This is a genomic window from Ensifer sp. CCNWLY38 (assembly GCF_037120565.1).
GTDB classification, from domain to species: Bacteria; Pseudomonadota; Alphaproteobacteria; order Rhizobiales; family Rhizobiaceae; genus Ensifer; species Ensifer adhaerens_H.
The window spans coordinates 227,088-342,430 of record NZ_JBBBBO010000006.1; the positions used below are offsets into that span (position 1 = coordinate 227,088).

The 115,343-nt window shown below is 62.8% G+C and carries 98 protein-coding genes (1 of these 98 only partly in view); 57 read left to right on the forward strand and 41 right to left on the reverse strand.

The window, feature by feature from the left end:
* The first annotated feature begins 113 nt into the window (after positions 1–113).
* From V7S54_RS15215 to V7S54_RS15255, 9 genes are all read left to right on the forward strand, one after another.
* A complete protein-coding gene (locus tag V7S54_RS15215; RefSeq protein ID WP_336408491.1) occupies positions 114–881 on the forward strand; it encodes a DUF899 family protein in 768 nt (255 codons plus the stop codon).
* 111 nt (positions 882–992) lie between these two features.
* On the forward strand, positions 993–2,696 hold the full coding sequence (locus V7S54_RS15220) for an amidohydrolase (protein WP_336408490.1): 1,704 nt from the start codon (positions 993–995) through the stop codon (positions 2,694–2,696).
* A gap of 483 nt (positions 2,697–3,179) precedes the next feature.
* Positions 3,180–4,280 carry an ABC transporter ATP-binding protein gene (locus V7S54_RS15225; RefSeq protein WP_336408489.1) on the forward strand — a complete coding sequence of 367 codons (1,101 nt, stop codon included), beginning with the start codon at positions 3,180–3,182 and terminating at the stop codon, positions 4,278–4,280.
* Positions 4,281–4,285: 5 nt separating this feature from the next.
* Positions 4,286–5,206: an ABC transporter permease gene (locus tag V7S54_RS15230; RefSeq protein ID WP_336408488.1), complete on the forward strand. Its 921-nt coding sequence runs from the start codon at positions 4,286–4,288 to the stop codon at positions 5,204–5,206.
* Complete coding sequence (locus V7S54_RS15235) at positions 5,199–5,999, forward strand: ABC transporter permease (RefSeq protein ID WP_336408487.1); 801 nt, start codon at positions 5,199–5,201, stop codon at positions 5,997–5,999. The genes V7S54_RS15230 and V7S54_RS15235 overlap by 8 nt, the downstream gene beginning before the upstream one ends.
* Positions 6,000–6,018: 19 nt before the next feature.
* The gene (locus tag V7S54_RS15240; RefSeq protein ID WP_336408486.1) at positions 6,019–7,053 is read left to right on the forward strand and encodes an extracellular solute-binding protein; all 1,035 of its coding nucleotides are present in this window, start codon (positions 6,019–6,021) and stop codon (positions 7,051–7,053) included.
* A 138-nt stretch (positions 7,054–7,191) separates the two neighbouring features.
* The gene (locus tag V7S54_RS15245; RefSeq protein ID WP_336408485.1) at positions 7,192–8,364 is read left to right on the forward strand and encodes a serine hydrolase domain-containing protein; all 1,173 of its coding nucleotides are present in this window, start codon (positions 7,192–7,194) and stop codon (positions 8,362–8,364) included.
* A gap of 107 nt (positions 8,365–8,471) precedes the next feature.
* Positions 8,472–9,188, forward strand: coding sequence for a GntR family transcriptional regulator (locus V7S54_RS15250; protein ID WP_065373820.1), 717 nt, complete (start codon positions 8,472–8,474; stop codon positions 9,186–9,188).
* Positions 9,189–9,288: 100 nt separating this feature from the next.
* Positions 9,289–10,227: a LysR family transcriptional regulator gene (locus V7S54_RS15255; protein ID WP_336408484.1), complete on the forward strand. Its 939-nt coding sequence runs from the start codon at positions 9,289–9,291 to the stop codon at positions 10,225–10,227.
* 104 nt (positions 10,228–10,331) lie between these two features.
* Here V7S54_RS15255 and V7S54_RS15260 read toward each other — a convergent pair whose 3' ends face one another.
* On the reverse strand, positions 10,332–11,726 hold the full coding sequence (locus V7S54_RS15260; RefSeq protein ID WP_336408483.1) for an NAD(P)/FAD-dependent oxidoreductase: 1,395 nt from the start codon (positions 11,724–11,726) through the stop codon (positions 10,332–10,334).
* Between the two features lie 14 nt (positions 11,727–11,740).
* Positions 11,741–12,118 carry a cupin domain-containing protein gene (locus V7S54_RS15265; protein ID WP_057255390.1) on the reverse strand — a complete coding sequence of 126 codons (378 nt, stop codon included), beginning with the start codon at positions 12,116–12,118 and terminating at the stop codon, positions 11,741–11,743.
* A gap of 385 nt (positions 12,119–12,503) precedes the next feature.
* On the opposite strand from V7S54_RS15265, the gene V7S54_RS15270 reads away from it, so the two are divergent.
* On the forward strand, positions 12,504–13,388 hold the full coding sequence (locus tag V7S54_RS15270; RefSeq protein ID WP_336408482.1) for a helix-turn-helix transcriptional regulator: 885 nt from the start codon (positions 12,504–12,506) through the stop codon (positions 13,386–13,388).
* 57 nt (positions 13,389–13,445) lie between these two features.
* Here the strand turns inward: V7S54_RS15270 and V7S54_RS15275 are convergent, their stop codons facing one another.
* From V7S54_RS15275 to V7S54_RS15290, 4 genes are read right to left on the reverse strand one after another with little or no spacing between them, the layout of a single operon-like run.
* A complete protein-coding gene (locus tag V7S54_RS15275) occupies positions 13,446–14,243 on the reverse strand; it encodes an ABC transporter permease (RefSeq protein ID WP_058323072.1) in 798 nt (265 codons plus the stop codon).
* A 10-nt stretch (positions 14,244–14,253) separates the two neighbouring features.
* Positions 14,254–15,156 (reverse strand): ABC transporter permease subunit, encoded by a 903-nt coding sequence (locus tag V7S54_RS15280; RefSeq protein ID WP_336408481.1) that lies wholly within the window; start codon positions 15,154–15,156, stop codon positions 14,254–14,256.
* Between the two features lie 9 nt (positions 15,157–15,165).
* Entirely contained in the window at positions 15,166–16,233 is a 1,068-nt protein-coding gene (locus V7S54_RS15285) for an ABC transporter ATP-binding protein (RefSeq protein WP_336408480.1), read from the reverse strand.
* 29 nt (positions 16,234–16,262) lie between these two features.
* The gene (locus V7S54_RS15290; RefSeq protein ID WP_336408479.1) at positions 16,263–17,369 is read right to left on the reverse strand and encodes a polyamine ABC transporter substrate-binding protein; all 1,107 of its coding nucleotides are present in this window, start codon (positions 17,367–17,369) and stop codon (positions 16,263–16,265) included.
* 241 nt (positions 17,370–17,610) lie between these two features.
* Here V7S54_RS15290 and speB point away from each other — a divergent pair, with 241 nt between their 5' ends.
* Positions 17,611–18,564: an agmatinase gene (gene speB / locus V7S54_RS15295; protein WP_065373812.1), complete on the forward strand. Its 954-nt coding sequence runs from the start codon at positions 17,611–17,613 to the stop codon at positions 18,562–18,564.
* 76 nt (positions 18,565–18,640) lie between these two features.
* Here the strand turns inward: speB and V7S54_RS15300 are convergent, their stop codons facing one another.
* Complete coding sequence (locus tag V7S54_RS15300; protein WP_065373811.1) at positions 18,641–19,609, reverse strand: DUF808 domain-containing protein; 969 nt, start codon at positions 19,607–19,609, stop codon at positions 18,641–18,643.
* Positions 19,610–19,851: 242 nt separating this feature from the next.
* Between V7S54_RS15300 and V7S54_RS15305 the strand changes: the two genes are divergently transcribed.
* The 3 genes from V7S54_RS15305 to V7S54_RS15315 all read left to right on the forward strand — a co-directional run bounded on the left by V7S54_RS15305 (position 19,852) and on the right by V7S54_RS15315 (position 24,954).
* Entirely contained in the window at positions 19,852–20,460 is a 609-nt protein-coding gene (locus tag V7S54_RS15305; RefSeq protein ID WP_065373810.1) for a TetR family transcriptional regulator, read from the forward strand.
* 158 nt (positions 20,461–20,618) lie between these two features.
* Positions 20,619–21,764, forward strand: a complete 1,146-nt coding sequence (locus V7S54_RS15310) for an efflux RND transporter periplasmic adaptor subunit (RefSeq protein ID WP_065373809.1) — start codon at positions 20,619–20,621, stop codon at positions 21,762–21,764.
* A gap of 28 nt (positions 21,765–21,792) precedes the next feature.
* The gene (locus tag V7S54_RS15315; RefSeq protein ID WP_065373808.1) at positions 21,793–24,954 is read left to right on the forward strand and encodes an efflux RND transporter permease subunit; all 3,162 of its coding nucleotides are present in this window, start codon (positions 21,793–21,795) and stop codon (positions 24,952–24,954) included.
* Between the two features lie 45 nt (positions 24,955–24,999).
* Here V7S54_RS15315 and V7S54_RS15320 read toward each other — a convergent pair whose 3' ends face one another.
* Positions 25,000–25,797 carry a C1 family peptidase gene (locus tag V7S54_RS15320; RefSeq protein ID WP_065373807.1) on the reverse strand — a complete coding sequence of 266 codons (798 nt, stop codon included), beginning with the start codon at positions 25,795–25,797 and terminating at the stop codon, positions 25,000–25,002.
* Between the two features lie 704 nt (positions 25,798–26,501).
* Here V7S54_RS15320 and V7S54_RS15325 point away from each other — a divergent pair.
* The 18 genes from V7S54_RS15325 to V7S54_RS15410 all read left to right on the forward strand — a co-directional run bounded on the left by V7S54_RS15325 (position 26,502) and on the right by V7S54_RS15410 (position 47,330).
* Entirely contained in the window at positions 26,502–28,115 is a 1,614-nt protein-coding gene (locus V7S54_RS15325; RefSeq protein WP_141679364.1) for an ABC transporter substrate-binding protein, read from the forward strand.
* 19 nt (positions 28,116–28,134) lie between these two features.
* The gene (locus V7S54_RS15330; RefSeq protein WP_065373805.1) at positions 28,135–29,118 is read left to right on the forward strand and encodes an ABC transporter permease; all 984 of its coding nucleotides are present in this window, start codon (positions 28,135–28,137) and stop codon (positions 29,116–29,118) included.
* Positions 29,115–30,017 carry an ABC transporter permease gene (locus V7S54_RS15335; protein ID WP_065373804.1) on the forward strand — a complete coding sequence of 301 codons (903 nt, stop codon included), beginning with the start codon at positions 29,115–29,117 and terminating at the stop codon, positions 30,015–30,017. The genes V7S54_RS15330 and V7S54_RS15335 overlap by 4 nt, the downstream gene beginning before the upstream one ends.
* Positions 30,014–30,829, forward strand: a complete 816-nt coding sequence (locus V7S54_RS15340) for an ABC transporter ATP-binding protein (protein ID WP_065373803.1) — start codon at positions 30,014–30,016, stop codon at positions 30,827–30,829. The genes V7S54_RS15335 and V7S54_RS15340 overlap by 4 nt, the downstream gene beginning before the upstream one ends.
* Positions 30,826–31,767 (forward strand): ABC transporter ATP-binding protein, encoded by a 942-nt coding sequence (locus tag V7S54_RS15345; RefSeq protein ID WP_065373802.1) that lies wholly within the window; start codon positions 30,826–30,828, stop codon positions 31,765–31,767. Before V7S54_RS15340 ends, V7S54_RS15345 begins: the two co-directional genes overlap by 4 nt.
* 82 nt (positions 31,768–31,849) lie before the next feature.
* Positions 31,850–33,874 (forward strand): beta-N-acetylhexosaminidase, encoded by a 2,025-nt coding sequence (locus V7S54_RS15350; RefSeq protein WP_065373801.1) that lies wholly within the window; start codon positions 31,850–31,852, stop codon positions 33,872–33,874.
* A gap of 265 nt (positions 33,875–34,139) precedes the next feature.
* Positions 34,140–35,018, forward strand: a complete 879-nt coding sequence (locus tag V7S54_RS15355) for a LysR substrate-binding domain-containing protein (RefSeq protein ID WP_141679355.1) — start codon at positions 34,140–34,142, stop codon at positions 35,016–35,018.
* Positions 35,019–35,212: 194 nt separating this feature from the next.
* Positions 35,213–36,637, forward strand: a complete 1,425-nt coding sequence (gene aldA, locus V7S54_RS15360; RefSeq protein WP_065373799.1) for an aldehyde dehydrogenase — start codon at positions 35,213–35,215, stop codon at positions 36,635–36,637.
* A 109-nt stretch (positions 36,638–36,746) separates the two neighbouring features.
* Positions 36,747–38,024, forward strand: a complete 1,278-nt coding sequence (locus V7S54_RS15365; RefSeq protein ID WP_210183793.1) for an MFS transporter — start codon at positions 36,747–36,749, stop codon at positions 38,022–38,024.
* 5 nt (positions 38,025–38,029) lie between these two features.
* Positions 38,030–39,247 (forward strand): mandelate racemase/muconate lactonizing enzyme family protein, encoded by a 1,218-nt coding sequence (locus V7S54_RS15370; protein ID WP_065373797.1) that lies wholly within the window; start codon positions 38,030–38,032, stop codon positions 39,245–39,247.
* A 23-nt stretch (positions 39,248–39,270) separates the two neighbouring features.
* Complete coding sequence (locus V7S54_RS15375; RefSeq protein WP_065373796.1) at positions 39,271–40,884, forward strand: GMC family oxidoreductase; 1,614 nt, start codon at positions 39,271–39,273, stop codon at positions 40,882–40,884.
* A gap of 259 nt (positions 40,885–41,143) precedes the next feature.
* Positions 41,144–42,886: a gamma-glutamyltransferase gene (gene ggt, locus V7S54_RS15380; protein ID WP_065373795.1), complete on the forward strand. Its 1,743-nt coding sequence runs from the start codon at positions 41,144–41,146 to the stop codon at positions 42,884–42,886.
* Positions 42,887–43,195: 309 nt separating this feature from the next.
* Entirely contained in the window at positions 43,196–43,552 is a 357-nt protein-coding gene (locus tag V7S54_RS15385) for an SPW repeat protein (protein WP_065373794.1), read from the forward strand.
* A gap of 400 nt (positions 43,553–43,952) precedes the next feature.
* Positions 43,953–44,660 carry a hypothetical protein gene (locus V7S54_RS15390; RefSeq protein ID WP_065373793.1) on the forward strand — a complete coding sequence of 236 codons (708 nt, stop codon included), beginning with the start codon at positions 43,953–43,955 and terminating at the stop codon, positions 44,658–44,660.
* 423 nt (positions 44,661–45,083) lie between these two features.
* Complete coding sequence (gene queC / locus V7S54_RS15395; RefSeq protein WP_065373792.1) at positions 45,084–45,794, forward strand: 7-cyano-7-deazaguanine synthase QueC; 711 nt, start codon at positions 45,084–45,086, stop codon at positions 45,792–45,794.
* Entirely contained in the window at positions 45,794–46,150 is a 357-nt protein-coding gene (gene queD / locus V7S54_RS15400) for a 6-carboxytetrahydropterin synthase QueD (protein WP_065373791.1), read from the forward strand. The genes queC and queD overlap by 1 nt, the downstream gene beginning before the upstream one ends.
* Complete coding sequence (gene queE, locus V7S54_RS15405) at positions 46,147–46,884, forward strand: 7-carboxy-7-deazaguanine synthase QueE (RefSeq protein WP_065373790.1); 738 nt, start codon at positions 46,147–46,149, stop codon at positions 46,882–46,884. The genes queD and queE overlap by 4 nt, the downstream gene beginning before the upstream one ends.
* A 95-nt stretch (positions 46,885–46,979) precedes the next feature.
* Positions 46,980–47,330, forward strand: a complete 351-nt coding sequence (locus tag V7S54_RS15410; RefSeq protein WP_065373789.1) for a DUF488 domain-containing protein — start codon at positions 46,980–46,982, stop codon at positions 47,328–47,330.
* A gap of 332 nt (positions 47,331–47,662) precedes the next feature.
* Here V7S54_RS15410 and V7S54_RS15415 read toward each other — a convergent pair whose 3' ends face one another.
* A complete protein-coding gene (locus V7S54_RS15415) occupies positions 47,663–47,932 on the reverse strand; it encodes a hypothetical protein (protein WP_141679354.1) in 270 nt (89 codons plus the stop codon).
* A gap of 349 nt (positions 47,933–48,281) precedes the next feature.
* On the opposite strand from V7S54_RS15415, the gene V7S54_RS15420 reads away from it, so the two are divergent.
* On the forward strand, positions 48,282–48,464 hold the full coding sequence (locus V7S54_RS15420) for an SDR family NAD(P)-dependent oxidoreductase (RefSeq protein WP_065373788.1): 183 nt from the start codon (positions 48,282–48,284) through the stop codon (positions 48,462–48,464).
* Between the two features lie 152 nt (positions 48,465–48,616).
* Positions 48,617–49,480: an alpha/beta fold hydrolase gene (locus V7S54_RS15425; protein ID WP_065373787.1), complete on the forward strand. Its 864-nt coding sequence runs from the start codon at positions 48,617–48,619 to the stop codon at positions 49,478–49,480.
* A 160-nt stretch (positions 49,481–49,640) separates the two neighbouring features.
* On the opposite strand, the gene V7S54_RS15430 is transcribed toward V7S54_RS15425, so the two are convergent.
* The 7 genes from V7S54_RS15430 to V7S54_RS15460 form a co-directional block, all read right to left on the reverse strand.
* On the reverse strand, positions 49,641–50,708 hold the full coding sequence (locus V7S54_RS15430) for an ABC transporter ATP-binding protein (protein ID WP_065373786.1): 1,068 nt from the start codon (positions 50,706–50,708) through the stop codon (positions 49,641–49,643).
* Positions 50,705–52,969, reverse strand: a complete 2,265-nt coding sequence (locus V7S54_RS15435) for a glycoside hydrolase family 2 protein (RefSeq protein WP_065374001.1) — start codon at positions 52,967–52,969, stop codon at positions 50,705–50,707. The genes V7S54_RS15430 and V7S54_RS15435 overlap by 4 nt, the downstream gene beginning before the upstream one ends.
* 8 nt (positions 52,970–52,977) lie before the next feature.
* Entirely contained in the window at positions 52,978–53,799 is an 822-nt protein-coding gene (locus V7S54_RS15440) for a carbohydrate ABC transporter permease (protein WP_065373785.1), read from the reverse strand.
* Positions 53,796–54,695 carry a carbohydrate ABC transporter permease gene (locus V7S54_RS15445; protein WP_065373784.1) on the reverse strand — a complete coding sequence of 300 codons (900 nt, stop codon included), beginning with the start codon at positions 54,693–54,695 and terminating at the stop codon, positions 53,796–53,798. The genes V7S54_RS15440 and V7S54_RS15445 overlap by 4 nt, the downstream gene beginning before the upstream one ends.
* A gap of 182 nt (positions 54,696–54,877) precedes the next feature.
* On the reverse strand, positions 54,878–56,146 hold the full coding sequence (locus tag V7S54_RS15450) for an ABC transporter substrate-binding protein (RefSeq protein WP_065373783.1): 1,269 nt from the start codon (positions 56,144–56,146) through the stop codon (positions 54,878–54,880).
* 126 nt (positions 56,147–56,272) lie between these two features.
* Positions 56,273–57,301: a LacI family DNA-binding transcriptional regulator gene (locus V7S54_RS15455; RefSeq protein WP_065373782.1), complete on the reverse strand. Its 1,029-nt coding sequence runs from the start codon at positions 57,299–57,301 to the stop codon at positions 56,273–56,275.
* A 136-nt stretch (positions 57,302–57,437) separates the two neighbouring features.
* Positions 57,438–58,325, reverse strand: coding sequence for a LysR family transcriptional regulator (locus V7S54_RS15460; RefSeq protein ID WP_065373781.1), 888 nt, complete (start codon positions 58,323–58,325; stop codon positions 57,438–57,440).
* A gap of 91 nt (positions 58,326–58,416) precedes the next feature.
* Between V7S54_RS15460 and V7S54_RS15465 the strand changes: the two genes are divergently transcribed.
* The 7 genes from V7S54_RS15465 to V7S54_RS15495 all read left to right on the forward strand — a co-directional run bounded on the left by V7S54_RS15465 (position 58,417) and on the right by V7S54_RS15495 (position 66,545).
* Complete coding sequence (locus V7S54_RS15465; RefSeq protein ID WP_065373780.1) at positions 58,417–59,316, forward strand: EamA family transporter; 900 nt, start codon at positions 58,417–58,419, stop codon at positions 59,314–59,316.
* A 215-nt stretch (positions 59,317–59,531) separates the two neighbouring features.
* Complete coding sequence (gene ytfQ, locus V7S54_RS15470; RefSeq protein WP_065373779.1) at positions 59,532–60,494, forward strand: galactofuranose ABC transporter, galactofuranose-binding protein YtfQ; 963 nt, start codon at positions 59,532–59,534, stop codon at positions 60,492–60,494.
* 134 nt (positions 60,495–60,628) lie between these two features.
* Positions 60,629–62,143 carry a galactofuranose ABC transporter, ATP-binding protein YtfR gene (gene ytfR, locus V7S54_RS15475; RefSeq protein WP_065373778.1) on the forward strand — a complete coding sequence of 505 codons (1,515 nt, stop codon included), beginning with the start codon at positions 60,629–60,631 and terminating at the stop codon, positions 62,141–62,143.
* Positions 62,140–63,165 (forward strand): ABC transporter permease, encoded by a 1,026-nt coding sequence (locus V7S54_RS15480; RefSeq protein WP_065373777.1) that lies wholly within the window; start codon positions 62,140–62,142, stop codon positions 63,163–63,165. The genes ytfR and V7S54_RS15480 overlap by 4 nt, the downstream gene beginning before the upstream one ends.
* On the forward strand, positions 63,162–64,130 hold the full coding sequence (gene yjfF, locus V7S54_RS15485; RefSeq protein ID WP_065373776.1) for a galactofuranose ABC transporter, permease protein YjfF: 969 nt from the start codon (positions 63,162–63,164) through the stop codon (positions 64,128–64,130). Before V7S54_RS15480 ends, yjfF begins: the two co-directional genes overlap by 4 nt.
* A gap of 18 nt (positions 64,131–64,148) precedes the next feature.
* Complete coding sequence (locus V7S54_RS15490; protein ID WP_065373775.1) at positions 64,149–64,877, forward strand: FadR/GntR family transcriptional regulator; 729 nt, start codon at positions 64,149–64,151, stop codon at positions 64,875–64,877.
* Positions 64,878–65,027: 150 nt separating this feature from the next.
* Complete coding sequence (locus tag V7S54_RS15495) at positions 65,028–66,545, forward strand: FAD-dependent monooxygenase (protein WP_065374000.1); 1,518 nt, start codon at positions 65,028–65,030, stop codon at positions 66,543–66,545.
* A gap of 145 nt (positions 66,546–66,690) precedes the next feature.
* Here V7S54_RS15495 and V7S54_RS15500 read toward each other — a convergent pair whose 3' ends face one another.
* The 3 genes from V7S54_RS15500 to katG all read right to left on the reverse strand — a co-directional run bounded on the left by V7S54_RS15500 (position 66,691) and on the right by katG (position 73,650).
* Positions 66,691–69,900 (reverse strand): efflux RND transporter permease subunit, encoded by a 3,210-nt coding sequence (locus V7S54_RS15500; protein WP_336408478.1) that lies wholly within the window; start codon positions 69,898–69,900, stop codon positions 66,691–66,693.
* 3 nt (positions 69,901–69,903) lie between these two features.
* Entirely contained in the window at positions 69,904–71,016 is a 1,113-nt protein-coding gene (locus V7S54_RS15505; protein ID WP_065373773.1) for an efflux RND transporter periplasmic adaptor subunit, read from the reverse strand.
* A 426-nt stretch (positions 71,017–71,442) separates the two neighbouring features.
* A complete protein-coding gene (katG, locus tag V7S54_RS15510) occupies positions 71,443–73,650 on the reverse strand; it encodes a catalase/peroxidase HPI (RefSeq protein ID WP_065373772.1) in 2,208 nt (735 codons plus the stop codon).
* 439 nt (positions 73,651–74,089) lie between these two features.
* On the opposite strand from katG, the gene V7S54_RS15515 reads away from it, so the two are divergent.
* The 11 genes from V7S54_RS15515 (at position 74,090) to V7S54_RS15565 (ending at position 86,206) form a co-directional block, all read left to right on the forward strand.
* Positions 74,090–76,288 carry a hypothetical protein gene (locus tag V7S54_RS15515; RefSeq protein ID WP_065373771.1) on the forward strand — a complete coding sequence of 733 codons (2,199 nt, stop codon included), beginning with the start codon at positions 74,090–74,092 and terminating at the stop codon, positions 76,286–76,288.
* 408 nt (positions 76,289–76,696) lie between these two features.
* The gene (locus V7S54_RS15520) at positions 76,697–77,587 is read left to right on the forward strand and encodes a helix-turn-helix domain-containing protein (RefSeq protein ID WP_065373770.1); all 891 of its coding nucleotides are present in this window, start codon (positions 76,697–76,699) and stop codon (positions 77,585–77,587) included.
* Positions 77,588–77,722: 135 nt separating this feature from the next.
* On the forward strand, positions 77,723–78,673 hold the full coding sequence (locus V7S54_RS15525; protein ID WP_065373769.1) for a helix-turn-helix domain-containing protein: 951 nt from the start codon (positions 77,723–77,725) through the stop codon (positions 78,671–78,673).
* Between the two features lie 190 nt (positions 78,674–78,863).
* The gene (locus V7S54_RS15530; protein WP_065373768.1) at positions 78,864–79,772 is read left to right on the forward strand and encodes a helix-turn-helix domain-containing protein; all 909 of its coding nucleotides are present in this window, start codon (positions 78,864–78,866) and stop codon (positions 79,770–79,772) included.
* 174 nt (positions 79,773–79,946) lie between these two features.
* Positions 79,947–80,597: a hydrolase gene (locus tag V7S54_RS15535; RefSeq protein ID WP_065373767.1), complete on the forward strand. Its 651-nt coding sequence runs from the start codon at positions 79,947–79,949 to the stop codon at positions 80,595–80,597.
* An 84-nt stretch (positions 80,598–80,681) separates the two neighbouring features.
* Positions 80,682–80,975, forward strand: a complete 294-nt coding sequence (locus V7S54_RS15540) for a XapX domain-containing protein (RefSeq protein WP_065373766.1) — start codon at positions 80,682–80,684, stop codon at positions 80,973–80,975.
* The gene (locus V7S54_RS15545) at positions 80,975–82,948 is read left to right on the forward strand and encodes an amidohydrolase (protein ID WP_336408630.1); all 1,974 of its coding nucleotides are present in this window, start codon (positions 80,975–80,977) and stop codon (positions 82,946–82,948) included. Before V7S54_RS15540 ends, V7S54_RS15545 begins: the two co-directional genes overlap by 1 nt.
* 22 nt (positions 82,949–82,970) lie before the next feature.
* Positions 82,971–83,207, forward strand: a complete 237-nt coding sequence (locus V7S54_RS15550; RefSeq protein ID WP_336408477.1) for a hypothetical protein — start codon at positions 82,971–82,973, stop codon at positions 83,205–83,207.
* A gap of 28 nt (positions 83,208–83,235) precedes the next feature.
* The gene (locus tag V7S54_RS15555; protein ID WP_336408476.1) at positions 83,236–83,694 is read left to right on the forward strand and encodes a DoxX family protein; all 459 of its coding nucleotides are present in this window, start codon (positions 83,236–83,238) and stop codon (positions 83,692–83,694) included.
* Positions 83,691–85,289, forward strand: a complete 1,599-nt coding sequence (locus V7S54_RS15560) for an MFS transporter (RefSeq protein ID WP_336408475.1) — start codon at positions 83,691–83,693, stop codon at positions 85,287–85,289. Before V7S54_RS15555 ends, V7S54_RS15560 begins: the two co-directional genes overlap by 4 nt.
* A gap of 86 nt (positions 85,290–85,375) precedes the next feature.
* Positions 85,376–86,206 (forward strand): alpha/beta fold hydrolase, encoded by an 831-nt coding sequence (locus V7S54_RS15565; RefSeq protein WP_336408474.1) that lies wholly within the window; start codon positions 85,376–85,378, stop codon positions 86,204–86,206.
* 96 nt (positions 86,207–86,302) lie between these two features.
* On the opposite strand, the gene V7S54_RS15570 is transcribed toward V7S54_RS15565, so the two are convergent.
* Positions 86,303–87,196: a LysR family transcriptional regulator gene (locus V7S54_RS15570; RefSeq protein ID WP_336408473.1), complete on the reverse strand. Its 894-nt coding sequence runs from the start codon at positions 87,194–87,196 to the stop codon at positions 86,303–86,305.
* A 103-nt stretch (positions 87,197–87,299) separates the two neighbouring features.
* Between V7S54_RS15570 and V7S54_RS15575 the strand changes: the two genes are divergently transcribed.
* Complete coding sequence (locus V7S54_RS15575; protein WP_336408472.1) at positions 87,300–88,493, forward strand: MFS transporter; 1,194 nt, start codon at positions 87,300–87,302, stop codon at positions 88,491–88,493.
* Positions 88,494–88,502: 9 nt separating this feature from the next.
* Here the strand turns inward: V7S54_RS15575 and V7S54_RS15580 are convergent, their stop codons facing one another.
* Positions 88,503–89,147, reverse strand: coding sequence for a Vgb family protein (locus tag V7S54_RS15580; protein WP_065376609.1), 645 nt, complete (start codon positions 89,145–89,147; stop codon positions 88,503–88,505).
* A gap of 10 nt (positions 89,148–89,157) precedes the next feature.
* On the reverse strand, positions 89,158–90,378 hold the full coding sequence (locus tag V7S54_RS15585) for a helix-turn-helix domain-containing protein (protein WP_336408471.1): 1,221 nt from the start codon (positions 90,376–90,378) through the stop codon (positions 89,158–89,160).
* A gap of 327 nt (positions 90,379–90,705) precedes the next feature.
* Between V7S54_RS15585 and V7S54_RS15590 the strand changes: the two genes are divergently transcribed.
* On the forward strand, positions 90,706–91,920 hold the full coding sequence (locus tag V7S54_RS15590; RefSeq protein WP_065376611.1) for an MFS transporter: 1,215 nt from the start codon (positions 90,706–90,708) through the stop codon (positions 91,918–91,920).
* A gap of 89 nt (positions 91,921–92,009) precedes the next feature.
* On the opposite strand, the gene V7S54_RS15595 is transcribed toward V7S54_RS15590, so the two are convergent.
* The 11 genes from V7S54_RS15595 to V7S54_RS15645 form a co-directional block, all read right to left on the reverse strand.
* On the reverse strand, positions 92,010–93,314 hold the full coding sequence (locus tag V7S54_RS15595) for a CynX/NimT family MFS transporter (RefSeq protein ID WP_336408470.1): 1,305 nt from the start codon (positions 93,312–93,314) through the stop codon (positions 92,010–92,012).
* Positions 93,311–93,988: a FadR/GntR family transcriptional regulator gene (locus tag V7S54_RS15600; RefSeq protein WP_057255451.1), complete on the reverse strand. Its 678-nt coding sequence runs from the start codon at positions 93,986–93,988 to the stop codon at positions 93,311–93,313. The genes V7S54_RS15595 and V7S54_RS15600 overlap by 4 nt, the downstream gene beginning before the upstream one ends.
* A gap of 318 nt (positions 93,989–94,306) precedes the next feature.
* Positions 94,307–94,648: a slr1659 superfamily regulator gene (locus V7S54_RS15605; RefSeq protein ID WP_057255452.1), complete on the reverse strand. Its 342-nt coding sequence runs from the start codon at positions 94,646–94,648 to the stop codon at positions 94,307–94,309.
* 13 nt (positions 94,649–94,661) lie between these two features.
* Positions 94,662–95,222: a slr1658 superfamily regulator gene (locus V7S54_RS15610; protein WP_058323164.1), complete on the reverse strand. Its 561-nt coding sequence runs from the start codon at positions 95,220–95,222 to the stop codon at positions 94,662–94,664.
* Between the two features lie 4 nt (positions 95,223–95,226).
* A complete protein-coding gene (locus V7S54_RS15615; RefSeq protein WP_065376613.1) occupies positions 95,227–97,587 on the reverse strand; it encodes a SpoIIE family protein phosphatase in 2,361 nt (786 codons plus the stop codon).
* On the reverse strand, positions 97,584–98,762 hold the full coding sequence (locus V7S54_RS15620; protein WP_065376614.1) for a class I SAM-dependent methyltransferase: 1,179 nt from the start codon (positions 98,760–98,762) through the stop codon (positions 97,584–97,586). The genes V7S54_RS15615 and V7S54_RS15620 overlap by 4 nt, the downstream gene beginning before the upstream one ends.
* A complete protein-coding gene (locus tag V7S54_RS15625) occupies positions 98,759–99,277 on the reverse strand; it encodes a hypothetical protein (RefSeq protein ID WP_058323161.1) in 519 nt (172 codons plus the stop codon). The genes V7S54_RS15620 and V7S54_RS15625 overlap by 4 nt, the downstream gene beginning before the upstream one ends.
* A 242-nt stretch (positions 99,278–99,519) precedes the next feature.
* Complete coding sequence (locus V7S54_RS15630) at positions 99,520–101,196, reverse strand: putative bifunctional diguanylate cyclase/phosphodiesterase (protein WP_065376615.1); 1,677 nt, start codon at positions 101,194–101,196, stop codon at positions 99,520–99,522.
* Positions 101,197–101,757: 561 nt separating this feature from the next.
* Positions 101,758–103,554, reverse strand: coding sequence for an adenine deaminase (gene ade / locus V7S54_RS15635; protein WP_065376616.1), 1,797 nt, complete (start codon positions 103,552–103,554; stop codon positions 101,758–101,760).
* Positions 103,555–103,623: 69 nt separating this feature from the next.
* Positions 103,624–105,024 (reverse strand): NCS2 family permease, encoded by a 1,401-nt coding sequence (locus V7S54_RS15640; protein WP_065376681.1) that lies wholly within the window; start codon positions 105,022–105,024, stop codon positions 103,624–103,626.
* A 60-nt stretch (positions 105,025–105,084) separates the two neighbouring features.
* A complete protein-coding gene (locus V7S54_RS15645) occupies positions 105,085–106,884 on the reverse strand; it encodes an adenine deaminase (RefSeq protein ID WP_065376617.1) in 1,800 nt (599 codons plus the stop codon).
* A gap of 111 nt (positions 106,885–106,995) precedes the next feature.
* Between V7S54_RS15645 and V7S54_RS15650 the strand changes: the two genes are divergently transcribed.
* Positions 106,996–107,937 (forward strand): LysR family transcriptional regulator, encoded by a 942-nt coding sequence (locus tag V7S54_RS15650; RefSeq protein ID WP_065376618.1) that lies wholly within the window; start codon positions 106,996–106,998, stop codon positions 107,935–107,937.
* A 24-nt stretch (positions 107,938–107,961) separates the two neighbouring features.
* Here V7S54_RS15650 and V7S54_RS15655 read toward each other — a convergent pair whose 3' ends face one another.
* The 7 genes from V7S54_RS15655 to V7S54_RS15685 all read right to left on the reverse strand — a co-directional run bounded on the left by V7S54_RS15655 (position 107,962) and on the right by V7S54_RS15685 (position 113,392).
* Positions 107,962–108,924 (reverse strand): pyridoxal-phosphate dependent enzyme, encoded by a 963-nt coding sequence (locus V7S54_RS15655; RefSeq protein WP_065376619.1) that lies wholly within the window; start codon positions 108,922–108,924, stop codon positions 107,962–107,964.
* The gene (locus tag V7S54_RS15660; RefSeq protein ID WP_065376620.1) at positions 108,921–109,898 is read right to left on the reverse strand and encodes an ornithine cyclodeaminase family protein; all 978 of its coding nucleotides are present in this window, start codon (positions 109,896–109,898) and stop codon (positions 108,921–108,923) included. The genes V7S54_RS15655 and V7S54_RS15660 overlap by 4 nt, the downstream gene beginning before the upstream one ends.
* Positions 109,895–110,506: a helix-turn-helix transcriptional regulator gene (locus tag V7S54_RS15665; protein ID WP_083203806.1), complete on the reverse strand. Its 612-nt coding sequence runs from the start codon at positions 110,504–110,506 to the stop codon at positions 109,895–109,897. The genes V7S54_RS15660 and V7S54_RS15665 overlap by 4 nt, the downstream gene beginning before the upstream one ends.
* Before the next feature lie 196 nt (positions 110,507–110,702).
* Positions 110,703–111,218: a DoxX family protein gene (locus V7S54_RS15670; protein ID WP_065376622.1), complete on the reverse strand. Its 516-nt coding sequence runs from the start codon at positions 111,216–111,218 to the stop codon at positions 110,703–110,705.
* Between the two features lie 4 nt (positions 111,219–111,222).
* Positions 111,223–112,008 (reverse strand): HvfC/BufC N-terminal domain-containing protein, encoded by a 786-nt coding sequence (locus V7S54_RS15675; RefSeq protein WP_065376623.1) that lies wholly within the window; start codon positions 112,006–112,008, stop codon positions 111,223–111,225.
* A gap of 4 nt (positions 112,009–112,012) precedes the next feature.
* A complete protein-coding gene (gene bufB / locus V7S54_RS15680) occupies positions 112,013–112,939 on the reverse strand; it encodes an MNIO family bufferin maturase (RefSeq protein ID WP_336408469.1) in 927 nt (308 codons plus the stop codon).
* 129 nt (positions 112,940–113,068) lie between these two features.
* Entirely contained in the window at positions 113,069–113,392 is a 324-nt protein-coding gene (locus V7S54_RS15685; protein WP_065376682.1) for a BufA1 family periplasmic bufferin-type metallophore, read from the reverse strand.
* A 225-nt stretch (positions 113,393–113,617) separates the two neighbouring features.
* Between V7S54_RS15685 and V7S54_RS15690 the strand changes: the two genes are divergently transcribed.
* The gene (locus tag V7S54_RS15690; RefSeq protein WP_065376625.1) at positions 113,618–114,154 is read left to right on the forward strand and encodes a sigma-70 family RNA polymerase sigma factor; all 537 of its coding nucleotides are present in this window, start codon (positions 113,618–113,620) and stop codon (positions 114,152–114,154) included.
* Between the two features lies 1 nt (position 114,155).
* Positions 114,156–114,794, forward strand: coding sequence for an NrsF family protein (locus V7S54_RS15695; RefSeq protein WP_065376626.1), 639 nt, complete (start codon positions 114,156–114,158; stop codon positions 114,792–114,794).
* Positions 114,795–115,057: 263 nt separating this feature from the next.
* Here V7S54_RS15695 and V7S54_RS15700 read toward each other — a convergent pair whose 3' ends face one another.
* Positions 115,058–115,343, reverse strand: partial view of a DeoR/GlpR family DNA-binding transcription regulator gene (locus tag V7S54_RS15700; protein ID WP_336408468.1) — the 3' end only. 506 nt of this gene lie beyond the right edge of the window; the window shows 286 of its 792 coding nt (coding positions 507–792); the start codon falls outside the window, past its right edge; it ends in the stop codon at positions 115,058–115,060.

Consider the following 115,343-nt stretch of genomic DNA (forward strand, 5'->3'; position numbering starts at 1 on the left):
CGATCGTGCCTCTTCGCAAGGTGCGCTCGCAGTGGCTGCCTCGCCTCAGGTGCGACCCGGCGCGCAACGGACTGTGCTATGATGCCCCGACATCCGCTTTGATGGAGGTATCCATGGGCGTGACCTTTCCGAACGAAAGCCACAGCTACCGCGATGCGCGCAATAGGCTGTTGCAGCGGGAGGCAGCGCTCAGGCGCGAAATGGAGAGCGTCGCCGCCGAAATCCGTGCGCTCCCGCCGGGCGGGCATGTCCTCGAAGATTATGAGTTCGACCATATTGATGAGACGGGCGCTCCGGCCAAGGTGCGGCTTTCCGCGCTGTTTCGACCCGGCACCGACACCCTGATCCTCTATCACTACATGTTTCCGCGCCACCGCTCCGATAGGCGCGCCGGACCGCGAAGCGGCCCGATGGCAGGTTGTGCTCTGGAAGACGGGCCGTGTCCCTCCTGTACCGCCCTGCTCGACAATTGGGAGGGCGCCGTGCGGCATGTCGAAGGCTTCGGCGTCAACATCGCCGCTGTCGCCAAGGCGCCGATCGAAAGGGTTTCGGCTTTCGCCGCCGATCGCGGCTGGCGGGATTTGAAGCTGCTTTCGGCCGCCAACAACAGCTTCAAGCGCGACTATCACGGCGAGGACGAGGATGGGCAGCAGGTGCCGATCCTGACCGTATTCCACAAGGATGACGACGGGCTGATCAGTCTGAGTTGGGCTTCGGAACTGTTGTTCGAGCCAGCCGATCCCGGGCAGGATCCGCGACATCTCGGCACCGTCGAGCCGATGTGGACCCTGCTCGACCTGACACCAGGCGGGCGGCCCGACGTCAACGAACAATTCGATGCCGAAACCTATCGGGCCGAGATGGGCGAACGGCAAACCTAGCCCGAGGGAGTATATCGCTGCCTTCCCGACTTGCAGCATCATCCATTCAACGCCGGTGTCGCGCGGCTCGCCGGGGGGGGTGGAGGGATGCAGTCGCGGGAGGAGAATTTCATGACATTGGCAGCAGTAACCCGGGCGCTGAGCGCGACATCGATCCTGGCGATCATGGTTTGCGCAGCGCAGCCGGTTTGGGCGGCGCCGGATCTGATCGTGCTGAATGGCGACGTGCGCACGGTCGATCAGAAGACGCCGAAGGCTCAGGCCTTCGCGGTCGAGAACGGCAAGTTCACCGCGATCGGCAGCAATGACGAGATCAAGGGGCTGGCCGACGCCGAAACAAAGGTGATTGACGCCGGCGGCAAGACCGTCACCCCGGGCTTCATCGACGGCCATACGCATCTCACATCCGGTATGGACATGGTGACCGGTGTGGATCTCTCCTACATTCCGGACAAGAAGACCTGGCTCGAAAAGATCAAGGAAGCCGATGCGCGCCTGCCCAAGGGCGTCTGGCTGATGGGCGGCGGTTGGGATTATACGCTCGGCGAAGGCAAGCTGCCGACCAAGGAGGATCTCGATGCCGTGGTGCCGGATCGCGTCGTCATCCTGCGCGACATTGATTTCCACTCCTACTGGGTCAATTCCAAGGCGCTCGAAGTGGGCGGCGTGACCGCGACGTCCAAGGTCGAGGAGGGCGGCGAGGTCGTACTCAACGACAAGGGCGAGCCGAGCGGCATTCTGCTTGAAAGCGCCGGCAATCTCGTCGAGAAACACCGGCCGGCGGTCGCCGATGCGGAACGGCGCGGGGCCCTGCTGCAGACGATGAAATTCGCCAACAGCCTCGGCATTACCGGCGTCAACGACATGTCCGATCTCGCTGCCGTGCACGACTACGCGGCGATCCTTGCCGAAAAGAAGATGCCGCTTCGCGTCTGGTACGGCTTCTTCGAGGGCGACCCGAAGAAAATCGCCGCCGCCGTGAAGGATCGCGACGAGGTCGACAAGGTCGCCGCAGATTCCGGCGAGCAGGAGAAGAAGGGGCCGATGCTCAAGCTCGGTTACACCAAGTCGGTGATCGACGGCGTGCTCTCGACGCGTACCGCCTACATGCATGAGGACTATTCCGACCAGCACGGCTGGAAAGGCAAGCCGTTCGAGACCATGGAGCAACTGGCGGCCGCCATCAAGGCTTCCAACGAAAACGGCTTCCCGACGGCGGTGCATGCGATCGGCGACGGTGGCGTCAGCCTGGTTCTGGATGCGTTTGCCGAAGCGTCGGTTCCGCGACCGCAGCCGAACCGCATCGAACACATTGAGGTCGTCGAGACCAAGGACATCCAGCGCTTCAAGGACCTTGGCGTCGTTGCCTCGATGCAGCCGAACCATGCGACCGGCACGATCGGCAAATACATCACCGAGCGCATCGGCACAGACCGCGAGCCGCGGGCCTATGTCTGGCATTCGATGCTCGATGCCGGCGTGCCGCTGGTGTTCGGTTCCGACTGGCCGACCTCGCCCTTGAGCCCTCTGACCCAGATCAACGACGCCGTCTTCCGCGAAAGCCCGTTCGGGCTCGGCGACGGACCGTGGCATCCCGAGCAGGCGGTCAGCTTCGATCAGGCGCTGCACGGTCTCACCCAGGCGGGCGCCGACATGACGCCCTGGGGCGCTCAGATCGGCTCGATCAGTGTCGGCAAGTGGGCGGATTTCGTGGTGATCGACGGAACGCTGCCGGACCCGCTCGATCGCTCCATCCGGGAGCGCAAGGTCGAGGCGACCTATCTCGCCGGAAGCGAGGTCTATCGCCAGCCGTAACTCTGGAGCGGAAGGACCCATTGCTATTGTCGCTCGCCTACGGGCACCGGCAACTTCCTGTCTTCCGGTAATCTAGATCACTATCGGCCCGTGCCTGTGGCGCCGGCCGATTTGGCATGAACCGTTGCCGGTTCATGCTGTGTCTTGAGGGAAACGGCCTTCCTTCCGTCGAAGGTCACCTCATTCTTTGTACCCGACAACAGGGTTTCTCAAAAACGAGTTTTCGGGGCCTTTCGGTGTCGCTCTTGAATGTTCCCAAACAATCGCGAAGTCCAGAGTTGGTAAACTATCTAATTGATTTTAAATCATAAAATGTTTCTCGTTTGCGTCTATTCCGGCCATAAAACAAAAATCAGCACTCTCAAATATAATTCCTATTGCGTGATCTGAGATCACATTATAGGCTCCCAAAAAATGTCGAAGGAGGGAGCGGCTGCGGCATCGCCATGCTGCGGCGAGTGCTCGACTTCGTCGGGAGGAAACATGAAAAACACAACGATATCCGATGACTGCGCGGTCGATATCCGCGCCGTGCGCAAAGCCTACGGGGCGGGGGAGAGCGCCTTCGTCGCGCTCGACAACGCAACCGTCTCGGTTCGGGAAAACGAGTTCTTCACGCTTCTCGGTCCATCCGGCTGCGGCAAGACGACGTTGCTGCGCATGATTGCCGGTTTCGACTATCCGACGAGCGGCGAAATCCTGCTCAATGGTTCGGATATCACCAGCCTGCCGCCATTCCAGCGGCCGGTAAACACCGTCTTCCAGAACTATGCGCTGTTTCCGCATATGACGGTGGCCGAGAACGTGGCTTTCGGCCTGGAAGCGCTCGGCAAGCCCCGCACCGAGGTCAAGGCGCGGGTGGCGGAAATGCTGCGGCTCGTGCAACTGGAGCATCTGGCCGGGCGCCGCACAAATCAGATGTCGGGCGGCCAGCAGCAGCGTGTCGCGCTGGCAAGGGCGCTGGCGCCGCAGCCGAAGGTGCTGCTGCTCGACGAGCCGCTATCGGCGCTGGACTACAAGCTGCGCAAGGAGATGCAGTCCGAGTTGAAGCGGTTGCAGTACGAGACCGGCATCACCTTCATCTTTGTCACCCACGACCAGGAGGAGGCGCTGACCATGTCCGATCGCATCGCGGTGATGTCGGCCGGTCGCATCCTGCAGATCGGTACCCCGCGCGAGATCTACAACAGGCCGGCGGATCGCTTCGTCGCAAGCTTCATCGGCGAGACGAACTTCCTCACCGGAGCGCTTCACGGTGTCGCCAACGGTAAGGCAAAGGTTACGTTGAAATCCGGCCAATCGGTCGTCGTCAACGCTGCGTCGGACGCGCCGGCATCCGGCGACGTGACCTTCATCGTCCGGCCCGAGCACGCCAGCGTCGTCGAGGGGGCGGGCGATCTTGCGGGCATAGTCGAGAAGGTCGTTTATTTCGGCACCGATACGCATCTGCATCTGCGCCTGAGTGGTGGAGAAGCCTTTACGGTGCGGCAACAGAACGGTTCCGTTTCAGGCAGCGCTGTCGAGGCGGGCCAAGCGGTGGCCGTGGCGATTGCCGAGGGTGCCGCACAGGTCGTGAGGGCTTGAGACCCATGACCAGTGCTCACGATCTCACGACGAAACTGGAAGCCAATGACGCGCGCAGACGCTGGCTACTTGCCTCGCCGGCATTGCTGACGATCTTTCTCGCGGCCATCGGCCCGCTGTTCATCGTGTTCGCCTATTCGTTCCTTGCGCCGGGCGATTACGGCGATGTCAAATGGCAGTTCTCACCCGACGCCTGGACCGGCGTGTTCTTCGAGCGCGACATCTTCGATGACACCTTGTCGCTCGCGACCGCCCATATCGATATTTTCTGGCGCTCGGCGAAGCTCGCCTTGATCACGACGGTGGCAACGCTCGTCTTCGGCTTTCCGACCGCCTATTTCATGGCGACGCGCAACGAGCGAAGCCGCGATCTCTGGCAGTTCCTGATCACCATTCCGTTCTGGACCAACCTTCTGATCCGGACGCTCGCGATCCTGCAGATCATCCGCAATGAAGGCATCCTGAACACGGCTCTGATCAAGCTCGGCCTGATCCAGGAACCCATCCAGATCCTCTTCACCGACGCGGCGATCCTGATCGGCATGGTCTATGTCTACCTGCCGCTGATGGTGCTGCCGATCTATGCCAGCCTCGAGCGGCTCGATTTCCGCCTGGTTGAAGCGGGCTACGATCTCTACGCCACACGCTGGCGCGTGCTGCGCAAGATCGTCCTGCCGCTCGCCAAGCCAGGCATCATCGCCGGCTCGATCCTTGTCTTCATTCCGGCGATCGGCGCCTTCGTTTCGCCGAGCGTTCTCGGCGGCGGCAAGAACATGATGTTCTCCAACCTGATCGAACTGCAGTTCGGCCAGGGGCGGAACTGGCCGCTCGGCTCGGCGCTTTCGATTACCGTCATGATCATCGTGATGGCGGCGCTGCTCGTCTACGTGCGCAACAACTCGGCGAAGGATGAACGCCATGCGTAAGGGCTTTTCCGTCCGCTATCAGCCCGGCTTCACGGCCATTGCAATCGCCTGCTTTGCGCTGCTCTACCTGCCGGTCGTCACCTTGGTGGTCTACGCCTTCAACAGCGCGCCTGCGGTGGCGGCCTGGGGTGGCTTTTCGCTGCACTGGTTTGAGGTCGCCCTGACGAACGGCGACGTCATCGACGCGTCGGTCCGCTCCTTCCAGATCGCGACTGTCGCGGCGACTTTGGCCACCGTCTTCGCCACCATGGCGGCGCTGGCGACGACGCGGACGCGGCGCTACCGGGGTCAGACCTTCATCTATGCCTTCATCAACCAGCCTCTGATGGTTCCGGAAATCGTCACGGCGGTTGCCTTGCTCATCATCGTCGCGCAGCTGAAGGCCGTCACCGGCTATTCCGGGCTCGGCTACCTGATCGCGGCACATACGGCGTTCTGCATTCCCTTTGCCTATCTGCCGATCCGTGCCCGGCTCGAGAACATGGATCTGAGCCTCGAGCGGGCGGCGGCCGATCTCTACGCCAAGCCGCTCTACACGTTCCGCCGCGTGACGCTGCCCCTGCTCTGGCCGGGCATCCTCGGCGCCTTCATGCTCGCCTTCGTGCTCTCGCTCGACGACGTCGTCATCACCGAGTTCGTGAAGTCCGGCGGCCAGGACACGCTGCCCACCTACATGCTCGGTCAGATCCGCCGCGGCATCACGCCTGAAATGAATGCGATTTCGACGGCCTTCCTGCTGCTGTCGGTCGTCATCGTCACGCTGTTTTTTGTCGTCAGCCGAAAACGCACCTGATCAAAATGGGAGGAACCAAATGATACGTGCAGACCGCATGACCCTTCTGCTTGCCGCACTCTTCGCCTCGACGGGCATCGCACATGCCGAAGGCGAACTGAACATCTACAACTGGGGCAACTACACCAGCCCGGAGATGATCAAGAAGTTCGAGCAGGCGTTCGACGTCAAGGTCACCGTCACCGACTATGACTCGAGCGACACCGCCCTTGCGAAAGCGAGACAGGGCGGCTCCGGCTACGACGTGGTCGTCGTCAACCAGGTCTATGTGCCGATCTGGGTGAAGGAAGGGCTCTTGATGGAGCTCGACCCGGGCCAGATGGAGAACTTCAAGAACGTTGCCCCCGAATGGGTGAATGCCGACTTCGACCCCGGCCGTAAATATACGGTTCCGTGGGCCGTCGGCACCACCGGCGTCGTCGTCAATGGTGACGCCTACAAGGGCGATGCCGATAGCTGGAGCATCGTCTTCAATCCGCCGGAGGAACTGAAGGGCAAGGTCAATGTCGTGCCGGAGCTGAACGACGTGATGGCTGCCGCCATCCAGTATGTCGGCGGCGAACAGTGCACGGCCGACAAGGCGGTGCTGAAAAAGGTCCGCGACCTGCTTGTCAATGCCAAGGCGGACTGGATCGCCATGGAATACAACACCATCGAGAAAATGGCGGCCGGCGACTTCAAGGCCACGCTTGCCTGGAACGGCGCCGGCTTCCGCGCGCGGATGAAGAACCCTGCGATCGGCTTCCACTACCCCAAGGAAGGTTACGGTGTCTGGAGTGACAACGCGGCGGTGCTGAAGGACGCCAAGAACGTCGACAACGCCAAGCTGTTCATCAACTTCGTGATGGACCCTGAGAACGCCGCGATGAACTCGGCCTTCCATGGCTATGCCAACGGCATCGCGGGATCCGAAAAATTCATGCCCGACACCATGAAGAACGCGCCGGAAATCGTCATCCCGGCGGAGAGCCGGGAAGGTGGGCAATTGCAGCGGCTCTGCTCGCCGGAGGCGCAGGATCTCTACAAGCGAATCTGGACCGACCTTCGCAAGTAGGCGCGCGTCAGCCTCTGATTTCAGCACCGGCGGCCCTGTCGCCGGTGCTCCTCGCCAGCGCCGCCATCGCCCCGCCTGACGGTTCGTCAGGTGCAGGTGCCGTGCGCTGCGTCGATCCATTCAAGAAAGGACATATCCATGACCGGCAAGACCGCGTTCAGCGAAAGATACGGCTTCCGCCGTGACCAGGTAACGCTCGCCAATTGGCGCACGGCGCCCTTCAGCCGTTGGGCGTTCCACAACGTCGGTGAGCTGGTGCCGAGCGCGCCGGTCGTGGCTACCACGGCCGCTCCCGCGGAAGAGCTGCGTGATCTGTCGTGGCTGCTTTCGGAGACGGTGTCGCTGCCAAGTGGCGAGAAGCGGATCGGCGACTTTCTTGACGGCTCCTATGCGGACGCACTGACGATCATGAAGGGCGGCAAGTTCATCGGCGACTGGGTGGCGCCGACCCTGAATTTCGGCGAGAAACACATCGCCTTCTCCGTCAGCAAGTCGATGGTCGCGATCGTCGCCGGCATCCTTGAGGACGAGGGCCTGCTGGACCCGAACGCACCCGTTATCGACTACCTTCCGGAGATCGCGGGCTCGGCCTATGGGGATGCCACCGTCCGGCATGTGCTGGACATGACGGTCAGCCTCGATATCGAGGAAGCCTATCTCGATCCGGAAAGCGCTTTCGGCCGCTACCGGCGCGCCATGCTCTGGAACCCCGGCGGCGGCGGCGAGGGCCTGTTCGAATTCCTCTGCACGCTGAAGCGGCTGCCGACACCGCATGGCGAGATTTTCCGCTACCGGTCGCCGAACACCGACCTGCTCGGCATCCTGCTCGAGCGCGTGTCCGGCAGACGGATCGCCGACTTGATGCGGGACAAGCTTTGGGCACCGCTCGGCACCACCGGCGAGATCGCGATCACGGTCGACCGCGAAGGAACCAGCCGAGCGTCCGCAGGCATATCCCTGACGCCGCGGGATCTTGCGCGCGTTGGCGAGATGATGCGCAACGGCGGTATGGCGAACGGCAGGCGGATCGTCTCGGAAGGCTGGGTCGAGGACACGCTCGCCAACGGCAGTCACGAGGCGTGGCAACGCAGCGATTTTGCGCCGCTGTTCCCGAAGGGGCGCTACCGCAACAAATGGTATCAGACCGGCGAGGGCAGCTTCTGCGGCATCGGCATCCATGGCCAATGGCTCTTCGTTGACCCCAAAAACGAACTGGTCGTTGTCAGAATGTCGTGCCAGCCGGATCCGGTGATGGAGGCGTTCGACTACGACAACATCGCGTTCATGAAGGCTTTGGGAAAGCTGCTCTGACGCGCATCGAGCATCCGGAAGGTCTTGCGCTGATGTCGCGGAATCTCCTACCAAGATGAACTCTCTCTTTTAGCGCTGCGCTCCCAATGCAGCCCCAGGTTTCGAGCATGGCGACAAAGAAGACACCAAAAATCACCAGCATCGAAACACCGGTTCCGATGTATGAGCAGGTCTATCAGCAGATCGTGCAGGCGCTGATGGCCGGGCATTTCGAGCCGGGCCAGAAGCTCACCTATCGCAAGGTTGCCGAGCAGTTCGGAACGAGTCCGATGCCGGTGCGCACTGCCTTTCAGCGGCTGCAGGCATTGAAGGGCCTCGAACTTCTGCCGAACGGCAGCGTCGAGGTGCCGCTTTTGACGGTCAAATCCTTCGTCAGCCTGACGGAAGCGCGTATCGCGATCGAAGGCACGGCAACGGAACTCGCGGCAAGCCGCCTCAACGGCAACAACCTGCGCACCGTGCGTCACCACTGCAACCAGCGCACCGCAGCGGCGAAGGCGGGTGACATCGACCGCTATCTGCAGGCGAACTTCGATTTCAAGTTTTCGATCTACCGCCATTGCGGCAACGAGCACCTGATCTACATCATCGAGATGCTCTGGCTTCAGGCGGGACCGTTCCTGCGCAAGCTCGTCGAGGGAACGCCGTTTACCGCGACCGAAGTGCTGGACGTCGATTTTCACGACAAGATCGTAGCGGCCCTCGAGGCGAAAGATCCGCAGCGGGCACGCGAGGCCGTTGCCCATGATATCCGCGATGCCGCAGACTACATGCTCAAATACGCGAAGTTCCTCTCGGACGAGGACGTACGGCCGGCCACATAAACGGACTGGGTTTCGTTCACTCCTGCCCTAGCTTAGTGCATGAAAATGCATAATAATCGCGCTTCACTTGGATCTTTATCAAGGTAAGGGCGGACCTTGCATGGCTTTGGACTCGTTGGATGTGAGGCTGCTGCGCATCTACGTCACGATCGTGGAGGCGGGCGGCTTTGCGGCCGCGCAGGGAGAGCTCAATCTCTCGCTCTCGACGATTTCCAACCATATCTCCGCGCTCGAGAGCCGGCTCGGCCTAACGCTCTGCCAGCGCGGCCGGTCCGGCTTTCGTCTCACGGAGGAGGGGCGCGCCGTCTACGAGGAAGCCAAGCGCCTCTTCGGCTCGATCGACCAGTTCGATGTGCGGATGAAGGGATTGCAGCACCAGTTGAATGGTACGCTTTCCGTCGGCCTCATCGACAACACGCTGTCCGATCCGTCTTCCCGTCTCAACCGCGTCTTTGCCCGGATGACCGACGAGGCGCCGGAGGTGGCGCTTTCGATCGTCACGCGACCGCCGCATGAGCTGTTGCGCGACGTGATAACAGGAGAGCTCCACATCGCGATCGCCAGTTTTCCGCGCACGACGTTGGGGCTGGAATATGTCGATCTCTATGAGGAGACCCAGCGTTTCTATTGCGGCGCCGAGCATCCGCTGTTTACCCGCGATGACAGCGAGATCGAGATCGACGACATTCGCTCCTACAATCTGATCGGCCGTTCCTATTGGAACGCCCGCGACCTCAAGATCTTCTCGATTGCCAATCCGCGTGCGACGGTCAGCGACATGGAGGCCGAGGCGCGGCTGATCCTCTCCGGTCGCTATCCCGGCTACCTGCCGGACCATTTCGCCAGCCGTTATGTGAGCGAAGGATTGCTGCGACCGATCCGCCCGGATCTCTTCAGCTACAAGGCGCCGTTCCAGGCGGCCTTCGACAAGACGCGTGCAAAGTCGGGTCTGATCCCGTTTTTCGTGAAGCTGCTCGTGAGCGAATTTGGCGTCTCGCAGGTCGGGAAAAGCGCGTCGCGTTTGCGCGCTGGTCGATAAACCCTTCATCCTGACCGGCCCAGTGCCAGCTCGCGAAAACAAGGGCAGGGCCGGTATCTCGGCTCTGCCTTTGTCAAACGATAGGTGCCTTTTGGCGAGAGGCGTCAGCTAAGCGGGAAACCCATCGCCGAAACCATTTTCAGCCAGGGCTTGCGCCAGCCGCCGGACTTGTCCGCGGTATCGAGCGCATACATGGTGACCTGTGCGCCGAGCCAGCGGAACGGTTCCGGCGGGATGGCGTTCGGCAGGCTTGTGGCGAAGTCCAATCGGCTCTCCGGTGTCTTCGAACCGTCGAGAATATCGAGCGCGATGCGCGCGCCGAAGCGGGAGGCGGAGACGCCGAAGCCGGAATAGCCGCCAGCATAGACGACCTTCTCGCCGTAATAGCGCTGGAAATGCACCGCCATGCGGGTACTGAGATCGATCGGCCCGCTCCAGGCATGGGTGAAGCGCAGGCCTTCGAGCTGCGGAAAGGTGTCGAAGAAGGCGGCGGCCAAAGGCTCGTAGGTTTCGAGTTCCTTGTCGACCGAAGGGAAGGGGTTGCCGGCAAAGGCGTAAGCCAGACGACCACCGAAGATGATCCGGTTGTCCTTGGTGAGCCGCATGTAGTTCATTTGCGTGCGGGTGTCGTAAACACCCTGACGGTGGCTCCAGCCGATCGACGCCATGCGCTCTGCCGACAAGGGCTCCGTCGCCAGAACCCGGTCGCGCACGGCTACGACCCGGTGCTTGATTTTTTTGTGGCCCGAGGCAAAGGCATTGGTGGCGAGAAGAACCTTGGCCGCAGTGACGCTTCCTGAGGGCGTCGTGGCCTTCATCCGGTCGCCGAGATCTTCAAGACCGGTCAGCTCGGTGTTCTCGAAGATCTCAACGCCGAGGGTGAGCGCAACCCGCTTCAGCCCGAAGGCAAGCAGCGCCGGATGCACCGTGCCGCAGATGTGCTTCGACCAGACACCGGCCTTGTAGCGTGGCGAATTGATTTCGCTGCGGACGGCGCTCTGGTCGAGGAAGACGGCCTGGTGGCCATATTTGAGATGGAGTTCGTGCTCTTCGTGCAGCGCTTCGATATGGGCATCGTCGACGGCTACCGTCAGCTCGCCGCCCCATTCGGCGTGACAGTTGACGGCATGTTCCTCGAGGGTCTGCAGGAAGCCGTGCATGTTTTCCTGGCCAAGCCGCTCGAGCGCGGCGATATCCTTGGGGAAGATGCGGACGGCGTTCGAAAGTCCGTGCATGACCGACGTCGAGACGACGCCGCCCGGCCGGCCCGAAGCGCCGTTGGCGACCGAACCCTTTTCGATCAGCACGACGTCGATTTCGGGCTGGCGTTGTTTCGCCTGGATGGCACCCCACAACCCGGTAAAGCCGCCGCCGACGACGAGCAGGTCAGCCTTCAGATGGCGCGTCAGTCGCTCTCGCGGCTCGGGCGCGTCCGGCCGGTCGAGCCAGAAGGGCGTCATCGTCACATCTGCAAGGGCTTTGCTTCTTACCTTGGTCATGGGGACGCCTCACATCACTTCGCGGCTGGTGCGGTGTAGAGGACGTAGACCTTGCGCATCGTCTCGAGCACTTCGAAACGCACCTCGACGCCGGCAGGCAGGACATAGCTTTCGCCGGCCTCGAAGGTCTCGATGGAACCGTCCGGGTTGGTGATTGCGACTTTGCCCGAGAGGATGACGCTATATTCGCTGCCATCGGGGTAGGAGAGCATTTCCGCGTAGGGCGTCGACTGCCAGGTGCCGATCACAACAGCCTTGTCGGGGCTTTCGAAATGAACATCGCCGAGCTCATCCGCAAAACCGGACAGGATCGCCTCCGGCGGGACGACGCTGCATTTCTCAAGCTCGCGCAGGCCGACACCGTTGCGCCCGAGTTTGATGACCTTCGACATGTTCACTCCAGTTCAGAAAGACGAGCGGCAAGTACATCGGCCGCCCCTTAGAGGTTTCGTTGCTTCCAATTCCCGCGGAACGATGTGGTGTCCGAGATCAATGTCCGTCTCGACGGTCGTGTGCCGCTTTGCTCGCCGCCGATCTACTGTGCGACTTGCCCCGTTTTTCTAGGCGCCGGAGACACTGTCCGGAATACGCCAAAGGGCTAGGTTTTGAGGATGAGCGCCGGATCCCGGTGTGCCGCCAGCCCTTGCTGCGTCGAGTTTTCCTTGCCTATGCCGTTGTTTTGGCTGGCCAAATAATAGTTTTGGAAATCCCGTAGTGAAAATCCGTTACTTGCGACGAACTAAACCTTCGCCTAATCTGCGCCTGGAGGAGAACAACATGAACAACGATACGATCGTCAAAGTCTGCGCGGCGACGCAGCGGGTGCCCGGTGTGGGTGATCTGGCGCTATCTCTGATGGAGGGGGTCGGCCGTTCGGATTTCCAGGATCGTCTGGCGCAGTCGCTCAAGCGACACATCGCAATCGATGCCGGTCTGATGCTCCTGTATCGGCGAAACGCAGCGCCGAAGATCCTGTTCAACGACTGGCGTACGGACAAGGGCTTGTCCGATATTCGAGCCTACCTGCAGGGCCCATACCGTCTCGACCCGTTCTATCGGCTGGCGCTCGACAATGGCGACGATGGCCTCTATCGCCTGAGGCAGATCGATCCGTCCTTCGACCGGTCGCAGTATTATCGCGACTATTATCGGCATTCGGGCCTGCACGACGAATTCAACGTCTTCATCGGTATCGATGCCGACACCAAGATCGCGATCTCGCTGGCGCGACGCCACTCCCACGCGGCCTTCAGCGGAGAAGACCAGGATTTCCTGCAGAGCGCGGCGCCGCTGCTCAGCATGGCCGTGCTCCGGCATTATCGCGACCTCAGGCCCGAAAGTCTCGGCGATGAAGGCTCGCCCCTCCAGAGCGCATTGGCGCAGGCAATCCGGAACTTTGGCCGCAGTCTGCTCACCGATCGCGAATGCCAGGTCGCGCAGATGATCCTGCGCGGATATTCGGTCAAGGGGGCCGCTGAAAAGCTCGGCATCTCACCGGCGACCGTCAAGCTGCACCGCCGCAACCTCTACGCCAAGCTCGACATCTCCTCGCAGACCGCCCTCTTCTCGCTGTTCATCGACGCCGTATCGTCGGCGAGCAATGCCTTCGAGGATCCGCTGGCCACATACCTGTCGCCGGGCGGCGCGCTTCTGCCAAACTGATTTCCTTCTTTACGGCCCAATTCCAGGAAAGCCGGTTCACACTTTCCTGGAATTGCTTCAAGCCGCGGCGCCCACCCGTTGTTCCGAGCGCCGCGAGACCAGTTGAGCGGCTACCAGTCCCAAAACCACGATGCCGAGGATGATCGTCGAGATCGCATTGATTTCGGGCGTCACGCCGAACTTGATCTGCGAATAGATCTTCATCGGCAGGGTCGAGGCGCCCGGTCCCGTGGTGAAGCTCGAAATGACCAGATCGTCCAGCGACAGGGTGAAGGACAAGAGCCAGGCGGAAACGATCGCCGGGATCATGTTGGGTAAGGCGACGCTGACGAAAGCCTTGGCCGGCGGGCAGCCGAGATCGCGCGCCGCCTCCTCAAGCGCGGGATCGAGCTCGACCAGCCGCGATTGCAGCACGACGGTCGCAAAGCAGAGCGTGAAGGTCGTGTGCGCCAGGGTGATGGTGAGCGGCCCGCGATCGATGCCGAGCGTCACGAACATCAGGAGCATCGACACGGCCATTACCACTTCCGGCATGACCATGGGCGCAAGCAGCATGCCGTTGAACAGTGCCCGGCCGCGGAAACGACGCAGCCGCACCATCACAACGGCCGCGAGCGTCCCGAGAATGGTTGCTGCCGTTGCCGAGACCGCAGCGACCAGAAAGCTGACCTTCGCACCCTCGATGATCGAGGGGTTGTTGAGAACGGTTGCATACCATTGGGTCGAGAAGCCGCCCCAGACCGTCACGAGCTTCGAGCCGTTGAAGCTGTAGATGACGAGAACGACGATCGGCAGATAGAGGAAGGCGAGGCCGAACAGGATCGACAGCCGATTGAACCAGCTTGGTTTCGTCATGGCTCGCTCCTTAGGTTCGTTCGCGCGACTGGCGCGATTGGAAATAGACGATCGGTACGACCAGCAGCGCGAGCAGCACGATCGTTACGGCGGCGGCCATCGGCCAGTCGCGGTTGTTGAAGAATTCGAGCCAGATGGCGCGGCCGATCATCTGGGTATCGGCTCCACCCAGCAGATCCGGGATCACGAATTCGCCGACGACCGGGATGAAGACCAGCGCGCAGCCGGCCAAGACACCGGGCAAGCTCAAGGGGAAGGTGACCCGCCAGAAGGCAGAGATGCGGGAGCAGCCGAGGTCGCGCGCCGCCTCGATCAGGGTGCGATCGGCGCTGCTCAAGGTCGAGTAGATCGGCAGGACCATGAAGGGCAAGTAGGTGTAGATGATGCCGATATAGATCGCCGTCTCTGTGTTGAGGATGCGCAGCGGTTCGCTGATCAGGCCGATCTTCAAAAACATCGCGTTCAGTAGGCCGTCGTTCCTGAGGATGCTCATCCAGGAATAGACGCGGATCAGCATAGAGCTCCAGAAGGGGACGATGACCAGAAAGACCAAGAGGGAGCGCGAGGACGGCGAGCAGGAGGCGATGCCGTAGGCGAGCGGATAGGCGATGAAGAGCATGGCGGCGGTCGAAATCGCCGCGATCTTGAGGCTCGTCAGATAGGCCAGCAGATAGGTGTCGTCAGTCAGGACGTAGAGGAAGTTCTCGAAATTCAGCCGGAGATTGAGGATCGATCCGTCCCAGGCCGTCAGCGGCTCGAAGGGCGGCATGCCGAGCCGTACGGTCGAGAGGCTGATGCCGGCAACCAGTGCGAAGGGCGCCAGGAAGAGCACCAGAAGCCAGGCATAGGGGATGGCGATCAGAAGACGCTTGCCCCAGTTCGTCTTTGCGGACGGTGTCGCTGCCGTGAGCATGGGAACCTCCTATTCGGCCAGGAGCCGGCTTGCCTGCGGCGACCAGCTCGCAAACACCCGATCGCCGACGCTGAGGTCGCTTTCGGTGCCGAGATTGACCCGACGCGCATCGAGCGTCGCTCCCGATTTCAGCCGCACGCGGTAGTGCCGCTCGACGCCGGTATAGGTGAGCTGCTCCACGGTGCCTTCGAGGCCGCTGCCTGAAGTCGTCAACTCCACTCGCTCGGGCCGGACCGAGACCCAGAACGGCCGGTCGAGCGCCACCCGGTCGGTGAATGCGGCGCGGACGCAACCGCCGGCCTCATGGCTGTCGATCTGCAGCTCGCTGCCGCTGCGATCCGCTCGACTACCGGCAAACACGTTTGTTTCGCCAAGGAACTTGGCGACATAGCGGGACTGCGGCGTTTCGTAGACTTCCGAAGGCGAGCCGACCTGCAGCACCTGCCCCTGCTTCATGATGGCGATGCGGGTGGAGACGGTCATCGCCTCGTGCTGATCGTGGGTGACGATGATGAAGGTGAGGCCGAGTTCCCTCTGCAGGCGAACGAGTTCGAGCTGCGTTTCGGTGCGCAGGTTCTTGTCGAGCGCGCCGAGCGGCTCGTCGAGCAACAGAACCTTCGGCCGTTTTACCAGCGCCCGGGCGAGCGCCACGCGCTGGCGCTGGCCACCGGAAAGCTGCGCCGGCTTGCGATCAAGCAGCGCCGTCAGCTGCAGCTTCTCCGCCACCTCGTCGATGCGCTTCCTGATTTCGCTCTTGGCAAGGCCGTCCTGCTGCAATCCGAAGGCGATGTTCTTGCCGACCGTCAGGTGCGGAAACAGCGCATAGGACTGGAACATCATGTTGGTCGGCCGCCGGTGCGCCGGAACATCGGTGACATCGGCCCCTTCCAGCCTGATGGTGCCGGATGTCGGCGTCTCGAAGCCGGCGATCATCCGGAGCAGCGTCGACTTTCCGCAGCCGGAGGGCCCGAGGAGCGAGAAGAACTCGCCTCTCTCGATGCCGAGGTTGATATTGTTGACGGCCGTGACGACGCCATAGGACTTCGCCAGGTTCTCGATCGAAATATAGGATTGCACGGGGTTTGGTCCTGCTGTTGACGGATCGCCTATTGGCCGGCCCTGAATGCCGACCAGACGCGGGTGCGCTCGCGCGTCTGGCGCGGTGGCAGCGACTTGTCGACGAAGAGCTTCGAACGGACCTCGGCAGGAGGATAGATGTTCGGGTTGTCGCGGATACCGGCGTCGACCTCGGCGGTCGCTGCGGCATTGGCGTTGGCGTAAAAGACGTGGTTGCTGATTGCGGCCACGGTCTTCGGCTCGAGGATGTAGTCGATGAAAGCGAGCGCCTGTTCTGGGTCTGGTGCGTCGGCCGGGATTGCCATCGTGTCGAAGGAGATGATCGTTCCTTCCTTCGGGATCGAATAGTCGACCTTGACGCCGGTCCCGGCTTCCTCGGCGCGGGCCGCGGCAATGCCGGCATCGCCGCTCCACATCAGCGCCAGGCAGAGCTGGCCCGACGCCATGTCGGCGACAAGCTGCCCGCTCTGCATGTGGCGGATATAGGGGCGGAGCTTGAGCAGCAGCTCCTTCGCCTTGTCGAGGTCGTCTTGCTTGGTGGAGTAAGGATCGAGGCCGAGATAATTGAGCGCGATCGGGATCACCTCGTTCGGCGCATCGACGATGCCGATGCCGCAATCCTGGAATTTTTGGGCGACCTCCGGTTTGAAGAACATGTCGAGGCTGTTGACCGGCGCGTCCGGCAGGCGCTCGGTCACGAGCTTGGCGTTGTAGGCGACGCCCGTCGTCAGCCACATGTAGGGAACGAGATACTTGTTGTCCGGATCGTGCTCGGCAACGAGCTTCAGCAGGTCCTTGTCGAGATTGCCGTAGTTTTTCAGACTTGCCGGGTCGATGGGCTTCAGCGCGCCGGACTGGACCAAGCGCTCGCCGACGGTCGCGCTCGGGAAGGCGACGTCGAAACCGCTGCCGCCGGCGAGCAGCCGTGTTTCGAGCACTTCGAGCGAATCGTAGAAGTCCACGCGGGTTTCGGTACCGGTGCGGGCCTGGAAGTTCGAGACCGTGTCTTCGGCGAAGTAGTCGGAGAAGTTGTAGATGAACAGCTTGTCCTGCGCCTGGGCAGTCGTTGAGACCGCGATGGCGGCGAGCGATGCCGCAAACATGGAGCGCAGTGCGGTGCGGGTTAACTTTTGCATGGTTCCTCCCAAGGACATCGTATTTTTGTTTTCACCAAAGTGATTGGCGGGTCCGAAGAGGGCAACACTCCCTTTGGCTAGGTGCGGCGCGCCAGGTGTCGACGTAAATGGCAATCGACGCCTGCCTTCGCTGCGTCAAACATGTTGGTTTGATCGCGATCGAAGTAACATTCGATCAATGGGCATTTCTCGGCCTGCAGCGCCTGATAGGGTTCCGGCGAAATCAAAAGGGAGAGCTTCGATGGATGAGAAATTCAATCAGCCGCTGGGCGGCAACGACATGCCCCGCTTCGGTGGCCCGGGCACGATGATGCGCCTTCCCACCGCGACGTCGGCTGAAGGCCTCGACGCTTGCTTCGTCGGCATTCCCATGGATATCGGCGCGTCCAACCGTTCCGGCACGCGCTACGGGCCACGGCAGATCCGCGCCGAGTCGGTGATGATCCGTCCCTACAACATGGCGACGGGGGCAGCACCCTTCGAAAGCTTGCAGGTGGCCGATATCGGCGACATCGCCATCAACACCTTCAACCTGCCGGCCAACATGGAGATCATCGCCCGCAACATCGGCGAGATCCTCAAGCATGATTGCATCCCGCTGACACTCGGCGGCGATCACACGATCAGCTATCCGATCCTGAAGGCGATTGCCGAGAAGCACGGACCGGTGGCGCTCATCCATGTCGACGCGCACGCGGATATCAACGACACGATGTTCGGCGAAAAGATCGCGCATGGCACGCCGTTCCGGCGGGCTTTCGAGGATGGCTGCCTCAATCCCAATCTCGTGTTCCAGATCGGTCTGCGCGGCACCGGCTATGCCTCGGACGATTTCGACTGGTCGCGTGACCGGGGCTTTACCGTGGTCCCGGCGGAGGAATGCTGGCACAAGTCGCTCGTGCCGTTGATCGAAGGCATCCGCGCCAGGATCGGCGACCACAAGACCTACCTGACCTTCGATATCGACAGCCTCGATCCGGCCTATGCTCCGGGCACCGGCACGCCCGAGATCGGCGGTTTGACCGTCATCCAGGCGATCGAAATCATCCGCGGCTGCCGCGGTCTCAACCTGGTCGGCGCCGATCTCGTCGAGGTGAGCCCGCCCTTCGACACGACGGGAACGACGGCGATCACCGCGGCGAACCTGCTCTACGAAATGCTCTGCGTGCTGCCGGGTGTGAAGTACAAGCGGTAGTCTGCCGGAGAGCTCGGAAACGAATTGGCGGGAGGCCGTAGGCGGCCTCCTTCCCGATCCATGTTTGCGAAAGTCTCTAGCTCTTTGCCGGCCGCAGGCGGCTCCAGATCGGCGCGACGACGTTGCCCATGACGACGATCGTTGCGGCGCCGACGACGATGGCAAGCAGCGCCTGCAGCGCTGAGGTCGTGAACCAGCCAACGACCGCTGGGGCGACCGCCAGCGTGTGGGCGACGCTCTCGGAGATGTCGTGGATGAAATGTTCCGGCCCGGCCTGGCCCAGTTGCGCCATGCCATGCACGAGGATGCTGCCGCCGACCCAGAGCATGGCCGCAGTGCCGATTGCGGCGAGGATCTTCAGAAAGGCCGGCATCCCGAGGACGAGGCCACGGCCGAAGAGGCGCAAGGCCGACAGCGGGTTCCTGGCCAGCGCGACGCCGGCGTCGTCGGCTTTGACGATCAGGGCGACGACCCCATAGACGGCGAGCGTGATCAGGATGCCGACGCCGGCGAGTACAGTGCCCTGCATGTAGATGTCGGCATCGGCGACGGTCGAGAGCGTCAGCGCCATGATCTCGGCAGAGAGAATGAAGTCGGTGCGGATGGCGCCGGCAACCTTCTCGTTTTCAAGCGCCAGCGGATCGCTCTTCTCGCCGAGCACCGCTTCCTCGTGTGCGTGGGCCGCATGCGGAAAGACTGCGCCGTAAAGCTTCTCGGCCCCCTCGTAGCAGAGATAGATGCCGCCGATCATCAGGAGCGGCGTGATCGCCCAGGGCGCGAAATAGCCGAGCAGCAGTGCGCCGGGCAAAAGGAAAAGCAACTTGTTCTTCAGCGAACCAAGGGCGATCCGCGCAATGATCGGCAACTCACGCTCAGGCTTCAGCCCCACAACATAGCGGGGGGTCACCGCGGCGTCGTCTATCACGACGCCAGCTGCCTTGGCGCTGGCCTTCGCGGTCTGGGCCGCCACGTCGTCCAGCGAAGCGGCCGCCATCTTGGCGATGGCCGCGATGTCGTCGAGGAGGGCGATGAGACCTGTGGCCATAAGTTGCTAACCCTTTGAGAAGAATCCGAGAAACGCGGCTCTAGAAGCGCTGGTAGCCACCATAGCGTGTTGAGTCAACGACAGCCGGGTGACATTGGGAGGCGGTCGGCCTCGCGCGGCGAGCTCGATCTTGGTTATCAAATCGTGAACGTGCGAGCGGATTCTTTCGTTGACGAATGTCTCATTTCGATTTACGACTGACGAAATACAAAATTCGTCAGTCGTAAATCGAAAGGTAAGCGATGCCGGTAAGCAACGATATCGTCGTGGATCAGACGCGTCAGGACAACATCACGCGGATCCTCGACGCAGCGGAGCGGCTGTTCCGGCATTTCGGCTACAGCAAGACCAATGTCTCCGACATTGCCAAGGAACTCGGCATGTCGCCGGCGAACATCTACCGCTTCTTCGCCTCGAAGACGGAGATCCATCAGGCGATCTGCGGCCGCATGCTCGCGGCCAGTTACCAGATGGCCCAGGAGATATGCGCCTTGCCCTTGAGTGCGAGCGAGCGGCTGCGCCGTTACGTCCACGCGCAGCATCAGATGACTGTCGAGCTCATGCTCGACGACACGAAGGTGCATGAAATGGTGGTCGTTGCCATCGAACGCGAGTGGCACGTCATCGACAAGCATATCGACAGGATCGATGCGCTTCTCGCCGACGTCATTCGCGAAGGCATCGCCGCTGGCGAGTTCCCGGAACAGGACGCCGATGCGGCGTCGCGCTGTTTCGGTGCGGCGACCGTCACGCTGTGTCATCCGCAAATGGTTGCGCAATGTCTCAGCAAGACAAACCGCGCGGCACCGGAAGAGCTGGTCGAATTCGCGATCAAGGGACTGAAGCTCTAGAGCAACCCGCTCTCAAGTGGAAACACTCGAAGCGAAAAGATGCTCTAGAATCAAAGTGCTAGAGCGTCTTTTGCGCGTTCGTCTGAACGCACGGCGCTCTAGCCGGACTGCTTCCGGCGCAGCCAATGCGGCGTCGGCCTATATTCAGGAGTGCGACTATGTTTATGCCGATTGAATTTCGCCGCCGTATTTCATTCATTGCCACCATTGCGCTGATTTCGACCCTCTCGGCGGCGCTTGCCGCCTGCTCGGAAGAAAAGTCCGAAACCGCTGAAGTCGTGCGCCCGGTCAAGGTCGTCGAGATCGCCCAGGCCGACAATGTACGCCAGCTCAGCTATTCCGGCGCCGTTCGGGCAAGGACCGAGATGAATCTCGGCTTCCGCGTCAACGGTAAGATCGTCGAGCGCATCGTCAATGTCGGTGACCGCGTCAAGGTTGGCGATCTTCTCGCCCGCATCGATGCGACCGACTACGAGCTCGCGGTGCGCAGCGCCTCTGCCAATCTGGATGCGGCCGAGCGCCAGGTCGAAACGGTCGAGCTGGTGCGCGACCGCGCCAAGCAGCTGCTTGCCAGGAAATTCGCCTCGCAGGCCCAGTTCGACCAGGCGGTGCTCAGTTACAACCAGGCTGTCGCCACGCGCGATGCTGCGAAGTCGGCACTGTCACAGGCGAAGAACCAGGTGGTCTATACCAGCCTCGTCGCCGACCGGCCGGGCATCGTGACCTCGATCAACGCCGATGTCGGCCAGGTCGTCGGTTCTGGCACGCCGGTCGCCACGGTTGCCGTCGAAGGCGAAAAGGAAGTCCAGGTCGCAGTACCCGAAACGGAAATCAGCAATTTCAAGGCTGGATTGCCGGTCAAGGTCGGGGTCTGGTCCGATGCGGCTCTGTCGCTCGATGGCACGGTGCGTGAGGTTGCCGGCAGCGCCGACCAGCAATCGCGCACCTTCTCGGTGCGCGTCAGCCTGCCGAACGACCCGCGGGTCCTGCTCGGCATGACCGCGACCATCGAAGCATCCGCCGGCAATGGTGCGTCGTTCGTCTCCGTACCCTTGAGCGCGCTGGCTGAGAAGGATGGCTATCCGATCGTCTGGGTCGTCGACCGCGGCACGGAAACCGTCCGCAGCCGGCCGGTCACGCTTGCAGACTTCACCACCGATGGCGTGCGGGTCACCGAAGGCCTCAATGTCGGCGATCTCGTCGTTGCCGCCGGAACGCAGTTCATGACGGACGATCTCAAGGTGACGATCGCCAACGATACGACGCACCAGGCTGCTGCCGCAGCCGAAACCGTCGTGCGCTGACGTGACCAGGGATAGCGGAACCGAGCCGATGACCACCTCCTCTTCAGAAGAAAAGCGGCCTTTCAACCTTTCGCGCTGGGCGATCGCGCATCCGAGCATGGCGCGTTTCCTGTTCGGCCTCATCATCCTTGCCGGCGTCTTCGGCCTGATGCGCATGGGGCAGAAGGAGGATCCGGACTTCACCTTCCGCGTCATGGTCGTGCAGGCCTTCTGGCCGGGCGCCTCGATCGAGGAGATGCAGGATCAGGTCGTCAACAAGATCGAGCGCAAGCTGCAGGAAACGCCGCATCTCGATTTCGTACGCTCCTATACTCGCGCCGGCAGTGCGATCATCACGCTGCAGGTTGAAGGCGATACCAATGCCGAGCAGGTGGCGGACGCCTTCTACCAGGTGCGCAAGAAAGTCGGCGACATTTCCAGCGAACTGCCCGAAGGCTTGCTCGGCCCCTATTTCAACGACGAGTTCGGCGACACCTTCATCACGCTCAATTCGCTGAGCGGGGAGGGCTACAGCTATCCGGAACTGAAGAAGTTCGCGATCCAGGCGCGCGATATGCTGCTGACGACGCCGGGCGTCGAAAAGGCTGTGATCATCGGCGACCAGCCGGAGAAGATCTATATCGACGTTTCCTCCAAGGTGCTCGCCGAACGCGGCCTGACGCTCAACGACCTGCGCAGCACGATTTCCGGCCAGAACAATATCGACCCGGCCGGTTCCGTCGATACCGGTGCCCGCTCGGTGCGCATCTCGGTCGAAGGCAGCCTCGACAAGGTCGAGGACCTGAAGAACCTCAGGCTTCGTGCCGGCGGCCAGGTCACGCGCCTTGGCGACATCGCCACGGTAAGCTCCGGGCTCGAGGATCCCTATTCGCGCAAGTTCCGCTTCAACGGTCAGGACAGCGTCCAGATCGGCGTCGTCATGGCCAAGGGCTTCAAGGTGACCGACGTCGGCAAGGCGGTAGAAGAGACCTATCAGCGCTTCGAGGCGTCGCTGCCCTATGGGGTCAATGTCGACCAGGTCTCCAACCAGCCTGAGGTCGTCAAGGAAGCAGTCGGCGAATTCATGAAGGCGCTTGGCGAGGCCTTGGCGATCGTGCTCGTCGTGTCGTTCCTGTCGATCGGCTGGCGCTCGGGCCTGGTGATCGCGATCACCATCCCGCTGGTGCTCGCCGCGACCTTTGCCATCATGTACGAGCTTGGCATCGATCTGCAGCGCATCTCGCTCGGCGCCCTCATCATTGCGCTCGGCCTCCTGGTCGACGACGCCATGATCGTCGTCGAGATGATGGAAAGAAAACTGGAAGAGGGGCTCGTCAAGGTCGAAGCCGCGAGCTTCGCCTATACCTCCACCGCCTTCCCGATGCTGACCGGCACGCTGATCACCACGGCCGGCTTCATTCCTGTCGGCTTTGCGGCCTCGACCGCCGGCGAGTATGTGCGTTCGCTGTTTTATGTGGTCGGCATCGCGCTGGTCGTTTCCTGGTTCGTGGCCGTCTATTTCACGCCCTGGCTCGGCAACATGCTCCTGAAGCAGCGCAGCCACGCCGGAAACCATCACGACGTCTTCGATACGCGCTTCTATCGACACCTGCGTTCGACGGTTGCCTGGGCCGTGCGCCATCGCATCATCGTGCTTACGACCACGCTCGCCATCTTCTTCGTCAGCCTTTGGGCCTTCCAGTTCATCCCGAAGAACTTCTTCCCGCAGTCGTCGCGGCCGGAAATCCTGGTCGATCTGTGGCTGCCCGAGGGCACCAGCATCAAGGAGGTCGAAAAGCAGGCCAAGGCGCTTGAAGCCCGGATGATGGATGATGAGGACAAGCGCTTCATCGCCACCTATATCGGCGAGGGAGCCCCGCGCTTCTTCCTGCCGCTCGACCAGCAACTGCGCAATCCGAATTTCGCCCAGCTTCTTGTCATGGCCAAGGACGAACCGGCGCGCGAGCGGCTGATTGCCAAGATGCGTGCGATCCTTGCCGCCGACTTTCCGTCGATCCGTTCCAAGGTCGATCGCCTGTTCCTCGGTCCGCCGACCGGCTGGCCTGTACAGATGCGCGTCATGGGTCCGGACCGCGAAGAGGTCAGGCGCATTGCCGACCGGGTAGCGGCGAAGTTCCACGAGAACCCGCTTCTGGGCGCCGTTCACGACGACTGGCTGGAGCCGGTAGCGGGCATGAAGCTGGTCATCGACCAGGACCGCGCCCGCGCGCTTGGCGTCACATCCCAGCGCATCCGCCAGATGCTGCAGGCGAGCGTGACTGGTGCGCCGCTCGACAACTTCCGCGACGGCGAGGAGACGGTGGCGATCGTCGCCCGCGAGCCGGCGGAAAGCCGCAAGCTCCTAAGCTCGGTCGATTCCATCTACATCCCGACCGACTTTGGCGGCTTCGTGCCGCTCTCGCAGGTCGCCAAGGTCGTGCCGGTGCTCGAGCAGGGCATCGAATGGCGCCGCGACCGCCTGCCGACGATCACCGTGCGGGGAACCTTGCCGGACGGCGTGCAGCCGAACGACGTGGCGATGAAGATGTTCGGTGAGATACAGCCGCTGCGCGACAGCCTGCCCGCCGGCTATTCGATCGCCATTCAGGGCGGGGCCGAAGATTCAGCCGAAAGCCAGGCCTCGATCGCCGCCAAGGCGCCAATCATGCTCGGCGTCATCGTCGTGCTGTTGATGATCCAGCTGCAGCATTTCGGCAAGGCGATGCTGGTTCTCGCCACCGGTCCGCTCGGCATCATCGGTGCAGCGGCCGCGCTTTTGATCAGTGGCGCGCCTTTCGGCTTCGTGGCGATCCTCGGTGCTATCGCGCTGCTCGGCATCATCATGCGCAACTCGATCATTCTCGTCGACCAGATCGACCAGGATATTGCCGCGGGCATGGACCGCGCCGAGGCGATCATCGGCTCCGCGGTCCGCCGCTTCCGCCCGATAACGCTGACGGCGCTAACTGCGGTGCTGGCACTGATCCCGATCTCCCGCGGGGTCTTCTGGGGACCGCTCGCCTACGCCATGATGGGCGGCATCCTGGTCGCGACGGTGTTGACCATTCTGGTATTGCCCGCCGGCTACGCGCTCTTCTTCGGGCGCGAGCCCAAGAAGGGCACGGTCGAGCCGGATAAGGCGGAAGAGGTCCATGCGGATGCCGAACTTGATGAGCGGCTCGCTTATCCGCCGGCCGTGGCGGCGGAATAACGCCACGGCCCTTTCAAAGCCAATTCGGGCTAGAACTGTCTGGGGTCAGGCCGTGATATACATGGCCTGGCCCTGAGCCAGATATTGGAACAGCTCATAGCTCATCCAAATGTAGCCGCGACGTCCGTTCCACTCGCAACCCCAGTCCTGTCCGAAGCTGTTTTGGATGAGGATCGCCTGCTGATCGTCGTCGTAGCCTATAATCAGCATGCAATGGCCGACATTCGGGACCTTGTTGAGGGGGCCGGTCATCGGGCCGGGGCCTTCGTATTTCATGAAGCCTTCGTTGAGCGACGTGCCGTAACAAAGCGCACCGCCGGCGGCGATGACCGCCTTGATCGCGTCGAGATCGCTGGTTTCGACGATGGCCCAGCCGGGAATCTGGAAGCTGCCATCGGCGGCGGCGTTGGGATCGTAGCTCGACCAGAGCTCGGGGCAGTTCGGATAGTAGGGGGCGGTCTGCCAATTCGGCGTTCCGCTCTGCTTGAGCAGGTTGAGGTAGGATGCAAGCCGCGATCCTGCACAGCCCTTTTGCCCGTAGCTCTTCATGACCTCGATATAGATATGGGCTGGGCTTGCCTGTAGCGCCGTGCTCGATGGGGACTGGCTCGCCGCTGCGGCCGCCGTGTAGGTGGCGAGCCCATAGGTCGAAGCCCAGGCGGCGCAACTCCCGGGACTGCCGACATGGCGTGGCGTCCCCTGCGCCTTCGGAGGCGGGAGATATTGTGGGTCGACGGTGGCCGAGGTCGGCAGCGCCGCAGGCACCGGCGGCCGGACGAGCGGGCCATCCTCTCTGATGGTGGGATCATAGCCAAGATCGAGAATTGCTTCATGCACGGACATGTAGGCCTCCTGTCAGCAGCTCCAGCTGCGTAGGTTGAAGGAATGATGTCACTGGGCAGGTTCCGGCAGTCCGCCGGTATTTCGAGGCGTGCTCAGGCTAAACCACGCTCCGGCCAAGGATCGCAGTTCGCTATGTTTCGAATTGATACACGCACTGGTAGAGTTTATCATGATCTTGCACGTTAGATATCCTGAGTTTTAACGGGGCAACTCCGGAAGTTCTCCAGTTTCGCGGACAGCAGATGATCCCGACGGCGAGGGCGTCGGGATCATGTGCTGCGAACCGGTCTGGGTGCTGCTTTTCACGCTGGCATTTCTCGGGACGCCGTTGAGCCTTTCGCAGATCCTGGGCTGCGCCGTGATTCTCTTTGCGATGCTGAGTCAGGTTGTTCTGCGATCAAAATCGGCCGGCTGAACCGATCCCCGAGACTCGATTTCCGCAATTGGTATTGCAATGAGAAATACCACTCACCCTCTTTTCCCGAAACTTTAGGCGGGGCGAATTAGCCCGATTGACAGCGCCTCTTTGGCAGACTTATCGTTAAGTCAAATTACTTGACTTAATAGATCGATCAACGAAGCCTGAGGGGGAATTCGTCATGACGGCAGTCGAGGAAATGCGGCTTTTGGGTAACGCTCCGGAGGCCGGGAGGAAGAGGGTGACAGCGGCGCGATGGCATCTTGGACCGGTTGCCGCAGCGCTGATGATGGTCGCGGCCACCGAGGCGCGCGCCGAAGCGGTGCTCACCATGCACATCGAGGAACAAACGAGCTGGGTGCAGAATTTCAACCCGTTCGACCTCGGCGGCCGGCGCCAGAGCACCATGGATTTCGTCTACGAACCGCTGGTGATCTTCAACGACTATGACGGCGGCAAGCCGGTCTGGCGGCTGGCGACGGGTTACAAGTTCGCCGACGATTTGAAGTCGATCACCTATACCCTGCGTGACGGTGTGAAATGGTCGGACGGCAAGCCGCTGACCTCGGCCGACATGAAATTTACCCTCGAGATGATGCTGAAGAACCCGGCCGTCGATACCGTCGGTGTCGGCGAAACGGTCGCCTCGGTGGAGGCGCCATCACCGACCGAAGTGAAGATCAATCTCAAGGGCGTCGACACGCATTTCCCGGAATCGCTCGCCGACTTTCCCGTGGTGCCCGAGCACATCTGGAAGGACGTGAAGGATCCGCTGGCCTTCAAGAACGAAACGCCTGTCGGCTCCGGCCCGATGACCGAGATCCGCCGCTTCACGCCGCAGGTCTACGAGCAGTGCCGCAACCCGAACTACTGGGACGCCGCCTCGCTTAAGGTCGATTGCCTGAAGTTGCCGCAGATCTCCGGCAACGACCAGATGCTGGCGCTTTTGCCGGAAGGCTCGATCGACTGGTTTGGCTCGTTCCTGCCGCAGATCGACAAGACCTATGTCGGCCTTGACGCCGAACACAACGGCTACTGGCAGCCGCCGGCGGAAACGGTTGCCTTCCAGATGAACTTCAAGTCGTCGAACCCCGGCAATGCCGAGGCCTTCAACGACATGACTTTCCGGCGCGCCTTCAGCCTCGCGATGGATCGCACCGCGATGGTCGATATCGCCGGCTTTGGCTATCCCGTCGTCAACACCCTTGCAAGCGGCCTGCCGCCGCGCTTCGACAGTTGGCGCAACAAGGCAGCCGAGGGCGCTCAGGACGAGTGGCTGGCCTATGACATCGACAAGGCCAACAAGCTGCTCGACGATGCCGGCTACAAAAAGGACGGCGAAGGCTTCCGCACCACGCCGAGTGGCAAGCCGATCACCTTCGCGATCATCGTTCCGAACGGTTGGACCGACTGGATCGACGCGGTGCAGATCGCGACCGAAGGCCTGCGCAAGATTGGCGTCAACGCGTCCGTTGCCACGCCCGAATACGAGCAGTGGCAGAAGCAGATCCTCGACGGCAGCTTCGAGGCGGTGATGAATTCGCGCGCTGACGGGCCGACGCCCTTCCGCGGCTACTTCCAGTCGCTGTCGACCGGCTTCGGCGGGCGCATCACCAGCGCGCCGTCGCGCTATTCCAACCCCGAGCTCGACAAGGTCTTCGACGAGTACCGCCGCGCCGCGACGGACGAAGAGCGCAAGAAGCTGTTCGACCAGGTGCAGGTGATCGTTGCCGACAACCTGCCTGTCGTTCCCGTCTTCAACGGCCCGACCTGGTATCAATTCTCGACCAAGCGCTTTACCGGCTGGGTCACTAAGGACGAGCCGGTCATGAACCCCGAGGATCACGACAACAACCGGATGCGGCTGGTGCACCTGCTCCGCCTGAAGCCCGTACAGTAAGCGACAACGGGCTCCAACGATGCGACTTTCCCGTCGACGGCTCGCCGTCTATTGCGTGGCGTTCCTTTTTGCGATCGTCATGAACTTCGCGGTTCCCCGGCTGATGCCGGGGAGTCCCGTCGACAGCATGATCGCCCAACTCGGACCGCGGGCGACGCCCGCGGCCATCGAGGCGATCAAGGCGCGCTTCGGCGCGATCGAGCAGCCGATCTGGCGGCAATTCGTCGACTATGTCGTCGGGCTCGCCCATTTCGATCTCGGCGTCTCGGTCAAGTATTACCCGCAGACCGTCGTCGAGGTTCTCGGCCGCTCCGCCGGCTGGACCGCATTCCTGGTCGTCACGGCGATTGCCTTTTCGCTCTCGATCGGTGTGCTCTTGGGCGCCATCGCCGCCTGGCGTCGTGGCGGCCGTTTCGACAGTTTCGTCTCGCCCCTCTCGGTCGTTCTGATCGCCGTGCCGCCGGTGATCATCGCGCTCGCGACGTTGTTCACTTTCGGCGTCACGCTGAGGCTGCTGCCGGTCGGCTATGCCTACGATCCGAGCCTCGATCCGGGGCTGAACTTCACCTTTTTCGGCAGCGTCTTCCTGCATGCGATCATGCCGGTGCTGACGCTCTCGCCCTATCTCATCGGCGAGTTCCAGACGACGATGCGCTCCAGCATGATCTCGGTGCTTGGCGAAGACTACGTCACCATGGGACGCGCGAAGGGCCTGTCCGAAGCGGCCGTGATGTTCGGCTATGCGGCCCGCAACGCCATGCTGCCGGTGCTGACCAATCTGGCGCTGATGCTGGGGGCTGTCTTCGGCGGTTCGATCGTCACCGAGATCGTCTTCAACTATCCCGGCCTCGGCCTGACGCTTTATACCGCGAGTGTCGCCCGCGACTATCCGGTCATCCAGGGACAGCTGCTCTTGATGACGATTGCCACGCTCGGGGCCAATCTCCTGGTCGACATCATCTATGGCGTGGTCGATCCGCGCATAAGGGAGGGCAGGGCATGAATGCGGGCGTCTCCTTATTCTGGCGGCAGAAAAAAGCCGTCGCTGGCCTTATCATCATTCTCACGCTCTGCCTGATGGCGCTGTTCGCGCCGGTTCTGGCGCCCGGCGATCCGAGCGAGCGCGTCGGCCGCTCGCACCAGCCGCCGACGGTCGAGCATTATTTCGGCACGACGAAGATGGGCCGCGACGTCTTTTCGCAATTCGTCTGGGGCGCGCGGCCATCGCTTGCCGTCGGCTTTGCCACGGGCCTCGCGATCACCGCGCTCGGCACCATCGTCGGCCTCGTCTCCGGCTATTTCGGCGGGCGCACCGATGCGACGCTCGACCTTGCGACAAACGCGGTGCTGGTCATTCCCAACATTCCCTTGCTTATCTTGCTCGCCTCCTTCGCCGGCACGGTCGGCCCGATGGCGATCATGGCGATCATCGCGCTGACCTCCTGGCCGTGGGGTGCACGCATGACCCGGTCGCAGACCATGGCGCTCAGGCAGCGCGAATTCGTGGTGGCGGCGCGCATGGTCGGCGAGCCGCATTGGCGCGTCATCTTCGTCGAGATCCTGCCCAATCTCGTGCCGCTGATCGGCATCAACGTCGTCGGCAGCATCATTTATGCGATCGTCGCCCAGACGACGCTCGAATATCTCGGCTTCGGCGACCCGCTCCGGGTGACCTGGGGAACCATGCTCTACAACGCCCAGAATTCCTCGGCGATCATCGTCGGTGCCTGGTGGGACATCGCCGTACCGGCCGCGGGCATTGCCCTCGTCGGCCTCGGTCTCGCGCTTATCAACTTCACCTTCGACGAGATCGCCAATCCGCAGCTTCGTTCCGGTCCGGCGCTCAGCCGGTGGCTGCGTCTCACGCGGCTGCGCCGCCGCCAACTGGAGGCGGCACGATGAGTGATGCGCTGCTTGAAATCCGCAACCTCAATGTCGACTACCTGCTCGATGACGGTGCGTTCCGTGCGGTCAACGACGTGTCATTCGAGGTTAGGCGCGGCGAGCTTTTCGGTCTTGCCGGCGAGTCCGGCTGCGGCAAGAGCACGATCGCCTATGCGATCACGCGGCTGTCGAAAGCGCCGGCCTGGGTCGCCGGCGGTGAGATCCTGCTCGATGGGCAAGACCTTCTCAAGATGCCGGAAGCCGCCTTGCAGAATGTCCGCTGGCGGCGGATCGGCATGGTGTTCCAGAGCGCGATGAATTCGCTCAACCCGCTGATGCGGGTCGAGGCGCAATTCTTCGACGTGCTGCGCAAACACACCGGCGCGACGCGGCCACAGGCACGGGCGCGGGCCGAAGAAATGTTCCGGCTCGTCGGCATTCCGATCAACCGCCTCGACGATTACCCGCACCAGTTCAGCGGCGGCATGCGACAGCGGATCGTCATTGCGATCTGCCTGGCGCTGAAGCCGGAGCTCATCATCATGGACGAGCCGACCACGGCACTCGATGTCGTGGTGCAGCGGGAAATCCTGGAGCAGCTTGTCGATCTGCAGCGCAGCCTCGGTTTCTCGGTGCTGTTCATCACCCACGACCTGCATCTGATGGCGCAGCTCTGCCATCGCATCGGTGTTATGCTGAAAGGGCAATTGGTCGAGATCGGCGACACCCATCAGATCAGCCGTGCGCCGAAACACGACTATACGCGAAAACTCTGGGGCGCGATCCCGCAACTGCCGTCATCCGTCCGCAGCCTGGGGGTCGTCGAATGAACGTGATGCCGGTGTCGGGTACTATCCTTGACCAACGGGACGCGATCGTCCGTCTAAAGGATATCAGGCGCAGCTTCGGTGCGGTCGAGGCGCTGCGCGGGATTTCGTTGTCGCTGAAGCCCGGACGTGCGCTGGCGCTGGTTGGCGAATCCGGTTGCGGCAAGACGACCTGCGCTCGCATCGTCGCGCGGCTCGATGCGCCGAGTGCCGGAACGATGCAGTTTCGCGGCGCCGATGTCACGGAGGCGGGTGATCGCTCTGCGGAGAAGGCGCGTCGTCGCGCCATCCAGATGGTCTTCCAGGATCCGTTCGCGTCGCTCAATCCGGTCTTTTCCATCTACCATCACCTCGCGCGACCGCTGCTGCTGCATGGCCACGCAAAGAATGCCGCCGAGGCGAGAGCCGCGGTTGCGCGCCTGCTTTCTGATGTCGGCCTCGATCCCAATGTGACGGCGCGGAAGTTTCCGCATGAGCTCTCCGGTGGCCAGCGCCAGCGTGTCAATATCGCCCGGGCGCTCGCTGTTGCGCCGGACGTGCTCGTCGCCGACGAGCCGACATCGATGCTCGACGTTTCAATCAGGCTCGATATCCTCGAGCTTCTCGCGCGGATCAAGCGCGAACGAAACCTCGCCATGCTCTACATCACCCATGATATCGCCACCGCCGCGCACATCGCCGAGGAGGTGGTTGTGATGTTTGCCGGCCAGATGGTCGAGTGGGGCGAGACCAGTGCCGTCATCGGCAATCCCCGCCATCCCTATACCCAGCTTCTTCTTTCGGCCGTGCCCGATCCGGATCGCCCCTTCGTGCCGGGGCAGAGCGCCCGCTTCCTTGCCCATGCCGAAGAGGTGAGGCGACTCAGCCGCCCGGCATCGGACTTGGTGGAGGCGGTCGCCGAAAACCATTTCGTCCGTGCCCTTGGCCAAGCTCCGGCGTGAGCTATGTCAACCGAGGTCAAGCCCCCGAGAACTCCGCCGGCCTTCGGCCGGCTGCAGAAACTAACATTCATGGAGCCGTTTGATGACGTTTGCCGCTAAATCTGAATTCCTGCTGGAAACCCTCTGGGTGCCAGTCGGCACAGCCGACAGGTCCGTCTATGCACTGACCTTGACCAACAACTCGGATCGAGTGCTCAAGGGCTTTCGCCTCGGGGTTTCCGGCCCGGCTCGTATCGACCCTGCCGCCGAGATCGAGGGTGGCAAGCTGCTCGTCCGCCTCTCCAACTATGCCGAGTTCGCAGCGCCGGAAGACCTCGAAGTGCCGCCGGGCGCCACCTGGACGCTGAAGGCACATGGAATGAGCTATGAGCCGCGCCACTGGACCGATGGTGCCAACGCCGCCTTCCTAGTGCTGTCCGACGGCACGATGGCGCCGGTGGCGGTGCTTGCCTCGCGGGCGCACGGCGACAATGCCGAGCTGAAGCGTGGTGCTGCCGTCTATCCGGTGCCGAAGGTGGCGCCGGTCCCGGTCTCGATTGTACCGTGGCCGCAGGCCGTTTCCGTTTCCGGGCAACTGGTGGCGCCTCCGGGGCTCGACCTCAAACCCGAGGGCGAGGAAGCTCAGAGCGCTGCAAAGGCGTTTGCCGATCTCACCGCAAGCCTGTTCCCGGTCGAGGGCATCGTTCGTCCGGCGTCGGAGGGCGGCTTTCCGGTGTCGCTGGCGAAGACCGGTGACCTCGGCCCGGAAGCCTATGCCATCCGCTTCTCTCCCGCCGGCGTTGCCGTTTCCGGTAGCACGGCGACCGGCATCCTCTATGGCCTGATCACGCTTGGGCAGATCCTGCGCGGCGCGCGGCTGAATCCGGGCACCTTCGTGTTTCCGACCGGCGGCGAGATCAAGGACGAGCCGGCGCTCGGATGGCGCGGCACCCATCTCGATGTCGCCCGGCAATTCTATGCCACCGCCGAAGTCGAGCGCTTCCTGCGGCTGATGGCCTGGAACAAGCTCAACCGCTTCCACTGGCACCTGACCGACGATGAGGCCTGGCGCGTGGAGATCGACGCCTATCCGGGGCTTACCGAAATCGGCGCCTGGCGCGGCCATGGCCGCAAGATCCCGCCGCTGCTCGGCTCCGGTCCTGAACCGACCGGCGGCTACTACACCAAGGCGGCGGTTCGTCAGATCGTAGCGATTGCCGCCAGCCTCGGCATCGAGGTGATGCCGGAAATCGACATCCCCGGCCATTCCTATGCGATGCTGCAGGCAATCCCGGAACTGCGCGATCCCGAGGAAAAGGGAAGCTATCATTCGGTCCAGGGCTTCCCGGACAACTGCCTCAACCCGGCGCGCGAAGAGACCTATCGCGTGCTGGAAGTCATCTTCGACGAGTTGATCGAACTCTTCCCGATGCGCGCGATCCATGTCGGCGCCGACGAGGTGCCGCTTGGTGCCTGGTCCGGCTCGCCGGAAGCGCTCACGCGGCTTCGTGCACTTGCCGGTGACGAGGTCGCCGAAACCCACGCCAAGCGCCTGAACGTCGTAACCAACACCCATGGCGCCGACGAGATCGACGGTTCGGGTGCCGCGGTGCTGCAGGGCGAGTTCCTGGCACGCGTCCAGAAATTCTTGGCAAGCCGCGGCTGCGTCACTGGCGGCTGGCAGGAGGCGGCCCACGGCAACGTCATCGACAAGGCCAAGTCGCTGCTCTTCGGCTGGCGCACGGTCGAGGCGTCGGCAGCACTTGCCGAGGAAGGTTACGACATCGTCGTCTGCCCGGGCCAGGTCTACTATCTCGACATGGCCAACAGCCCGGCCTGGTCGGAGCCTGGCGCCAGCTGGGCCGGCTGGTCGGATCCGGAAAGGCTCTACACCTTTGATCCGGTTGAGGGCTGGACGGACGCGCAGAAAAAGCACCTGCTCGGCGTGCAATGCTGCATCTGGTCCGAGCCGATGACCGACCGCGCCGTTTTCGATCGCCTCGTCTTCCCGCGGCTTTCGGCGCTGGCGGAAACCGGCTGGACGCGACCGGAGCGCAAGTCCTTCAAGCGTTTTGAAGCGCTGGTCGGATTGATGCCGGTGCTTTACGGCTTTTATGCTGCGGAGTAGGAGCGAGTGAGTTTCCAGGTTTCGTCTGGGCTTGGCCAGACGATTGATTGGATAGGCAAACGGCGGCGAAAGCCGCCGTTTGTCGTTCGTAGATGGCCGGGCGCGTGCTTGCGGTCAGCCAGGTGCGATTTGGATTTTCGTGCTTGTACGCTGGAGCGTGGCACGCAAAAGTGCACATCGATCCCGCGAAGACGGTCGCGGAGACGTGAGTGCAAAGCTTTCTGAGGCCAAAATATCGATGCGAAGACTTCCAGGATTGTCGGCGATGAAAGTCTTCGAGGTGGTCGGGCAGACCCGCAGTTTCACGCGGGCGGCCGAGCGCCTCAACCTCACGCAGAGCGCCGTCAGCCGGCAGGTGCGCAACCTCGAGGACGAGCTTGGCGAAGACCTGCTAATCCGTCGCCACCATCACCTCGAACTGACGCCGGCCGGCGCCGAGTTGCTGGCGACGATCCAGGAGGCGTTTCACAGCATCGAGGTGTCGCTGCGCAGCATCACCGAGAAGAGCAACCAGAACCGGTTGCGGATCAACGTGCCGCCGACCTTTGCCAAGCGCTGGCTGCTGCCCCGTCTCGCCCGGCTGCGTGAGGCATTGCCCGACGTCGATATCAGCCTCAGCACCGAATCCACGGATACGCTTGCCGAGCGCGGGCTTCTGGACTGCGCGATCCGCTTCGGCGACGGGGAGTGGCCGATGCTGGACGCGAGCATCCTGATGACCGAAAGGCATGTCGTCGTCTGCGCCCCTTCGCTTCTGGAAGGGGTGAAGATCGAAGGCCCGTCCGACCTGCAGCGCTTCACTTTCCTGCACGTGCTCGCCTCGCCCGACCGGCGTTACCTGACCTGGCGGCACTGGCTGGATGCGGCCGGATTTCAGGATGTCGATACCCGCGGCGGACTGGAATTCGACCTGCTCGATCTGGCGATCGAGGCAGCCTGCGCCGGGCTCGGTGTCACCGTTGCCGACCGTTCCATGGTCCGCAACCAGTTGCAGTCGGGGCAATTGGTGCAGCTCTTCGACGTCGAGGTCGAGGGTCACGAATCCTACTGGTTCGTGACGCGGCCCCAATCGGCAGGCAACCGCAAGGTCGATGCCTTCCGGGTCTGGTTGCTGGCGGAGGCCGCCGCCGACCGGGCCGAGTGAGCAAGCATTCCTTTTTGGAATGCTCTCACCGAAAATTACTCGCTTGTGCCTTCGTCTGCATCGTCGCATCACTTTCATGACGGTTCCGGTCGTGGGAGAGAGGTCGGGTCGTCGCTCGTGAAGCTTTCTCCCGGCCAGTCCGCCTCCCGCGCCGCCATCGGTGCACGGGTCGCGGCAAACAATTCCGGGATGCCATGAGCCCCTATCGCAACTTCTCCGGCGGCCGCTTCATTGAAAGCTCTTCTGCGGCCTTGATCGACGTTCGCAACCCCGCGACCGGTGCGGTGTTCGCGTCGGTACCGGCGGCAACCGACGACGAGGCGAAGGCGGCGGTCGAGGCCGCAGTGAAGGCGCAGCGCGCCTGGGGTGCTTTGCCGGCGATCCAGCGCGGCGACGCTCTGCGCCGGCTGGCGGCGGTGCTGGAGAACCGGGCCGAGCGCATCGGTGCCGCTTTGGCGAAGGAGTCGGGCAAGAGCCTTGTCGATGCGACCGCCGAGGTAATCTACGGCGCCGAGCTGATGCGCTACCACGCCGAATGGGCGCGCCGCATCGAGGGCGAGGTGATCGAGAGCGACAATCCGGGCGAAACGCTGATCCTCAAGCGCGTGCCGATCGGCGTCGCCGCCTGCCTGATCCCTTTCAACTATCCGATCTACACGCTGGTCAGGAAGATCGCGCCAGCGCTCATATCAGGAAACGCCGTCGTCGTGCGGCCGAGCAACAACACGCCGACTTCCGCTTTCGCCGTCGCCGAGGCAATCGTCGAAGCGGGTCTGCCCGATGGCCTCGTCAACATCCTCACCATGTCGCATGACGTCGCGAAAACGCTCTGCACTCATCCCGGCGTCGGCATGATCACGCTGACGGGCAGCGTCTCGGCCGGCCGCATCGTGCTCGAATATTGCAAGGAAAACATCGCCAAGCCGTCGCTCGAACTTGGCGGCAAGACGCCCGTCATCGTCGAGCCGGACGCCGATCTCGATGCGGTGGCTGAGATGATCATCGCTGCCAAGACCACCCATTGCGGCCAGGTCTGCACCAGCGCCGAGCGGCTCTACGTTCATGAAAGCGTCCATGCCCGGCTGCTTGCCAAGCTGCGCGAAGGCTTTGCCGCCCGCACATTCGGCGACCGCGCCGAGGATGCGGGTCGTATGGGGCCGCTCGCCAATGCCGCCGCCCAGAAGCGCGTGCACGAGATGGTCGAACAGGCGAAGGCCGAAGGCGCCGTCGTTGAGACCGGCGGTTATCTGCCTGAAGGGGACGGCTATTTCTACCCGCCGACGCTGATTTCCGGCTGCCGACAGGACATGGAGATCGTTCGCGAGGAAGTCTTCGGCCCGGTGCTCGCCGTTCTCCGCTACTCCACCTTCGAGGAAGCGCTGGCAAAGGCGAGCGACCATCAGTTCGGCCTGAGCTCGGTGCTGTTCACCGAGAATTACCGCACGGTGATGCGCGCCAGCGATGCGATCGAGGCCGGCGAACTCTACGTAAACCGTTTCCCGGCCGATCCCTATCAGGGCTTCCATGCCGGCTGGAAACGTTCGGGCCTCGGTGGTGATGACGGCAAGCATGGCATGCTGGAATTCACCCAGACGCGCCTTGTCGTCCTGAAACACTGATCATCTTGAATTCGAGCAATCCCGGCGGAAAGCCGGAATTGCTCCGACCCCAACAACAGTACCGGGCCGATGGCATTGCTCCCGCCGTCGGCCGGGGAGGAGACTGCCCGTGAGCTCAATTGCCGAAACAGAAATCGCCGCGCCATCCGTGTCGGCCCGCAGCCGCTATCTTCAGCTTGCGCTGATTGTGATCGCCGCCGGTGCGATCTATCCGATCCTCTATCTTCGTCAGTCCTACCAGACGACGATGCTGGAGGTGCTGAAGCTTTCGAACACCGAGCTTGGCGTCCTCTATTCCATTCTCGGTACCAGCTTCCTCGTCGGCTACCTGCCGAGCGGGTGGCTTGCCGACCGCGTGCAGCCGCGCATCCTGATCCTGCTCTCTATGGTCGGCACGGGTCTGCTCGGTCTCTGGTACGCGACGCTGCCCGGTTATTCGTCGCTGCTCGTCATCTATTGCGGCTTCGGCGTCACGACGGGTTTGACGTTCTGGGCGGCAACGCTCAAGCAGGTAAACCTGATCGCCGGCGCCAATGAGCAGGGCCGATTCTTCGGCATCCTCGACGGCGGCCGTGGCCTGGTCGAAGCCCTGCTCGCGAGCGTCGCCATCGCGCTCTTCGTCTTCACGACGGAAACGCGCAGCGCCGGACTTGCGACCGGCTTCCGCGACGTCGTCCTTCTCTACGCCATTTTCTGCATCGTCGTCGGCATCGCCTATTTCGCCGTGTCGCAGCCGGTCGCCGTGGACAGGACCGCGCGCAAGCGCGAGGGCAGCCTTCTCGCCGACATCAGGACGCTGCTCAGCATTCCCGAGGTCTGGCTGGTCGCCGCCATCATCTTCTGCGGTTACCACGTCTTTCTCGCGACCTACAGCTTCTCGGCCTATCTGCAGGAGGGCGGCTTCGGCATTTCCGCCGCCATGGCCGGCCTGATCGTCACGATCAAGTTATGGCTGCGTCCGGTCGGCGGCATCGGCGGCGGCTTGCTCGGCGACCGCTACGGCAAGACCGGCATCCTGCTCCTGAGCTTCACTGTCGCGGCCGCCAGTCTTGTCGCAATGATCGCCCTGCCTGGCATCGGCTCGACCGTCCTCTTCGTCGGGTTGGTGCTGCTCGTTGGCCTCATCACCTATGCGATCCGTGGTCTCTACTGGGCGATCCTCGACGACTGCCATGTGCCGGCAAACATCACCGGCCTTGCCATCGGCATCATCTCGCTCGTCGGCTACGCGCCCGACACCTACCTGCCGCTGGTCAACGGATACCTCTCCGACACCTATCCGGGCATCACCGGCTACCAGCTCTATTTCGGCTACATCGCCGCCATCTGCGTCCTCGGCGCCATCGCCACCCTGGTTCTGATGGCCCGCCTCAAGAAAAAGGGATGACACACATGAAAATCGCGTCTCTCAAGACCTATTCCGTCGCCGTCCCGCCGCCGCATGTGGGCGGAATGTACTGGATCTTCGTGCGCCTCACGACCGCCTGCGGCATCGAAGGCATCGGCGAAATCTATGCGACCTCGTTCCATCCGAGCGCCATGACGCCGCTGATCGAGGATGTTTTCGAGCGGCATCTGCTTGGTCATGACCCGCATCAGATCGAGCGCTTCTGGCGCTCGGCCTATTCGAGCGGCTTCACCCAGCGCCCCGATCCGACGATGATGGGCATCGTCTCGGGCCTCGAAATCGCCTGTTGGGACATCATCGGCAAGGCCGCCGGCCGGCCGGTCTCCGATCTCTTGGGCGGAACGGTGCACGAGAAGCTGCGCGCCTATACCTATCTCTACCCGAGGAACGCCGCCGGCGAGTTCGATTTCAACGATGCGGATCTTGCCGCCGAATGCGCGGTCGAGATGGTCGAGATGGGCTTCACCGCCGTCAAGTTCGATCCGGCCGGGCCCTACACCAACTATTCGGGGCACCAGCTTTCGCTCGGCGTCATGGACCGCTGCGAAGAATTCTGCCGCAAGATCCGCGACGCGGTCGGAAGCAGTGCGGATCTGCTCTTCGGTACCCACGGCCAGATGGTTCCGTCTTCGGCCATCAGGCTGGCGCGGCGGCTGGAGAAATATGACCCGCTCTGGTTCGAGGAACCGGTTCCTCCGGGACAGGAAGCGGCGATGGCCGAGGTGGCGCGTGCAACCTCCATCCCGGTTTCGACCGGCGAGCGGCTGACGACCAAGTACGAGTTCCAGCGCATCCTCGAACTGAAAGCCGCCTCGATCTTGCAGATGAATGTGGCGCGCGTCGGCGGCTTGCTCGAGGCGAAGAAGATCGCCGGCATGGCCGAGGCCTATTATGCCCAGATCGCGCCGCATCTCTATAACGGTCCGGTGGGGGCTGCGGCCTCAATCCAGCTATCGGCTGCAACGCCGAACTTCCTCATCCACGAGGCGATCCTCGATTTCTCCGGCTTCCACGCCGACGTACTGAAGACCAAGCTTGCCGTCGAGGACGGCTACATCATTCCGTCGCGCGAACCCGGTCTCGGCATCGAACTCAACATGGACGTCGTCGAAAAGCACACGCCCTATACCGGCGAGCGGCTGCATCTGCAGATGGACAGTCGGCCAGCGGACGTGAAGGCCTTTGCGCCCGCGCGCGGGTGAAACTCGGATATCAGGGACACGAGATGATCTACGACTACATCATCGTCGGCGCCGGGTCGGCGGGTTGCATCCTTGCGAGCAGGCTCAGCGAAAACGGGCGGCACAAGGTGCTTCTGATCGAGGCCGGCGGCAACGACAATTCCTTCTGGTTCAAGATTCCGGTCGGCTACGCCCGCAGCTACTATAACCCTGAGGTCAACTGGATGTATTCGAGCGAGCCAGAGGCTGAGCTTCAGGATCGCAGCATCTACGTGCCGCGCGGCAAGGTCCAGGGCGGCTCCGGATCGATCAATGCGATGATCTATGTGCGCGGCGCGCGCGACGATTTCGACGACTGGAAAAACGCCGGCAATGTGGGCTGGGGCTATGACGATGTGCTGCCCTATTTCCGCCGGCTCGAAACCCATGCGCGTGGATCGTCCGAATGGCATGGCGGCGAAGGCCCGATCCACATCACGCCGATGCGCGGCATGACGCATCCAATCACCGACGCCTTTCTCGAGAGCTGCGGATCGCTGCAACTGCCGCTGAACGAGGATTTCAACGGAGCCTCGCTCGAAGGCGCCGGCGTCTACGACGTCAACACCAACAACGGCCGCCGCTCGCATTCGAGCGCCGAGTATTTGCGCCCGGCGCTCAAACGGCCCAACCTGACGATCGAGCGCTACGCACAGGCCGAGCGGCTGGTCTTTGCGGATGACGGGCGCGTGACCGGCGTCGATGTCATCCAGAACGGTACACGCCGGCGCTTTACCGCCGGCCGCGAAGTCATCCTTGCCGCCGGGGCCGTCGGCAGCCCGCAGCTGCTGCAGGTCTCGGGCATCGGCGACGGCAAGACGCTGTCTTCGCTCGGGGTTAAGACACAGCGGCATTTGCCGGCGGTTGGCCAGAACCTGCAGGATCACCTCTGCGCCAGCTTCTACTATCGTGCCACCATCCCGACGCTCAACGACGAGTTCGGCAGCCTGTTCGGCCAGATGCGGCTCGGCCTGCAATATCTGCTCACCGGCAAGGGTCCGTTCTCGATGAGCGTCAATCAGGCCGGTGGCTTCTTCCGCGGCAAACCTGACGAAGAGCGGCCGAACATCCAGCTTTACTTCAATCCCCTGTCTTATCGGATCCCGAATGATCCGAAGGCCGGGCTGAAACCGGAGCCCTATCCGGGCTACCTGATCTGCTTCAACTCCTGCCGGCCGACCAGCCGCGGCAGCATCCAGATCGCATCCGGCGACCCCGCGCAAAAGCCCCTGATCCGGCCGAACTACCTGACGACCGACCGCGACATCGACGAAGTGCTGCAGGGAAGCCGGCTGGTGCGGCGGATCGCGTCGGCCACCGCGCTCTCCTCACTGACCGCGGAAGAAATCTCGCCCGCGCCGCGCGTTCAGAGCGACGACGCGCTGATGGATTATTTTCGCGAAAACTCAGGCTCGATCTACCATCTCTGCGGTACCTGCGCGATGGGGCCGGACCAGGCGAGCTCCGTCGTCGACAGCAGCCTGCGGGTCCATCGCGTTCCGGGTCTGCGCGTCGTCGACGCCTCCATCTTCCCGAACATTACGGCTGGCAACATCAACGCTCCGACGATGATGGTTGCGGAAAAGGGCGCGGCTCTCATCCTGGCGGATGCCGCCTGACGAGAGCCGTATGGTTCCCCCCGTTGCCTGCGGGGGGAGCCCGCCCCAAGACAGCCCCTCGCGTTCAAACGCTGCCATCGATCAGGTGTGAATTGCCATCGCCGACCGCGCGTGGCTATACTCCGCTGACTTCATAGCTGCCCACAATCAGTGCTTGCCTGACCGAAAGATTGTTGCCGCCGCGTTGAACGCGGTGGCGGGCGTCCGCGTCGCGGCCGCCGGCAAGGCACTGCGAGCAACGCCTGCGAGGGAGAGACGCATGCTGAGTTTTCGCTTGAAGAGCCTGCCCGTCACCTTGTTTCTTGCGCTGAGCCTGGCTCCGCCGGAGGGCCGAGCCGCCTCGCCGGAACCGGTCAAGGCCGAGCATGGCATGGTGGTGACTGCCCAGCACCTGGCCTCGGATGTAGGTGTCGCGGTCCTGAAGAGCGGCGGCAACGCGGTGGATGCGGCGGTTGCCGTCGGCTATGCGCTCGCCGTCACCTATCCGACTGCCGGCAATATCGGCGGTGGCGGGTTCATGACCATCCGCTTCAAGGACGGCAGGACGACCTTCCTCGATTTCCGCGAGCGGGCGCCGCAGGCGGCAACCAAGACCATGTATCTCGACGGGAAGGGAGATGTCATCAAAGGGTTGAGCACCGACGGTTATCTCGCCGTCGGCGTGCCGGGGCCCGTCATGGGTTTCGAGGTCGCGCGGAGCCGCTATGGCACGAAACCGCTTGCCGAACTGATCGCGCCGGCGATCGCGCTAGCCAAGGATGGCTTCGTGCTGGAGGAGGGCGATGTCAGTACCTTCGAGGGCAGGGCCGAAAGGCTGGCGAAAGATCCGGCCGCGGCCGCGATCTTCCTGAAGCCCGACGGCAAGACCTTTGCGGCCGGCGAAAAACTCGTCCAGACGGACCTTGCCGCATCGCTTTCGAGCATTGCCGAAAAAGGCCCGGACGCCTTCTACAAGGGCGCGATCGCCGATCAGATCGTCAAGGCGAGCTCGGAGAAGGGCGGCGTGCTCGCCAAGGCGGACTTCGAGCGCTATGCGGTGCGCGAACTGGAGCCGGTCAAGTGCAACTATCGCGGCTATGACATCGTCTCCTCGCCGCCGCCGTCTTCCGGTGGCGTGATCATCTGTGAAATCCTCAACGTTCTCGAGGGCTATCCGCTTTCCTACATGGGCTATGGCGCCGCGGACACGGTTCACGCGATGATCGAGGCGATGCGCCATGCCTATGTCGACCGCAACACGTCGCTCGGCGATCCTGATTTCGTCGAAAACCCGGTCGCCAAGCTCACCGACAAGGCCTATGCGAAGGAAATCCGCGCCAAGATCGATCCGTTCCGCGCCGGCGTCTCCGCGACGCTGATCCCCAAGGGCTTCGGCGAAAGCAAGGAGACGACCCACTATTCGATCATCGACGACGAGGGCAATGCGGTCGCCGTCACCTATACGCTAAACGGCTCCTTCGGGGCCGGCGTGGTGGCGCCTGGAACCGGTATCCTGCTCAACAACGAGATGGACGATTTCACCTCGAAGCCGGGCGTTCCCAATCTCTATGGGCTGATCCAAGGCGAGGCCAATGCGATCGCGCCCGGCAAGACGCCGCTGTCGTCGATGAGCCCAACGATCATCTCCAAGGACGGCAAGCCGTTCATGGTGATCGGCAGTCCCGGTGGCGCGCGCATCATTACGATTACGCTCGAGGCGATCCTCAATGTCATCGATCACGGCATGAACATCCAGGAAGCCGTCGATGCGCCGCGCATCCATCACCAGTGGCTGCCGGACAAGGTGTTCATGGAGCCCTATGCGCTCTCGCCCGACACCCGCAAGCTGCTGTCGGCGATGGGCCATAACGTTCAGATCGACGAAAGCTGGACGATCTGGGGGCAGGCGACCGGCATCCTCGTCGGCGGCGAGAGCCTCTCCGACATCGGGGCCGGCGGCGGCGCCCGCTACAATGGCGCCGTCGACAGCCGCATCGGCGCAGGTGCTGCGCGCGGTTACTAAGCAATTCCAGGAAAAGTGCGAAACGGTTTTCCGTCCGGAATTGCGTAATTTCAAAGACTTAGATCACTTCCGTGTTTCGATGAAGCAATGAAATGATCTAGAGCCCGAGATAGCAGGTGGCCAGTCGGTGCTTTGACACCCTTTGAAAGCAGCGGATCGCCGGTTCGCTGCGCGCTTTCGTACGTGCGATCACCGGGTGCTCGCGCGAAAAAGATTTGAAAGCGTTTTCGATTGAATTTATTATGATTTCCAGAGCGTGCGCCGCACGCGGTCGTACGCTTTGGTCAAACTTCATTCGTGGAGGTTGTCATGGCACTGATGGAAGGAAAGAAAGCGCAGGACTGGATCAATCTGGTTCTCGCCGTCTGCCTGTTCATCTCCCCGTGGATCATGGGCTTCGTTGTCGAGAGCGTTCCGGCTTGGAACGCTTGGGCCGCCGCCGTCGTGCTCGGCGCTCTGGCGATCGCAACACTTGCCATGTTTGCGGAATGGGAGGAATGGGCAAGCCTCGTCGTCGGGCTCTGGCTGATCGCTTCCCCCTGGCTGCTCGGCTTCTCGACCAGCGCCAGTCCCATGTGGACGCATGTCGTCCTCGGGGCACTGGTGACTGCGCTCGCGATCTGGTCAGTCTGGGACGAACGGCAGCACCCGCATGCGCATGCATGATGACGAGCAGTGAAGGTCGCGGCCCGGCGCCGCAGCTCCGGGCCGCGAACAGCCGGCGTAATGTCGGTGCAATCTCGAGTTTGCAGCTTCACCCGGATTGAGAGCAAATCCTGAAATCGTGTAGAACGATCTTCTTTCAGATTTGCGTAATTTCAGAAAGTTAGCTCCCTCCGAACGCGTCCGAGCGAGGCCCGACGATGCACCGCGCTTTCAATCCAGCCCTATGGTGCCGCCGTTGAGGAAACTGTGGCCCCGATCTCTCAAACAGCGGCTGATCGCCCAGCTTCTCGTTCTCCAGTTGGCGATACTGCTGGCTTTCGGACTTTCGTTCGTAAGCCTCCTGGTGCTTGCCGTGCGGCATAGATCCGCACCGCGTTATTTGTAGGCGGAATTAGTGAGCATGCCCAACGTAGCCATTGTCATTTATGCATGCGTTTTATGTGCGGTGGTCTCCGTGCCGCTAACTTACATTCCTAAGTTTATCCAAGCGTTTTCTGGAGGCGTGCTAGCATTTATCTCGGCCCTGTTTTTCGGGTTCATTTTGTTGCTTGCACCATCTCCCTATGGCGAGCCGAGCCTATTTCTCACCTATTCGGTTTTGGCTCTTTCGGAAGAAATTGCCCGGGGCCTCGCATTGTATGCCTGTGTACTTCGCTGGGAGAACCGCCCAATCGAAAGGGTTGTGCTAGGGGCGACTTTTGGTTGGTTGGAGCTATTGGTAAGGCTCTACAGTACCTTCCACGGTCCTGACGGACTGCAACATTGTCAAATGCTGGTCAGTCCCCTCACTTGTGGGGAAGGATATCCTTATTTGGCAATTTCTTGGTCGGAGGTGATCCTTTTCCACATCACTATCTCAGCGATCAACTACCGGGACGCAACAAACCTAAAACGCTTATCACTATCCATAGTTACTGCAGCAGTCATACATACTACCTATAACGTGATAAAGAGCCTTCCTGTTTGGCACGAAGACAACTTCCTTATCTACGTCGCTCTGCCGTCTGTGTGTATCGCCTTTTACGCGGGAGCATTCTTCTTGGCGCGGAAGTACGACGCATTTGGTCGCGAAGAACTCCGAGAATCGCAGGGAGAACAATCGGATTAGGCGCGCGTCGGCCGGGCTGATCGTACAGGATCACAAAGGGTGGCCAGATTTCCAGTGGCTGCATCGTTGCCCTTTGATGCCTCATGTCCCCAGCTTACTAATCCCGAAATGCCTCCAGCGCCGGACGTCGCTGCGAAGAATGAAGCGAGAGGGCGTCACGAGGAGAGGCGATAGGCTTCGGTCTGACGAGGAGCGCGAAATCGTGACGTGGGGTTCTGGCTGGCAGGCTTTGTACATCTGACTGTTGGTAGGTCCCGACCCACGAGACGGAAGAAGCCCCGTGTGGGTCGCCTCTCTGGCTGTGGGACAAACTTCGTGTCTTCCCGCACTCCCAACATTTAGCTTCCCATCGCCCCTGCTTTGTCCTAGAAGGCGTCCCGTAATCCGGTCGCAGCCTACCCGGTCAAAACAAGGACAACTATCATGAAGACGATTGTCATCTGCTCCGGCGGATTGGACTCGGTATCGCTTGCCCACAAGGTTGCAGCCGAGCAGGAGCTTATTGGCCTGCTCTCCTTTGACTACGGACAACGACACCGCAAGGAACTGGACTTTGCCGCCGCCTGTGCGAGACGGCTCGGCGTTCCGCATCAGATCATCGACATTCGCACCATCGGCGCCCACCTCACCGGATCGGCGCTGACGGACGATGTCGACGTGCCCGACGGCCACTACGCCGAGGAAACCATGAAGGCGACGGTGGTTCCGAACCGCAACGCCATCATGCTCGCGATTGCCTTCGGGCTCGCTGCCGCGCAGAAGGCAGATGCGGTGGCGGTCGCCGTGCATGGCGGCGACCATTTCATTTATCCCGATTGTCGCCCCGGTTTCATCGAGGCCTTCCAGGCGATGCAGAACCAGGCGCTCGACGGCTATGCCAATGTTGCGCTCTACGCGCCCTATGTGACCGTATCGAAGGCGGATATCGTCACCGACGGCGCAAGCCATGCGACACCCTTCGAAATGACCTGGTCCTGCTACAAGGGTGGCGCACGCCATTGCGGCCGCTGCGGCACCTGCGTCGAGCGACGCGAGGCGTTCCATCTCGCCGGCGTCGCGGATCCGACCGACTATGAGGATCCGGATTTCTGGGTGGCGGCGACGTCGGCTTTTTCAGCCGAGGAGGTGAAGTGATGTTCCGGATCACCAAGGAATTCCATTTCTCCGCCTCGCACCAGCTGATGAGCCTGCCGGCAGAGCATCAATGCGCCCGGCTGCATGGCCACAACTACATCGTTGAAGTCGAGCTTGCCGGTGCGGAACTCAACGAACACGGCTTCGTGCGCGATTATCACGAACTGGCGCCGCTGAAGCGCTATATCGATGAAAGCTTCGATCATCGCCATTTGAACGATGTCCTCGGCCACGACCGGGTGACGGCCGAATGTCTGGCGAAGCACTTCTACGACTGGTGCAAGACGCGGCTGCCGGAGACCTCGGCGGTGCGCGTCAGCGAGACGCCGAAGACCTGGGCGGAATACCGGCCATGACCGGGCCCAGCGAAACACGCATCCGGGTCAGCGAAATCTTCGGCCCGACGATCCAGGGCGAGGGCATCCTGATCGGCCTGCCGACCGTATTCGTGCGCACGGGCGGCTGCGATTATCGCTGCAGCTGGTGCGATACGCTGCATGCGGTCGACAGCGAATACCGCGACCAATGGCTGCCGATGACGGTTGAGGAGATCTGGAGCGAAGTCACCCGGTTATCCGGTGGCAAGCCGCTGACGGTGTCGCTTTCTGGTGGCAATCCGGCGATCCAGCCGCTCGGTCCCCTGATCGCCCGCGGTCGAGAGGAGGGCTACCGGTTTGCTTTGGAAACGCAGGGCAGTATCGCCAAGGACTGGTTTGCCGATCTCGACGTGCTGGTGCTGAGCCCGAAGCCGCCGTCGAGCGGCATGAAGAGCGACTGGAACGCCTTCGATGACTGTCTTCGCATGGCTGAGGGCAGACCTGAGGTGGCGCTGAAGATCGTCGTTTTCGACGAACGCGACTATGCCTATGCCCGCGATGCGGCCGCCCGTTACCCGCATCTGCCGCTCTACCTGCAGCCCGGCAACCACACGCCGCCGCCCCCTGATGACGACGATGCCACCGTCGATATCGACGGCATCATTGACCGCATGCTCTGGCTGGTCGGCAAGGTGACGGAAGATCGCTGGTTCGAGGCCCGCGTCTTGCCGCAGCTGCATGTTCTGCTCTGGGGCAACAGGCGCGGGGTATAGCGGTCGCACCCTTGGTGTCCTGCAAATCCTCCGGGCTTGGTCGGATAGCGGCGGGCGGCTATGGTCCAAGCAATGAGACCGGGTGAGGGGCGTTCATGCAGCTGAAGACCAAACGTGTCTATGAGCCGAAGGCGGAGGACGACGGAATGCGCATCCTCGTCGATCGACTGTGGCCGCGCGGAATGACCAAGGCGGAAGCGGCGGTCGACTTGTGGCTGAAGGAGATCGCACCGACGACGGAACTGCGCCGGTGGTTTCACGGGGATCAAGGCACCTGGGACGAGTTCAGCAAGCGCTACATTAATGAGCTCAACGACAACCGGGCCGTCGTCGATCTGTTGCGGCAGCGCATCGACGAAGGCCCCGTGTGCCTGCTCTACAGCGTAAAAGACGAAGCGCGTAATCACGCCTTGCTGCTCAAAGACTATATGCTGAAGCACCTGTAGACGGGGTAGTGCCTCACTCCAAGCCGTTACGACGGACACCTCGGATGATCCGTCAAAGCGGGCAATGATGCCGCGCCAATCGTCCTGAAAAGGCAAGCCGAAGACGTCTGACAAGGTCTGTTCGATCTGGCGGCGGCGCATTGGCTTCGCGCACGGGAAATCAGCGATATCGTCGCGCTGATCGAAGCCAAGGAAGCCGAAAAACCCATGGTGCGCGGGCGAAACAAAAAGCAGATCTCCGACGACTAACTATCCAAGGAACACGCCCCGCAAAGCTGCACTACGAGACAGGGCCGGGGACGGGTTTCCCCGCCCCCGTTCCTGTTGGGTCACTAATTCTTCCCCGGCTTGTCAGTCGTGGTTGTCGTATCGCAATTGTTGCAGGTGGTGTTTCCCTTGTTAATCTGACCATCTGGTCCCGTCGTTGTGGTGGTGGTTGTCGTCTGGCCATTGTTGTCAGGGTTGGCGTTGGTGTTTGTATTTCCGCCATTTCCCTGTCCAGTTGTCGTCGTTGACGTAGAGCCATTGGGCCCCGCAAGCACAGGAGTGGACCCTGCGAGGGCAAGCGCCAGCGCCATCGCAACCGTAAGAAGAGTTTTCATCTATTCCTCCATTGAGCGTGCAAAAACGCCGCATCTTTGGAGAGGCACGGCCTGTGTGCCAGACCAATTTATCAATTAGGCATATATGATGTTCGGACGCAATCTATCAATAAGGGGTAGTATGCGGGTGATAAGGTCCCCCACCCATGCTCCATGAAACGTAGCTCAGGCCGGCGCTGTGCGTCAGGAGGCGGCGGATGGTAATCCGAGGTCTCGGTGCCATCCGGCAGCCGCGGCGCGAACCCAGGCAGCCACTTGTCCACGTATGGGAGGCATACGCGCTTGCACGAATCAGCCGTCGCCGTGAGGCGCCAGAAACGGTGCGACAGTGTCAGATGGAGGCGGATTGATGGACACAAACGATCTCGGATTTGCCGGCAAGGTCGCCTTGGTCGCAGGGGCCAGCAAGGGCATCGGCGCGGCCACCGCCCGCGCCTTTGCACAGGCCGGAGCATCCGTCGTCCTCCTCTCCCGTTCACAGGCGACGGTCGAGGCGTGGGGCCTGCGGCCGAAACTCAACCCGCCGAGCTGAACCCCTGTAGAGGCGACTGCCGCGCGAGACCCTTTCGGCGTGCCGCGATGCAGGCCGAAATTTTCTTGATTGTCGACGTCGGGATGGGAAAGTGCCGCGCGTCTTAAGCTCGACGGCGCATTTGGAGCGCGCTGACAACAAGGAGAATATGCATGTTCCGCACCGCTTTCATTGCTGGCGCTCTGCTGATTTCCGGCACCACATTTGCCGACGCCGAGCCGGTGGGCAATCGCGTCGATGTCAACGGCATGAAGATGTATTACGAGGTCTCGGGCGAGGGCGAACCGCTGGTCGTGCTGCACGGCGCCTACATGAACATTCCGTCGATGGGCGCGATCATCCCGAAGCTTGCAGAGACCCACAAGGTCTATGCGGTCGAGCTGCAGGGTCATGGCCGCACCACCGATATCGACCGGCCGATCACCTATCCGAACCTCGCGGATGACGTTGCCGCCTTCATGGATGCGATTGATCTCAAGAAGGCCGATGTGTTCGGTTATTCCATGGGTGCGGCCGCCGGTCTGCAACTGGCGATCCGCCACCCGGAAAAGGTGAACAAGCTTGCCGCCGCATCCGTCGCCTATGACGCTGACGGCTGGCAGCCGGAATTCAAGGCGGTCATCCCGCAGATGACCGTCGAGATGATCGTCGGCCTTCCGTTTGCCGAAGACTATCGCAAGCTTGCCGCCAACCCTGACGGCTTTCCTGAGCTCGCGAAGAAGCTCATCCAGCTCGAAAAGGAGCCCATGGCCTGGGAGGCTGACGTCAAGGCGCTGAAGGCACCGGTCCTGATCATTGCCGGCGATGCGGACGTGGCGACGCTCGAACACAATGTCGCGCTCTTGCGTCTGCTTGGCGGCGGAGCGATGGGCGACATGGGCAAGCCTCTGGCGGATTCGCGCCTCGCCATCCTGCCGGCGACGTCGCACACCGCAGTCATCAACCAGACGGACCTGCTCTACGCCTTCATCGAGCCCTTCCTGAAGGGCGAGACGCCGAAGGGCATGTTCCAGTAGGATTCGACCGGCGCCATTTCCAGAGGGATGGCGCCGGCGCAACAACACGCGCGGGCTACCCAGATCATTCATTGTTTCATCGAAACACTGAAGTGATCTAAGTCTTTGAAATTACGCAAATCCGGACGGTAAACCGTTTCGCACTTTTCCTGGAATTGTCCTACCGCAGACGCCTTCCGTCGGCGTCGAACACCAAAACGGCGGCCGGATCGAAGCGGGCGGCGATGCTATCGCCGGACTTCAGGCCGCGACCATTCTTGGTCTCGATGATGATCAATTCGCCGTCGCCATGGCGGGCATAGGCGAAGGTCTCGCCGCCGAGGTGCTCCAGCATGTCGATCGTCAGATCGAGGCTTGCCGAGCCGCTGTCGCCGAAATGTTCGGGCCGGATGCCGATGGTCACGGGGCTCCCCGGCGTAGCCTCCTTGATGGCCACTGGAATAGTCGCGCTGCCGAAGTCGGGCAGACGTACCTGCGTTCCGCCAGCGTCGACGATCCCCTTCAAGAAGTTCATTTTCGGTGAGCCGATGAAGCCGGCGACGAAGAGGTTGGCGGGATCGTCGTAAAGGTCGAGAGGCGAGCCGACCTGCTCGACCACGCCGCCGCGCATGACGACGATCTTGTCGGCAAGCGTCATCGCCTCGACCTGATCGTGGGTGACGTAGATGATCGTCGTCGCAAGCTTCTTGTGCAGCCTGGCGATCTCGATGCGCATGTGCACGCGCAGTTCGGCATCGAGGTTGGACAGCGGTTCGTCGAAGAGGAAGATCTTCGGATGCCGCACGATTGCCCGGCCGATCGCCACGCGCTGCCGCTGGCCGCCGGAAAGCTGCTTCGGCTTGCGGTCGAGCAGCGGACCGAGTTCGAGAATGTTCGCGGCCTCGCCGACCCGTTGTTCGATCTCGGCCTTCGGCACGCCGGCAAAGCGCAGGGCAAAGCCCATGTTTTCCCGAACCGTCATATGCGGATAGAGCGCATAGGACTGGAAGACCATGGCAATGCCGCGCTTCGAGGGATCGACATCGTTCATCCGCTCGCCGTCGATCGTCAGATCGCCGGACGTGATCTCCTCGAGACCGGCGATCATCCTGAGTAGGGTCGACTTGCCGCAACCGGATGGGCCGACGAAGACGACGAACTCGCCGGTTTTGATGTCGAGGTCGACCCCCTTGATGACCTCGAAGTTGCCGTAGGATTTTCTGACGTCGCTGAGTTGGAGTTCGCTCATGCAGCCGCTGCCTCGCTTGCCACTGCCGAAAGTTCCAGTCTTACGGATCCAAGTCGTGTCGAGGTTACCGCGACGGCGATGCCGCCGGCAGCACCCGTCGTCTCCAGCCAGAAGCCGGTCGAACCACCTTGGAAGACCAGGCGCTCCGGCCCAAGCAGTCGGGCAGGGCCGGTGACGGTGACGTCGACCGCATCGTTGAGGAACGGCAGGACGTTGCCGGCCTGGTCGAGCGCGCGCACGATAACGCGGACGCTGTCACGTCCCTCGGCCCGCAGCGTCGCGTTGTCTGCCGCGACCTCGAGCGTCGTCGGCACCGGGTCAGCGACCATGCGGAGGCTGGCGACGGCCTTGCCGTCGATGAAGCCGGTGAAGGCGGCGTCTTCCCATTTCATGCCCCAGACGCCGAGTTCATCCTTGGTGAAGTGGCGGTGGTCGATGACCACAGGCGGATGCGGCAGATGCGGGAAATTTTCGCGGTCCGGACCGACGCGCTTCACCAGCGATCCGTATTTCAGCTCGACCTCGTCGCAATTGGTGAGCACGATCAAAGGCAGCACGCCGCCGATATTGCGCTCGCCGCGCGCCCAGAAAGTGACCGGCTTCATCACCACGTCCGCCGACGGCTCGCATTGGCTGGCGTAGACATAGGCTGCAAACTTCGGCTGGCGGAACATGTCCATGACGCCGTGATAGCAGATCCGGTCGCCGGAGCCGAAATCCTTGTGGGTGTTGTAGTCGAACATGCACCAGCCGATGGCGCCGGAGATGCTGGGGTCACCATGCGCGGCGTTCAGCACCTCCAGGTGCCGGCGCACATGCTCTGCCTGCCGCTGTTCCTGGTCGTAGATCTTCGTCGGGTACATGTGGCCGCCGAATTCGGTGATGAGGTAGGGCACCTTGCGATTGAGGCCGGTGCATTCCTGCTGTGGGCGCAGCGCCGTGCGCGGGCGGTTTGCCCCCGGCAGTTCCTCGTTGCCGAGGATGAAGTCGTTCATGGTGTAGACGTCTTCGAGGAACTCGCTGTCGGTAATGTAGCGCACGCCGCCGGTTTGCCGCGTCGGGTCCAGTTCGCGCGCGAGCCGGTTGGTTTCGACATAGAAATCGTGGGAATCCTGCGACTCGTTGATGCGCACGCCCCAGATGATGATCGACGGGTGGTTCCAGTCGCGCTCGATCATGCGGCGCACATTCTCTATCGCCTCCTGTTTCCAGGCTTCGCCGCCGATATGCTGCCAGCCGGGGATTTCCTCGAAGACGAGCAGGCCGATGCGGTCGCAATGGTCGAGAAACCATTTGGACTGCGGATAGTGCGAGGTGCGGACAAGGTTGCAATGTAGCGTGTTCTTCAGGATCTCGGCGTCGCGCTCCTGGGCCGTCCGGCCCATGGCATAGCCGACATAGGGGAAGGCCTGGTGGCGGTTGAGACCACGGATCTTCAGCGGCCGGCCGTTGAGCTTGAAACCTTCCGTGGTGAATTCCGCCGTGCGGAAGCCGAAGCGCGACGAGAGCCGGTCGCTGCCGCGATCGCTGCGCAGCTGCGCTTCGATCTCATAGAGAGCCGGATTGTCGATATCCCAGAGTGAAAGCCCGGTAAGGCCGGTCATCTCCAAGCTCACGCTCTGGCCACGGCTTTCGCCCGAAGCTTCGGCGAGCACCTTGCCATTGGCGTCCTTCAGTAGTGCGGTCACCGTGCCGGCGAAGGCGAGGCCTTGTGGGTTAGCGAGGTCGCAGCGGATCGCAACGGACTTGGTGTCGCTGAGCGTGTTGCGGGTCTCGATCTTGATGTTGGCGATCGAAACCGCGTCGGTGACCTTCAGCCAGACGTCGCGATAGATGCCGGCATAGGTCAGATAATCGATGCGGCCGCCGAAGGGTGGGATCTCCGGGTTTTCGCTGCCGTCGATCTTGACGGTGATCAGGTTGTCACCCTCGCGGAGCTTGTCCGTGAGCCGCGCCTCAAACGGCGTGTAGCCGTCCTTGTGGGCGATGATCTCCTCGCCATTGAGGTAGACGACGGCATCGGCCATGGCGGCGTCGAAGACGAGCGAGACCTCGCGGCCGTGAAACTCCCGACGCCAGGCGAGCACCTTCTGATAGGTGAAGGCGCGCTGATAGGACGTCTCGTCGAAATAGTTGAACGGCAGTTCCACCGCGTTGTGCGGCAGGCTCACGCGCCTGCCCGCCTGCAGGCGGCCGGCATCAGCGGCGGCGAAGCCTTCGGAGAAGACCCAGGAATCGTTGAAAGAGGTAACAGAACGCATCATCATTCCTATTTGACTGAGCCCAGCATTCCCTGGACGAATTGGCGTTGCATGAAGAAGAAAACCGCGAGGGTGGGAAGCGTCGCGAGAATGGTGCCGACCATGACGACGCCGTAGTCGGGGTAGTAGGCGGAGGCGAGCGAGGAGACGACGAGTGTGATCGTCTTCGTCTCGTTCGACTGCAGCACGATCAGCGGCCAGAGATAGTTGTTCCACGCCGTCATGAAGACGATGATGAAGGCGGCCGCATAGGTCGAGCGCATGACCGGCACGTAGATGTAGAGAAAAATCTGCCATTCCTTCAGGCCGTCGACCTTGGCCGCGTCGCGCAGCTCCGAAGGGAACGCCTTGGTGCACTGGCGGAAGTAGAAGACGATGAAGGCCGAGCCGATCGACGGCAAGACGACGGCGAGGTGGGTGTTGATCAGCCCCGCCTTGCCCATCATGATGAAGAGCGGGATCATCAGCGCCGCAAACGGGATCATCATCGTCAACAGCAAGGCGCTATAGATCCGGTCACGATGGCGCGAGCGGAACATCTCGAAGCCGTAGCCGGCAAGCGACGAGACGGCGAGCGTCAGCGCCGTCGCCAGAATGGCGATCTTGGCCGAATTCCAAAAGACCAGCGGCGCATTCACCTGAGTGAAGAATGTGGTGATGTTGGTGGCGAGCGCGCTGCCCGGCAGCATCTTGCCCTTGATGATGTCGATCGACGAATTGGTGGCGCCGAGCAGCATCCACACGAAGGGGAAGATCGAGAGAAAGGCCATCAGCCCGACGAAGCCGTAGGTGACGATGGCGGTTACGATGCGTGTGGATCCGTTGTTCATCGATCGCGCTCCCGTGCCGCGAAGAACTGAAGGCAGGCGAGCAAAGCGACGAGCACGACGATCACGTAGGAGACCGTCGCCGCGTAGCCGAAGTTTGGCATGAAACGGAAGGTCAGGTTGTAGATGTAAAGCGACAGGGTCAGCGTCGCGTTCGACGGTCCGCCCTTGCCCTCGGTCAGGTTGTAGACCTCGTCGAAGAGCTGGATCGTGCCGATCGTCGAGATGATCGTGGTGAACAGGATGACGGGCTTCAACAGCGGGATGGTGATGTGGGTGAAGCGCGCCCAGGCGGGCACCCCGTCGATGCGGGCCACCTCATAGATCGACTTGTCGATGTTCTGCATCGCCGCCAGGTAGAAGATCATGTTGTAGCCGGTCCAGCGCCAGGTGATGGCGATGATGACGAGCACCTTCGCCCAGAAGGGATGGGTCAGCCACGGGATCGGCGAGGCGATGATGCCGATCGCCTCGAGCGTCGAGTTGACGATGCCGTCGAGCGCGAACATGCCCTTGAACAGGACCGAATAGGCGACGAGCGAGGTGACGCAGGGCAGGAAGATGGCGGTGCGGAAGAAGCCGCGGCCGACGAGCTTCGGATTGTTGAGCAATGACGCCAGGATCAGCGCCAGGAGGATCATGATCGGCACCTGCACGACGAAATAGGTGAGCGTGTTGGTCAGCGCCTTGATGAAGACCGGATCGTTCCAGAGACGGACGATGTTCGAAAAGCCGGCGAATTTCAGCATCATGCCGCGGCCGGACTGGAACGACATCCAGAGCGACCACACGATCGGATAGATCATGAAAAGGGCGATCAGCCCGAGCGCCGGCGCGACGAAGAGCCAGCCATTGACGTTGTAGTATCGGCCGATGCCGCCGCGACGCGCGAGAGCCATCATCATCCCCATGGATAGCAGGAGCCGTTGGCCGCGGCGCAATCGCCGCGGCCTACAGCGCCGCGCGTCTTCAAGACGCGCCAAGAACGCTGTAACACTTTGAATTGCTGCATAATTTTTCCCTCAAATCGACTTCGACTTGAGGAATTATGCAGTTGTGGTGCAGACAATCGCCGTAGCGATTACTGGACCTGTGCGCTGACCTCGGCGTCGATCGCCTTCAGCACGTCGTCGACAGGTGTTCCCTGCTGCAGCGCCGGCAATTGCGCGGTGACCGCGGTGTCCGCCTCGTTGGTGAAGACGCCGTAGTTGACCGAGGGAACCTTCGCGAGCCAGTCGGAGAAGTTCTGCCAGACTTTTTCACCGCCGAAGAAGGCATCGGCCTCGCCATAGGCGGCCCCGCCGCGGGCAGCGAGCAGCGAGCCGACGGCGCCGCGGTCCTGCAGGATCGTCTGGTAGAAATCGACGTCCTTGGCGTAGACCGCGTTCAGGAAGTCGATCGCCTCGGCTTTCTCCGCCGAGCTTTCGAGCACGTACCAGCTCGATCCGCCGAGGTTCGAGGCGTGCGTCGCGCCGTCGATCGAAAGGGCCGGGATCGGCGCCACGCCCCACTTGCCCGACTGGTCCGGCTGCGCCTTGACGGTGCCGGTGATCCAGACGCCGGTGATGACGGTGGCGACGTCACCGGAAGTGAAGGTTCCGACCCAGTCGGCCCAGCCGGCGGCCGGCTTGTAGATGTTTGAAGACATGATCTTGCCGACCGTCTCCAGCGCTCCCTTCAGCGCGGCGTTGCCGGTGATGTTCGCCTTGCCTTCCTTGTCGAAGTACCATTGCCCGGCCGATTGCATGATGATGCGCACGAGGCCGGCGTCGGTCGGGTCGAGACCCATCATCTTCTTGCCGGTCTTGGCTTCGACCTGCTGGCCGATCTCGATGAAGCGGTCCCAGGTGATGCCCTGCATGTCCTCGGGCTTGAAGCCGGCCTGCTCCAGATAGTCCTTGCGATAATAGAGGCCGGTGACGCCGGAATCGAAGGGCATGCCGTAGACCTGGCCATCCAGCGTCATCAGCTCGACCTTGTAGGGAGCGAAGCCGGAATAGTCGACCGTGCCGGAGAGCGGCGCGAAGGCGCCGGGGAACGATTGCAGGTATTTCTGCGCGCCATAATCCTCGATCAGCACGATATCGGGCAGCGCGTCGGCAGTGCCTGACGAAAGGCCGGTCTGCAGCTTCTGCTCGACGTCGGCTTTGGCGAAATCGACGATGTTGAAGGTGACGTCAGGATGCGTCTTGGTATAACGCGCCCCGGCCTCCTTCATGATCGCGACGTTGAAGTTCGGATCCCAGCACCAGACGGTGATTTCCTTGGCTTCAGCCGCAGTCACCGCCAAGAGGCTGGCGCCGGCGAGCGCGATGGCGCCAAAGCGCGGCAGATAGGTACGCATGTCCATTGTTTTCCTCCCTCGAATTTCGTTCCCTGAGACGTTCCTCCTGGTCTCGGCGCGGAGTATTTCGCAAAATTCTGAAGAAGGCAATATTTCAGTAAATTTTTACCACCGTGTTTTTTACAGGCTGTTTTACCGGCCAGCAGCGGAGCCCGTCGTGGCCGTGCTGCCGCGCCAGACCATCTCTGTTCCGAGGATCACCTTCTTCGCAACGTCGCGTCCGATCAGCCGTTCGACCAATAGGTCGACAGCCGTCTCGCCGATCACTTCGGCCGGGATCTTGACCGTCGAAAGCGGCGGGCCGAGAAACTGCGCGACCGGGATGTCGTTGAAGCTTGCCACGGCGACATCGTCGGGGATTCGAAGGCCCATCTCGTGAATGGCACGGTAGGCGCCGATCGCCATGTTGTCGTTGCAGGTGACCAGGATTTTGGGCGGATTGGGTTTCGACAGCATCGCCTTGGCGAGCGTATAGCCGCTGTCCGGCGTCAGCTTCTCGACCATGCAGAGTTCCGGATCGTAGAGGCCGGCCTTCGTCATCCAGTGGATGAAGGCGCGGCAGCGGCGCTCCGAATGGATGTCGTCCTTGTCGCGGAAGGCGTCGATCCAGCCGAGAAAGCCGATTCGGCGGTAACCCATGCCGTATATGCCTTGAAGCAGGCGCTTCATGGCCACGGACACGTCGCTCATCACGCTGTCGTCGACATCGTCGTCGGGGGCGAAATCGGCAAAGACCAAGTGGCGGCTGTGCCGCCGCAGCCAGTGAACCTCTTCGCCGTAATGGTGGCCGACGGCGACGACGCCGTTGGCGCCCTGCAGAATCGCCGCCTCCGGCAGGTTGCCGTTGTGGAAGACCTTTACCACCTCGATCTTCAGCGCCTGGCAACGGTTTTCGATGCCGAGCCGGACGCCGACATAATAGGGATCGATCAGTTCCTGGGCGGGCTGGAGGAAATGCACCAGCGCGAATTTCAGGCCCTGCATCGGTCCCGCGCCGCGCCCGCGGTTGCGGGGCGTCGCATAGTTCAGCGCCTCGGCCGTTTCGATGATCGCCTGCCGCTTCTTGGTGGAGATCGAAAGCGTTGGATCGTAATTCAGCACCCGTGAGACGGTCGCCGAAGAGACCCCGACAGCCGAAGCGATTTCCTTGATTGTAACCATGTCCAACGTCCTGCCCGCCGCCACGACCCAGGTTTCGGGCGCAGCGCAATCTTTATTTAGTAAAATTTTGCTTGGGTTTTTTCAATCTCTGGGCGTTGTATTTCGTGCGTCGAGCGTGACACAACCGCGATCGAGATCACGCAGCGCGGTCGGTTGCCAGTGCCTGCGCCTGAAGCTCTTCAGAAAGGAACGCCCAGAGTGCTGAGACCGGGCGGGATGACAGGCCCTGGTCATCGGCCGCGAAAAGCCCGAGTTCGATAACCGGGGCGGGCGGCAGGCCCTCTTCGGTTCCGAGGACCCGCATCGTGTTGGCGCGGATATTGAGATCCAGCAAAACGGCGATGCCGAGCCCGGCTTCGATCATCGACTGGATCGAGGAGAGGCTGGCGCTCGTCAGCACCGTGCGCCAAGGCCGATCCCCGCCCTTCAGCGCCTCGATCATCTTCTGTCGCCAGGTGCAGACCCCGTCGAAGGTGACGAGCGGCAAAGGCCCTTCCTCCGGGAGCACAAAACCGCGCGCCGCGACCCAGCGCAGCGGCAGCCGCCAGGTGAGGATCGGCTCACCTCGGATCAGGGCCGGATCGCCGATCGCGACATCGAGCTGACCCTGTGACAGCTTCTCCGACAACACGGTGCTTTCGGTGACCGTCAGTTCGAGCGCCACGTGTGGATGACATTCGGCGAAGCGCTGCAGTGCCCTTGGCAGCGAGCCGACGGCGATGTCCTCGATCATGCCGAAGCGGATCGGCCCCTGGAGCGCCTGCCCGGCGAGCGCTCGCCGGGCACCCGCGCTGAGCCCCAGCATCTTCTGGGCATAGGGAAACAGCACATGCCCGGCTTCGGTCAGGTCCATGCCCCTGGTGCTGCGGTTCAAAAGCCTGGCGCCGACATCGTCCTCCAGCCGGCGCAACTGCATGCTGACGGCGGCTTGCGTCCGTGCCAGCCGCTGGGCAGCACCGCTGACGCTGCCGCATTCGGCGGTCACGACGAAGGCGCGCAGCAGGCCGATGTCCAGGTCATGCATATAACGATCCTTTATAGTGATATCACAACTATTAGAGTTTCTTATTGTGCCGGGATTGCTATGTCTGTTCAAGCCCAACGGGAGAACGGACATGGCGGAAACGGAGACGACTGCGGATAGCGGGTGGAGCGGGCAGGCTACGACGGACGATTCCACCGGGCGTGTCTCTGTCGCGATCGTCTTTTGCCTGCTCTCCATGTCGAGCGTGCAGTTCGGCGCTGCACTCTCCAGGCCGGCCATGGAAAGCGTCGGGGCTTTTGGCGCGACCTGGCTGCGGCTCTCCTGGGCGGCGGCATTTCTGTTGCTGTTGGTCCGGCCCGCCTTCCTCAGCTACACCCGGGCGCAGTGGCTTTCGGCGCTTTCGCTCGGTGCCACGATGGCGGTGATGACACTCTGCTTCTTCGCGGCCATCGCGCGCATCCCGCTCGGGCTTGCGGTGGCGATTGAGTTTCTTGGTCCGTTGACGGTCGCTGCGATTTTTGGCGGCCGTGGCTGGCGCCTGCTTTGCCCGCTTGTCGCAGCGGCGGGCGTCCTCTGCCTCTCTTGGGATGGTGGCGCCTGGGTCGGAGACACAATCGGCCTGCTTTTCGCCTTCGGCGCAGCCGTCGGCTGGGGCGGCTACATCGTGCTGATGAAACAGGCCGGCCAGCGCTTCAGGGGATTGGAGGGACTTGCCGTCTCGCTGCTGTTTGCAGCAGTCTTCGCGACGCCGGTCGGGCTGCATCAGGTTCAATCCGGTTTCTCCCTCGACATGCTGCTGATGACGGCTGGGCTCGCCATTCTGGTGCCGTTGCTCCCCTACGCCCTCGAGTTCATGGCGCTCCGTCGCATGCAGCCGTCGGCCTTCGGCATCCTGATGAGCCTTGAGCCGGCGATCGGCGCCGGCGCCGGCTTCATCGTTCTTGGGCAGGCGCTCTCCCTCAACCAGATCTTCGGCGTGGTTCTCGTGATGACCGCCAGCGCCGCCGGCACGTTGCTGGCGAGGGCCTAGCGCGTGGCGGAAGGCGCCTGTTCTCGCCCGCTAATCCTCTGAACGTTCCGACGCTCCCGCGTCGGGGTCGGCCGGCCCGCGTTCAGCCGTCTGCGACCTCCGATGAATTTCATCGACGTCTTGCGCGTTAGATGAAAACTGCCCGTTTACAAAAGTAATATTATATGATTTTTACTCGATGGCTGCGTGGAGGCAGCTTTCTTTGGGAGGAAATCATGAAAATCGCCAAGGCACTTGCGGGTGCAACGATCCTTGCTGCCTGCACGTTCGGTAGCGCTTCTGCGGCCGATCTGGTCGTCGGCTTTTCGCAGATCGGCTCGGAGTCCGGCTGGCGCGCCGCCGAGACGACACTGACCAAGCAGCAGGCCGAACAGCGCGGCATCGACCTCAAATTCGCTGATGCGCAGCAGAAGCAGGAAAACCAGATCAAGGCGATCCGCTCCTTCATCGCGCAGGGCGTCAACGCCATCCTCGTCGCCCCGGTCGTCGCCACCGGCTGGGACGAGGTGCTGCAGGAAGCCAAGGATGCGGAAATCCCGGTCATCCTGCTCGACCGCACCGTCGACGCTTCGAAGGATCTCTATCTGACGGCGGTAACCTCCGACCTCGTGCACGAAGGCAACGTTGCCGGCAAGTGGCTCGTCGACGCCGCGGCCGGCAAGCCCTGCAACGTAGTGGAGCTTCAGGGAACGACCGGCTCCTCGCCGGCGATCGACCGCAAGAAGGGATTTGAACAGGCGCTTTCCGGGCACGACAACCTGAAAATCGTCCGCAGCCAGACCGGCGACTTCACCCGCACCAAGGGCAAGGAAGTCATGGAGAGCTTCTTGAAAGCCGAGGACGGCGGCAAGAACATCTGCGCGCTCTACGCCCACAACGACGACATGGCCGTCGGCGCCATCCAGGCCATCAAGGAAGCCGGCCTGAAGCCGGGCAAGGATATCCTCGTCGTCTCGATCGACGCGGTTCCGGATATCTTTCAGGCGATGGCCGCCGGCGAAGCCAATGCCACGGTCGAGCTGACGCCGAACATGGCGGGCCCCGCCTTCGATGCGCTTGCCGCGTACCAGAAGGATGGCACGGCGCCGCCGAAGTGGATCCAGACGGAATCGAAACTCTACACTCAGGCCGACGAGCCGCTGAAGGTCTACGAGGAAAAGAAGGGCCTCGGCTACTGATGTCGGCAGTGGCCCGCGCTGCTTCTCGCGCGGGCCACGCTCTTTTCTAAGTTTCCGGCTGAAGAGCGCTGCTTGCCGCAGACAGGCGCCGTGCTTCTCGTCCGACAGATACCAGCATCGCGGAGACGGTACCGATGCAGACCAGTGACCACATTCTCCAGGCGATCCGGATCGAAAAGACCTTCCCGGGAACGAGGGCCCTCGACAAGGTCGATTTTCACCTGCGGCGCGGAGAAGTTCATGCGCTGCTTGGCGAAAACGGCGCCGGCAAGTCTACTCTTATCAAATGCCTGACCGGCGCCTACCGCCGCGACGGCGGCGCCATCCTGCTTGAGGACACGGAGGTCGATCCGCGCGACACGTTCGAGGCCCAGACACTCGGTATCGGTACGGTCTACCAGGAGGTCAACCTGCTGGCGAACCTGACGGTTGCCGAAAATCTCTTCCTCGGGCGCCAGCCCCGGCGCTTCGGCATGGTCGACGTTAGCGCCATGAACCGGCGTGCGCAGGCGCTGCTCGCCGACTATGAACTCGACATCGACGTCACCCGCGATCTTGCAAGCTATTCGGTCGCGATCCAGCAGGTCGTCGCCATCGCCCGCGCCGTTGATCTCTCGGGCAAGGTGTTGATTCTCGACGAGCCGACGGCGAGCCTCGATGCGCATGAGGTGGCGATGCTCTTTCGTATTGTCCGGCGCCTCAAGGCGCGTGGGCTCGGCATCGTCTTCGTCACCCACTTCCTTGAACAGGTTTACGAGATTTCAGACCGGATAACGGTCCTCCGGAACGGGCAACTCGTCGGAACCCGTGAAACTGCCAATCTTGATCGGCGCGAACTGATCGCGATGATGATCGGCCGTGAACTGGCGGCGGAGATTCACGCGCCGCGCGCGGAAACCCCGGAAGGGCCGCTGCGCTACCGGTTTCGCAATTACGGTCGCAAGGGTCGCGTCCGTCCCTTCGACCTCGATGTCCGCGCCGGTGAAGTCGTTGGCATGGCTGGCCTGCTCGGTTCCGGTCGAACGGAAACCGCGGAGCTTCTCTTCGGGGCCCATCGTGCCGACAGCGGCGAGGCCGAGATCGACGGGCGTGTGGTCGATCTCTCATCACCGCGTGCCGCCATTCGCCACAGATTCGGTTTCTGCCCGGAAGATCGCAAGACATCAGGCATCATCGGCGACCTCTCGGTACGCGAGAACATCGTGCTCGCCCTGCAGGCCCGCCGTGGCTGGACGCTGCCAATCGCACGGGCGGAACAGAACCGGCTGGCGGACCACTACATCCGCGCGCTCGATATCCGTACGGCCGATCGGGAGAAACCAATCAAGCTCTTGTCCGGCGGCAACCAGCAGAAGGCGATCCTGGCGCGCTGGCTTGCGACCGAGCCCGAATTCCTGATTCTCGACGAGCCGACGCGCGGCATCGATGTCGGCGCCCATGCGGAGATCGTCAAGCTGATTGAGGCGCTGCGCGAGAAAGGCCTGTCTTTGATCGTCGTCTCCTCGGAGATCGAGGAACTGGTCGCCTACAGCACGCGGATCATCGTGCTTCGGGATCGCGCCCATGTCGCTGAACTCGACGGCAACCGAATTACCGCCCACCAGATCGTCGAAGCGATCGCCGCAACCAATGAAAGGAGGACGTCATGACGTCGTTCTTCCGGCTCTATCTGAACCGGTTGCTACCGCAACTGATCGCGCTTGGCGTCATCATCGTGGCGGTTTCGCTCGTGTTTCCCGGCTTCCTCAACCTGGAAATCCAGAACGACCGGCTTTATGGCAGCCTCATCGACATCCTCAATCGCGGCGCCCCTGTGGTGCTGCTGGCAATCGGCATGACTGTCGTCATCGCCACCAAGGGCATCGACCTCTCGGTCGGCGCAGTCATGGCGATCTGCGGCGCCACCGCCGCCGCGGCGATCACCTCGGGCCATTCGCTCGCCGCAACCCTTCTGATCACGCTTGCCGTCGGTGTTCTCTGCGGTCTCTGGAACGGGGTGCTGGTGGCGGTGCTCGACATCCAACCGATCATTGCGACACTGGTCCTCATGGTCGCCGGGCGCGGTATTGCCCAGCTCATCACAGAGGGCGCGATCCTGACCTTCAATGACCCCGGCCTGATCTTCATCGGCAGCGGCTCCTTCATCGGCCTACCGATGCCGGTCGTGATCTGGCTGGTCTTCGGCGTGCTGATCGCCGTGCTCGTCAGGCGGACGGCGCTCGGCATGCTGATCGAGGCGATCGGTGTCAACCGCCAGGCAAGCACGCTGTCCGGCGTGCTGACCCCCGTGCTGCTGATCGCCGCCTACGTTCTTTCCGGCCTTTGTGCGGCCATCGCCGGCGTCATTGCCGCCGCCGATATTCGTGGCGCCGATGCCAACAATGCCGGGCTCTGGCTGGAGCTCGATGCCATCCTCGCGGTCGTGGTTGGCGGCACATCCCTGCTCGGCGGCCGCTTCAGCATTGCCGCATCGGTGCTCGGTGCGATCATCATCCAGGCGATCAACACCGGTATTCTTCTTTCCGGCTTCCCACCGGAGTTCAACCTGATCATCAAGGCCGCGATCATCGTCTTCATCCTGGTGCTTCAGTCGCCGCGGTTCCGCACCGCCTTTTCCTTCTTGGTGCCGGCGCGTGGCGCGAGCAAACCGAGCGAGCGAGTTGCAAAATGAAGCCGAAATATCTTCCGCTGATCGCGACGCTCGTGATCTTTCTTCTCGGCTATGCGCTTTGCGTCGCGCAGTATCCGAACATCCTCTCCACGCGGGTGATTGGAAACCTGCTGACCGACAATGCCTTCCTCGGCATCGCGGCCGTCGGGATGACCTTCGTCATCCTCTCGGGCGGCATTGATCTCTCCATCGGTTCGGTCATCGCGTTCACCGGCGTTTTCCTGGCCGTCGTGCTGGAACACACGAGCATCCATCCGCTCGTCGCCTTTGCCATGGTCCTCGCGATCACGACACTTTTTGGCGCCGCGATGGGCGCGATCATCCACTATCTCGAGATGCCAGCCTTCATCGTCACGCTTGCGGGCATGTTTCTCGCGCGCGGCATGGCCTTCGTGCTGTCGATCGATTCCATCCCGATCAAGCATCCGTTCTACGCGACGTTGAAGAGCCTGTACTTCAAGCTGCCCGGCGGCGGACGCGTCACGCTGATCGGCGGGCTGATGCTGTTCGTCTTCGCCATCGGCATCGCGCTGGCGCATCGCACCCGCTTCGGCACCAACGTCTACGCGCTCGGCGGCGGCACGGCGACGGCGCGGCTGATGGGCGTGCCGGTCGCCGCGACGACCGTGCGGATCTACGCGCTTTCGGGCCTGCTGGCGGGGCTGTCCGGCATCGTCTTTTCGCTCTACACCTCGGCCGGCTACTCCCTTGCAGCCGTCGGCGTCGAACTGGACGCGATTACTGCGGTCGTCATCGGCGGGACACTTCTGACCGGCGGTTCCGGTTTCGTTGCGGGTACATTTGTCGGCATCCTCATCCAGGGCCTGATCCAGACCTACATCACTTTCGACGGATCGCTGTCGAGCTGGTGGACGAAGATCCTGATCGGCCTTCTGCTGTTTGCTTTCATCCTCTTGCAGAAGGGCATCATCTACGTCTCGCGTCATCGCCGACAGCCGGCGTGATCTGCCAAGGACCGTGCGATGTGGCCATTCTTCCAGCCGCCGCGTAAAAGGACGAGCCACCGGCTCGTCGTCGAAGAGCTCGGCCAGGCGGTTGTCGCAGGGGAATTCGCCGTCGGCGCCATCCTGCCCGGAGACGTGGAGCTTGCGGCACGATTCAACGTCTCCCGCACGGTTCTGCGGGAAGCAATGAAGACGCTCGCCGCCAAGGGGCTCGTCGTCGCGCGCGCCCGCATCGGCACACGCGTGATGCCGCGGGCGAACTGGAATCTCTTCGACGGCGACGTGCTTTCCTGGCATTTCCGGGCCGGTGTCGATGAGGAGTTCCTGCGCCATGTCACCGAGGTCCGTCTCGCTCTGGAACCCTATGCGGCTGGGCTGGCTGCACGCCGCGCCACGGACGCCGATATCTCCCATATGATGCGGTTGGCGGTCGCCATGGGCGATGCCGGGCACAGCGCGCAGACGCTGGCCATTGCCGATCTCGAATTCCATCTCCGCCTGCTCGAAGCTTCGCTCAATCCGTTCATGCAAACGGTGGGCAGCTTGATCGAGGCGGCGCTGATGGGCGTTTTCCGGTTGAGCAACGCGGCGGCCGATGGCGCCGAGATCGATCGGGTCGCCGTCGCGCATATCCGCATCGTCGAGGAGATCCGCCTCCGCAACGAGGAAGGCGCACGAAGCGCGATGGAGCATGTGATCCGCGTGGGACAGCAGCAGCTGATTGCAAATTTGCGGGCACGTGGCTAACCCGCAGACAGGCACTTCAGGCGCCTTGCAGCAAGGTCGCAGGCGGTAGTGCCGCTTGGCTTCACCGGTCATCTGCGCGTAGGCTATCGCGGCGGCAAAGCCAAACGGCGATGCCACAAGGTCGAGGGCGGAACGAGCGGAGAGAGCAGGGTGACCGGACAGGACGTTCTGATCGTCGGCGCCGGCCCGACGGGGCTGGTGCTTGCTCTCTGGCTGACCGTCCAGGGGGTGAAGGTCCGGATCATCGACAAGAACCCCGCTCCCGGCCCGACCTCGCGGGCGATGGTCGTGCATGCGCGGACGCTCGAACTTTACCGCCAGCTCGATCTGGCCGACGCCGTGGTCGCGGCCGGCCACCGCAACCCGTCGGTTAATCTTTGGGCGAAAGGCAGGGCCAAGGCACGGATATCCTTCAGCCCGGCCGGCGCGAAGCTCACGCCTTATCCCTTCGTTCTGGTCTATCCGCAGGATCACCACGAGCGCCTGTTGGCGGAGCGGCTGGAAGCCATGGGCGTCACCGTCGAGCGGCAGACCGAGCTTGTCGACTTCGAGGACGCCGGCGGCGCGGTCCGCGCGCGTCTCCGGTTGCCTGACGGCAGCGAGGAGATCTGTGCCGCGCGCTACCTCGCCGGCTGCGATGGCGCCCGCTCGCTGGTCCGGCACAAGCTGGCGATCGGGTTTGAGGGCGGCACCTATCATCAGACTTTCTATGTCGCCGACGTCGAGATAAGCGGCCCGACCGCCAATGGCGAGGTGCACATTTCGCTCGAAAGCAGCGACTTCGTTGCACTTCTCGCCTATGCCGAGGGGCGGGGACGCCTGATTGGCCTGGTCCGTGACGAGCGCGAAGACGTGGGCAAGCTCACCTTCGAGGATGTAGGCCACCGCGCCATCGAGGGTCTGCGGCTCACCATCGACAAGGTCAACTGGTTCTCGACCTATCGCGTCCATCATCGCGTCGCCGATCGCTTTCGGGAGGGGCGTGCCTTCCTGCTGGGGGACGCGGCGCATGTGCACAGCCCAGTCGGCGGCCAGGGCATGAACACCGGCATCGGAGATGCGATCAATCTTGCGTGGAAGCTCGCGGCGGTGCTGAAGGGGAGAGCGCCCGATGGTCTTCTCGACAGCTATAAGCGCGAACGCGCCGGCTTCGCACACCAGCTCGTGGAGACCACCGATCGCCTGTTCACCTTCGTGACGGCAGAGGGCCGCTTCGCGGACTTTTTGCGGGTCGAGGTAGCGCCTGTTCTGGCAGGTGTCGGCTACCGCATCGGTGGCATCAGGGAGTTCCTGTTCCGGATCCTCTCGCAAACCCAGCTGAACTATCGTGGCGGACCTTTAAGCCGCGGCAAGGCCGGCAGAGTGCAGGGTGGAGATCGGTTACCCTGGGTTCTGGTGAACGGTCTCGACAACTACGCGCCGCTTGCCGCCGTCAGCTGGCAAGTGCATGGCTACGGAGCGGCGTCCGGCGAACTGAAGCAGTGGTGCGCGACGCGCCATGTGCCGCTCCATGTATTTCCCTGGACGGAGGAGCACGCGGCCGCCGGCCTGGCCATGGACGCCGCCTATCTCCTGCGGCCGGATAGCTACGTGGCGGTTGCTGCCATGGAGCAGGCGCCTGATGTATTCGACGCCTATCTGTCAGACATGGGGATCACCCCTTCCTGAGGCGTGTCGTTGCAACGGGCCGGGCAATCCCGGTCCTGGCTATCGGGATTGTGGATCGGTCGACACGGACCCGACTGGCGGAAAGGATCACATGGAAACGGGGCCGAACTGGCCCCGTCTCAACGTTGCCGTCGGGAGGTCAAGCCTATCCGTGACCGGCCGGTGTCTGGGGCTTGCCATCCGTCGCGCCGCTTTCTGCCGACGCGCCGTGCGCTCCGACCGGGTGCATGGAAATGCCGGCGAGCTTGTGGCCGCGCTCGCGCAGCCACTGGAAGGCGACGTAGAGCGCCGGGATGACGAAGATGCCGACGAGTGCTGCGGCAAGCATGCCGCCGGCAACGCCGGTGCCGACCGCGCGACGGCTGAGTTCGCCGGCGCCCTTGGCGACCACCAGCGGCACCAGGCCGACGATGAAGGCGAAGCTCGTCATCATCACGGCGCGGAAGCGGGCGCGCGCCCCTTCGATCGCCGCATCGACGATCGAAGCGCCGGCTTCACGGTGGGCCTTGGCGAACTCGACGATCAGGATCGCGTTCTTTGAGGCGAGCGCGATCAAAACGACGAGGCCGATCTGGGCGTAGATGTCGAAGGAAAGCCCGGCGACGAGCACCGACAGCAGCGCGCCTGATACGCCGAAGGCGACCGACAGCAGCACCGGTACCGGGATCGTCCAGCTTTCATAGAGTGCCACGAGGAAGAGGTAGGCGAAGAGCACGGCCATCGCCAGGATGGCAGTGGTTTTGCCGGCCGCTTCCAGTTCCTGCAGCGCCGTTCCGGTCCATTCGTAGCTGTATCCGGGCGGCAGTGTCGAAGCGGAGAGCGCCTCCATCGCGGCAAGCGCCTCGCCGGACGAATGTCCCGCGGACGGCTGGCCGTTCAGCGTGATCGAGCGATAGTTGTTGTAGCGCACGATCGACTGCGGGCCGACGATATAGTCGACCTTGGCGACCGAAGCGACCGGCACCATGTCGCCGTTTACGTTGCGCACGTGCAGACGCTGAATGTCGTCGACGGCGTTTCGGTCCGCCTGAGAAGCCTGCATCGTCACCTTCCAGGTGCGCCCGAAGAGGTTGAAGTCGTTGACATAGTAGCTGCCGAGCGTGCCCTGCAGCGTGGTGAACAGATCGCTGACCGAAACGCCGAGCGATTGCAGACGGTCGCGGTCGATGTCGAGATAGAGCTGCGGCGAGCTGGCCGAATAGGTGGTAAACGTGGGGCCAAGCGCCGGGTTCTGGTTCGCGGCGATGGTCAGGCCGCCTGCCGTTGCCGAAAGATCGGCGACGGAACGGCCCTGCAGGTCGAGCAGCTGATATTCGAAGCCCGATCCGGTGCCGAGGCCCATGATCGGTGGCAGGTTGAAGGCGAAGATTTGCGCACCACGGATCGCCTGCCCCTTGGCCATGGTCGTGCGGATCGCCGCTTCGACGCCGGCCGCATCACTCAGGCGCTCCGCGAAGGGCTTCATGGTGACGATTGCAAAGGCCGAGTTCGACTTGGAAAGGCCGTCGAGGAAGGAATAGCCGGTGACGGTGATCACATTGGCAACGCCCTCGATGCCGCCGAGCATCGTCTCCACCTGCTTCACCACCGCATCGGTGCGGTTGTAGGACGCGCCTTCCGGCAGCCGGATTTCGGTAAAGAAGGCGCCCTGGTCTTCGGCCGGCAGGAAGCCGGTCGGAACGACCTTGAAGAGGAAGCCGGTTGCGACGAAGGCGACGGCCAGCAGCGCGAGACCGATGATCGCGCGCCGGGCGATATGGCCGGCGACAAAGGCATAGCCATCACGTCCCTTGTCGATCGTGCGCGAGATATAGCCGAGAATGCCGCGCTTCGGTCCGTGGTGCGGCTTCAGGAGCACGGCGCAGAGCGCCGGGCTCAGCGTCAGCGCGTTGATCGCGGAGATCACCATCGACACCGAAACGGCGACGGCGAACTGCTGGAACAGCTGGCCGCTCAAGCCGGGGATGAAGGCGACCGGCACGAAGACCGACAGAAGTACAAGGGTGATGGCGACGATGGCGCCGGTGATTTCACCCATCGCACGACGCGCGGCTTCCGCGGCTGAGAGGCCGGGATTTTCCTCCATCACCCGCTCGACGTTTTCGACGACCACGATGGCGTCGTCGACGACGATGCCGATCGCCAGAACCAGTGCCAGCAGCGACACGGTGTTGAGCGAAAAGCCCATGGCGAGCAGCACCGCGAAGGTGCCGATCAGCGCGACCGGAACGGCGACGAGCGGGATCAGCGTTGCCCGCCAGTTTCCGAGGAACAGGAAGACGATGATGATGACGAGGACGAAGGCCTCGAACAGCGTTTCCTCGACGTTGTCGACGCTGGCTTCGACGAACTGCGCCGTGTCGTAGGAGACCGAATAGGTGAGGCCCGGCGGGAAGGATTTCGACAGCCGTTCCATCGCCTCCTGCACGCCTTTGGCGGCGGCAAGCGCGTTGGCGCCCGGCGCCTGATAGGTGCCGATCATGGCGACAGGCTTGCCATTGATCCGGGCGTTGGAATCCGAGCTGGCCGCTCCGAGCTCGACACGTGCGACGTCGCGGATGCGCACATAGGAACCATCGGGCCGCGCCCGCAACACCACATCCTCAAACTGCTTGGGATCGGTCAGGCGGCCTTGGGTCTGGAGATTGAGCTGGAACAGTGGATCGTCGGTCATCGGCTGGGCGCCGATGCGGCCGATTGCGGCCTGGACGTTTTGCGCCTTCAACGCGTTGATCACGTCGGTCGGCGTCAGGTCCAGGCTCGTCATGCGGTCGATGTCGAGGACGACGCGCATGGAGTAGTCCTGAGCGCCGAAGAGCTGAGCATCGCCGACGCCGGGCACGCGCTTGACCGTGTCGAGCACGTTGATCGTGGCGTAGTTGGACAGGAACAGGGAATCGAAGTTCTGCTTCTCGTCCGCAGCAAAGATGGTGATTACCTGCATCAGCGCGGACGACTTCTTGCGCACGCTGACGCCGCTCTGCTTGACCTCAGACGGTAGACCCGCTTCGGCAAGCGACACGCGGTTCTGCACGTTGACTGTGGCGATGTCAGGGTCGGTCCCGACGGCGAATGTGACGGTCAATGTGTAGGAGCCGTCGGCGCCGCTGGTTGATTTCATGTAGAGCATGTCGTCGACGCCGACGACCTTGCTCTCGATCGGCTGGGCAACGGTGGTTTCGACCACGTCGGCGCCGGCGCCTGGATAGCTTGCGGTGACGCTGACCTGCGGCGGCACGATGTCGGGGAACTGCGCGATCGGCAGACGGGTGAGCGCCAGCAGGCCCGCCAGCGTCAGCACGATGGAAATGACCGTGGCGAAGCGCGGGCGATCGATAAAGATCTCTGAAATCATCGCTTAGCCACCTGCTGCCGTGGCGGCGTCGACAGTGATGCCCGGCCGGACCTTGCCCGCCCCCTCGGTGATGACATTCTCGCCTTCTTCCAGGCCCTTGCTGATGACCGCCTGGCCGCGGGTGTTGCGCGCCACGTCGACGCGGCGAAGCTCCACCTTGGAGCTGGCGTCGACCACCAGCACGAAAGCCCCCTGCTGATCGCGCTGGATCGCCTGCTGCGGCACGGCGAGCACGTCCTGCTTGTCGGACTGTTCGAGCACGACGCGCACCAACGCGCCGTCTAGAAGGATACTGTCCGGATTGGGGAATTCGGCGCGCACCGTCACCGTGTCTGTCCCTTGCGAGACGTTGCTGGCGATGAAGTTGATAGTGCCCTTCTGCTTGTACTCCGTGCCGTTCGGAAGGCCCAGCCCGACATTGGCGCCGCCGCTGATCTCGCCCTTCAGCACGCGCTCGCGATAGGTGAGGTAGAGCGCGGTCGCCACCGGAAACTGAACATAGATGGGATCAAGCCGGGTCAGCGTGACCAGCGACCCGCTGTCCGGGCCCACGAGCGCGCCGACATCGGCGGCGGTCAGGCCGACGATGCCGTCGAAGGGGGCCACGATCTTGGTGTAGGAAAGGTTGAGGTCGGCATTGTCCTTGCTGCCCTTGAGGCGCACGAGATCGCCGTCTGCCTTGCGGACCGCGGCATTGGCCTCGTCCACCTTGGCCTGGGAGACGGTCTTGGTGGTGAGGAGCTGGTCGGCGCGATCGCGCTCAAGGACAGCGAGATCCTTGGAGGCTTCGGCCGCTTCGATCTGTCCCTGGATTTCCTGGACGGCGGCGCGATAGGCGCCGTCTTCGACCTGGTAGAGCACCGAGCCAGCGGTGACCTTCTGCCCTTCGGTAAAGTTCACCGCTTCGAGGAAGCCAGCGACGCGGGCCCGGATATCGACCTTCTGGATGGCGGTCACCTTGCCCGTCAGATCCACGCTTTCGCGCAGGTCCATGATCGTGGCCGGCGCGACCACCACGGCCGGTGCCTGCTGGGCAAACGCAGTCTGTGCGGTGAGGCTGGCTGCGATCAGGAGCGTTGACGAAAATGAAGCGGCAAGAAGTCTTGAACGATGCATGCAACGTTCCCCCTGAACGAAACAGCTGGATATCATTTCAGCGCACCACGGCAGGCGGCCTTGGAAGGTTGAAATCAGAACACGTTCCCAGCGTCAAGTCACGCAATCCAGGATTGATAAGGATTCGGTCCCGCCGGGGCGAGGGAGCAGCGGTCGAACGGGAACTTTGTCACAAAAGCAAAGGGTTGTACGGCAGGGGGTTGTCATGGTGCGGCAACATGTGAAGCACCGCGATCGGCGATCCACATTCGCCGGCATTTTGCCGGAACCGTTTAACGTGTGGAGGGTTGTCACAATCCCGTTGCTAAGACTGCAACCTCAAGTCACGCAGCAAGAAGCTAAATTGAGGAGCGGCCGGCGCGGTAAAAAAAAGGCCCCGGCGCTGGTCCGGGGCCCCTCTTGGCTATCGCCAGTCAAACCCAATCGTCAGACGAGATCGAAGCGATCGGCGTTCATCACCTTGTTCCAGGCAGCCACGAAGTCGCGCACGAACTTCTTCTTGGCGTCGGCCTGTCCATAGACTTCCGCGATGGCCCGAAGCTGCGAGTTGGAGCCGAAGACGAGGTCTATGCGCGTGGCCGTCCACTTGACGTCACCGGTCTTGCGATCACGACCTTCGAAGACGTCCTTGGCATCCGACGTCGCCGTCCACGCGGTGGCCATATCGAGCAGGTTGACGAAGAAGTCATTGCTGAGCGTTTCCGGGCGATCGGTGAAGACGCCGTGCTTCGTCGCATCGTGGTTCGCGCCGAGGACACGAAGCCCGCCGACGAGAACGGTCATTTCCGGCGCGGTCAGCGTCAGCAGCTGTGCCCTGTCGATCAGCAGCTCTTCCGGCGAAACCGCGTATTGGGTCCGCTGGTAGTTGCGGAAACCATCGGCGATCGGCTCGAGCACCTCGAAGGAGTCGACATCGGTCTGCTCCTGGCTGGCATCTGCGCGACCGGGTGCGAAGGCAACCTCAACGTCGTGGCCTGCCGCTTTCGCCGCCTTCTCGATTGCGGCCGCACCGCCAAGCACGATCAGGTCGGCGACCGACACCTTCTTGCCGCCGGACTGAGCGTCGTTGAAGGCGCGCTGGATGCCTTCGAGGGTTTCGAGCACCTTCGCCAGCTGTGCCGGCTGGTTGACCTGCCAGTCCTTCTGCGGAGCAAGGCGGATGCGGGCACCGTTGGCACCGCCGCGCTTGTCCGACCCGCGGAAGGTCGAGGCGGACGCCCAGGCGGTCGAGACCAGTTCGGAGACCGAAAGGCCCGAAGCGAGGATCTTGGCCTTGAGGTCGGCGATATCCTTGGCGTCGACGAGCGGATGATCGACGGCGGGGATCGGATCCTGCCAGATCAGGTCTTCGGCCGGCACTTCCGGGCCGAGATAGCGGGCGCGTGGGCCCATGTCGCGGTGCGTCAGCTTATACCAGGCGCGAGCGAAGGCGTCTGCGAAGGCGTCCGGGTTCTCGTAGAAGTGCCGTGCGATCTTTTCGTAGGCGGGGTCGACGCGCAGCGCGAGGTCGGTCGTCAGCATCGACGGGGCGTGACGCTTGGACTTGTCATGCGCATCCGGCACCGTGCCGGCGCCCATGCCATGCTTCGGCGTCCACTGGTGCGCACCGGCCGGGCTCTTCGTCAGTTCCCATTCGTAGCCGAAGAGGTTCCAGAAGAAGTTGTTGCTCCACTTGGTCGGCGTCGTCGTCCAGGTGACTTCGAGACCGCTGGTGATGGCGTCGCCACCACGGCCGCTGCCGTAGGTGCTTGCCCAGCCGAGGCCCTGTTCTTCGATGCCGGCGCCTTCCGGCTCGCGACCGACATTGGCGGCATCGCCAGCGCCATGGGTCTTGCCGAAGGTGTGCCCGCCGGCGATCAGCGCGACGGTTTCCTCGTCGTTCATGGCCATGCGCGCGAAGGTCTCGCGGATGTCACGGGCCGCAGCGACCGGGTCCGGGTTGCCGTTCGGGCCTTCCGGATTGACATAGATCAGGCCCATCTGCACCGCTGCGAGCGGATTTTCGAGGTCGCGGTCGCCGGAATAGCGCTTGTCGTCAAGCCAGGTCTTTTCCGTACCCCAGTAGATGTCCTCTTCCGGTTCCCACACGTCCGGACGGCCGCCGGCGAAACCGAAGGTCCTGAAGCCCATCGACTCGAGCGCACAGTTGCCCGCGAGGATCATCAGGTCGGCCCAGGAGATGCTGTTGCCGTACTTCTGCTTGATGGGCCAGAGGAGGCGGCGCGCCTTGTCGAGGTTGGCGTTGTCCGGCCAGCTGTTGAGCGGCGCAAAGCGCTGTTGCCCGGCGCCTGCGCCGCCGCGGCCGTCGCCGGTGCGGTAGGTGCCGGCGCTGTGCCAGGCCATGCGGATGAAGAGCGGGCCGTAGTGGCCGAAGTCGGCCGGCCACCAATCCTGCGAATCGGTCATCAGCGCGAAGAGGTCATTCTTCACGGCTGGCAGATCAAGCTTCTTGAATTCCTCGGCATAGTTGAAGGCTTCGCCCATCGGGTCGGAAAGGGAGGAATTCTGGTGCAGGATCTTCAGGTTGAGCTGGTTCGGCCACCAGTCACGGTTCGAGGTGCCGGCGGATTGAGCGCTCGTCTGAGCTCCGTGCATGACGGGACATTTGCCCGTTTTGTCGGCTTTCGCGTCCATTTCTATCTCCCTTTGCGATGACGTAAATTGTGCGGATCAGAGGAAAGGCAGGCTGTGCGGGCCAGCGATGCGCCGGGCCCGGCTTGCGGCATTCTTTGTGCCGTCGGTGGTTGTCGTTCCGCGAAGCGGTCTCGCCACTGGCTGCGTCTCCCTCATTGCACCGGCGACTCTATCAAAGTGGTTCCATTAATTTAAGTTGGATTTCCTGATGGTGACGATAAGGCGATCCTATGGCTAATGGACGGCGGGGCAACAAGCGCATGCTTGCAGCCCTGTATGCATCTTTGATGACGCGCGCGCTTTGCCGATTGCAGCCCACACAAGAATATTGGTGCACTGTACTCCCGCCAAACTTGCGTAAGAAAGCGCCAATGGTTAGTCACATCCGCAAAGACCCAAAAAGCTTTTCCATTTTTCGCGTGGTGAAAGGACAGACATCGTGGCTGAGACAGAAACTGGGGCCGGCAAGGGCCGTCGCAAAGCACTTTGGGCGGCAGTCGCGGTGGTCGCGATCGCAGCCGCCGTCGTGGTCGGCGGCAAGTTCATGCTCGAAAGGACAGTCGACAAGTTCATCGCGGAGCGTGGCGGCAAGGTGGGCTCCGTCGAGGCGGATTTCCTCGGGCGCATTCATCTGCGTGACGTGACGCTGCCCTTCGCCAATGGTGCCCGTGTGCAGGTCGCCGCGATCGATGGCCGGCCAAAGATCTTCTTCCTCAGCGGCAAGCTTGATGTGAAGGGCCTTGAGCTCGATATCGCCGCAGGCAAGTTCTCCGTGCCGCATGCGATCCTCGAAGAACCGGACTTCTTCGCTGGCGCGCTTTCCAAGGCAGGCGATCAGGGTGAGCTGACGACGCTGAAACGCATCGAGCGCTTTGCCGCAAAACGGATCTCGGCGCCGGAGGCGACGATCAGCCAGGATGTGGCCGGCACCGAGCAGAAGACGGTCTACAAGGACCTCGCGCTCGAGGACATCGCCGGCGGCCGCGTTGCTCGTTATTCGGCGAGCGGTGCAAGCTTCGCCTTCGCCATGGATGTTCCAGACGGAGAAGGCGCAACGAAGCGCGAACAGATGAACGGCTCGATCGGGGCTGTCGCGGGCGAGGACTTCGACGCGGCCTATATGGTGCGAATCTACACGGAAAAGGCCGGCCCGGACGACAAGGAGCCGAAGCCGCTTTACGGTCCGATGTCGGCAAAGAACCTTTCCTTCTCCGACGGCGAGGCGCAGTTCGGTTATGACGAAGTGCGCAGCAAGGGCTTCAGCGCGCGCATGCCGGCCGAGCCGTTGCTGGAGACCTTGGAGAAGCTGCAAGGGGTGACGGACCCCGAAGCGTTGCCGCCGGCGGAGCGGCAGGCGTTCTTCAAGCGCATCCTTTCAGTTGTCGACATGATTGGCAGCGGCGACATCGAATTGCTCGGTCTCAAGATGGAAGTGCCGGACAAGAGCAGCGAAGAGGAAGGCAAGACGATCAAGCTCGCCGTCGACAAGATGGCGATGCAGCTCAATGGCCGCAGCTTCGACGGTGCCTTGCACGGTCTTTCCGCCGGAGAGGGCGCAGACTACGTCAAGCTCGCTGAAGCCAGCATCAAGGGCTTCTCCTGGGCTCCGACCATGGAGGCGCTCACGAAGCTGGCGGGCCTGAAAGAGGAAGAGTTTGAAACCTTCCCCTTCACCACGCTGATGCCGGAATTCGGAACGATCCGTATCGCCGGATTGGATGTGGACATGCCCGGCAGCCCGCCGACAAGCGTGACCGACAGCGAAACTGGCGAAGACGACCAGAGCGTCACCGAAAGCGAGGCGGATCCGGCGGTCAGCGCCGAGCAGGCGCCGGATGAGACGATCGAAGGTGATGCCTCCAGTGAGGCGTCGGCCTCGGACGAGGCAGATGCCGAAACCCAAGGCGACCCATTGGCTGAAGCTCCGGTCGAGCAAACGTCGGTGCCGTCGGTACCGGAGCGCGTCCGGTTCACGCTCGACACCTATGAACTGGCATTGGCCAAGCCTCGCAACGGCATCCCAACGGAAGTGCGGATCAGCTACCGGGACCTCAGCGTGCCGGTGCCTTCCGACATTGAGGACGAGACCTTCGCAAAGCTCACCAAGATGGGCTTGGGAAAACTGACCTTCTCGTCCAACCTCGAACTGGCCTGGGACGAGCCAAATCAGAATATTGTCGTGCGGGACATTTCCACGACAGCTGAGGATTTGGTCACGATTTCCTTCTCCGGATTGATGGGCGGTGCGAGCAAGGACTTGTTCTCTGGGGATACCACAGCAGCGCAGATGGCGCTGTTCGGTCTCACGGTGCGTGAAGCGAAGCTCAAGATCGAAGAGAAGGGCATCATGAGCAAGGGCATCAAGCTGTACGCTGAAGAGAACCACATGACCGAGGACAGCGTTCGCGGTCTCCTCGTGCTGATGACGAGCGCTGGCGTGCAGCATTTTGCTGCCACACAGCCGAAGCTGCAGGACGTGGCAAGTGCGTTTACCCAGTTCATCAGCAAGCCCGGCGCCTTCACCCTGAAGGTCAAGGCCAAGGATGAAGCCGGGATTGGCGCACTCGAGCTGATGGGCGCCGCCGAAAATCCGGCGCTTCTGCTCGACAAGGTCGATCTCGAAGCCGCCTCACAGTAATCGATCGCGGGCCGCGTCAGCCGACACGGCCCGCATCACTTCTGCCTGCGGCCCCGGAAGGAATTCCCGCAGCACCTTCAATGCCTCCTGTCCGATTTCATGCCCGCCACGATTGTAGAGGGGCTCGGGGGTCGGCCCTTTACCTCACAAGATAATCGACGAGGAGCCCCGCGAGCACTGCGCGATCGGCTCACGCACAACGGGCTTCCGTCAAAACAGTACCGTTTGCGGCTAAATGTGAGCAAAGGATACAAGAAATTGGTGGCATCACCCTGCATTTTTCCCTGACATGACGGCAAAAGCGAGATGATTCCGTGTGTGTTCGTCATCGGATCGATCAGGCATCCAGGCAGGTTTCCACGCGAAGAATGAACTCCAGCGCCAGGAGGCGAAGGTGGACGGCAGGCTATGAAACAACCGAATGGCATTGGTGCGTGTTTTGGCGAGCCGAAGGCGCCGTTTCTCAGGGTTCGGCCCGTTCGCGATGCCCGGTTTTCGGTCACGCGCCTGCAATGCCGGCTGAATGGAGCAATGAGCCGGGTCGTGTCCCTTCCCGCCGACGACGCCTATTTCCTGATGTTCTATTTCAAGGACGTCATGCATCGCGACGTGGTGCCGGACGGAGGCGAGAGTGAAATTCGCCGCTACCGGCAGGGGTCGGTCTGCCTCGTCGATCTCGTTCAGGGCGCCAGTATCCGGCTTGTCAGCGATCTCGATTCACTCGCCTTCCACCTGCCGCGGGCTTTGTTCCGCGAAGTCTCCGAGTTCGCTCACGCTCCGGCCGCCGCCGGTCTCAGGTGCCGACGTGGAGAGATCGACGAAGTCATACACTATCTTGCCTTGGCGCTGCTGCCGCTTCTCGCCAAGAGCGAGAAGGAACCGGGCCCCGTGCTGCAGCATATCGCCGTGGCCATCTGTGCACATCTCCTGCACGCCTATCCGGATCGAGCCAATGCGTCCGCCAGCCCCGATCTGTCCGTGTGGCAGGAGAAGGCGGCCAAGGACTTCATGATCGACCATTGGGCCAAGGACTTTTCGTTTGCGGCTGCGGCGTCCGCCGCAAACCTGTCTGAGGACGTTTTTGTCGCAGCCTTTGCATCCGTAACCGGGCAAACGCCGGAGGCGTGGCTGATGCGGTACAGGATCGGCCGAGCCAAACGCTATCTGATCGAGGAGGGGTGGTCGGTGGCCAAAACAGCCGCCAGTTGCGGCTATGCCGACGAAGCGCGGTTCATCGAAGCCTTTCGCGAGGTGACGGGAGTGGCGCCGGCCGTGTGGCGCGCGCGCTGGCGGCAGTGAGGGGAGCGTCCGTTGACCTGTGAAGCTCTGCGATGTCCTCTGAGATTTGCCTCTGTAATGCGGCCGCCAACCGTTGTAGCATCTGCCCCGCCGCCGAAGCAGGCGGCTGAGCTCGATACTGGGAGACCCTGACCGATGGCCTTACAAGCGGGACTGGGCGCAAGCGAGCGCACACCACGCCCCACTGTCAGAAGGATCAGCGCGGGCGATATCACCGTGACGAGAACGTTTTCGGATCGCTTTGATCTCGAGCTTGGGCCGCTGATCCCGGTTGCCGATGCCTTCAATGTCATCGTCCAGATGCGTGATTTCGAGGCGCATCGCCTGTGGCGGCGTGGCGAGCTCGTCTATCAGGGCGGGCACTCCAAGGCATCGCTCGCGATCACCGATCTTCGGGATCAATGGCAGTGCCACCATCTGTCGCCTTTCGATAATGTCCGCTTCCACATCCCGTTCGCCTGCATGCGGGCCTTCACCGAAAGGGCGGGGCGCGGCGAGTACGTGTCGTTGTCTCCCGTGCAAGGACGGGTGGATCCGGTGATGTTCGGCCTCGCCCAGGCGTTGCTGCCTTCGCTCGACGAACCGGACCGGGCCAATCTGCTTTTCGTCGAACAGATCAATCTTGCTGCATTGGCTCATCTTAGCCAGACCTATGGCGGCCTGCATTTCCCTGTCGACAAGAAGGGGACGCTCGCGCCATGGCAGGAGAGGCTGGCGACGGATTTTCTGGTCGCACACTTCAACAAGGCGTTTTCGATCGGCGATCTCGCCGCCCAGTGCGAGCTCTCGCGCAGTTATTTCAACAAGGCCTTCAAGGAGAGCTTCGGGCGCACGCCGTCCAGATGGCTGACCGAATACCGGATTGCGCGGGTCAAAGAGTGTCTGCTTCAGGACACCCCCCTTGCCGAAATCGCGATCCACTGCGGATTTGCCGACCAGAGCCACATGACCCGGGTGTTCACCAGCCAGATGGCGGAAACGCCGGCGCGCTTCAGGAAAAAGAACCGCTCCGTCGGGGTGGCGCTAGATCTCAGTAATAGCGCGGAGAGAGGGCGCGCCCTCATGCAGATTGTTCAAAACACATGAAAAGCGTGCAAGAATGACGCGGCGGCCGGGGCCATCATAGGCCGCTCCTGCAGATGATGATGAGAATGAACTGCATGCACGCGTCCCAGGCGCACAGCAATCCGCGCGTCGGTTTGGTTCCGCGCGTTTCGTTTTCATTAGCGCTGCGGGAGGTTTTGGCGGGTGGTCTCGATAAACAGGAGCGAAGACGATGACGAATGCCTCCGCTGCCTCGGTCGGAATGCGCCCGCGCGACAGCCTCGGATGCTCGCTGGACCAGCTCGATGACGACAGGACGATCGAAGGCCGCGACATGGTCTTTTATCGCAAGCGATCGGCAGCGGGACCGCCGGGCAGGGTCGCGACTCCTGGCAATGGGCGGGGATATCTGATCGGCCTGTCGCTCGCAGGCGGTCATAGCCGCCGGGTTTTCGGGGAGCATCATTCGGCCATCCAGGAGTTCGGCCAGAATTCCATTTACGTCAGGAACTTTGCCGACGACTACAAAGCGGATCTGGAAGGTTCCTTCGACTTCACCTTGCTTGAAATCGGCTACGGTGCGCTCCAGAGGATTGCGGAGGCAGCAAATGCCACTGGAGTCAGCGAGCTGAGGTCCATTTCCGGCTCGCCCGATCCCGTTCTCGGCGGCATGCTCGGCGCCCTGTTTGCGTCGGTGGACGGCTACACGGATCGCAGCGCGCTGTTCGTCGATCAGCTTTCCGTCGCAATCGGCGTGCATATGGTGCGACAGTACGGCAACGGCCGCGGCGAAAGTTCGGCTGGAGGACGCAGGCTCTCGCAGCGCTGCCAGGCAAGTATTCGCGAACTCGTGCAAGCCCGTCTCGACGGCGAGCTTACCGTCGAAGAGCTGGCCTCGACCTGCAACCTGTCGCAGGCAGCTTTTCTCCGCGCCTTTCGGGAGACCATGGGCAGCACGCCCTACCGCTGGCTGCTGCAGCAAAGGATCGAAAAGGCCAAGGACCTGCTGCAGTTCTCTCCCTCATCGCTGAGCGAGATCGCCACCGCCTGCGGTTTTTCGGATCAGAGCCATTTTACCCGTGCCTTCGTTCAGGCGGTGGGGGCCACGCCGCGCCATTGGCGACGCAGCCGGCAGTCGTAGGACTTACCGCAAGTATAGTTGTGCGGCGAAGCGGCCCGGATCAGACTAGCAGTCTCCGGTATGGCGAGCGAAATTTTCAAAAATCCACCTTTGGCGACAAGAACGGGAACGCCGTCGGCGGCATAGTTGGGCCTCTCCAATCGGAGCCAGTTTCAATAGAAAGAGGCCACGACCATGTCCGCGACAGCGACCCCCGGCAAACTCCTCGTCTCGCCCAAGGACCACACCCTGATCATGATCGATTTCCAGTCGCAGATGTCGTTTGCGACCAAGTCGATCGATGCGGTGCTCTTGCGCAACAACGCCGCACTGGTCGCCCATGCGGCCGCCGGCTTTGGCGTTTCGACCATTCTCACCACAGTTGCCGAGAAGACCTTCTCCGGTCCGATGTTCCAAGAGATCACCGACGCCTTCCCGGGCCAGACGCTTTTGGACCGCACCTCGATGAACACCTGGGAAGACGCCGCCGTGATCGCGGAGGTCAACCGCCTCGGCAAGAAACGCCTGGTGATGTGCGGGCTCTGGACCTCGGTCTGCATCGTCGGCCCGACGCTGTCGGCGCTCGACCAGGGCTTCGAAGTCTATGTCATCGCCGACGCCTGCGGCGACGTCTCCGACGAGGCGCATGAGCGGGCGATGGACCGCATGGTGCAGGCCGGTGTCCGGCCGATGACGTCGCTGCAGTACATGCTCGAGCTGCAGCGCGACTGGGCCCGCACCGAGACCTACGAGATGACCACTGGCATCGCCAAGAAGTTTGGCGGCGCCTACGGCCTCGGCATCATCTACGCCAAGTCGATGTTCGGCGCCTCCGAAGGCCACTGACACGGGGCTGACCTGCCCGGGATTATCGCTCTGGCCGTGCTTGAGGCGGCCGGGGCGGCACTGTCATTCGTGAAGGAGTTGGCGATGAAGTTGTATCTTCTCTCGCTCGGAGCCGGACTGCTTGTCGGTATCATCTATTCGCTCTTGAACGTCCGCTCGCCGGCGCCGCCGGTCATTGCGCTGGTCGGCTTGCTCGGCATCCTGATCGGCGAGCAATCGGTGCCGCTGGTCAAGCGCGCCCTGTCGGGTGAGCCGGTCAATCTCAGCTGGTTCAATCTGCAGTGCATGCCGCACATGTTCGGCCACCTGCCTAGCGGCGCACAGGCCACCGCCGGCAAGGCGAAGGATGCGGCCATCAATGATGAAAGGGCCGGATGATGCCGACGCGACGCTCGTTTCTCGGTGCAACCGCTGCCGCCCTGGCCTTGGGTAGGGCAACCGCGACACACGCCCAACAGACTGGAGACCCCTCGATGACGCCCGACCTGATCCTGCACAACGGCCTTGTCACCACGCTCGACCGCACCAACCCGACGGCAAGCGCCGTTGCCATCAAGGACGGAAAGTTCCTGGCCGTCGGCGACGACCGGACGATCATGGCGCTGGCCGGCTCGGGCACAAAAGTGATCGACCTCAAGGGCAAGCGCGTGCTGCCGGGGCTCAACGACAACCACACCCACGTCGTGCGCGGTGGCCTCAACTTCAACATGGAACTGCGCTGGGACGGCGTGCGGTCGCTCGCCGACGCGATGGCGATGCTGAAGCGGCAGGTGGCGATCACGCCGGCGCCGCAATGGGTGCGGGTCGTCGGCGGTTTTACCGAACACCAGTTCGCCGAAAAGCGGCTGCCGACCATCGACGAGATCAATGCGGTCGCGCCGGATACGCCGGTGTTCCTGCTGCATCTCTATGACCGGGCGCTGCTCAATGGCGCCGCGCTTCGGGCGGTCGGCTATGGCAGGGACACGCCCAATCCGCCGGGCGGCGAGATCACCCGCGATGCCAACGGCAACCCGACCGGGCTGCTCCTGGCCAAGCCCAATGCCGGCATCCTCTATTCGACCTTGGCCAAGGGACCGAAGCTGCCCTTCGACTACCAGGTCAACTCCACCCGCCACTTCCTGCGCGAGCTCAACCGGCTCGGCGTCACCAGCGTCATCGACGCCGGCGGCGGCTTCCAGAACTATCCGGACGATTATGCCGTCATCCAGAAACTGTCGGACGACGATCAGCTGACCGTGCGCCTGGCCTACAATCTCTTCACCCAGAAGCCGAAGGAAGAGAAGCAAGACTTCCTCAACTGGACTTCGTCGGTCAAATACAAGCAGGGCAACGACTACTTCCGCCACAATGGCGCCGGCGAGATGCTGGTGTTTTCGGCCGCCGATTTCGAGGACTTCCGCCAGCCGCGCCCGGAGATGGCGCCGGAGATGGAGGGCGAGCTCGAAGAGGTCGTTCGCGTCCTGGCCGAGAACCGCTGGCCCTGGCGGCTGCACGCGACCTATGACGAAACCATCAGCCGCGCGCTCGACGTGTTCGAGAAGGTCGACAAGGACATCCCGCTCGACGGCCTGAACTGGTTCTTCGACCACGCCGAGACGATTTCCGACCGGTCGATCGACCGGATCGCAGCGCTTGGCGGCGGCATCGCCACCCAGCATCGCATGGCCTACCAGGGCGAATATTTCGTCGAGCGCTACGGCCACGGGGTGGCGGAAGCGACGCCGCCGATCCGGCGCATGCTGGACAAGGGCGTCAACGTTTCCGCCGGCACCGATGCCACCCGCGTCGCCTCCTACAACCCCTGGGTCTCGCTGTCGTGGATGGTGACCGGCAAGACCATCGGCGGCCTGCAGCTCTATCCGCGCGCCAACTGCCTCGATCGCGAGACGGCGCTCAGGATGTGGACCGAGAAGGTGCAGTGGTTCTCGAACGAGGAGGGCAAGAAGGGCCGGATCGAGACGGGGCAGTTTGCCGACCTGATCGTGCCGAGCAAGGACTACTTCGCCTGCGCCGAGGACGAGATCTCGTTCCTGACCTCGGAACTGACGATGGTCGGCGGCAAGGTCGTCTATGCGGCCGGCGACTTCGCTTCCCACGACGACAACCCGGTGCCGCCGGCGATGCCTGACTGGTCGCCGGTTCGCAGCTTCGGCGGCTATGCCGCCTGGGGCGAGCCTGAGGGTGCCGGCAAGAACTCGCTCCGCCGCACGGCGATCACGTCGTGCGGCTGCGCCAGCAATTGCGGCGTGCATGGCCACGACCATGCCGGCGCCTGGACGTCAAAGCTGCCGATCGCCGATCTCAAGGGCTTCTTCGGCGCACTCGGCTGCTCCTGCTGGGCCGTGTGACGACCGCAAAAGGAGACGCAAGATGAAAACGATAGTCGGCGCTGTCGCGATGGCGGCGGTCTCACTCCTGATCAGCGCCTCGGTTGCTCTCGGTGACGACCGCGCGCCCCCAAAGGACAACACACTACCCTCCTGGGCGAAGGTCGTGGTGAACCATCCGGCGTCAAAGCATGGGTCCTACTACGAAGGCATATCCCAGACCGCGATCACCAATCGGAATGGCAGCAAGCGCGATGGGAACGGCCCCGCCGCCCGTTAAGTCGAAGACCGTCTGACAAGGAACCAAAATGCTGAGCCTGTCTTCTCTCGAAAACCATCTTGCTGCCCGCCTGCGACGGGGCCTCGCCAGCCGGCGGATCGTCTTCGTCGGCCTGCTGGCGCTTTGCTCGGCCTATATCCAGGGACCACTGACGAAGATCTTCGACTTTCCGGGTGCGCTTGCCGAGATGGATCACTTCGGCCTGCATCCGGCGCCGCTCTTCGCCGTCGGGGTCATCGTTTTCGAACTTCTGATGTCGGCCCTCATTCTCACAGGTTTCTATCGCTGGGCGGCTGCCGGTGCACTTGCGGCCTTCACGCTTGCCGCTACCTTCCTCGCGTTTCGGTTCTGGGAGCTTCCGCCCGGCATGGAACGTGCGATGGCGACGAACGGCTTCTTCGAGCATATCGGCCTCGCCGGTGCCTTCCTGCTCGTCGCCTACTACGATCTTCTCGAACGGGCATCGGCAGGAAAGGCTGGGCAATGACGGCAGCGAAAGAGGGCGCAGGTACGTTTGCGCCATTGCGGCAGAAAGTCTTTGCGGTCCTGTGGGTGGCGACGATCATCGGCAATACCGGCAGCTTCATCCGCGATGTCGCCAGCTCCTGGCTCGTCACCGACCTGTCGGCGACACCGGCCGCCGTTTCCATGGTCCAGGCGGCAGCGACGCTGCCGATCTTTCTGCTCGCCATTCCTGCAGGGGTTCTCTCGGATATCCTCGATCGGCGCAAATTCCTGATCCTGGTGCAGTTTCTGCTCGCATCCGCAAGCCTCTGCCTGCTGTTTCTCTCGGCCACGGGCCTGCAGTCCGTGAGCTCGCTGATCGCGCTGACCTTCGTGGGCGGCATCGGCGCGGCACTGGTCGCCCCCACCTGGCAGGCGATCGTCCCTGAGCTCGTCGCGAGGCAGGACGTCAAGGGCGCCGTGGCGCTGAATTCGCTCGGCATCAACATCGCCCGCGCGATCGGCCCGGCGCTCGGCGGCCTGCTGCTAGCCTGGTTGGGGGCCGCCGTCACCTACGGCGTCGATGTCATCAGCTATGTGTTCGTGATCGCCGCGCTCCTGTGGTGGCGGCGCGGTGTATCGGAGGACGACGTTCTCGCGGAACGCTTCCTTGGCGCCTTCCGGGCGGGGTTGCGCTACGCGCGCGCCAGTCGCGAGCTGCATGTGGTCCTGCTGCGTGCCGCGGTGTTCTTCGCATTTTCGAGCGCGATCTGGGCCCTGCTGCCGTTGGTCGCGCGCCAGCTTCTCGGCGGTGGCGCCAGCTTCTACGGCATCCTGCTCGGTGCCGTCGGCGCGGGTGCGATCGGCGGTGCGCTGCTGATGCCGCGTTTGCGCGCCCGGATGGATGCCGACGGGCTGCTTTTGCTCTCTGCGGTGCTCACGGCCGCGGTGATGGGCGTGCTCTCCTTCGCGCCGGCGCAATGGGTGGCCGTTGTCGCGCTGCTCGCTTGCGGTGCCGCCTGGATCACCGCGCTGACGACGCTGAACAGCACCGCGCAGGCCATTCTTCCCAACTGGGTGCGCGGGCGTACGCTCGCCGTCTACCTTACCGTTTTCAATGGAGCCATGACCGGAGGAAGCCTGGCCTGGGGCGCCATCGCCGAAGCGACCGGTGTGCCCTTCACCCTCTCGGCGGCGGCCATCGGCCTTCTCTGCGTCGGGGTCGTCTTTCACGCCATGAAATTGCCGAAGGGAGAGGCGGACCTCATTCCCTCCAACCATTGGCCAGAGCCGCTGACCAGCGCGCCGATCGAACACGACCGCGGCCCCGTCCTTGTGCTCATCGAATACATGGTCGACAGGGCGGACCGCTCCGAATTCCTCAAGGCGCTCGCCCGTCTGTCGCACGAGCGCCGCCGTGATGGCGCCTATGGCTGGGGCGTGACCGAGGACGCGGCTGATACCGGCCGCATGGTTGAGTGGTTCATGGTCGAATCCTGGGCCGAGCATCTGCGCCAGCACAAGCGTGTGTCCAAGGCCGATGCCGACATCCAGGAAGACGTTCGTCGTTTTCACAGAGGGCCGGCGGCGCCGGTCGTACACCACCTTCTCGCGATCAATCGACCGCATCTCGGTTGACGCGGGTTGCGTTCCATGGCGCCAATCCGGTGCCGTGGAGCGTGCCAGGAAGATTACCCTAGAACCCAAATAAAGGAACCGTTCCCATGACCGAGAACTTCGTCAGGACTGAAGACGGCGTCGATATCTTCTACAAGGATTGGGGCTCGGGCCAGCCAATCGTCTTTCACCACGGCTGGCCGCTGTCGGCAGACGATTGGGACGCGCAGATGCTCTATTTCGTCAACAAGGGCTATCGCGTCATTGCCCACGACCGCCGCGGTCACGGGCGCTCGACACAGGTGAGCGAGGGCCACGATATCGCCCACTATGCGAAGGACGTCGCGGCACTGGTCCTCAAGCTCGAACTCAGTGATGCCATCCACATCGGTCACTCCACAGGTGGCGGCGAGGCGGCGGCTTATGTTGCGCGCCACGGCGCCGGACGGGTCGCCAAGCTGATCATGGTCGGTGCCGTTCCGCCGATCATGGTGAGAACCGCGAACAATCCCGGTGGCCTGCCGATCGAGGTATTCGATGGCTTCCGTTCCGCGCTTGCTGCCAATCGCGCTCAGTTCTTCCGCGATGTTCCGGCGGGTCCCTTCTACGGCTTCAACCGACCGGGGGCCGAAACATCCGAAGGCGTCATCCAGAACTGGTGGCGGCAGGGCATGATGGGCAGTGCCAAGGCGCATTACGAGGGCATCAAGGCCTTCTCCGAAACCGACTTCACCGAGGACCTCAAGGCGATCGACGTGCCGACGCTGGTCATGCATGGCGACGACGACCAGATCGTTCCGATCGACGACTCGGCGCGGCTTGCGATCAAGCTCCTGAAGAACGGCACGCTCAAGGTCTATGAAGGTTATCCACATGGAATGCTGACGACCCATGCCGATGTCATCAATCCTGACCTGCTTGCCTTCATCAAGGCCTAAAGGGCTGGCATGATCCGCGGCATCTCGGTACCGCGGACCGTGCCGGGACAAATCTTGGGGCCCGCACCGTGTTGATCGCGGTGCGGGCTCTGTCGTTCAAGCGTTTCCATTCGCGGTTTTGCCAAGTGCCCCCATCAACCGGTCGATGAAGACTCGTACCTTGGGCGCGACAAGCTTCGTCGTCGGGTAGACGGCCCAGATCGCCAATGTCTCGGGCGCCGCGTCTTCGAGGCGAATACGCATCAGCCGCCCTGCATCGAGATCGTCGGCGATATTCCAGTCGGAGAGCAGGGTGATGCCTGCACCGGCGAGGCAGGCCGCATGGCATCCTTCGATGCTGGTCGACGAGAAGCGGCTCTGCAGCCGCACATGCCTCTCGACCCCGGCGCTCAGAAAGGTCCAATGGCTGACGCCGTGCAACGGCAAGCATTGATGATTGATGAGATCGCCACTGGTCCGCGGGCTCCCATGCTTTTCGATATAGGATGGCGAGGCGACGAGGGAGCGCGGGTTTTCCGCCAGTTTCTTGGCGATCAGACTGCTATCTTTCAAACGCGCGACGCGGATCGCCAGATCAATGCCCGATGCCACCAGGTCAGGCATTGTGTCGCTCATATCGAGCGAGACCTTGAGCCCAGGGTGATCATCGAGCAGCAAAGGCATGAGCGGCGCAATCAGCTTGATCGAGAAGGCAACCGGCGCCGAGACGCGCAGGAGACCGGTCGCTCCAACTCCATCACCCCTCAGGAGCGTTCGCGCCTGCTGTTCGGTTTCGAGCAGATCCTGGGCATAGGGCAGAAAGGTCTCGCCCTCTGACGTCAACGACAGGGACCGGGTGGTGCGATGCATCAGCCGGACGCCAAGCGCCTGCTCGAGGGAAGCGAGCCGCCGGGTCGCGATCATGGGGGTGATGCCAAGCCGTCGCGCGGCCTCGGCGAGGCTGCCGCCGCTTGCTGCTGCGGTGAAGACGAGGACTTCGTCGAAGTTCATTGTATCGAAATCCGATATACTGCTATGTATTATGGCGACACTACAGCGAATTTCGATAAAGCGATAGATCAAGCCCATCTCTCCAGTGAGAAGGGCAAGTGAAATGGTTACCCACGAAACGGAGCATTCCGGCCTCGGTCGAACCCGCCTCTACGCCATGGCCGTCGCCAGCGGCGTCGCGGTTGCAAACATCTACTACAACCAGCCATTGCTGGGGCTCATCGAGGCCGAGTTTCCTGGCGAGACGGCCGTCGGACTGCTTCCGACGGCGACGCAACTCGGCTACGCGCTCGGGCTGCTGCTTCTGTTGCCGCTCGGCGATATCGTCCAGCGCAGACGTCTGATCGTCGGGCAGTTCCTGGCGATCGCGATAGCCGCGACCGCCGCCGCTTTGGCCCCGTCGCCGTTCTTGCTGATCGCCGCCTCGGTGCTGCTTGGAGCCAGCGCCACCGTCGCGCAGCAGATCGTCCCGATCGCTGCGATGCTGTCCACGCCTGACAAACGCGGGGCGGCGATCGGCACGGTCATGGCCGGAGTTTTGACCGGCATCCTGCTCAGCCGCACGGTCTCCGGCTTTGTCGGGGCCCATGCCGGCTGGCGCGAGATGTTCTGGGCAAGTGTGCCTCTCGCACTTGCAGCTTCGTTCCTGATGTTTCGGACCTTGCCGGATCTGCGCCCGGCATTGCGTTTGCCCTATCGCGAAGCCCTGGCCTCGCTCGCCACTCTTTGGCGGCGCGAGCCCGCGCTCCGTCTCGCTTCGATGGTGCAGGCGGCGCTTTTCGCATCCTTTACGGCATTCTGGACCGTGCTCGCGCTTTATCTTGCGACGCCGCGTTTCAATCTGGGCGCCGATGCCGCCGGTCTGTTCGGCATTGTCGGGGCAATCGGCGTGTTTGCGGCACCGGTCGCCGGCAGGATGGCGGATCGGCGAGGTGCGCGGTCCGTCGTCTGGTTCGGGGCGGCTCTGACGCTCGCTGCCTGGGTCGTACTCGGAGCCTGGGCCTCGATCGCCGGACTGGTGGTTGGCGTCATCGTGCTTGATATCGGCATCCAGGTCGCGCTGATTGCCAACCAGCACATCATCTATGCGCTCGAGCCCGCGGCGCGCAGCCGTATCAACACGGTCTTCATGACCAGCATGTTTCTTGGGGGAGCGGCGGGTTCGGCCCTGTCCTTCGCCGCCTGGAGCTATGGCTCCTGGCCGGGCGTCGGCGCACTCGGCCTCGCGCTTGCGGCGCTGGCGCTGGTCGTCAAGCTGTTTGCTCGACGAGCGGCCAGGCTGGAGACCTTGCGCTGAGGGATGAACCTAGGGAGCATGCTTCTTCGGCCGGCGGACGGCCCGGATCGTTCCGCTCCCGCCACCGCCGCAGAAGAAGCGCTCGCCGCCATCGGACTCCAGCCCCGAGACACCGGCGCCTGATGGCATCACGATCCGCTCGAGCACCGACCCCGTCTCGGGGTCGACGCGCCTCAAGTCGCTGTCGTCGCCTTCCCAGGTGCCGTGCCAGAGCTCTCCGTCGACCCAGGTGACGCCCGTCACGACGCGCTTGGATTCGATGGTGCGCAGGATTGCGCCGGTTTCGGGATCGATCTGATGGATCCTTCGACCTCGGTGCTGCCCGACCCAAAGGGTTCCCTCCGCCCAGGCAAGGCCGGAATCGCCGCCGCCGCCCGGTGCCGGGATCGTTGCCAGCACGCGGCCGCTCTCGGGATCGATCTTCTGGATGCGGTCCTCGGCGATCTGGAACAGATGCTTGCCGTCAAAGGCGGTACCGGCATGCGCCGCGACATCGATAGAGCGCACCGGGTTCCCGCTTTCGGGATCGAGGGCATTGATCTTGTCGCCGGAGGCAAACCAGATGTTCCGACCGTCGAAGGTGACGCCATGGATGTGGTCGGCGCCAGGGAAGGGGCCATACTCGCGGAGGATTTCGGCTTCGGATCGTTTCATGGTCTCAATCCTAATCGCTTGGCAGTGGACCGGGGAGTAACAAGACTGTCGGGAATGTCGGCACAGGCGGGATCACCCAGCGTCGCGTCCGCCCGCGGCCGACCGGCAGAACCTTGCCTTCCGAGGAGAGTTCTTCGAGCGCCCGTTGCACCGTGCGCGGGCTGGCATCGAGCGCGATGGCGAGAGCGGAGCTCGACCATGCCTCGCCGTCGCCAAGAAGCGCCAGCATCGCCGCATGCCGCTCGTCGACCGGCGGTGCAAGCACCACGACCGCGTGGTCGCCACGCGGAGCCAGCCGGAAGCCGTCGCTGGTCGCGCTGATATCCGCGAATGCGCGGAGTTCGTCGCGAAGCCGGCCGATCTCGACCCTCAATCGTGCCCGGTGGGATTCGTCGACATGTTTCGCGCCGAAGGCACGGGCGAGCAAGGCGCGCCGCGAGACATCGGCCGGCCACGCCTCTGCGAGAGCACGCACCAGCGCGAAGAGCACCGGCCGCGTTGCAAGCGAAACGGCGGAGGCTTCGCGCCGGATGATGTTTCGGCACGCATCGACCACCAGCGTACCGGAGCTGAGCACCGCCTCGACCTCGTCGAGCCTGAGGAGGCGCTCGTCTCCGCCGGTCAGAAGCCGGGCCGCCGGCGTCTTCAGGACAAGCGCGGCGCCTTCGACTTCCGCGACCAGCGCCGCTATGCCGGTTGCTCGCGCCGCTTCAGTCGCCCGGGCGAAGGCGCTGGCCGCCGAAGCGGTTTGCAATCGTCGAACGGCGATTCCGGCAATCGCGAGCTCGTGCGTGGCTCTCGCGGGCGGTGTCAGCCGGCCCAGATCGACACCGGCAAGCATCTGTTCGGCCTCGTCGAGACGGCCGATCAGCAGCAGGCGGCGGGCGCCGAGATTGCGAGCGTGCGCGGCATTGAGGTGGTCGCCATGGGCTTCCAGCGTCGCGCGGGCTGCGTCGAGCGCCTTCATCGGCCAGGAGAGATCGCGCGAGACGATGGCGATTTCCGCTTCGGCAACGATGCATCGCGCGCGGGCGACGGCCTCCTTCGGGCCGAAGCCGCGCGCCGCCGCCTTCAACAGCGTCTTGGCGCGGCCGAGATCTCCGAGCTGAGCCATCGCGATGCCGCGGAGCGCCAGTGCCGGCGGGTCGTCGCGCAAGGCGACCCGTTTCAGCACGCCGAGCAGGTCACCAGCGGCCAGCGCCTGGCCTGCTGCGGTAATCAGCGAATCCATCGAAATCCCGTCACACTTGTCACTCCCCCCAACAGTGTTTCGGCCTCTATCTATTGCTCGAACGGCACGGGACAACAGAGAGGACCTTCGAGGCACAATCAAGTGGGTTGGATCCGAACGGGTTGAAGGCATGCCGCGAGCGACGCCCAGGCGAACCTGCAATAGTACGAAATTCTGCAAATTTCGGTGTCGGCTTTCCGCTGGCGCCTGCGTCTTACAGGAACCAGCAAAGAGGAGGTGCTCCGCACTTCCAAACCTGCTGCGCAATCAGTTTGCACGTTATCAGCGCTGCCGGCCGTCTAACCGGGCGCTGCCAAGGAGATTGCAATGAGCAATTCGTTTTATCGTTGGGTGATCGTGGCGGCTGGCGGCCTGCTTGGCTGCTTGGCGATCGGCGCCATGTTCTCGCTTCCTGTTTTCCTGCTGCCGATCTCGCGTGATACCGGCTGGTCCGTCACCGGGGTCTCCAGTGCCATGACCATCGGCTTCCTGGCGATGGCTTTCGCCAGCATTGGCTGGGGCAGTCTGTCCGATCGCTGGGGTGCGCGGCCGATCGTACTCATCGGCTCGGTGCTTCTGGCCGTCAGCCTGATGGCGGCCAGCTGGGCGACCTCGCTGATCGCCTTCCAGGTCGTCTTCGGCGGCGTCGTCGGCATCGCCACGGCGGCGATCTTCGCACCGATGATGGCCTGCGTTACCGGCTGGTTCGATACGCACCGGAGCCTCGCCGTTTCGCTCGTTTCGGCCGGGATGGGCATGGCGCCGATGACGATGTCGCCGTTTGCGGCATGGCTGGTTTCAGACTACGACTGGAGAACCGCTCTGCAGATCATCGCGGTCGTCGTCGCGGTCATCATGATCCCGGTGTCGCTTCTCGTTCGCCAGGCGCCGGCACTTGCGGCCGGTGCTGCGGCGGCTTCTCCCGAGGAAGGGGCGCAATCGTCGATGACGACGAGCCAGGTGCTGAAATCGCCGCTCTTCATTATCCTGCTGCTCACCAACTTCTTCTGCTGCGCAACGCATTCCGGGCCGATCTTTCACACCGTGAGCTACGCCATCACTTGCGGTATCCCCGTGATGGCGGCCGTTTCGATCTACAGTGTCGAGGGGCTCGCTGGCATGGGCGGACGCGTCGTCTTCGGCCTGCTCGGCGACCGCTTCGGGGCAAAGCGCGTGCTGGTTCTCGGGCTGCTGGCGCAGGCTTTTGGGGCACTAGCCTATGTCTTCGCCGCGGGGCTGGGCTCATTCTACGCTGTCGCCGCCCTGTTCGGCTTCATCTATGCCGGCGTCATGCCGCTCTATGCCGTGCTTGCCCGTGAGAATTTCCCCCTGCGGATGATGGGAACGGTCATCGGCGGAACAGCCATGGCCGGCAGCCTCGGCATGGCGACGGGACCGATTGCCGGCGGCATGATCTATGATGCGATGGCCAGCTATACCTGGCTTTATGTCGGCTCCTGGGGCATCGGTCTCGGGGCGTTCCTGATCGCGCTCACCTTCAGGCCCGCACCGCGCTATCAGCAGGCGGTCGCTGCGGCGTGAAGCAGTGCACTGAGATCGACGAGAAAGGGCTCCACCTGAGAGTGGAGCCCGATCGAGCTGAGCTTTCATTTCGAGACGGCTGCGCCGTCTTAGCGATCGTCGATCCTGACCGTTCGCGCGCCGACATGGAGCGCCCGGCCGGCGCCCATGCCCATGATCGCCACCCCGATGCCAAGGGCGATGAAGAGAATGGAGCTGGCCGCAAAGCTGCCGGTCCAGCTGCGGATGAAGCCGACGAGCAGCGGGCCGATGGCGGCGAGCACGTATCCGACACCCTGGGCCATGCCCGAGAGGTGGGCTGCGACATGGGAATCGGGCGAGCGAAGCACGATGAGCGTCATCGCCGCGGCAATCAGGCCACCCTGGCCGATGCCTTGAAGAACGGCCCAGACGAGCACCGTCGACAGCGGCGCAAAGAGGATGCCGAACAGGGCGATGACGGCAGCGGCCGCGAGCGCCACGCAGACGGCGCGCTGGTCCCGGCGGCGGACGGCAAAAGACGGCACGAGCAGGCAGGTGACGACCTGCATCATGATCGAGGCCGAGACGACCGCGCCGGCCGTTGCGGCATCAAGGCCGCGCTCGCGAAGGATCGGCGCCATCCAGCCGAAGACACAATAGGCGAGCGCCGACTGCAGCCCCATGAACAGGGTTACCTGCCAGGCGAGGCGATCGCGCCAAAGGCCGACGACGCGGAAGCCGCTGTGGCGGGCCTCTGCCTTGCCGCGCAACGCCTGTGGCGCCCAGATCAGGAGCACGATCAGGGCTGGCACCGCCCAGGCGGCGAGCGCGCCGGACCAGGAGCCGACGACATCGTGCTCGATCGACAAGGTGAGGCCGGCGGCACTTGCCGCGCCGGCACAGAGCGCCATGGTGTAGAGGCCCGTCATCATCGCGGCCCGGTCGGCGAAGTCACGCTTGACGAGGCCGGGGAGGAGGACGTTGCCGACCGCGATCGCTGCACCGGCGGCAAAGGTCGCGAGGAACAGCAGCGGCACGGATTGAACGCCGCGCAGGCCCGTGCCGAGCGTCAGAAGTAGCAGCACGCCAAGAAGCGTGCGCTCGGCGCCGAAACGTTGCGCGAGTTTTGGCGCAAGCGGCGCGAAGATGCCGAGGCAAAGCACCGGCAGGGTGGTGAGTACGCTGGCGCCTGCGGTCGACAGGCCGCTTGCCTGCATCACCTCGGGCAGCAGCACCGAGAGGCTCGAAAACAGCGGCCGCAGGTTGAAGGCGATCAGGACGAGGCTCACGCCAAGAAGAACACGGGCGCTGCGGCTCAAGACAGGCGGTTGCGGCGCCGGCAGGCTGTCGGCCTCGGCATCGATGAGCTGGTCTTCGAGGTCCAGTGGCTCGGCGGTCTCGGCCTTGTGGGGGTCACGAAAAGTCTGGTTCATTGGGTAAGAAGCCGATCAAGTTCAGCGAGGACGGGGGCCATGAACGCCCGGACGGAGGCCGCGGCCTGGTCCGGATCACCGGACGCGATGGCCTCGACGATCGCCGCATGCGCCCGGTCGTCCGGTTCGGGAAGGTCGCCACGAAGGGTCGAGTGGATGGTTTCGAGGATGGCCGAGGTGAAGAAATCATAGAGCTCGACGATCGCTTTGTTGCCCGATGCCTCGACGATCGATCTGTGGAACGCGATGTCGCGTTGGCCAAAGGCATCGCGTCCTCCATCGGCCACCGTGCCGCGGGCGCCAAGCAGCTTGAACATGCGTTCGAGGTCTTCCGGCGTATGACGGAGTGCCGCCAGCCGCGCCGCCTCGACGTCGAGTGCCGCGCGTGCTTCCCACTGGTCGCGCAGACCGGTGCGCTTGACCCGGTCGAGCGCGCCCGAGGTGTCGACGGTTGAGCGGACATAGGTGCCGGAGCCCTGGCGGGCGTCGAGAAGGCCCTTCGAGATCAGGACCCGAACGGCTTCACGCACGGTGCCGCGGCTGACGGCGAGTAGTTCGGTGAGTGCCGTTTCGTTCGGAATGCGCTCGCCGACTGCCCAGCGGCCGCTGAGGATTTCCGTTCGCAGGCTTTCGGCTGCGCTCTCGGTGAGATTGGTACGATTGATCGGCTGCATCGTCTGCTCATCAAGTCATCAGATGATTTGATGCATAGGCTGAGTTGATGCGTGAGTCAACGCGGCCGGGCGGCACCAAGGGGCAGCGAACCGGCGCGAGTCTCTTTCCCTGAAGCGTGCCTCGTCGAGGAGCTGCGAGCCAGCACAACCGACAGAAGCCGGAAATGCTGGCTTGATGTCTAGAGCATCCCGCTCTCAGGTGAAGTCACTGGAGGCGGGATGCTCTAGAATCAAAGTGCTAGAGCGTCCTTTGTGCGTTCAGTCGACCGCACGGCCCTCTGGCGTTGAACCGGCCGCAATACAGCCGGACCGCGGACCTCAGTTGAGCCTGAGATCGAGGCCGGGATGCAGCTTCTTGAGGTTCGGTAAGGATTTCGATTGCCACGGGATTTCGGAGGTTCCGCGCACCGTCAATTGCACGTTCGGGCGATTGCGCGCCTCGATCGTCAGTTTGGCGAGCAGGTTGATCCCCGACGAGTTCAGAAACTGCAATTCGGTCAAATCGATCGTGATGTGCTCAGGCTCGGTTTCGAGCACGCCCATGACGGTCGAGAAGATCGGGGCATAGGCTTCCGTTCCCGGCAGCCGCATCGTGCCTTCGAAATGGATATCGTTGCCTTCGGACCAAACGCGATACTCTTCTACGTCCTTGTTTTCCATGTTCATCGGCTCATCAGTTCGAGAGGGCTGGGACTGCAATGGAAGCATAGGTCTCCAGCGTGGTTTCGCCATCTTCTCCGAGGGCACCAAAAACCCAAGCGAAACGAACACCATAATCGCTCATCAGTGTCAAAAGACCAAGCCCCGAGCCACTTTTCCCAAGCCCGGATGCATTGGCCTCGATGCGCTCGATGAGAAGGTCTCCGGGGTCGCCGGTAGCGATTTCGGAAAGCAGATGCTGGAAGCGCACCGCCGCTTCGTTGTCGATCACGTTGGACACTTTCGTGCGGAAGCTGTTCGCTTCGAGAGCGGCTTCGAGGACGATTTCGCCCGACGCCCGGAACTTCACCGCGTTCTCGACCAACTCGTTGGTGAGATACCCGATATTGTGCCGTACCTCCCGGTAGGTACCGCGCGAGGCGCGGTATCGCAGCGCGGCGAGTTCGGCGACGAAATCCGAAGCCATGGCGCAATGCTTCCAGCTGAGATCGAGCGGCCCGTCGTAGAGGCGTAGCCGCGTCATTCTCTGGTGGGCACCAATCGTCAGGTCCGCCAGTCCGTAGAGCGTGGTCATCTGATCACCTGTGTCTCATGACGACGAGCGTGATGTCGTCATATATCTTCTGCTCGCCGATATGCGCCATCAGGTCCTCGAGAATACCCACCTTGGCGTCCTCGGCGCTGTGGCCGTAAAATTGCCGGGCGCTTTCGCACAGCCGTTCGATCCCGAAAAGCTCGCCCTTGGCGTTCATCGCCTCAGTCACCCCGTCGGTGTGCAGGACGATCATGTCGCCGCGGCCGAAGGAAATCTCGCGCGTCGCGACGAAAGCCGAAATGTCCGATTCGAGGCCGATCGGCAGACCGAGGTCGAGCGTGTCGATCCGTTCGATTTCGGCGCCCTCGCGCACCACGATCAGTTCCTCGTGCTGTCCGGATAGAGTCATGCGGCCATCATCGTAATCGAGGAAGGCCAGCGACAGGTGCTTGTCGGTGTTGGTTCGCACGATGTTCTTGTAGATGGCGCGGTTGAGGCGATTGAGGAACTCTTGCGGGTCCATGTCGCCGGCCTCCTGCAAGGCCCGGGCGACGGACTGCACCATCAGCATCAGCACGCCGCTTTCAAGCCCGTGGCCGGTCACGTCGCCAATGCCGATCTTCAGCCGTTCGCCGTCGCGCAGCACGTCGTAGTAGTCGCCGCCCACCTCGTCGGCCGGCCGCATATAGGCGGCGATTTCGAGATCGGCGATCTCGGCAAGCTCGCCCGCCTTGGGCAGCACCATCATCTGAATCTGCTTGGCGACGGCAAGTTCGGCGCCAAGGCGCAGGTTCTCACTGCGCAACTGCGTGTTCAGTGCTGAAATCTGGTGATTTGCGTCCTCAAGCTGGCTCGTGCGCTCGGTTACCAGGTTTTCGAGGTTCTCGGTGTGGTAGCTGATCTCTTCCGCCATGCGGTTGAAGGCGATGCCCGCTTCCCCGACCTCGTCGCGCGTCGAAATTGGGACGCGGACCGAATAGTCCTTCGCCTCGATGCGCGTCGCCGCGCCGGCAAGTGCGCTGATGCCACGGGTCACGCGTTTGGATATGCCGAATACGGCAAGCGTGACGAACAGCAGCGAGGCGAGCAGGGCCAGGACCTGATAGATCAGGATCCGGTTCGCCGCCTCGGAGATCCCCGCTTGCGCCGCAAACAGCGAGGCGTAGATTTCCCGTTCCGGCACGACGATGCCGAGCGACATGGTCTCGCGGCGCACGGGGCCGGACAGCCAGAAATTCTCGGGCTCGAGCTGCTTCAGGAGAATGAGATAAGGCACTTTCTCGCCGGCCTCGTCGAGCAGCACGCGCTGAATGGCGCCGTCGGCGCCGAGCGGCAGTTCTGCGATCGCTGGCTGTACGCTGCGACGCAGCGAACGCTCGAGCCCGGTGACGCCTTGCCCGCCGGTGTCGCTCGATCGCTGCAGGCCGATGACCTTTTCGCCAACCGGATTGATGGCAAGGACGTTGCCATCAGACATCGCCAGGAAGCCGAAGCCGCTGTCGGCGACCTTGACGTTCTCGACCACTTCGGCGAGTTGATCGAGTGTGATATCGGCGCCGGCAGCACCTGCAACGCTCTTTCGGTCCTGCGACCAGAGCGGCTGGAAGAAGCTGACGATCAGCTTGCCGGTGATCGCGTCGGTATAGGGGGCGGTCTGGGTGGTGTCGTTCGGCACCGGCCGCAGGCCGGGGTTCTCTGCCCACTGTTGCCAGGATTCGTAGATGCCCGGAAAGAAGAATGTCCAGAATTCCGCCTGATTGTGGCCGGGATAGAGGCGGTCGAATGTCTGCGCCTGCTCCGTATAGGGCGCGGTTCTGAAGATCGGTCGTTCGCGCGGACCGATGTAGTACATCTGCAGCTTGGAGCTGCCGCTTGCGAGCAGGCTCGGTGCGACGAGGTCGAGCACGGCGCTGTTTTCGATATCGGCCTGGACTTCCGGCAGCGGGCGATGGTCGGGCCCAAGCAGATATCCCCAGACGCTGACGACCGAGGGTACTCCGGGCAGGTTCTGTGCCCAGCCACCCTTGGCGTCGTACGCTACCGAGATTGCGCCGGGTGCTGCACGCGCCAAGGCTCCGCCAACTTCGGTTTCCCGCGCCGGGTGGTCGATCTGCCCCTGCAGGACACCCGCCAGCGTGCCGACGTCGGTATGCACCTGACCGATAAGCAGGTTGACGCGTGCGACGGTCGATTCCGCATAGGACTGCATATAGTCCTGGTTGGCCTTTTCCAGGCCCTGTCCGACCTCTGTCGCGGCATCGCGCGAAAGCCTCTGAACGTTCCAGAGCGCGAGGCCGCCGGTGACGAGGAGATCGAAGAGCACGGCGCCGCCGACCACCAGGACGAATTTGGCGCGAAACGATCGGAGCCCGAACCGGGGGCGTTGTTCGTCGACGGCGCTCATAGCGGCTTCCGTCCGGAAGCGGCCCAGATCGGCCAGCCGGCATAGCCCTTGGGATGCAGCGCCGCAAAGATATGGTCCCGGAAGCCCTGGCGGAAGCGCTCGATGAACTCGGGCGGGTCACCGCGCTTGACCGCCATTTCGCCTGCATAGACATTTTCCCAGGCGGCGATCATGTCGGCGAAGTCCTGCGGGTCGCCGTCAAGATTGGTCACCATGAAGGATTCGACGAGGATGTCGTCAAAACCCGCTTCGGCCAGATAGCGCCGGCTCTTCGGTCCGAGTTCCACATCCATCTCGAAATGGCTGAACAGTTTGGCGACCTCCGTGTAGGTCCACTGGATGCTGTTTGCCCGCGGCTCGCCGAGGCAGTGCGAGTTCTTTTCGTTGGTGATATAGACGCGTCCACCGGGCTTGCAGATCCGGTAAAGCTCCTTCAGCAGGAGTTCCGGCTGATTGAAGATCTGCAGCGAGTGGCGGCAGGTCACGAAGTCGAACTGGTTATCCTCGATCAGCATCTCCGACGCATCGCCGAAAGTGTATTCGATGCCGGTGACGCCGAAGTCGGCGGCCACCTTGCGCGCATAGGCGAGGCTTGCCCGCGAATGATCGAGTGCCACGATCCGCCCCGGTTCAAATTCCTTCTGCACCAGAACGGCGAAGTCACCGATGCCGCAGCAGATATCGGCCATGGCGATGCCGGGCCGCATGCCGTGCCGCGGCAGGATGTCTCGCTCATGGCGCCAGGTCATCTTCGTTTGCGTCCGCAGGATCGGAATGAAGCTGGTGTCCTCGACGAAGCTCTGGCCGGGATAGAACATCGAATCGTAGACCTCGACGGAGATCTGTGGCTCGATCGTGCTCAAATGCCGGAACATGCGCGTCGTCCAGCCGACGACGCTGGAGGTGACGACGATCAGGCGCAGGTCCGACCGTTCCCGACAGGCATCGAGGGCGACCCGGATAAAGGCCTGGAAGGCCGTGTTGTTCATCTGGATGAGGCGCTTCACGTCGATATAGAGAACGCCCTTCACCGCATCGATCGCTTCCCTGAGCGCATGAATGCTCTCGGCGATCTCATCGATCGATCGCGGCCTGATCGTTCCGGCGAGCGAGAAGACCTGGCTGTTCGGATCGAAGGCGACTTTGAAGCGCTGAGTAAGGCCCGCCGCGATCAACTCACCATTCCTTCAAGAGGCAAATCCACCACCAGGGTGATTGCCGAAGCCGCGTCTTCGTCGAGCCGAAGGCGGGCGTCATAGTTGACGGCCAGGTCCAGCAGCACCGATTCCCGGCTCGGGGCGAGATCGTTGGAAATGGCATCGAGATAACGGGCCTCGGCGTCGCTCTCGCGGGTTCTCGATACGGCTTCGCGATAGAAGCGCGCCTGACCAGGCGGGCATGGAAAACTGAGCTGAACCCGTTCCGTGACGCCTTGGCGATAGATCGACAGGCCGATCTTTCCGTCGGTCGTGCCGCCGCGAAACGAAACTTCGAGAAGCTCGTTCAAAGCGGAGGAGAAGAAGTTCGAATGCCGCACCGGATCGGTTCTGTTGTGGCTGATCATGCGGGCGAGGTAGCTCGAAACATGATCGCAGTGCTGCCAGTCCGACAGAAATATCTCCATCTCCATATCGAACTGCAGCAAGGGCTCGAAAGCCGTCCCCGTGGTCTTATTGACACTTGCACCCATGCAGCAATGTCCTCCGCCCGAACTCTGCCACGGCCATACGGCACTTTCTATAATGATTTCTAACCACGCAACCCCCGGATTTTGCAAGTGAACAACCCAGGTATTGCGCCGCGCGTCCCGCCGCGCAACGCACGGATGCGTCTAGAGCGCCGTGCGTTTGGAAGAAACGCACCAAGGTCGCTCTAGCACTTAGTTTCTAGAGCATCCCGCTTTCAAGTGATTCCACTTGAAAGCGGGATGCTCTAGAGCGTCGCCATAGCCGACGAGCGGCGAAGATAGGCGCCAATGGCGCCCGCCGGCATCGGCATGCCCAGGAAGTAACCTTGCAGCCGGTCGCAGCCCTCTTTCCGCAGCCAGACCGCCTGCCCGACCGTTTCCACGCCTTCGGCGGTGACGCGCATGCCGAGGCCATGCGCAAGCCCGATGATCGACCGAACGATCGTCTGGCTTTTTTCGTCGCTCTCGAGGTCCTTGATGAAGTAGCGGTCGATCTTGATCGTATCGAAAGGGAAGTTCTTGAGGTAGCTGAGCGACGAGTAGAAGGTGCCGAAATCGTCGAGCGAAATCTGGATCCCCAGCACGTTCAGGGTATTCAGCGTGTCCAGGTTGTTGGTCGTGCGCTCGAGCAGGACCGATTCGGTGACTTCCAATTCAAGCCGGTCGGCCCTGAGGCCCGCCATGTCGATCGCTTGGGCGATCCGGTCCGTCAGCCCCTCCCGCAGGAATTCGGCCGGCGAAAGATTGACGGCGACGGTGAAGTGCGACGGCCAGGTTGCGGCCTGCCGGCACGCCTCTTCCAGCACCCATTGGCCGATCTCGTTCATCAGCCCGTCGGCTTCCGCCATGGGAATGAAGACATTGGGGGGGATGACACCCACCAGCGGATGGTGCCAGCGCACCAGCGCCTCAAATCCGACGATCGAGAACGGCGGTTCGACGAGTGGCTGGTATTCGATGGAAAACTGCCTGTCCTGAAGCGCCGTGCGCAGGCTGCGACGTAGCATCTCCCGCTGTTCCAGCACGATCAGCATCGAGCGGCTGAAGGTCTTCGACCGGCCGCGGCCGTCCTTTTTTGCAGCATAGAGCGCGATGTCCGCGGCCTTCATCAGCTGCTCGATCTCGTTGCCATCGTTGGGGGCGATGGCGATCCCGATGCTGGCGCCGACGAAGACCGCAATGCCGTCGATCGTAAAGGGTTCATTGAACGCCTGGATCAAGGCTTCCGCCAGATATTCGGCATCCGTCGGCTGGTCGCTGTGGCGTTGGATAACGGCGAACTCGTCGCCCGCAAGGCGATAGGCGACCTCGCCGTCGCGAAGAGCGCCACGGATGCGCTCCGCCGCCATCTTGAGCACGGCGTCGCCGGCGCCGTGGCCGAGCGTGTCGTTGACCGGCTTGAAGTCGTCGAGGTCGATCTGCATCAGTGCCAGCTTTTCGCGCGGCGTCGGCAGGATGTTTTGCAAGTCGTCGCTGAACTGCCGGCGATTGGGCAGGCCCGTCAGCACATCGTGCGTCGCCTGGTGGAGAAGCAGCGCCCTTTCGCTTTCGCCATGGCTGCCGACCTCGCGGCGCGTCGAGCGGCCACCCGTTTCGAGCACGCCAATGCCGCGCAAGGCGCGGAAGACCAGAAGCGTGCGCCGGGATTTGGTGGTTGCGTCGATGACTTCGACGCTGCGGGGCACACCGTGCGCGATCACGGACTCGACTGCCGCCTTGGAGGCGGGAGCAAGCAGTTCGGGATAGAGATGCCACAACGTCGCATCGACCAGCGTGCCGACTTCGTAGGTTTCCTGGAGCGCCGGCGAAGCGCTCGTCAGATGGAAGGCCTCGTCATAGAACGAGAGGATTTCATCGGCGTTGGCCGCGCCCGGATCTTGCACTGAAGCTGAAGCAGACAAGGTTGCATCAGTGTCCTGCATACTTGCCTTTTCCTTTCTGTTGCGAACTCGCCCGGGGACAGCAAGCGGTCCCGCCTCCCGCAGACACTGCACGCGCGGCACTTCGGCGTGGTTCGTCCTTCTCCAAAGCTACCGCGTGACGTATCCGGGTCAATGCCCTTGCCGCGCGCCGACAACTACCTGTGGAAACCTCGCTTCGGAACATGGCGGGCTCCGGCGCGGTGCCGTTGCCCTGCACGGTTGTATGTAAGCTCCTTCTTTTATCATTTACCATCATTGCATGCAATTTGGCGCCGTTTCGACGGGAAGCCGAAAGCTGCTTCACGCCGCGATCCCATTGCAGGACAGCCTCTTGGAGCACGCTTTGCGGCACAAGGGTGTCCTGCATAATGTCGACGAACGGCTGATTTGGATGGGCAAACGGAAGGAACGGTCTCTCTCAGGCGCGGGTTAACCATAAACGAAGAAACCGGGGGATTGGGTGGCTGTTCTTCCTCCACCTCCGGTTTGGAAGCGCAGTTTGGCGCCTCGCGCGCTCAGAGATCGGCCGCCTGCATCAGCCGGCCGATTCCTCGGAGCGGGTCAGTGCGTGCTCAGGATCACGTCGGTCTTCTGGAAGGTCCGGACGTCGATCAGGCCCTTGTCCGAAATCCTGAGTTCCGGAATGACGACGAGGGCAAGCAGCGAGTGCTGCATGTAGGCGTTGTTCAACCGGCAGCCGCAGGCGCGCATCGCCTCGACGATGGCCGCGGCCTTCTCTGCGACGATCTCCGCCCGCTGATCCGACATCAGGCCGGCAACGGGAAGTTCGACCAGAGCCAACTCGCGGCCTTCCTTGGTGACGACGATGCCGCCGCCAACCTCATGCAGTCGGTTGGCGGCCTTGGCCATGTCCGCCTTGTTCGTGCCGACGACGATCATGTGGTGGCTGTCATGCGCGACCGTGCTGGCGATCGCGCAATCGCTGCCGTAGCCGAAGCCGGAGACGAAGGCGTTGACGACGTCGCCGGTGCCGCGGTGGCGCTCGACGAGCGCGATCTGGCAGATGTCGTTGGCCCTATCCATCTGCACGATGCCGTTTTCGATTGCGACCTCGGCCTTGAGCGCGCGCGTCGGCGCCTGGTTTTCGACGACGCCGATCACGTTTACACGCGCCCTTGTAGCGCGTGCATTGGACGGGATGTCGAAATCCGCGGCGTCCAGCATCCGGCCGAGATGGACGGTGTTGCGGGCGCTTTCCGGATAGACATAGGCCGGGATGTCGCGCACCAGCGTCCCGCCGTCGGCCATGAGTTCGCCGCGAGCAAACACCATCTCGATCGGCAGCGCCGCGAGATCCGAGGTGACGATCAGGTCCGCCCGCCGGCCGGGCGCGATCGATCCGATTTCGCGTTCCAGGCCGAAATGCTGGGCAGTGTTGAGCGTCGCCATCTGGACGGCGGTGATCGGCTTCAGCCCTTGGGCGATCGCATGGCGCACCACCCGGTTCATGTGGCCGTCGTGAACGAGCGTGCCGGAATGGCTGTCGTCAGTGCAGAGCAGGAAGTTGCGCGGGTCGAGACCGGATTCGGTGATGGCCTTCACCTGCGCCGCCACGTCGAACCAGGCAGAGCCGAGACGCAGCATGGCGCGCATGCCCTGGCGGACGCGGGCGATCGCGTCCTCTACGGTGGTCCCCTCGTGGTCGTCGGCCGGGCCGCCGGCGGCGTAGGCGTGGAATTCGCGGCCGAGATGCGGCGAGGCATAGTGCCCACCGACGGTCAGCCGCGCATCCTGGGTCGCAGCGATCTCGGCCATCATCTTCGGGTCGTTGGCAGCGACACCGGGGAAATTCATCATCTCGCCGAGACCGATGACATTCGGCCAGGCGAGCGCCTCGGCGACATCTTGAGCGGAAAGCTCGGCGCCGGCGGTCTCAAGGCCCGGCGCGCTCGGCACGCAGCTCGGCACCTGGACGAGCACGTTGACCGGCAGGCCCTGCGCTTCCTCGTTCATCAGCCGGACGCCATCGAGGCCGAGCACGTTGGCGATCTCGTGCGGGTCGATGAACATGGTGGTCGTGCCGTGCGGGATCACCGCGCGGGCAAATTCGGTGACGGTGACGAGACCGCTTTCGACATGCATGTGCGCGTCGCAAAGGCCGGGCACCAGGTAGCGGCCGGCCGCATCGACGACCTTGGTACCCGTGCCGATGGTATGGCTGGCGTCCGGCCCGACATAGGCGAAGCGGCCGGCTTTGACGGCGATATCGGTGCCGGGAATGATCTCGCCGGAATAGACGTTGACCCATTTGCCGTTGCGGATCACGAGATCGGCCGGCTTGCGGCCCATGGCGACGTCGACCAGTTCGGGTGCGGTTCTCGACCAGGATTGAAGCATGACAGTTTCCTTCGAATGGGCGATGTCGGCGCCCTTCCATCAATGGAGGGCGCCGAAGAATTTGCTGAGCTACTGGGTCTGGGCGACAAGCGCTGCGGCTAGCAGCGCGACGAACCACATGACCGGTCTTACATCGCCGGCCCGGCCGCAGACCAGCTTGATCAGCACATAGGCGATGATCGCAAGCGACAGGCCGAGCGTGATCGAGAAGGTGAGCGGGATCAAGACGATCGCGAGGAACGCCGGGATCGCCTCATCGAGCGCGTTCCAGCGGATGTTGCTGATCGGCTCGGACATGAAGAGCCCGGTCAGGATCAGCACCGGCGCGGTCGCAACCGCCGGCACCAGCGAAAGCAGCGGAGACAGGAACAGGAAGGGCACGAAGAGCAGGCCCGCAACCAGCGCGACGAGGCCGGTTCGGCCGCCTTGCTGGATGCCGGCGCCGGATTCGAGATAGACGGTCGCGGGGCTGGTGCCGAGCGGCGCCGAGATCAGTGCGGCGATCGCATCGACATGCATGGATTCGCGGATGTTGCGCGGCATGCCGGTCTCGTCCTTGAGGTCGGCGGCTTCCGCAAGGCCGAGGAAGGTGGACAGCGCCTCGATGAAGTTGGTGAACAGGAAGACGAAGATGAAGGGCAGATAGATCAGGTTCAGCGCGCCGATGAGATCGATCTGGCCGACGAAGCTGAAATCCGGTGCGGCGGAGAAACCGCTCCAATTGACCAGCGTGTGCACATCAGGCGTCTCCGGCCAAAACGCGCTGCCGTCGCCCCACCAGCGGCCGATCGGGATCGAAAGGATCGTGGTCAGGATCATGCCGGCCATCATCGCGCCAGGAACCCGCCGCACCACCAGCGCGACCGTCAACACAAAGCCGGCGATGAAGGTGAGCGTCACCGGGTTGAACTGCGTCAGGCCGACGATCGTATCGGGATTGGCGACGATGAACTTGGCGTTTTCCAGGCCGATCAGCGCGATGAAGAGGCCGATGCCGCAGGCGATGCCATAGCGCAGATCGACCGGGATCGCCTCGATGATCGTCTGGCGCAGATTGAAGAACGCCATGACGGTAAAGAGCACGCCGGCCCAGAAGACGCAGCCGAGTGCGACTTCGAGCGGCACCTTGGCGCCGACCACCATGGTGTAGGCAAAGAGCGCATTGATGCCCATGCCGGGCGCCACCAGAATGGGGCTGCGCGCATAAAGCCCCATGGCGCAGCTGCCGATGAAGCTGACGAGCACCGTCGCCGTCACCCCAGCCGAGAACGGAATGCCGGCATGCGCCAGGATCGAGGGGTTGACGACGATGACGTAGGAGGCCGCGAGAAAGGTGGTGAGGCCTGCGAGGATCTCGGTGCGGACGGTCGAGCCGAGCCGCGAAATCTGGAAGTAGCGGTCGAGCAGCGCTGCGAGCCAGGATGTCTCCGGGCTTGGCGCCGCCTCCACGGACTTGTTCTGATAGTTCATCATGTTCCCCTTTTTTTGAACGAAGAAGGGGGCCGGCATGACCGGCCCCCTCCTGGAGCATTATTCTGCGGCTTCGGCGCGCTCGTCTCCTCGAGCGGGCGAAAACGGCGAGATCACCTTAAGCCCGACACAATCGACGACGCCGAGGTCGGTGATCGCATATTCCGGGATCGCCGTGATCTGCAGCACGAACATGTACATGAAAGGCCAGGGAAGCGGGCAGCCGAGGGCTCGGGCCGCATCGTCGAGTTGGTCTTCCAGCGCCGCCATCTCGGCCGGTTCGATGTCGGAGACGATGCCGCCGATCGGCAGGTGCAGAAAGGCATCGACCTTGCCGTTCCTGACCACGACCTGGCCGCCATTGTGGGCGATCAGGTGGTTGATGGCGATGCGCATGTCTTCGAGATCGGCGCCGATGCAGATGATGTTGTTGTCATCCGGCGCGGTGGAGCTGGCGATCGCGCCTTCCTTGAGGCCGAAGCCGGAGGTGAAGGCGACCGGGCGATTGCGGGTCTTGCCGTAGCGCTCGACGACCGTGACATACTGCACGTCCTTGGCAGGATCGGCGAAGACCTGACCGTCCTTGGCGGCCAGCGTCACGTCGCGGCGGGTGCGCACGAAGATCTTTTCCGGGGTAACGGCGATCGCCATCGCCTCGGCCGTGTCGCCGGCGCCGTCATAGGCGACCTTGAGGTCGCCGGGCTGAAGCGGTGCGACCTTGACCGAGTTGAGCAGTGCAACGCTGCGTTCCGGCGGCGTCAGCTCGATGGCCATCTTGCCGTTACGGGCGACCACTTCGCCCTTGGCCACGACCGTCTCGATGTTGAAATCGCGCAGGTCGTTGACGAGCAGGATGTCGGCGGCGCGGCCGGGCGAGATCGAGCCGACCTTGTCGTCGATCCGAAGCGCGTCGGCGCCGTTGATCGTCGCCATCTGGATCGCCGCCATCGGCGAGATGCCCATGGCGATCGCCATGCGCACCATGTTGTCGAGATGACCGCGCTTCAGGATGTCGCTCGCCACCACGTCGTCGGTGCAGAAGCTGATGCGCCGCAGCGCCTTCACGCCCATTTCCGTGACGATGCGCAGGTTGTCGGCGAGGAAATGGGAGATCGAGGATTCACGCACAACGACATGCATGCCGGCCCGCAGCTTTTCGAGCATCTCTTCCGGCGTGTAGCTTTCGTGATCGGCGCGAACGCCGGATTGCTGGTAGCCGTTAAGCCGTGCGCCGCGGGTCATCGGGCAGCAGCCAAGCACCGGCAGTCGGCTCTTCTCGGCGAGTTCAAGCGCCGCCAGCACGTCGGCGTCTTCTTCCTGGATGAACTCGCGCACCGTCTCCCAGATGCCGACGCATTCCGGCCAGTGGTGTGTCGCCTGGTGGTCGGCTGGGCTGAAGTAGTGGCCGACGGTCGAGCGCGGCATGGTGTAGGGCGTCTTGCAGGGCGCGCCCCAGAAGACTTTCAGCGGCGTCTGCTTGGCTTCATCGAGGAACTCGCGTGCCGCAGCCGGCCCGCCGACGACGATGATCTGGTCGAGGCCGGTGACGATCGAGGTCGTGCCGAGCGGAACGACGGCCTTGGCAAAGCTCGTCAGCGACATCTTCGAGCATTCGACATGCAGATGCCCGTCGATCATGCCCGGCGCGAGATATTTGCCCGTGGCGTCGACGATCCTGGTCTCAGGGCCGATATAGTCGGAGATGTCGCCGACGGCGATGATGCGTTCGCCATAGATGGCGACGTCGGCCTGATAGATCTCTTCCGAAACGACGTTGACCAGGCGACCGCCGCGGATCGCCAACGTTGCCTTGCCGCCGGTGCCCGATGCGGCGCGAATGAATTCTCTGATATCGCTCACTGGAACCTCTTCTCCCTTAGCTCCAGTGAACATTCCCAATTCCCATGCGTTTGCACAATGGGCCGAAACAGGCTATTTTCTGAACATATCATCCAAGATTTTGGACGAAATATGGATCTCTCGCTCATAGACTGCTTCGTAAAGGTTGCGGATTCCCGTTCGATTTCAGCGGCTTCCAGGCGGCATCGGCTGCCGAAGTCGACGCTCAGCCACAAGATCCGACAATTGGAGGACGAATTCGGCATCGAGCTCTTCGTGCGCGAGGGCCACCAACTGCACGTGACCGATGCGGGCGCCGAATTCTTGCGTTACGCCCGGCTCATCCAGTCGAACTGCGACGACGCGGCGACCGCGATGGCGGAGATGCGTCAGGAGGTGGCAGGCACGCTGCGGGTCGGTTCGACCGGCGAATTCGGCACGACCATCACGTCCGAACTGCTCTACGCCTTTCGCCAGCAGTATCCGCAGGTCAATCTCGACGTTGTCTTCCTCACCTCACGCCAGCCGTTTTCCGACGTCACCGAGCAGGCGCTCGACGGCATCTTCCACTGGGGCGAGCCGTCGGATGTGGATTACATCAGCCGGCGGCTTTCGGTCTCGTCCTACGGCCTCTTTGCCAGTCCGCAATACATCGCCCGCCACGGCCAGCCGGAAAATCCGGACGAGCTTGCCGGCCACCGCGGCCTCGTCTTCCGCCAGCCGACGCGGCTGCAGTCCTGGTACCTGACGCAACCGGGCGAGGACGAAGTGGACCTTTTGCCGACGTCCACCTGCACCACCAACGACTACTGGACGATCAAGTATTTCGCCGTTGCGGGCGAGGGCATTGCCTATCTGCCCGATTTCTTCGTCGAGACCGAGCGGCAGGCGGGCCTTCTGGAGCCGGTGCTGCCCAACTGGCGCTCGCCGCAGACGGCGATCAATTTGATCTACTCGCGCCGCCGGCACGTGTCGAAACGCTTCAAGGCCTTCGTTGATTTCTGCATCGACTTCTATCGCGACCGGGATCGGGTGAAGATTCCGCGCTACTACGTCGAACGGGTCAGCCTTTAGCGCAATTTGCGCCGCGCTCGGTCCTCAGCCGAGCAACATCGGCAGCACGCTGGCCCCGTCGACATTGCCGCCGCAAAGCAGGACGACATTGGTCTGACCCGAGCATTTTCCGGCGATCTGGCGGAAGCCGGCGAGCGCGAGGGCGGCCGCACCTTCCACCAGCATATGCTCATCCAGAAGCAGGTCGCGCATCGACGCTTCGATCTCCGCTTCCGTGCAGGTCACGACCTCATCGATGACGGCCATCGATAGCCCGAGCGTCATGCTGTCTTCATCGAGACCACCGGCGACCGCTTCGGCGAGCGTGTCGAGATGATCGGTTTCGACGACGCGGCCGGCTCTCATCGACGCGGCGAGCGCCGCCGAGTTCGCGGCTGAGACGCCGATAACGCGGGTGCGCGGGCGAAAACTCTTCAGCACCGAACCGATGCCGCTGATCAGCCCGCCGCCGCCCATGGCGACGAAGACATTGTCGATGCGTTCGGCCTGTTCCAGCAGTTCGAGCCCAATGGTTCCCTGTCCGGCGATGATGTCAGGGTCGTTGTAAGGCGAGACGTAGACACGCTTGTCCGATGCGGCCAGCCGCTGGGCTTGCTGTTCGGCGAGCCCTGTTTCGCCGCCGTGGAGAATGACATCGATGCCATAGGAGCGGATGCGTTCGAGCTTCGCCGCCTTGACGATCTCGGGCAAGACGACGGTCAGCTTCTGACCGATCGCGCTTGCCGCATGGGCAGCACCGATGCCGTGGTTGCCGGAGGAGGCGGTGATGACCCGCTGATCCCGCGGCAGCGACGTCATCTTGCTGGCGGCACCTCGGATCTTGAAGGAGCCGGTCAGCTGCAGGTTCTCCGCCTTGAACAGCACAGTCGAGGATGTTTGCCGTCCGACTGCGCGGGAGGGGATCAGCGGCGTCTCATAGATGAACGGACGGATGCGCTGGCGCGCCTGGACGGAGCGAGCTGCTGTTTCGAAGATATTGGTGTTCACGGTGTTGTTCCTTCCATACGCCCGAGCAGGCCGAGTTCATCGAGTACGGTTCGGGCGATGGCGATGTCCTGCGTCGCGATCCCCGTCAGGTCGGCGATGGTGATGTCCTGGTCCGTGCCTCGGCCTTGTGTTGCACCGGAAAGCACTGCACCGAGCGCCACGCAGTGGCCTTCGCCGATCGATCCGGCCCGCGCAGCGGCGGAGAATTCGCCGTGATCTAGGCATTGCTCGGAGAGATCGACGAAAATCCGATCGGCGCGGGCAACGAGCGCGATGTCGAGCTCCTGCTTGCCCGGCGCATCTGCACCCATGGCGGTGATGTGCGTACCGGGAGCGATCCAGTCGGACCGGATCAGCGGCGCTTTCGAGGGTGTCGTCGTCACGATCGCATCGGATTGGCGGCAAAGCGCTTTCAGGTCGGTTGTCGCCTCGATGGCAAGCTCAAGGTCTGCAAGATCGGCAAGCACAGCGGCCGCCTTTTCCGGCGACCGTCCCCAGACCGTGAAATGTAGCGGGCGATCCGAGAGTGCCCTGAGCGCTCGGATCTGGATGCGCGCCTGCGTGCCGGTGCCGACGATGCCGACCATCCGGGTGTCGCTGCGCCACAGCGCCATGGTGGCGATGGCGCCGCCGATGCCGGTGCGCAGATCGGTCAGCAAGCCCTTGTCGTCAAGCACCGCGACCACATCGCCGGTCTCGGCGGATACCGCAACCATCATGCCGTTGCTGGATGGCAACCCCTTCGCCGGGTTGTCGTAGAAACCGGAGGCGATCTTCACGACGAAGATCGGATCGCCTTCGATGTAGCCGTATTTGATATGGCAATCGGCATTGCGGCCGGTGAGCGGCAGGTAGCCGACCGGCGGCAGGTTGGCGCGGCCGTCGGTGACGGCGATATAGGCGTCGCGGATCGCCGGGGCCGCGAGTGTCAGCAAGGGCAGGCTTGCGAGTTTTTCGCGGCTTATGACGATCATGGCGCGCTCCCCTGGCTCAGATATTTGTAGACGGTCGCCCGGCCCATGCCGAGGATGCGGGAGATGTAGGAGGCGGCGTTCTTGCCGCCGAAGGCACCATCGGAGGAAAGGGCGATCACCAGCGCCTGCTTGTCGGTCCGGCTCATGGTCGAGATCGTCAGCCCGCGGGACACCGTCCATTGCTGGACATATTCGTTGACCCGCTCGTGCCAGTCCTCCTTGAACAGGCTCTCCGGCTTGTCGCCGCTTGAGGGCACGCGGACGAGTGCGTTGAGCGTGCGGAGCGCCGCGTGAAAATCCGAAACGTCGGCGTTGATGCAGAGCACGCCGATCGCCTTGCTTGTCGCATCACGCAGCACGGCGCTGATAGACTTGATCGAGCGCCCGTCCCAATTGACCTTCTCGTAGGGACCGATGATCCCGTCCGCTTCCTTGAAACCGATCTCGCTGAGCAGCGAGGGTTCGCCGATTTCCCGCTTCGAGAAGTTGCCGGCGATATGGACGACGGTTTCGGTTGCGAGATCGTGCAGCACGACTTCGGCATAGGGCTGGAACAGCAAGGCGATCGCGTCGCAGACCAGCACGTGCGGGCGGAGTTCGGGATTCACGGCGTTCCCTTTCTTCAGGAACTGCCCTTAGATCACGCGTGGACTGAGATGTCCATACTGGACTAAATGTCTGTGCATTATCTCAAGAGCCGCGACGGCGGCGTGTGATGATTTTCGCACGCCGCCGTCGAAGCTACCCATGGGAAAGTGGGGATCAGGGTTGGCGGACGCAGGTGATGCGGGCGCCGGAATGGGCTCAGCTTTTGTTGGGGTCTCGGCGCCAGGCGCACAACATATGATCGAGCGAAAGCTTGCCGGGACCGGAGGCCATGAGGCCGAGTGCCATCGCCGCCCATGTGATGTGGACCGGCCAGCCATCCGGCACGGTCAGTTGCACGACTGCTGTCATGACCAGCAAGCCGAACGCGGCAAAGCGCGTTGCCAGACCGAACACCAGCAGAATCGGCAGAAGGATCTCGGCTGAACCGGCAGCAAAGGCCATTGCGGCTGGGGCCGGGTAGGGGTAGGGCCCGCCGGGCAGGTGCAGCTGGAACTCCGAACTGAAGAGCAGAACGGCGACGTCGTTCAGTTGCAGGAAGCCGTCCCACTTGCTCATGCCGGACCGGAAGAACGGAACGGCGAGGCCGAAGCGCAGGACGAATTGCGCGAGCCAAAGAGGGGCGAGCGCGGCGACGGCCCGATTGGCGCGGCGGGTCCAATGCGACAGGTCCGCCGGGTTGATACGGCTCGGAGTTCTGGATGCGGACATCATGGTTTCATCCTCCGTGATGAATGGCCGAGAAGGTGCCGGCGGCGAGCGCTGTTGCGATGACGGCGGCGAGGTCGAGCGTCGAGCAATGGCTTGCTGCTTCCGTTGCCGCTGCGGCCAGCGGCACGCCTGCCAAGAGCCGCGACAGCAGGATGTCGGCTCCCGGCGTCAGGTGGCGAACTGTCACCTCCAGCTCGGGCCGGGTGATCAGCGCGCTTTCCGGTGCGGATGTCTCGATGCGACCGACCGGGCCGGTCGCCCGGTTGACGGCAAAGATCGTCACGGCCGGAAAATCGGAACGGACGATGCGGACTGCCGGATGACCCTCGAAAACGGCGTCGCCGAGCCGGTCCGGCGGGACGGCAGCGAGTGCATCGGGCGTCAGGGTCGGCGCATCCGCTGCATGATAGACGTCGAGCCAGGCACGTTCGATCCGCGCCACATCGGCGAGCCAGGGCATGGATTGCGCATACTCGTAGCGCGCGATGAAATCGGAAAAGTCCCGGCCGTATTCGAAAAGCAGCGGCGAGGTCGGGGGCGTTTCCCGCACGTGAAAGCGCGCCATGGCGCGAAAGAAGGTTTCGCCGGTGATGCGCTCAGTCGCCGGGAAGGTCGCTGCCAGCGCCTCGATCAGGCTGACGGTGACGTTGTTGCGGTAGACGTTGAAGCGCTTGATGGCCGCCTTGCCATTCGGTCCTGCGATGAGGGCCGGCGTCCGGCGCTCGGGATCGAGAAGCGGCGGTACGAAGCCGGCAGCGTAGCCGCCGCCCGTATCACTCTGAGCGATAGGCATTTTGTCAGGCGCTTGCACGGATCATCTCCCGTGACGCGGCCTGTGCATGGCGGTCGAGGATCCGTTGTGCGGCCGTCGCCTCGCGCTTCAGCACCGGCCAGTCGGGAATGGCGCTGTCCCATTCGATCAGAGTCGGGATGGGGCCGGTCCGGGCGATGACCATTTCGTAGAGTTTCCAGACGGCATCGGCGACCGGCCCGTCGTGGCTGTCGATCAGCAACAACTCGCCCTCGTCGTCCTCCTGTTGCGCATGCCCGGCAAGATGGATCTCGCCGACATCTCCCAGCGGAAAGTCGCTGAGATAGTCCAGCGCCGAATAGCCCTGGTTGGTGGCCGAGACGAAAACGTTGTTGATATCGAGCAGCAGCCCACAGCCGGTGCGCCTCACCAGTTCGTGGACGAACGCCGTTTCGCTCATCGTCGAATCCCTGAAAGTGACGTAGGTTGACGGGTTCTCGAGCAGCAACCGGCGACCGACCATCTCCTGGACTTCGTCGATATGCTCGGCAACACGGGCAACGGTCGCCTCGGTGTAGGGCAGCGGCAGGAGGTCGTTGTAGAAGGTGGTTTCGTGGGTCGACCAGGCGAGATGCTCGGAGACAAGGGCCGGTTCGTAGCGCCCGACCAGATCCTTGAATCGGGCGAGATGCGTCTTGTCCAGCGGTTGCGGTCCACCGATCGACATGCACACACCATGCAACGAGACCGGAAAGTCCGCGCGGATGCGGGTAAGCGCTGCATGCGGTGGGCCGCCGGCGCCCATGTAGTTTTCCGCGTGAACCTCGAAGAAGCCGCCCGGCGTATCATCGGCGAGGATTGCCGGCAGGTGCTGGTGCTTGAAGCTGGTTCCCGCCAGCCCGGCGATGTCATGTTTCGGCAGAGGCTGGCTCACCAAGGCAAACCGGCCGCCGTATCCTGTTGAAGTGCTCATCGCCAATCCTATTCCATGCCCGTATGGGGTTCGGTGGCGGGCGATTGCATTCCTTGGCCCACCACCGTCTGGTGAACGTCCGTGCGGAACGGGAAGCGGTTGCCCGCTCCCGTTGCGCTCTGTGTTGGATCAGGACGGCATGTCGCGGGCCAGCGGCTCCGGCGAACCCTTGCGGCCATCAGGCAGTTCCATGGTCGTGCAGGTGCCGCCGTCGACAAACTTCCAGGCGTTGCCCTGATAGTCGACCGTGGACGTGGCCTGGCAGGTCGTGCCCGGTCCGGCGGCGCAATCGTTGTGACCCTTGAGGGCGACGCCGAAGCATTTCTCCTTGCCCGCATCCATCGCGCTTTTGACCTGTGCTTCGGTGAGCGGCGCTGCGGTCGCGAGTGTCGACAGGGCGGCCGCAACCGCGCTTGCGAGCATTGCGCTGCTGATCGTGGACTTCATGGACATCATTGTATCTCCGTGTTGGACTCATCCCGTGCGTCCTGTCTCAGGCGCACATCGGGTCTTTCGTCGCGGAGACAGGGGGCGTTACATAACGTTGGCAACACGCTTTCGTGATGCGTTCGCGAGCGGTCACGATGATGTCAGCCGGCTTGACAGCGCTGCCCATGCGAATTTGGGATGAGTGTGTAACAAACGCCGGGAATCAGCGAATGGGGAGGAAAGGCGCGAGTGAGCGGCGCGGACGACGAACATCTCGCAAGACTGCTTCGCCAGGCCTTGGCCGGTGACGAAAAAGCCTATGGCGACTTCCTGCGCGATGCAGCACTTGTGATCCGCGGTTGGGCGCGGCGATGGACGGTCAGCGGCGGCGTCGATGCGGAAGATATCGTCCAGGAGGCGTTGCTGGCCGTGCACGTCAAGCGTCATACCTGGCGCGACGATGCGCCTGTTATGCCTTGGCTCCATGCGATCGCCAGGCACAAATTCGTGGACGCCGTCCGGCGGCAGGCCCGCCGCCCGACGGTAGGCATCGCGGAATATGAAGAGACGCTGGAGAGCGCCGAAACCGAAAAGGCCCGTGATTGGGAGATCGGCCGGGCGCTGGAGGGCCTCGCGCCCGGGCAACGGTCAGTCGTCAACGCGATCTCGATCGAAGGCTGCACGGTTGCCGAAACGGCGCAGAGACTGGATATGAACGAAACGGCGGTTCGCGTGGCGCTTCACCGCGGCCTTGCGGCAATCGCCCGCCGATTTGGACGAAACTGACATGGACACGAACGATCTCATCAAGGCTCTTGCAGCGGATACCCGGCGGCCCGGATTGTCCATGAATACTGTGTGGCTGGGCGCCGCAAGCGCGGCGCTCGTGCTCGCCGGGCTCGTCTTCTTCATGATGCTCGGGCCGAGGCCGGATATCGCCGCTGCCATCGAGACGCTGCGCTTCCTGTTCAAGTTCGTGGTCACCATTGCGTTGGCGGCGGCGGCCTTTGCCGCGATGCGGGTCGCCGCCTGGCCCGAAGCCGAGTTGCGCAAGTTGCTGCCCTATCTCTGCATTGCGCCGGTTCTGGTGCTCGTCGGTGTCGCGCTGGAGCTTGTCGCCCTGCCGTCTGATACCTGGGCTGCAAAACTGATCGGCACCAACAGCCTGCTTTGCCTGACCTTCATTCCCCTGATCGGCTTGGCGCCGCTTATGCTCTTCCTGCTGGCGCTGCGCCACGGCGCGCCATCACGCCCGGCGCTTTCCGGTGCACTCGCGGGGCTTGCCGCCGGCGGCATCGCTGCGACCTTCTATGCGGCCCACTGCCCTGACGATTCACCGCTGTTCGTCGCGACCTGGTACACGATCGCGATCCTCGGCCTGACGCTGCTCGGCGCCGTCGCTGGCCGATGGGCTGCCCGCTGGTAAAAACAAGCGCTGGTCTTCCGCCCGCTAAACCGGTGTGAAAAACAAAAAAGGCCGGCAATGCCGACCTTTTCCCGTTCGCTGCGTCACACTGCCAGTACATCCGTGGTCAGGGTTTTCGCGCGAGCCGTGCCCGGAGCCTTCGGTTATTCCTCTGGCTCCACGGGTAATCCGTTAACGCCTATGTGTGGTGTCGCATGGCAGGTTTCAAGACCTGTCTCTCAGCTCCTGCCGAAACTCTCGTCGCGGCCGACCTTTCCCGGACTTCAGCAATGAATGCTGACGCCGTGCTGGTGAAGCAGGGCGACGAGGCGTTCATCCGGCAACTCGTCGGTGACGAGCGCGTCGATATCGGCGAGCGACGCGAGGCGCACGCGCGCACGCCGGCCGAACTTGCTGCTGTCGACCGCCAGGATCACCCGTTCGGCCTGCTTCATGGCGGCCGATACCGCCGCGACCTCCGCATGATCGTCGTCGCCGATATCGCCGTCCTGGTCGATGCCGCTGACGGAGATGATGGCGACGTCGAATTTGAACTTGCGGATATAGTCG

What these genes read in the sequence shown, in the direction of transcription:
- V7S54_RS15215 (WP_336408491.1), top strand. Translation starts at nt 114, where the DNA reads ATGGGCGTGACCTTTCCGAACGAAAGCCACAGCTACCGCGATGCGCGC.
- V7S54_RS15220 (WP_336408490.1), top strand. Translation starts at nt 993, where the DNA reads ATGACATTGGCAGCAGTAACCCGGGCGCTGAGCGCGACATCGATCCTG.
- V7S54_RS15225 (WP_336408489.1), top strand. Translation starts at nt 3,180, where the DNA reads ATGAAAAACACAACGATATCCGATGACTGCGCGGTCGATATCCGCGCC.
- V7S54_RS15230 (WP_336408488.1), top strand. Translation starts at nt 4,286, where the DNA reads ATGACCAGTGCTCACGATCTCACGACGAAACTGGAAGCCAATGACGCG.
- V7S54_RS15235 (WP_336408487.1), top strand. Translation starts at nt 5,199, where the DNA reads ATGCGTAAGGGCTTTTCCGTCCGCTATCAGCCCGGCTTCACGGCCATT.
- V7S54_RS15240 (WP_336408486.1), top strand. Translation starts at nt 6,019, where the DNA reads ATGATACGTGCAGACCGCATGACCCTTCTGCTTGCCGCACTCTTCGCC.
- V7S54_RS15245 (WP_336408485.1), top strand. Translation starts at nt 7,192, where the DNA reads ATGACCGGCAAGACCGCGTTCAGCGAAAGATACGGCTTCCGCCGTGAC.
- V7S54_RS15250 (WP_065373820.1), top strand. Translation starts at nt 8,472, where the DNA reads ATGGCGACAAAGAAGACACCAAAAATCACCAGCATCGAAACACCGGTT.
- V7S54_RS15255 (WP_336408484.1), top strand. Translation starts at nt 9,289, where the DNA reads ATGGCTTTGGACTCGTTGGATGTGAGGCTGCTGCGCATCTACGTCACG.
- V7S54_RS15260 (WP_336408483.1), bottom strand. Translation starts at nt 11,726, where the DNA reads ATGACCAAGGTAAGAAGCAAAGCCCTTGCAGATGTGACGATGACGCCC.
- V7S54_RS15265 (WP_057255390.1), bottom strand. Translation starts at nt 12,118, where the DNA reads ATGTCGAAGGTCATCAAACTCGGGCGCAACGGTGTCGGCCTGCGCGAG.
- V7S54_RS15270 (WP_336408482.1), top strand. Translation starts at nt 12,504, where the DNA reads ATGAACAACGATACGATCGTCAAAGTCTGCGCGGCGACGCAGCGGGTG.
- V7S54_RS15275 (WP_058323072.1), bottom strand. Translation starts at nt 14,243, where the DNA reads ATGACGAAACCAAGCTGGTTCAATCGGCTGTCGATCCTGTTCGGCCTC.
- V7S54_RS15280 (WP_336408481.1), bottom strand. Translation starts at nt 15,156, where the DNA reads ATGCTCACGGCAGCGACACCGTCCGCAAAGACGAACTGGGGCAAGCGT.
- V7S54_RS15290 (WP_336408479.1), bottom strand. Translation starts at nt 17,369, where the DNA reads ATGCAAAAGTTAACCCGCACCGCACTGCGCTCCATGTTTGCGGCATCG.
- speB (WP_065373812.1), top strand. Translation starts at nt 17,611, where the DNA reads ATGGATGAGAAATTCAATCAGCCGCTGGGCGGCAACGACATGCCCCGC.
- V7S54_RS15300 (WP_065373811.1), bottom strand. Translation starts at nt 19,609, where the DNA reads ATGGCCACAGGTCTCATCGCCCTCCTCGACGACATCGCGGCCATCGCC.
- V7S54_RS15305 (WP_065373810.1), top strand. Translation starts at nt 19,852, where the DNA reads ATGCCGGTAAGCAACGATATCGTCGTGGATCAGACGCGTCAGGACAAC.
- V7S54_RS15310 (WP_065373809.1), top strand. Translation starts at nt 20,619, where the DNA reads ATGTTTATGCCGATTGAATTTCGCCGCCGTATTTCATTCATTGCCACC.
- V7S54_RS15315 (WP_065373808.1), top strand. Translation starts at nt 21,793, where the DNA reads ATGACCACCTCCTCTTCAGAAGAAAAGCGGCCTTTCAACCTTTCGCGC.
- V7S54_RS15320 (WP_065373807.1), bottom strand. Translation starts at nt 25,797, where the DNA reads ATGTCCGTGCATGAAGCAATTCTCGATCTTGGCTATGATCCCACCATC.
- V7S54_RS15325 (WP_141679364.1), top strand. Translation starts at nt 26,502, where the DNA reads ATGATGGTCGCGGCCACCGAGGCGCGCGCCGAAGCGGTGCTCACCATG.
- V7S54_RS15330 (WP_065373805.1), top strand. Translation starts at nt 28,135, where the DNA reads ATGCGACTTTCCCGTCGACGGCTCGCCGTCTATTGCGTGGCGTTCCTT.
- V7S54_RS15335 (WP_065373804.1), top strand. Translation starts at nt 29,115, where the DNA reads ATGAATGCGGGCGTCTCCTTATTCTGGCGGCAGAAAAAAGCCGTCGCT.
- V7S54_RS15340 (WP_065373803.1), top strand. Translation starts at nt 30,014, where the DNA reads ATGAGTGATGCGCTGCTTGAAATCCGCAACCTCAATGTCGACTACCTG.
- V7S54_RS15345 (WP_065373802.1), top strand. Translation starts at nt 30,826, where the DNA reads ATGAACGTGATGCCGGTGTCGGGTACTATCCTTGACCAACGGGACGCG.
- V7S54_RS15350 (WP_065373801.1), top strand. Translation starts at nt 31,850, where the DNA reads ATGACGTTTGCCGCTAAATCTGAATTCCTGCTGGAAACCCTCTGGGTG.
- V7S54_RS15355 (WP_141679355.1), top strand. Translation starts at nt 34,140, where the DNA reads ATGAAAGTCTTCGAGGTGGTCGGGCAGACCCGCAGTTTCACGCGGGCG.
- aldA (WP_065373799.1), top strand. Translation starts at nt 35,213, where the DNA reads ATGAGCCCCTATCGCAACTTCTCCGGCGGCCGCTTCATTGAAAGCTCT.
- V7S54_RS15370 (WP_065373797.1), top strand. Translation starts at nt 38,030, where the DNA reads ATGAAAATCGCGTCTCTCAAGACCTATTCCGTCGCCGTCCCGCCGCCG.
- V7S54_RS15375 (WP_065373796.1), top strand. Translation starts at nt 39,271, where the DNA reads ATGATCTACGACTACATCATCGTCGGCGCCGGGTCGGCGGGTTGCATC.
- ggt (WP_065373795.1), top strand. Translation starts at nt 41,144, where the DNA reads ATGCTGAGTTTTCGCTTGAAGAGCCTGCCCGTCACCTTGTTTCTTGCG.
- V7S54_RS15385 (WP_065373794.1), top strand. Translation starts at nt 43,196, where the DNA reads ATGGCACTGATGGAAGGAAAGAAAGCGCAGGACTGGATCAATCTGGTT.
- V7S54_RS15390 (WP_065373793.1), top strand. Translation starts at nt 43,953, where the DNA reads ATGCCCAACGTAGCCATTGTCATTTATGCATGCGTTTTATGTGCGGTG.
- queC (WP_065373792.1), top strand. Translation starts at nt 45,084, where the DNA reads ATGAAGACGATTGTCATCTGCTCCGGCGGATTGGACTCGGTATCGCTT.
- queD (WP_065373791.1), top strand. Translation starts at nt 45,794, where the DNA reads ATGTTCCGGATCACCAAGGAATTCCATTTCTCCGCCTCGCACCAGCTG.
- queE (WP_065373790.1), top strand. Translation starts at nt 46,147, where the DNA reads ATGACCGGGCCCAGCGAAACACGCATCCGGGTCAGCGAAATCTTCGGC.
- V7S54_RS15410 (WP_065373789.1), top strand. Translation starts at nt 46,980, where the DNA reads ATGCAGCTGAAGACCAAACGTGTCTATGAGCCGAAGGCGGAGGACGAC.
- V7S54_RS15415 (WP_141679354.1), bottom strand. Translation starts at nt 47,932, where the DNA reads ATGAAAACTCTTCTTACGGTTGCGATGGCGCTGGCGCTTGCCCTCGCA.
- V7S54_RS15420 (WP_065373788.1), top strand. Translation starts at nt 48,282, where the DNA reads ATGGACACAAACGATCTCGGATTTGCCGGCAAGGTCGCCTTGGTCGCA.
- V7S54_RS15425 (WP_065373787.1), top strand. Translation starts at nt 48,617, where the DNA reads ATGTTCCGCACCGCTTTCATTGCTGGCGCTCTGCTGATTTCCGGCACC.
- V7S54_RS15430 (WP_065373786.1), bottom strand. Translation starts at nt 50,708, where the DNA reads ATGAGCGAACTCCAACTCAGCGACGTCAGAAAATCCTACGGCAACTTC.
- V7S54_RS15435 (WP_065374001.1), bottom strand. Translation starts at nt 52,969, where the DNA reads ATGCGTTCTGTTACCTCTTTCAACGATTCCTGGGTCTTCTCCGAAGGC.
- V7S54_RS15440 (WP_065373785.1), bottom strand. Translation starts at nt 53,799, where the DNA reads ATGAACAACGGATCCACACGCATCGTAACCGCCATCGTCACCTACGGC.
- V7S54_RS15445 (WP_065373784.1), bottom strand. Translation starts at nt 54,695, where the DNA reads ATGGCTCTCGCGCGTCGCGGCGGCATCGGCCGATACTACAACGTCAAT.
- V7S54_RS15450 (WP_065373783.1), bottom strand. Translation starts at nt 56,146, where the DNA reads ATGGACATGCGTACCTATCTGCCGCGCTTTGGCGCCATCGCGCTCGCC.
- V7S54_RS15455 (WP_065373782.1), bottom strand. Translation starts at nt 57,301, where the DNA reads ATGGTTACAATCAAGGAAATCGCTTCGGCTGTCGGGGTCTCTTCGGCG.
- V7S54_RS15460 (WP_065373781.1), bottom strand. Translation starts at nt 58,325, where the DNA reads ATGCATGACCTGGACATCGGCCTGCTGCGCGCCTTCGTCGTGACCGCC.
- V7S54_RS15465 (WP_065373780.1), top strand. Translation starts at nt 58,417, where the DNA reads ATGGCGGAAACGGAGACGACTGCGGATAGCGGGTGGAGCGGGCAGGCT.
- ytfQ (WP_065373779.1), top strand. Translation starts at nt 59,532, where the DNA reads ATGAAAATCGCCAAGGCACTTGCGGGTGCAACGATCCTTGCTGCCTGC.
- ytfR (WP_065373778.1), top strand. Translation starts at nt 60,629, where the DNA reads ATGCAGACCAGTGACCACATTCTCCAGGCGATCCGGATCGAAAAGACC.
- V7S54_RS15480 (WP_065373777.1), top strand. Translation starts at nt 62,140, where the DNA reads ATGACGTCGTTCTTCCGGCTCTATCTGAACCGGTTGCTACCGCAACTG.
- yjfF (WP_065373776.1), top strand. Translation starts at nt 63,162, where the DNA reads ATGAAGCCGAAATATCTTCCGCTGATCGCGACGCTCGTGATCTTTCTT.
- V7S54_RS15490 (WP_065373775.1), top strand. Translation starts at nt 64,149, where the DNA reads ATGTGGCCATTCTTCCAGCCGCCGCGTAAAAGGACGAGCCACCGGCTC.
- V7S54_RS15500 (WP_336408478.1), bottom strand. Translation starts at nt 69,900, where the DNA reads ATGATTTCAGAGATCTTTATCGATCGCCCGCGCTTCGCCACGGTCATT.
- V7S54_RS15505 (WP_065373773.1), bottom strand. Translation starts at nt 71,016, where the DNA reads ATGCATCGTTCAAGACTTCTTGCCGCTTCATTTTCGTCAACGCTCCTG.
- katG (WP_065373772.1), bottom strand. Translation starts at nt 73,650, where the DNA reads ATGGACGCGAAAGCCGACAAAACGGGCAAATGTCCCGTCATGCACGGA.
- V7S54_RS15520 (WP_065373770.1), top strand. Translation starts at nt 76,697, where the DNA reads ATGAAACAACCGAATGGCATTGGTGCGTGTTTTGGCGAGCCGAAGGCG.
- V7S54_RS15525 (WP_065373769.1), top strand. Translation starts at nt 77,723, where the DNA reads ATGGCCTTACAAGCGGGACTGGGCGCAAGCGAGCGCACACCACGCCCC.
- V7S54_RS15530 (WP_065373768.1), top strand. Translation starts at nt 78,864, where the DNA reads ATGACGAATGCCTCCGCTGCCTCGGTCGGAATGCGCCCGCGCGACAGC.
- V7S54_RS15535 (WP_065373767.1), top strand. Translation starts at nt 79,947, where the DNA reads ATGTCCGCGACAGCGACCCCCGGCAAACTCCTCGTCTCGCCCAAGGAC.
- V7S54_RS15540 (WP_065373766.1), top strand. Translation starts at nt 80,682, where the DNA reads ATGAAGTTGTATCTTCTCTCGCTCGGAGCCGGACTGCTTGTCGGTATC.
- V7S54_RS15545 (WP_336408630.1), top strand. Translation starts at nt 80,975, where the DNA reads ATGCCGACGCGACGCTCGTTTCTCGGTGCAACCGCTGCCGCCCTGGCC.
- V7S54_RS15550 (WP_336408477.1), top strand. Translation starts at nt 82,971, where the DNA reads ATGAAAACGATAGTCGGCGCTGTCGCGATGGCGGCGGTCTCACTCCTG.
- V7S54_RS15555 (WP_336408476.1), top strand. Translation starts at nt 83,236, where the DNA reads ATGCTGAGCCTGTCTTCTCTCGAAAACCATCTTGCTGCCCGCCTGCGA.
- V7S54_RS15560 (WP_336408475.1), top strand. Translation starts at nt 83,691, where the DNA reads ATGACGGCAGCGAAAGAGGGCGCAGGTACGTTTGCGCCATTGCGGCAG.
- V7S54_RS15565 (WP_336408474.1), top strand. Translation starts at nt 85,376, where the DNA reads ATGACCGAGAACTTCGTCAGGACTGAAGACGGCGTCGATATCTTCTAC.
- V7S54_RS15570 (WP_336408473.1), bottom strand. Translation starts at nt 87,196, where the DNA reads ATGAACTTCGACGAAGTCCTCGTCTTCACCGCAGCAGCAAGCGGCGGC.
- V7S54_RS15575 (WP_336408472.1), top strand. Translation starts at nt 87,300, where the DNA reads ATGGTTACCCACGAAACGGAGCATTCCGGCCTCGGTCGAACCCGCCTC.
- V7S54_RS15580 (WP_065376609.1), bottom strand. Translation starts at nt 89,147, where the DNA reads ATGAAACGATCCGAAGCCGAAATCCTCCGCGAGTATGGCCCCTTCCCT.
- V7S54_RS15585 (WP_336408471.1), bottom strand. Translation starts at nt 90,378, where the DNA reads ATGGATTCGCTGATTACCGCAGCAGGCCAGGCGCTGGCCGCTGGTGAC.
- V7S54_RS15590 (WP_065376611.1), top strand. Translation starts at nt 90,706, where the DNA reads ATGAGCAATTCGTTTTATCGTTGGGTGATCGTGGCGGCTGGCGGCCTG.
- V7S54_RS15595 (WP_336408470.1), bottom strand. Translation starts at nt 93,314, where the DNA reads ATGAACCAGACTTTTCGTGACCCCCACAAGGCCGAGACCGCCGAGCCA.
- V7S54_RS15600 (WP_057255451.1), bottom strand. Translation starts at nt 93,988, where the DNA reads ATGCAGCCGATCAATCGTACCAATCTCACCGAGAGCGCAGCCGAAAGC.
- V7S54_RS15605 (WP_057255452.1), bottom strand. Translation starts at nt 94,648, where the DNA reads ATGGAAAACAAGGACGTAGAAGAGTATCGCGTTTGGTCCGAAGGCAAC.
- V7S54_RS15610 (WP_058323164.1), bottom strand. Translation starts at nt 95,222, where the DNA reads ATGACCACGCTCTACGGACTGGCGGACCTGACGATTGGTGCCCACCAG.
- V7S54_RS15615 (WP_065376613.1), bottom strand. Translation starts at nt 97,587, where the DNA reads ATGAGCGCCGTCGACGAACAACGCCCCCGGTTCGGGCTCCGATCGTTT.
- V7S54_RS15625 (WP_058323161.1), bottom strand. Translation starts at nt 99,277, where the DNA reads ATGGGTGCAAGTGTCAATAAGACCACGGGGACGGCTTTCGAGCCCTTG.
- V7S54_RS15630 (WP_065376615.1), bottom strand. Translation starts at nt 101,196, where the DNA reads ATGCAGGACACTGATGCAACCTTGTCTGCTTCAGCTTCAGTGCAAGAT.
- ade (WP_065376616.1), bottom strand. Translation starts at nt 103,554, where the DNA reads ATGCTTCAATCCTGGTCGAGAACCGCACCCGAACTGGTCGACGTCGCC.
- V7S54_RS15640 (WP_065376681.1), bottom strand. Translation starts at nt 105,024, where the DNA reads ATGAACTATCAGAACAAGTCCGTGGAGGCGGCGCCAAGCCCGGAGACA.
- V7S54_RS15650 (WP_065376618.1), top strand. Translation starts at nt 106,996, where the DNA reads ATGGATCTCTCGCTCATAGACTGCTTCGTAAAGGTTGCGGATTCCCGT.
- V7S54_RS15660 (WP_065376620.1), bottom strand. Translation starts at nt 109,898, where the DNA reads ATGATCGTCATAAGCCGCGAAAAACTCGCAAGCCTGCCCTTGCTGACA.
- V7S54_RS15670 (WP_065376622.1), bottom strand. Translation starts at nt 111,218, where the DNA reads ATGATGTCCGCATCCAGAACTCCGAGCCGTATCAACCCGGCGGACCTG.
- V7S54_RS15675 (WP_065376623.1), bottom strand. Translation starts at nt 112,008, where the DNA reads ATGCCTATCGCTCAGAGTGATACGGGCGGCGGCTACGCTGCCGGCTTC.
- bufB (WP_336408469.1), bottom strand. Translation starts at nt 112,939, where the DNA reads ATGAGCACTTCAACAGGATACGGCGGCCGGTTTGCCTTGGTGAGCCAG.
- V7S54_RS15685 (WP_065376682.1), bottom strand. Translation starts at nt 113,392, where the DNA reads ATGTCCATGAAGTCCACGATCAGCAGCGCAATGCTCGCAAGCGCGGTT.
- V7S54_RS15695 (WP_065376626.1), top strand. Translation starts at nt 114,156, where the DNA reads ATGGACACGAACGATCTCATCAAGGCTCTTGCAGCGGATACCCGGCGG.